This window comes from Sulfuracidifex tepidarius, from assembly GCF_008326425.1.
Lineage (GTDB): Archaea > Thermoproteota > Thermoprotei_A > Sulfolobales > Sulfolobaceae > Sulfuracidifex > Sulfuracidifex tepidarius.
Genome location: NZ_AP018929.1, coordinates 922,745 through 1,038,087 on the forward strand (window position 1 = coordinate 922,745; position 115,343 = coordinate 1,038,087).

Genomic DNA, 115,343 nt, shown 5'->3' on the forward strand with positions numbered 1-115,343 from the left:
ACCCCCTCTTCTAGGGGAAGGCCCGCCGACACCCTTGCGGGCGCCGACAAAGCGGCTCTTTTCGGGGAGGGCTTCACACTTAGATGCTTTCAGTGTTTATCCCTCAGAGCGTGGCTGCCCGGCACTGCCCTGTCGGACAACCGGTAGACTAGAGGCTCCGGAACTCTGTTCCTCTCGTACTAGGAGTTCCTTTCCCTCAGCCGCTTCGCACCCCCAACCCTTAGAGTCCGACCTGTCTCGCGACGGTCTAAACCCAGCTCACGTTCCCCTTTAACGGGCGGGCAGCCCTACCCTTGGAGGCAGCTGCACCTCCAGGGTGGGAAGAGCCGACATCGATGTAGCAAACCGCGGGGTCGATGGGAGCTCTCGCCCGCGACGACCCTGTTATCCCCGAGGTAATTTTTCTGACATGCCCAGCCCCCACGTGTGGGGGCATGAGCGTTCGCTAGGCCGCGCTTTCGCGCCGAGATCCCGTGCGTTGAAGGATCTCGTCAGGCCAGCTTTTGCCCTTGCACTCTACGGTGGCGTTCTGTACCACCTGAGCTGACCTTTGGGCTCCCGTGTTATCTTTTCGCGGGAGTGCCGCCCCAGCCGAACTGTCCACCTGACACTGTTCCCTCCCTTGAGGGAAGGTTAGTCCTCCGAACGTTCGAGGGTAGTGTTTCACTTTCGGCTCCACCACCCCCGAAAGGGTGGCTTCGACGCCTCCTACCTACGCTACGCGGGAACGTCCGGAAGACAGTGCCAGGCTACAGTGAAACTCTACGGGGTCTTCTCTCGGTGTTGGGGGTTGCAGGACTGTGAACCTACTCTGGGCGTTCATGGGGCCAGAGGCTGGGACAGTGGGGATCTCGTTGATCCATTCATGCGCGCCGGAACTTGCCCGGCAAGGCATTTGGCTACCTTGAGAGGGTCAGAGTTACCCCCGGCCTTCAGCGGGGCTTCGCCCGGTTGGACCCAGGTTTAACCTGCCGCCAGTGGCCAGGATTTAGCTTCCGTTCACACCCTTTCGGGCTTGCGGAAACCTATGTTTTTATTAAACAGTCAGATCCCCCTTGTTACTGCGACCTACCTTAGCACGGTCAGTACTAAGGTAGGCACCCCTTATCCCGAAGTTACGGGGCTAATTTGCCGAGTTCCCTAGCCTCCGTTACCCCCCAGACGCCTTAGGCTTCTCACCTAGGGGCACCAGTGTCGGTTCTGGGTACGGACACGCCGGATCGATCCCTCTCCCTTTTCATTGGAGCTGGGGATCAGAGGAATCCGACATACGTCAGACCCATCATGCTTTCACCCCTTTCTCACCATTACGGCTCTCCGGGGGCTTATGCATTTGGCGCTGGGTTACCAGCGTCCTCCTACCCTAACCCGTCGGGAGAAGGGCTTGCGTTACCGCGCCTACCGGCGTGGCACAGGAATATTAACCTGTTTCCCTTTCGACAACTACCAGTTAGGCGTTGCCTTAGGACCGGCTCACTCACGGCTGAAGACCATTGCCGTGAAACCCTTGCCCTTCCGGCGGAGGGGATTCTCACCCCTCTTCGCTATTACTGCCGCCGGGATCTGCACCTCCGGCAGGTCCAGTGGACCTCACGGCCCACCTTCTGCCCTACCGGAGCGCCTCCCTACCAAGTGAGTCCTGAGGACCCACCGGCCGGGTCTCGGCGGCCGGCTTAGCCCCGACACGTCTGCAGGACCCTCAGCCTCGGCGGGTGAGCTGTTACGCACTCCTTAGAGGATGGCTGCTGCTGGGCCCACCTTCCCGCTGTCTGTGGCTGAGGATGCCTTTGGTGCACTTAGCCGGCACTTGGGGGCCTTAACCCGGCTCTGGGCTGTTTCCCTCTTGCCACCCAACCTTACGCCGTGTGGCCCACTCCCTCCTTCTAAGGCGACCGTAGGTTCGGAGTTTGACTGGGAACCCAGACCTTTCGGACTAAGTTCCCAATCAGTAACTCTACCCCGCGATCTACCTCCGGAGAGGCTGCGCTAAGACGCATTTCGGGAGGAACTAGATATCACCGGGCTAGATTGGCCTTTTGCCCCTAGACCAGACTCAAGGGAACGAATTGCACGTCAGAACCCCTATTCGGTCCTCCACCGAGGTTTCCCCCGGCTTCGACCTGATCTGGTCTAGATCGCCCGGTTTCTAGTTTCCTGCCAGTGACTTCAGGCCCTGTCGGACCCAGCTCCTCGCTTGCGCTTCGAGCTCTCGGTTTCCCTATGCCTCCGAGGTTGACCCTCTTAGGCTCGCCACTAGCAGGACCTCCCCGGCCCGTGTTTCAAGACGAAAGGTAGGACACCGGTCGTCCTCCTCGTACAAGGGACTCGCGTCCCCTTCCTTTGGAGGATCTCACTCCTTGAGTGCCCTACCCTGTGTAACCAGTCGGTTTCAGGCGCTTTTCACCTCCCTTCCGGGATGCTTTTCAGCTTTCCTTCACAGTACTTAGTTCGCTATCGGTCTCAGGACGTATTTAGCCTTGGAGGCACGTGTCCCCCATCTTCGCACCCTCAAACCAGAGGATGCTACTCTGCCCTCGAGTCATCCCACAACGCAGTAGCCTACGGGACTATCACCCTCTATGGTGCCTCATTCCAGAGGACTTCGACCCTACGTTGCCAGGGATATAACCCGGGGCTAACACCACATCTCCTACGGCTTGTCGCCGGGATTTGGTTTGGGCTATCTCCCTTTCGGTCGCCCCTACTGAGGAGATCTCGATTTGATTTCTCCTCCTTCCCCTACTAAGATGCTTCCGTTGGGGGAGTTCCCGTACTTGACCCTCGCAGATCAAGTACGCGATGGGGATTCCCATTCGGGGACCCCGGGATCTTAGGCTGCGTGCGCCTCCCCCGGGCATTTCGCTGCTTGCCGCGCCCTTCTTCGGCGCCTGAGCCGAGCCATCCACCGACTGGCGTTGGCCCCTAGTGCCAGCGACCCTAGGCTATCTTTCGGCCTCTGCAACTAGCCTCATCGGACACGCGAACAGACTCATTGCTCATCCGTTCACGGGCCCTAAGCTCTTCACTCCTCTCCGGCCCTCGTGAGAGGAGTTGCATGAAAAGGGGAAGTTGGACTTAGGTGGATCTTCCGCCCCCTCCTGTAATTGTAAGGGGAGCTTATGTGAGGTGATCCAGCCGCAGGTTCCCCTACGGCTACCTTGTTACGACTTCTCCCCCCTCACGTAAGAGGAGTTCGAATCCCCACTTTCGCAAGGATCCTCACGCCTCTTACGCTCGGGTGGAGCGACGGGCGGTGTGTGCAAGGAGCAGGGACGTATTCACCGCACGTTGTTGACGTGCGGTTACTAGGGATTCCTCGTTCACGAGGGCTAGTTTCAGCCCTCGATCCCAACTGAGGCAGGGTTTGAGGGATTGCCTCCTCCTTTCGGACTTGGATCCCGCTGTCCCTGCCATTGTAACCCGCGTGCGGCCCGGGAGTTTCGGGGCATGCTGACCTGCCGTGGCCTCTACCTTCCTCCAGTTTAACACTGGCAGTCCTCTTAGTGTGGTCCAAGCCCGGAGGCCCAGATACCAACTAAGAGTAGAGGTCTCGCTCGTTGCCTGACTTAACAGGACATTTCACAACACGAGCTGGCGACGGCCATGCACCTCCTCTCCGCGAGTCTGGCAAGGTCGTTAGCCTGGCCGTCATTCTGCGGTCTCCCCCGGTAAGATTCCAGGCGTTGACTCCAATTGAGCCGCAGGTTCCACCCCTTGTGGTGCTCCCCCGCCAATTCCTTTAAGTTTCAGCCTTGCGGCCGTATTCCCCAGGCGGCGGGCTTAAAGGCTTCCCTGCGGCACCACGTGGGCTCTAAGCTCACGTGACACCTAGCCCGCATCGTTTACAGCTGGGACTACAGGGGTATCTAATCCCTTTTGCTACCCCAGCTTTCGCCCCTCACCGTCGGGCGCGTTCTAGCCGGGCGCCTCCGCCACTGGTGGTCCTCCCAGGATCTACGGATTTCGCCCCTACTCTAGGAGTACCCCCGACCTCTCCCGCCCCCTAGCTCTATAGTATCACTACCCTTCCCCGGGTTGAGCCCGGGTCTTTAAGCAGTGACTTATAGAGCCGGCTACGGGCGCTTTAGGCCCAATAAGAGTCCCGATCACTCGCGGAGCTGGTATTACCGCGGCGGCTGACACCAGTCTTGCCCTCCGCTTATTCCTACGCCTTTTTAGAGCGTAGAAAAGCCTCAAAGAGGCACTCGGGGTAGCGCTTTCACACTTGCGTGCATTGAAGACGTTGCGCGCCTGGTGCGCCCCGTAGGACCTGGGCCATTGTCTCAGTGCCCATCTGGGGGCTCCCCCTCCCAGGGCCCCTACCCGTTATCGGCTTGGAGGGCCTTTAACCCCCCAACAACCTGATGGGCCGCAGTCCCATCCTAAGGTGCCCTTGCGGACTTTCGTCGAGGAACCGTTCCAGGACTCCTCAACTATGGGGGATTATCCCCAGTTTCCCGGGGTTATCCCCCTCCTTAGGTTAGGTTGACCACGTGTTACTCAGCCGTCCGCCACACCCCTTGCGGGATGTTCGACTCCCATGGCTTAGCCCTACCCCGATAGCGATCGGGTCCGGCAGGATCAACCGGAATCAGGGGACGGAAGATCTTTCACCGTCCAACTTCCCCTGTCAGAAGCAAGGTTTCCCGACCTTAAAGCTCGGGGTTCTTGCTTCTCCATGTGTCTCCAACCCCCGGGAGGTTTTCTCCCGGAGGGGTTTTCGACATTATACATATAGGTTGTGAACTACATATAAAACTTACGACTAGGTGTCCCTATATAACCCCGTGAACTGGGGACGTCACTTACGCGGGTCAGTTTTATTAAAGATATGTCAACACCTGAGAAGAAGAACTTTTTCTTGAAACTATTCAGAAAGATCGGGGTTAAAGTAAAAAGGAATTTTTATTAACGGTGTCAATTAAGAAAATGATTGGAGAAAGGTGTCTTTAAATAAAAAATATTTAACAAACTTTATATCTTTCTTAGTAGAGAAAAAAAGGGAGGGGGAGTGGGTTGCGAGAGGAGTCGATGCTGGAGGAAGGGAGAAGTGTAGGGTAGTGAAAAGAGAGCTTTGTCCTGCCCATCCACGGTTGCACGGCTCAATTACACGCGGGCGAGGAGCTTCAACTCCCAAATACGCTGCGTCCTTGTTTCCCTGCCTTCTGGTCAGGAACTTGAGGAGAGAATAAACTGGGCATGAGGTTGTGAGGCAAAGGGTATTTCGCGAGTCAATAGGGTTGTGAAGTCTCCGGTCTCTTCTCTTTCAGCTTGTGTAACCCTTTCAACATCCTCACATACATCTTCTCGTATTTGTCCACGTCTAGCACCACGGCCCTCCAGCAAGGGAAACCCTTGTCTGTAGTAACTATATATCCTCGGATCAACTCTGCGTAAAGCATTATCTGGTGGTCGTATCTGTAAGGGGTCACGAAGGGCCTGAAGCCAAGGTAAATCACCCTCCTTCTGGACCAGCGATAGAAACCTTTCAAAGGGAGGTCGAAGACGAGCGGGACCCCCTCGTGGGTGTTGCGAGCTAGGTCCGGCGTGTTACGAGACACACAGAAGGAGCGGGAATCAGAGGAGTTGAAGCTCATTGGGGGTCCTTGAATTCCTTGTCTCTCCTAAATCTTAAATTTTCATGATTTTTCCCTTGCATCGTTTTCCCCGGCTTGGGCCCGACGGACGCGTACCGAGCGTGGGGTGTTCCACTTGTAGGACGCAAGATACGTCCACGTGGTTTCAGCCAGCTTACAGTCTCGCAGAGAGGTGAAACCTTTTAACGCGCATAAGATAACATGTAATACATATGTATGAAGAGTTGTTCAACCAGCAAGGCGTTTCGTGTAACGCTTACGTGCAGAACCTCTCATCAAACGCGGTCGTCCCGAGCATCAAACAATACGATGACGGCATTTCAGTAGACTTTGGGGGTTCCCCTTATTACGTGGAATACCACGAGGGTAACGTTCAAGTTTGGAGAGACGAGGAAGGTAGGATAGTCTCCATCGACGTAGTTTACGAGGACGACGATGAATGATATCTCTCTCAGATTATGAATTAATTTCTATTAAACCCGGGACTTTAACCATTAAAATAGATAATGAAGAGCTGAAAGTGAGAGTTTTCTCTATACCGATTCACGTGATCAAGAATGGTGAAAATTACAGCGTGCAAGTAAACGTAACAATTTCCGTAGATACTAAAGCCCAGATTCGGCGAGCAATGCACCCCGCAAAACATAGTGTCACACAGAGGTGTGGTACCTAAAGACATCAATGTCATTGGGAGACCTGAATTAGAAATAAATGTAGAGGGCAAGCAAATCAGCGTTTACTTGGAGGTCACTAACTTAGTAGTTTACCCAGATTTAAGAGATTTAGGCGGAAGTCCTTGTGCGGTAATATCTTGGATTCAGTTTCAAACTGTGAAATAACCCAACACGCTATGGACAGAATTAAGAAACATTCTCAGCTCTTAAGGAATAGAGGAATAGATGAGAGAGTTGTGTACAATGCCATAAGGTGCGTTTGTAACAAACCGAACAAGACAGAGAAGAACAAAGTAAGAAGAGGTATATTTGTTTCAATCTACCTCAAGAGTTTTACCTTATCGTAGTATTCACCCCCGTTCCTTTAGTCAGGATAATTACTGTAATTCTAACTAGCAAAAACCGTGACGTATTGAAGAAGTGCGGTACTTCACATAATTTACCAGGTTGAAAAAACATGAGTGTATCTCTCCTTACATACTCATCCCATAGTATGCACTGAAGTGATTATCACTATTCTGAATACTCGTTTAGAGTGCCTTTTGATTTCAAAATTTTGATTTCAAAATATGGGAATTATAACTCCCACGTGGGGGAAAGAAAACGAGAGAGGGCTAAAAAAGGTAAATGGAGGGGAGAGAACAAAAGCAGAGATCGGCTCCGCCTTCACGGAGGGAGGAGAGGGCTTGGCTCCTTCTCTATCCTGACGGGGTCAAGTGAAGCCCATGCTGTGCAGTATTGCGATAAGCTCTTCTCCTTTATGGACTTTCTTGAACCTCAGTAGCTCCATCCCGTTCTGGAGGAATATCACGTCCTGCACTACGTGATTTCCTCCCACCTTACTGCTTATGAACTGCTGATTGACCGTAGACACCAGTAGGTTGGGCGTGTTGAGGGGGACCTCCTTAGTTGCCTTGCCGAACCTCAAGAGCATTGCCCTCTCGTTGGTCACAAGGTATTGGGACGCAGACCTCGTGAGGGAATACATGACGAGGGCAAGCGCTATCAAGAAAATACCTAAACCGTAGAAAAAACCTGAAAATAGGAAGAGCACTCCTATCACGGTGAGCGCTATGGTGACGTTCCTCCTGTAAACGCTCATCGGGAACTCCCTCCAAACGACCTGTTCACCCGGGTTGAGTTTCATGCCAATCCCTAATATATATAGCAGATTATTAAATATTTCTCTAGAACAGATTATTAAGCATTACTAACCGTAATCTTTATAAAACTCTAAGTTGCCTTTCTGCTTAATAGAAAAACAATTTTTTAAAGGAGACAGGGAATTATCTCGTCAGAGCGGATGAAGGGTAGACACCAGTAGTTTGGGTGTGTGAAGGCGTCCTTCGTGGCCTTGCCGAACCTCAAGAGCGTTGCCCTCTCGTTGGTCACAAGGTATTGGGACGCGAACGTGAGGGAATGACGAGGGCAAGCGCTGGAATAACTCTCAGGGCTCCGCGTCTGTTCTAGTTCGCGTCGGTGGGCCTTATCTCCGCCAACGATTTCTCGCCAACGTATTTCCGTCCTAGTTCAAAGCCTGAAGGCGTTAAATTGCATTATGAAGGGAAGGAGGACGGTAACCGAGTCTTTAGACAAGGAGCGACAGCGACAGAGTATGAGTGGTATTCAAAACTCTTCAGCGGTCAATATGGGTGTCTCACAGTAGGCATGAGATATAAGGTAAACTGGCTCCTAAAGTTTAGGGTTTTTAAGGTGAATTACATGGAAAGGCGTAGGGTTTTGTTAAGGAAGCTATCATGTGGAACCAAGGGTAAATAGAGGACAGGGGTATAGCAATGCCAAACAATTACACTGGCCTTCCTTTACAGGAAGTGGAGGGGAAAAATGGGTCCATAGAATGTGGCATGTAAAGCGATAGTTTCACGACTGTGCGGGTTGCCAGCCGAAGGCGTCGATGAAAGCGTGGCGTGAAATGAAGCTTGTGTGGAGTTTTTTTTGTTTTTGTTTTTAATATCGGGGATCCTTCTAGGTATGCGGGCGATGTGCACACCTTCACGAATTACTCCAAGATCCTCAGGAGTAGAACTTGCGGGATAGGCGGTTTATGCCGGGGAGTTGGTTTATGTCGTTAACGGGTTTTCAACCTTTATAAACAAATTTAACAAAGGGAAGAGTTATGGGTGGGAGGAAGCTACCTTTTTTGAAATGGCTCGGTTTAGCATTACTGTTTATAGGTTTGCCTACAGCAATAGCCGTTGTACTGTCTTTTTCGATCCCCTTACTATTACACAGTGTAACACTAGCTAATACCGTTAGCACGATAGCCCCTGTATTAGTGTTTCTAGTCTCAGTAACGTATTTTAGGAAATACCTCCAGAGTCGCAACCTCGTTACTCCCTTTATGAGGAAGGTATCCGTTACGATCTCGCCTGATAGCGGACAACCAATCGACGAGAAATATATTAAGAGATTCGAGCTAATCTCAAGTTTGCTAAAGGGGAGGGATACATCAAGCAGTTAGCCATACTCGGCATGATGTACCTGCAGAACGCTGTGGCTTACGACGACAAGGATCTTTATTTGAGGGCTGAGGAGTGTCTGGCAAGGGCTGAGGAGGTAATGCAGGGGAAGAGCGTGGGTTTTGAGGCTAAAATTTCGGTAGGTAACCTGAGGAGTAAGATTGAGACGTATAAGTATCGTTTCGTGGAAAGGTAAAAGCTTAAACTTATCGATGTTATTCAGATGTTATTAATTTAAGCCCTTACTTTTTAGTAGTTCATCATCGAGGAAACTATTGAAATTATCAACAAATTTAGAAGGTACCGCGACTTGAACCCCCGGTCGACCGGGTGTTTAAGACGTTAAATTGAAACTATCAATTTAACGCGATTTATCAAAGGCGTAACAGTGTATACGTTATATTTTATTGTTATAACGAATATCTGATTTTCACATCTACTGCGCATAACATGTTGAACCGTTAAACTCCCCAGTTTAACCAACCATTAACGTAATGACCTCAACGACTGGATAGCAAGATACAACACTAATTCTAGGGAAGAGTTTTCCTTTAAATAGTCCCAATAATCAAATTGCTCGGTCGTCCATTTGGCTATTTTATACGTTAATGCAGCGGACCCCAAAGCAGGCAGTACAGCCCAGGAGCGCGAAAATAATCTGAAAGAACGGACCTAGACTGGACCAAGTTTGTTCAGCCACACTAAATATTGGCGAAGAGTAAAGGGCGTTTAAAGAGGTAGAGAATCCGTACAAAACATAATAAGTGATAACGTTTCTTAGGATCCCTAAAGGTATTAACTTACTTCCTCCCCGCCACGGCGAGGGTTCCCCTCATCGGTTCGTGTTTACATCCCTCATTTGAGGGGCAGTCGAGAGGGTCAGAGACCCCTATTTAGGTTTACGATCGCAATAACGTCACGATCATTCTCATAACCGCAACTAGGACAGCGAAAATACCTATGGGCGACTTCCTCCATCCTTTTCCCGCACTTAGGGCAAGTCACGGAAGAATAACTAGGATTCACAAATTCAACGATTATGCAACTCTTCCTAGCCTGCCACTCAATCCAATATTGAACGCGACGATATTGCATTAAGTAGAGTTTGTCGTGAAACCCCATCGATAGTTTGTCTACGTTCTTAATTAGGTTCTTGAGGTTCTCAAGCTTAATTACGTTAGCACCAATCATACTTGCGGTTTAGACGACGCACTTCCCCACCTTCTTGGCGAAGTCTTCCTAATTCTCTTGGCTTTTAGGTGAAAAGAGCGGGTCCTCCATAATATCCTCTTATTCTCCCTCTCCACCTTCTTTGATTCTTCTGCAAATTCTCAGCTAAAGACTTCCAATGGTGGACTTCCTCAAGCCTTGTTGGGATCCTAACGTAGTGAGTGTCATCTCTTCCGACTACTATCTCACCCGTGTTAATGTCAACAGCAACACTAGACTTTGGCTCGATAATCTCCTCGTGCTTCTCCAATACCACCTTAAGGAAAGCCTTGTCGCCCTTGACTACTAGCCTAGCCTCCCTCGTCCTCCAGCTCAAGTACTCCTTCAAGTTCCTGGGGTAACCTAAGATCGGGAGTTCACCGACACCAGCAATCCTAACAGCCATTGTTTCGAAGTCCACGCTATAGCTCGCTTTAGGTGTTAACAAACAGTAGGTTTGTGAACTCTAGGGAAACGACCCCTCCTCGGGTTATTATACCAACCCTTGTACGTCGAGAGGGCGTCACGATAACAGTCCTCAGCTATCTTTGACGGTAGCTTGTATTCCTCCCTTACTTCTCGTACAATCCCTCGTGGACTTTCGAGAACACTCCCTTCTCTTCTGGATTTGGAACGTTCTCTTTCAACCAGAATAGGGTGAAACGTAGTGCTTTCACGTAGTTGTTCACGAGGGCTAGGAGGGGTTCTGATAGGGCGATCTTCATAGAAACGGTAGCTCTGATCGCTTTACCCCCTGGCCATTGAGGGAATTTACGAAAAAGAAGTATTTAAATTTCCATCCCCTAGAAGGGGCGAGGCTTTCAGCCCTTTGTAAAACGTCGAAAAGAGCAAGCACAACCTTTAGAATAATATTTAGCATATCGAACATATCAAACCTTCCATGTCCGTGGTTAATCAATCCCTAGCTCCCTTAATATCGAGATCTTCAACGATTTCCTGTATTTCTTACCTCCATGCGGAGCCATCCCCTAGTTATCTTCACCCAGATGCTAACTCTGACAGATAAGATAACGGATCATGTGAAAGGTCGCGAAGAAATAACGGGGAGGTTATGTCTTTATATTTCAATATCAATCTAGCGACTAAGCGTTAGAAGTGCTTATATTTAAACATTTTTTTGGGTAAACACAAATTAAGACTAAAAACTATAAAAATAATGGTGATAGTTTTTAGTGTAAACTATAAATGCTGTACAAGATTTCCAATGATATATTTAGACATTGTTAAGAGTTAAAAAAAGGAGGGTTTTTATAAGAGGATTTTTATAGTGAGTTATAGAATAGGTGAAAAAGAAATGGACGGAGTTCCAACAAATTGGGTCTCTCCAAAATGGATGGAGCTTGGAAAGCAAAGCAAGGAGAAATTTGCTAACTGCATTATTATTATAATACCTAAGTGAAAATGGGGGGTTTGGTATAATAAGTAATAATTTTTTTCATATTATTTTGATATTGTCAGAATGTACTGGAGAATTTTTACAAGTAATTTAGGAGAGCTAAGATGTCCTCTTACTGGTGAGGATAATTATGATTGATATTTACATGAACTTTGGAGGAAATTTGGAAATAGGGATACATAATGTAGATAAAAAGGAAATATATGTGGCTACAATTCCTCTGATTTCATATTTTTTTAATTTATTGGATGATAACTATAGAGGCGATCCTAAAGAAATTTATTATAATTATAATTCTACAAAAAATACTACATTAGAGTTAATAAGAAAATATATAAGCCAAAATTTTAACATAGATGATCAAATAGACAATATAATTGTTTCTGGTTCAGCTACCTTGTTTTTGCAGAAGCCCTCAGATATAAGTCTTGCCATAATAAGGAAAATATTCGGAAATAACCATAATAAGATTTACTATTTTACACTATTAAATACATTTATTGATATTACTAATAATAATTTCAAAAATATAGATAACACTGTATATTTACTTTCGCATAAATCAGGAATCCTACCCCTTATTGAGCTATTAGGCTTGGGAGAGAATAGTCTAATTTTTGAAATGGGTACCCAGTCTACTGGAATTTTCTTCTCTAATTTATCTAGTGATTTCTCTTTATCTAATTTAGACTTTCTGAACTTAGGTCTATTTACAGATATCTCATTTTTCTATAACAATTATCATATTCCAATATCCTTTTCAAAAATTTTTCAAAGCGAATTATTATTAATTACAATGTATCTATTCTTATCTATAAAATCTAAAAAATTTGAGGAAGCCTCAGTTAAGACCATGGAGTTTTTAAAGATCTTTTCCAAGTTTTACTATACATATTTTACTGATTATTTAATAAATGAAAATAAGGTTGATAATGAAAAAATTTTACAAGATATAAGTAATATATTACAGACTGATTCCTATCAATTTAATACTTTAAATGAGAATAATGTGTATATGATAGTATATAATTTCTATTATAATATTAAGAAGAAATTTATGTCGCGAATTATTAATTTTCTTAATAAGCGTGAACTCACTTTTCCCCTTAAGGTAATTGTAGACGGTGTGGGTGAATATATCCTTAGAGACCTATTAGAGGACCTTTCAGAAATTGATCAAATGGAATTAATTCAACTTTCTAATATTACTAATAGAGAAGTTTCAGTGTATTCACCTATAGTAGGACCTCTATTAAAAATAAGAAATATGGAATTTAACCATAAGGTGAGAGTGATTTGAATATACCTAATGAGATAAAAATTATAGTATCTATGCTCACTCTTCTTAATTTAGTAGATATGTTTATAGGATACTATTTCGTAATAGACACCTATTTAATTTATAAGAATTTAATAATTTCAGCTTTAGTATGGACGTTGATAAATGCACCGAATATCTTCTCATTGCCTTTACCTTTAATTTTCAGGAAGATAAAGAGTGTAAAGATTAATGTAATAATATTTCCTGTACTGGCATTCCTCGTAGTGTTTGCTTTAAGTCTTGACTTGACACCGTTAGAAGAGATCCTTCTAATAGTCTTATTCGATTTCCTGGTTTTACTGGTGACCAGGCCATTAGGATATTACGCTAAAACTTTATTAAACAAATACGGTGAGTTCATAGATTATGATTCCGTTCTAGATATCTCCCTGTTAGGAGCTTCTATCATAGCGTTGATAATAGCTGGGCTGTTCAATACCTACTTGCCCCGCGCTTACCTACCGGTTATGGGGTTACCTTTACTGATAATAGCCTTTTTATCCATGATATTAAATGATGTCGAGATAACCCTCTCTTCTACTAATTCCTTTAAGGTATGGGTAAACTACATAAAGAGTAACCATGTATTCAGATTCTTAGAAACACATATATATCCGGTTATCGGTCTGGCTAATGCATTAACTATATTGTTTCTTAAGCTCGTATACGTAAACAAGGAGACGTTCTCAGAATACATCACTATAGTTTTAGTAGCGAGTATAGTAGCTGGAGCGTTTGGTGCCATTATTGCCCTAAGGTGGAAGACAAAGACCTTGAGAAGACTGTTGATCTTATCAATCCCTGCCATGTTAATTGAATACGTCTTTCCCTTCATTGCAGGTAGGATAATACCTATTACAGTCCTGACTTTCTTACAGTCAATTGTCGTGTCTTATATTTTCATCCACTTTAATTCTATTTATAAATATATTGTAAGTAAAGACGCTTATGTAAATATCTTGATCGCACAAGGAGTTTTAATGCAACTCTCGATGTTTATAGCGACCATTTCAGTCTCGACAATAGCTACTCTCGTGGGTCTTACATATACTTATATAGGTACTGCGTCGGTGGTAATACTAATAGTGGCACTTACAATATTCTCCAACACTACAAAGGATATTATAAGGGAAAAAGATTAGCGTAAGGTTATGACGGATATGACTTAAAGATCATAAAGTGAAAGCAAGTATGTGGAGAGTCAATAATGTCTCGCGAGATAGAAGTACCTTTTGTCAAAACGTTTTATTTAAATTACAGAGAGTTTATATACACTATCTTCTTACATATAATTTTGTCTTCGTACTTTAACTAATTTTCATTAACATAACTACGGTATTTAATTACCCTTATCCTCTTTGACTCTCCTATTCATTTCCTGAGTATCTCTAAGTCTATTAATATCTCTACAATTGGTTTAAGGAATTCTTCTAATACACTAAATTTTAAAAAGGAATTGGAACTATTCTTTCAAACTATTGCCTAGTTAGGTTAGAATAAAAATAAGTGAAGAATATTGCCAAGATGTTCTATTATAGTTAACTTTTTTTTAAAAGTTCTCAATTCTCATATGCCTCAGAGTTTAAAGCCTAAGAGCATTAAATTATTGTATTATAAAGAGAAGAAAGATGATAAGAGAATTTTTAGACAAGTAGTGACATTAATAGAATATGAAGGACAACCGTCAAAGATAATCCAATGGAGTCAGTTAATAGAAGGCGATCCTTTCGGTGAGCACGAGATAACTTATAGGATAAACTACGGGTCTGAAAGCGTACTTAGAAGTTTTAAAGTGAAGTATTTAGGAAGGGAAGGGGATAAGCATAGGGTTTTGATTAAGGAAGGCGTATCTGGTTGTGGAACTAAGACTAAAAAGATAGAGAATAAGGAGGTGTTGATACCAGACAAACTATACCAACCTTACCCTTTGCAACAAAAAAGTGAAGAAGGGAAAGATCCGAATCCGATAGAATGTGAAATATGCCAAGTACTAGTTCCAATATTATGTAATTTACTTGCAACTAAGGTAGCTAGCGCGATTGCATGTGACGAAGTATGTGAAGTGGATGTCTGTATAATATTCATTGAGGATCCGATTATATATGCTATATGTTCAGTATCTTGCGATATAATATGCAATGAGGTTTTGCAGATTATTCTACGAATTGGTATCCAAACAGCTTGTACGGTAGGTGGTGAATACGTATGTGAAAAAGGTGGATTTTGTTGCTAATTTTGTTTAAAAAAATAAAGGTAAAGATAATAAATATTTAGATGATTGTTATGGTGAGCAAGATGAAAAAGCGTGAAAATAAGGTTATCTTTGGTCCTACTAAACAGATATCAAATTTAAAATACGTCTTACTTATCCTATTATTTTCAGCATTGCCATCAGCTATAGTGCTTATTTTGGCTTATGACATTATTTATATCTTTTTACATAGCTTTATATTATCCGTTTCATTAAGCGCTATAATATCTTCCACATTAGGTGCGACATTGTCCACTTACCTTGACAGATATCTTATGAGGCGTGGGATAAGACCTCCTGGAATAAGGAAAAAAGAGGCTAGGACTAAGTATATAATCTCTCCAGAGAGCGGACAACCCATTGATGAAAAAGTGATTAAGAGATATGAGAAAGCGTTAGCGTTTTCAGATAAGGAGTCGGAAAATTATGTGGCGGAGTTAGCCATGCTAGGCATGATGTATCTGCAGAACGCTGTAGCTTATGATAACAAAGATCTCTACTTGAGGGCTAAGGAGTGTCTGGCAAGGGCTGAGGAGGCTGTGCAAGAAAAGAGAGTGAGCTTTGAAACTAAAATGTTGGTTGATAACCTGAGGAGTAGGATAGAGACTTACAAGTACCGTTTCGGAGAAAGATAACAAGCTAAATTATTATCATCCTTGTATAAGTAATGATAAAGTAAAAGCAAAGAAGTTGTTCTACTAAAAATTAGTTTAGTTCTTGCTCAAATGTATTATAGACTTTTTAATATTAAGAAACGTTTATATCCCTTATTTATTAAAACTTTTTAGAATAAACGAGAGTTTTAAAAAAAGCTGATTACACGTAATATATACTGAGGCGATAAACGATAGAGTTTGAAGATCTTACACAGAAATTTGATATTATAGAGGATGTCGCAAAAAAGAGAAAGCAATATATAGATAGATTAAATAAAAGTAATAAGGTAGAATTTGAAATTAGAGATGATATACAGATAGGAAACTACTCTTTCGCATTTGTGAAAGCTAAAGACGGGAAAGTAGGATATGAAGTCATAATTAAGGAAAAGGATAAGGGGTATCATTTCGGCAGAAGAAAATAAGGGTCGCATTGTAGTATTAAATATTTTGGAGAATATTGAAAGAGAAGGAGATAAGAAAGTATTTACTGCTGAATCTTATTTATTAAGAGAAAATAAGGTAATTAAAGTAGTATCTGGAAGATATGAAATAAAAGGAAACGCACTTTCAAACGTTTTGAGTAATTATGAACCAGAAAAAATAGAGATAAAAAAGGTGAAATAAGATGTGCATAAAGAATGATCCACCGGATCCAGATGCTTCTTATGTTTGTTTTTATGAGTGTTTAGTATATGACTGTGCGGGTAATAATGACATAGAAGTTTTAGACGGAGTTAACATGCACTGATTACTGTATAGGTTTAGCTAATGTTTATACAACATTGTCAAGGTATGTTTTTGAGTACTCTAATACTGTTTTGAAATATATAAATAGATAGAGTTGATTCTATAAATGCAGCTGTAATTAAAAGAGTACAACCTATTATCAGAGGTTTGGTATAATTATTCCTAGTTTTGAATTTTTGACCAGCATAAGCTATGAAACTAAAGCCAAGAAATTCAATCGGACCATGAGGTAAGATACCTATAAGACCTACTATTAATCCAAATTTAAATACTATCTCGCCTACATATAGGGCAATAGTGAAACCGATAATCTTCTGTATAATTTTATTTCCTACTAAGAAAATTATTAATGCAAAAGTAAAATTTACTGTTATTATGTGAAAAAGCAGTGTATAATCTGGTACTGGAAGTTCATGCACTATTGCGGGTTTCTTAAAACCTATTAAGTAATCTATTGGTAAACTGACAGTAAACCAATCCAGAATGTTAAATAAATGTATAGTATTTCTCTATTCATTCTATAGTACACCAAGATAATATCTTAAGAGAAAAAGCGCGAGTAGAGAAACGCTTAATATTCCATATATAATGAACGTAATTAAAAATACCTTTAGACTAGTTTTTACATCGATAAGGAAGGATTTAATTACCAAAAATATCAGAGTAAGTATGGATAAAAATAATATAGCATCAAGATAAAAATAACTATGAGCAATAACTTCTATTGAGCTTAGAATTGCATACATTCCAGATATAAGAAAGGAGAAGTTCGCTATACCTTTCTTTGTTCCCTTATAATATCCCTTTACTATAGGTAAGAAAATTAATCCTAAAAGTAGGTCTACCACTAAAGATCCGGAAAAGTAAAGAGGAAACAAAAATACTAAAGATTTCAACGAAACTATTTGTAATGATAGTACCACGGAGTTAAAAATGGACAATAAAATAGGTATCTCCCAATATCCTAATGAGGAGAGCGGGTCCCCAGTCTTTAACGCATATCTCGTTGAAGTATGAGTAATACGACTCGATAAAGGTAATTCTGTGGTAGAATTAAAATCTTTGCCAAAACTTTCTCTTACGGACGTTAAGAATTCCTCATAGGCCTTCTTGCCAACTGTATTGAACGCAAATGCATCTGCCTTTGATTCTTCAATTCTAATTAATGATATAGACAAAAAATAGCTAATAATCGTAATTAAAACTAACTTCGCTACTAAAGGTAAGCTTATAGTTATATTAGATAAGTTAGGAAACATGGCAATTATTAGGAAATGTATTGTAGAGAGTGTGATAGAGAGATTTAGTGTCTGTAGAATTAAATTTATTAATGCATGGTGTTCTTTAGCATGGCAGAGTTCATGTGCCTTTATAGATTGACTTGAATTTTCCATTATAATTATTAATGTTTTAGAAAAACCATGCCTAGAAATAGTAGGTATTTCAAATGTTACGCCACCTACTTTAAATGGAACGTTTACCAACTTTACATCTTTAGGTTTTATATACTTAAAAGGAGGCATCCTAGACACTATTAAAGCGACCGCTAAGAGAGAAATAAGAAAAGACAAGATAGTGTAAATTACGAAACCTACGGGAGTGTAAAGGGAGGGAATTCTGTAAGCGGAAGTTAACATAAAAATGGTAAATAAAATGGATGCTTCAATAAAGAATATTTTAAGATGAATTAATACTGAATTATAAATAGAATCACTATTTATTTGATTAGTATTAACTATATTAGTCCGATTAGATAACTGACGATTATATAAAAGTAAAGCTTTAACAAAGAATATTAACATTATGAGGGGAGCAAATATGGTAATTATAGCAAATGATAAGGTTAAGTATGTAAAAATATCAAAAAGATGGACATTTTCCTTTCCTATAGTATCTCTTATTACTAAGGATGCAATATCAAGTAAAATTAATATAATTAAAGAAAGAAAATAATGTTTCTTCTTATTATTAGTTATTATAAAAAAATTTCTTTTCATTACAATCACTCAGACTAAACCTACACCAGTACCCGCTAGAGCTAATCCCGCACCAAATAATATATCACTCACAGCTACACTCGTACCTGCTACAGATATGGTATATCCTGCAGTAGCGGCATACCCGGCCACTGGTCCGGCCAGCCCTATTCCGATACCGCCTAGTGCTGAACCTCCTGCCGTGTATAACAATGAGCCCATTATTATACCTGCTATCATTATTTGGAACGGAAATACTGCTAGCATTGCTAATACGAACACTGATAAAATGGCTACTTGGGTTTCATTACTTAATTTGTGCATATAACCTTTTGACTTTATTATCATCTTTATTCCCCTATTATATTTTGGCTTAAACGGCTTTTTTTAACTCTCGATCATGTTAAAAAGTCTTACTAAATAAGAAGTAATCATTTATTTTCCATTTAAAATTAATACTTATAATAGTGTGGCATATGAACAGTTTTTGGAAGAGCTCACTAAACTAAAAAAGTTAAAAATCAATTTAAGTATATTATTTACAGTAAAATATTTAAATGCCCTATGACAGTATTGTTAGACAATGAGGCAATAGGATATTTAGATAAGGATGGAAGCCTAGTCATAGAAGAGGGAAAAATTCAATAAATGAGCTAAATACATTAATTCTGGAATTAAATGTCCTAGATTAGCAGAACTCGGGGAAAATTAATGGAATTTAGAGTTTTTCAGAATAGGTATGTTAGACTTTATCTTATTCAACACGCTATACAACCATATTTTACTCTTTCTTTCATTTTTCCAGCATACATATTTTTAATAAGTAAGAACGTTATTTTAATTGGTGTTCTTTTTAGTATTGCATTCGTACTAGGACATCTTGCAGTAATTGCTGGTTTTTTAACAGATTATATTGTAAATACTAGAATATATTACTTTATCCTTTCGATTCTAAGTGGATCAACGCTTGTTAGTCTTTCTTTATTTACTCCAATTCTATAAGTTTTATCTTTGTAATTTTCCTAATCCTAGGTGTAATACATACATTTAAGGAGACTAATCATAAGAAAGTGTTAAGACACATTGTAAACTCGTATAAAGATTTCAGAAATATTTGGGTTTTAACTCATAGTATTAGAACATTAACGGATTAGTCTACTCTACTTTTCACTTTCCATAGTAGGTTTAAAAGGCGTATTACTAATTTTAGGGTTTTACATGCTTTTGATTCACACTCCCATAATTTTCCTTATTAATCATCCAAAAGGTACTGAGAATGCTAAGATAATCTTTAAGATAACGTTATCTTTATTAAAAGGTAAAAGAGGTGCTCAATTTTATTTAATAGATATTTTTCAGTAATTTCTTCAGGGGAATAGTTCCAGTATTTATAGGTGCATTGTCTTTATCCTCTTCTTTCTTGGTTAATTACACAATTTACTTCGCAGCATTTATCCTTTATGATACCATTTATCTAATAATTATTAATAGAAATTTTAAAAGGGATAGTAATATATATATACGGTTTTACTTTTTAGAGGTCTCATTCCTTCTTTTATTCTATTTACTATAGTCCTCTTTCCTCCTTCATTATATATAATTCCATTGATTATCTATTCCATAATTCTAATATTATTTTATAACCTATTTCTTCAAAAATTCAGTTTAACTTATCTAAGGAAATTTACGCTACTTACTTAGGCCTTAACGCAACTTTTGGCAGCTTATTCTATACAGTAGGAAATTTAATACTATAATATGTAGAAATGACCTTAGGTATAAAAAGTGTTATTGAAGTGGCATCTGCAATATCAGCTTTTTACTCTATAGCTATATCATATATTTTTAGAGATATATTTGAAACTAATAAGAAATAATGTTTTTGCTAAGGAAATATCATAGTGTCGCCATTTGTATATAAATTTATTAAATGGCTTTTCTTTATAAAGAGTATTCATATTAAATAAGATATTATCAATCGTCAAAACTTATAGAAATATAAATAGCTTAATGACAACACTATGAAGTAATCCAAGAATTACTGTAACCGTAAATGGTATAATACTAAGAGCTAAAGAACAATAGAAATTTAGCTTATAACAGATATTTTCAGTACTCAAATAAAATATGTAAACAATTACGATATTATTTGACTAGTTAATAAAGCTAAACTAAACAGTTTAAGAAGACTGGATAAGGAAAAAGTAAAAAAGGAATAGTATAACAGTTACCAATCCTATAATGTTGTAGTTATTCCTTACAATTATTCGCACTAACCTCCCTAGCTATTATATAGGGTGTATTGGTGAAGAACCAGTGCCGCCACGGGGATTTGAACCCAGCACAAACGGATGTTTAAAACGTTTCCATAAATCGTTAAAAAGAAACGTAAGGTATTTCACGAGAGAAGGGAGAACTGATTTACATAAAATAATGAATATTGATATAGCAATCAGTAGATGAGACAACGTTTCCTATTTATGTTAACTCTCAATTTCATGTTATTATGCAAATAGTGTAACAATCTGAGCTATAAGAATATAAGAAGATACGATGCAAATTCCTTGACTTAGAAGTATTTTCTACGAAATAATTCAAACAGTCTGCTTAGCCATTAAACTGGCTATTCCAAGAGCAGGATCATTCCAAAGAATATATAAATGATCTGAAAGGTGGAACCAATGTCGTACAGCACTAGATTAGCAAGACTATTACTTAATATCGAGGAAGAGTAGAACACACTTTCAGATATGGACACGCTATATAAAATATAATATTTGATAATATTTCTCAAAATCTCTATCATAAAACTAGCTAAAATATCAAATGGAACTAGTAGTAACTTCATATCAGAGTCTTCCATGCTACTCCACCCCAATTCCTTAAGTAAGGCTCGTAGAGAACATTTTCTATATTTTTCTTACCTCCATGGGGAGCCAGCCTCTAGTTATCTTCCACCAGATGCTAACTCAGTTAAATTTTTCAAGAGTGAGTTTCTAGAAATTTAGTATATCTTTCTAATTCTTCTAAAGTTAATGAGCCTTTTGCCGGAACTGCTAGTATTTTCTGCTTTTTTGTGATACCCTTCATACGTTAAAAAACGTTAAATCTTCCTTAGCAGGTTTACTTAATTCATAATAATATCGTAGTTAGTTAAAAGTTGAGTTATGAAACTCTTTCCAGTAGGTTTACTAAAATAGCAATATTGTTCCCATTGTCGCGAGAGCGAGCCCTCACAAAGAAAAAATCGGGATCCGGGCAGTAACTGCTTAGAATTTCTATTCAGTAAACTGGAGAGTTTATTCTAGACTACACCTTTAATAACCTCTGGGAAAATTTATACATATGAATACTGGTAAGGACGGAGAATATTATTATGCTGAGTTAAGCAAAGACGAAGTAATTAAGCTTAAGGGGATTGTGGAAAAGAAAGCTAAGGAGAGAACCAACGTCCGTAAACCTTCTTATGAGACCCAACTTCCCAAATAAATATGATACAATTTTTTGAATCTATATTGTAAAGTATTCTTATGTCTCCAGTAACTTCTATTGAAAAAGTAGGATTACCATGCTTATCCTTTCCTAACTTTTCCTGGAATATTTGAAGGGATTATCTAGTAATAATAGCACCTTATCTAAGATAAGCATAACTAACTTATCACTTGCAAAATTATCTAGAAGATAATCAGCTAATTCATCAAGATTATTTATCCTCTTACTAAACATTATCCTTAATTTCCATTCGATGCAAACCACAATAAAAGTAATAGAAAATGTATTTAAAAACTTTTCTCTTTACGTATATTATTTTGTTATAAATAATAGTTGTGAAAAATAAAGTAGAGTCACTGTTTCTCTTGTCGTCCTGGGACTTTACTCCCCAGTTTACCTCTCAAGGGTTTCTTGTTAACTTAGGACTATGCAGTACATGCAGGAAAGGAGGTTCGCGAAGTAGCAGAAAGCTAGATAACCTGCTATGACCGTGAAAGAGTTACAAAAAGAATGAAAGCCTCGACTCTCTGAGGCAGGTATGGATAGCCCCCTTATATTTAAATGCTCCTTTTTCCAAAGGCTCCTTAATGTCTATGAGGGGTAAGGCGATCAGAGCAACTGTTTCGATGAAAATCCCCCTCTGAACCCCTCCTAGCTCTTTTGAATAGCTACGTGAAAACACTGCGTTTCACCCTGTTTTGGTTAAAGGAGAACGTGAAAAATCTAGGAGAGAAGAGAGCACTATGAAGAGTCCACGAGGAGTTATACAAGAGGCTAAGAGAGGGATATGATCTACCGTCAGTTGCTGAGGACTGCTATCGTGACGCTCTCGCGACGTACAAGGGTTGGCATAGTAACCTTAAGAAAGGTCGTTTCCATAGGGTGTACAAGCCCACTTTGGTTGACACCTAAAGAGAAGTGGGCTAAGGCGAACCTCCTCCACTTATCATCACTCTTCACGTATATTCCCACCTATGTGAAGATGTCCAGGGGCATATGGAAGGGATCTCTCGATGGAGAGTAGGAGAAACTAAGGGAAGTCACCGAGGAGAGAACCGAGAGCGAAGAAAGGTATAGAAGAACATTCCCCACACCACTGACCTCGGGAAAGTGTGGGTCTGTGGCGTCGTGGTGGGTATGATCCATCGTCTAGTGCGTACTTCCCTGTGACCAAGCTCATCGATGATGAGGTTCCCCGCTACGGAGAGGACACCTGCCAACATAAGGTAGGGAAGTGATATATATATACATCTTCTTTGCATCATTTCCTTGCGTGCAGTGTTCTCCCTCTTCGCGTTTTCGAAACGTGGGAGTAAAAGCTAAAGTTTGTAGCTTGACCTCAGGAAGGAGAAAAGGAAGAGAGTGACGAAGATAGCGCTCAGCACGGAGTCCACCAGGTACACGTACGGGAAGTCCACGTGTATCAAGCCTATGGATTCGCCTAAGTAACCCGCTACGGGAGAGACGGAGGAGAACACGTAAGACATCAGGTCGGAGTGCAGTCTCAACGACTGGTACGTCAGTAACGCTACCTGCGACGATATTGACGTCATGAACGAGAAAAGGAAGGAGAGAGTGAGAGCAAGTCGTGAGAGCATGAACAAAAGCGAGACGCAAGAGAAGAGTACCACGGTGAATACTGTGTCCAGGTAGAGGTTCCACTCGCCGGTGACCAAGGGGAAGACCAAGTCCACCGCTGAGAAGAGGAGGTCCCACGCGAGGACTGAGACCACCTTGGCTACCCCTATTCCCTTCCACGTCTTGAGCATGGAGAGCTCGAACACCGTGACGTCGTCCTCCCTGTAAACGTGCGACACACCTCCTACCACTACCAAGGGAACCGTGAATATCCCTATAAGGAAGGACTCTATCTCCTTGACCCCAAGTACGTAGCCGAAGAACTGAAAACCGACACACAAGAAGAGGAGGAAAGCTGTGGACAAGGGGAAAAGCCCCTTGAAGTACCACTTAACTGCACGTGTATAGCTTCCTGACTCCCGCTCTCTTGAACCCAACTATCTCACCCTTCTTCACCAGTGACGAGAGTAAGTCCTCGTCTCCCTTGACAAGGGCGACGTTTCCGAAGTCGCACAACGCGTCCAACCTCAGCTTTCCCCTATAATAGACCTCGTATATGTCTCCCCTGTAGAGTTCCTCCACGGTCCCGTACCACTTCAGCCTTCCGTCCTGGAGTACCACTATCACGTCTCCCATCCACTCCGCCTCCTCTGGGACGTGGGTGGTGACGATCGTGTCCGAGTCGAGAGAGAGCATGGCCTTCCTGAGCTTGCTCTCCACGTTGACGTCCAGATGAGAGAAGGGTTCGTCGAAGACCTTTACCTCGGACTCGGAGCACATCACGGAAACCGCTTGGACCAACTGTGTCTGACCGCTGGAGAGACCAGACAGATAGAGGGGGTAAATCTCCCTGGGAATAAGGGAGGTATCGCAGCCGTACTCCTTCTCCAGGAAGGAGACCAGGTCCTTCACCTTCATGTTGAACAAGAAGCGTGGCTTCTCGAACTGGAAGCTTATCATTTTCACCGCCTTCTCCCTCTCCCTGTAAGGGACTACTCCATTGACCTTGAGCTCTCCCTTCGTGGGCTTCAGGATGGAGGAGAGAATTGAGAGGAAAGTGGTCTTGCCCGAGCCGTTAGGTCCCAGGAGGGCTATCCTCTTACCTTCCACCTGAAAGGTCACGTTGAGGACCTCCCTGTCGAAGACCTTAACCAGCGAGTCTGCTTGTACCTTCATCACGATCGCCCTTCACCTGAGATACCTCCAGTACACCCATATAGCTGCAGCTACCACGAAGAAGAGTATAGAGTACCTCAACATGGGGACTGCGGTGGAGTAGACGAGCCCTCCCCAGTCCTCAACAGGACGAATGTTGGAGGAGTATAACTTCAAGGTGAAAGTCACCAAGGCATGTTGGTTAGATTTGGGGAGGGCCTCCTCGAGGGCACCGCGGTAGAGGAGCGCCACCTCACTTTCCGTTGAGCTGGTCACCTTGACCTCCGTTGAAACCGGGTCTAGGGAGACCGTGCTTTGTAACTTGTATGTCTCGGCCATACCGTTGTTCAGGAGGACAGAGTGGAGGGGAAAACCGGGGAGGGTAGAGGACAAGCAGTACGCCTCACCTAGGAAAGGAGATGACACCTGAGATTCCGTGGTTCCAGCGTGCAGGATGTAAGTTCCGTTATTGTACACGAAGGAGAAAGCCTCATTGCCTTGGTGGTACGTACTCAGGACTAGGGCTATCAGCGGAGACTCCTTGGTCAGCACCGTGACCTTATGGAAGCGAGAGACAGACGAGTTCCCCGAGGAGTTGTATGCGTAGCACACTGTGTGAACGGTGAAGTTCTCCCCGTTGTATGTTATGTTGATCTCAGCGCTGATAGACTGCGTGGAGAGGGAGGGGATCACGTACTCCGTGCCGTTCAGGACGTACGTCACGGTTGAACCCTTCTCCAGTCCTGGGTTGAGGGAATAGTACAGCGAGTAATAGCTCAGCGAAGGTATGAATAGGATGAACGCACCTAAGGCTACCAAAGACACAACGAGAGCTATGACGATCCCGCTCTTAGTTCCCTGCCTCACCTTACCTCACCGCCCTCCTACCGAGGTAGCTCCAGAGCACTACGGCAATAGCGAAGAATATTATAGACATGCTGAACATCAACTCGAAGCTATAGAGCATAACCTTAGACCAGTCCTCCTGGGGTCTCATGTTACCTGATACCAGACTTATGATAAGGGAGCTCTCAGAGTCCGTCAAGTTCAGGTGTGTCTTCCCTGAGACGAGGCAGATAGGGTATATGCTCTTAAGCACTGCGGATGTCATGGAGTTGGTGGTGTTAGCCAAAGTCATGTTGAGCTCAGAGTCGTTCACCTCGAACGAACCTGCAGGGACGCTCCTGGTGTAACCTATATCGGAAATTTTAGGTGCGTAAAGCAGACACGTACTGTAGGAGACCGCTAAGTCGCCCTCCATGGGGACGTCTACCACTTGAGGGCCGACGGGGCACAGCTCCTGGTTGTTCTCCACCACGTAAGGTGGATATCCGAAGTACCTTGAGAAGTCTCCGTCATATTTACCCTTCATCACGGGAAACGTGATGCCCTTCACGTGACCTAGGTTGACGAAGTGCAGGGTCAGTGAATAAGCCGGGATTGAATAGTGGACGTGCCTAAGCGTGAAGCTTACTGTTGTCCTGTGGAGGGAGTAGTTGAAGAGGAAAGCCTCTATGACCGGGGAGTCCTCAGGAAGGCATAGGGTCTTGCTGAACCTAGCTGAGTTATCTGACCCTACTTGGTACTCCCCGGTCTCCGTCAATCTGAAGATCCCTTTACCCTCATAGGTGAGCGTGACGTTAGAAAGGATGTGCCCGGTTATAGAGAAATATGAAGAGTTTTCCACTATGAACTGGGTGGGGGAATCCCTCGTGGTAAACGTGAAAGTGACCCCCTTCTCCAAGGAAGGTCTCAAGGAATTGTAATACAGATAGTAAGACGTAAACGGCACGAACAGGATAACCACTCCCACTATTACGAGTAAGGAGACAATTATAATCAAACTTCTTCTCTTTATGAACATTTCTTTCACCTTCTCTCTCTTTATCAGTCAAAAACGGAAAAAATACATATATTGATTTTTTGCCTTGTTGAATAACAAGTTAGTCTAGATCCATCGTGAAAGCTAGTGTTTATCGGCAACTGATAGACGTTAGTATATCTGTATCCAGGTAGAGTGCATTGTCCATGATTCACATACACTGTAGTTGAGTTATCTTTGAAGTCAACAAAGTTATATAGGTTTACAGCTCCAGTCGGTAGAAGCATTTGAAGCCATGGAGGTAAAAGGATTGCTGCTGGAGAAGGGCTATATGCCATGAGAGTCCATTCCTGTAGCTCGACAGCGTCTTTTCCGTTAACAGTTGTTATATATACTATATGACTATGAAAATCACTAACATAAACATTTTCAAACATTGTACCTGCTGCGTTAGGATGTGGAAAGTTAATACAGGTAAATCCTACTATATGGTTTAGCTCACAATAATGAAATTGTACTGTCAAGCACGCTTTTCCTAGATGCCCAAAGAGTGGAGCCCTAATATTCCCTTGGTTCGTAACACTATTAACCTCAGCCTCATTGACGCTTGCCAAACTTATCGTTGGAAACATGGCCAACACGACGAACACAAAAAAGTCTAAGGGCAACAGCCCTTACTAATAACGTTTTAACTTTCATTATTTTTTCACCTTATTATAGCCTTGTAATATACTTACTTTTATATCTGACTCTACAGATCTACTTTTCACTGTACGCTTTATTCAAGGAATTTACTGATTTACAATAGACCAAAATTACTATTTTTTCGCTAAATGGAAAGATCCGTGGAGTAAGAAGAGAGCTCGCTATCCTGGTTTCCCTTGCCGGCTGTATTTTACGGAAGTGAGAGCTTGCTTTCTATCTATACCTAGATTGAAAGAAAGTTGAGTGTGAGCCACTGACAGATTTACGTGAGGGGTATATCACGTATGTGTTAGTACTGCAACCTATGATTCATACTAAAACCTGATTTTAGAGTATTACATCCTCATAGGTCAATCGCATTCATGTATTTACACCAACGAGGTGGAAGAGGAGAACAGCGAAACCTTTCTGAAAGCTCCCAGCTCACATCGGATCTATTATGAATACGAAAGGTACCCTGGGGACGGGGAATTAAAAAAGAGTGGTTGAGTGTCTCGCAGTGGGGCTGGGGGGATTTGAACCCCCGACCTCAAGGGCCCAAGCCTTGCGTCCTGGTCCAAGCTAGACTACAGCCCCAACGGATGTATATCTAAAAAACCAAATATTATAATCTTTCCCCGGACACGCGGGGAGAAAAAATGCGAGGAAGGACGTAAGGGAACCCGAGGAGACATCTAAGGAAACCGAAGCAAGGGTTGCAATAAATCTTATCAATAGAAAGATTTGAAGGGAAATCGCCTTCATCCTCCACGGGGAACCGAGGGAAAGAGACAACCAATAAGAAGGAGGTGATTTTTAAAGGGGAAAATGGAAGCGGGGAGACTCACGTAGCTAAAAACGAGACCTAAGGGAAAAAATGAGAGAAAAGGAGGAGAGAAAGGTCCGCCTCTAGTCTCAGAACTCTGACTTCTGTAGCTTCAAGCCGAGGGAGTCCGCTATCTTAACGTCGGCGTTGAGGTCTTCCTTTGAAGGGGCTTGGAGCATGTAACCTCCTATCATATCGTTTTCGTACTTTGAGGAGCTCTTGAGCAGATAGTAGACTGCCTTCCTTTCGGGCCACTTTATCTTCCCTACATCGATCAACTCAGTTGTCACCTTTGCGTTAGGTAGTATTTCCTTCAGTAGCTTCTCTCCCAACATTGCATTAACCTTGTCTAGATCGTTCACGTCTTTACCCTTGAACTGAGATACTAACTTCTCCTCCACCTCCTTGTCCACGGTCTTCTCCCCAGTGAGGACGCCTTTCACCAGCTTCATGGCAGCGCAGTCAGTGTGTGGCATGAAGATCACCTCTTCTGGAGACAGCTTCCTCAGCGTCTCCTTCACTGCGTTAACGTTGGCTCCGGCGTTCCTTATTACCATCACTCCTTCTCCCATTTTCTTCATTACTTCTTCCGTTAGCCTGTAGTCCATACAGGATAAAACTACTTTCATATGGTAGTAATGTTTATATGGGTTTAAATTCTTTAAGTATCCTATTCTTTAAGTATCCTAGGAAGTTAAAGACACGGGAGAGGAAGTTATAGTTTTGTTTTGAAATCTTAATCATATCTACTTTTTAACTTCCCCATATGAAATGTGACCGTGGACTTCGATAACTTATCGGGGAAATTCAGGTCTTTCTTCCTCTCCTCGGGAGGGTTTTTCCTGGATGGTTACGATCTGTCGGTTATATCCTTCGCCCTGTTCTTCCTGGGCAAGGAGATGTCGTTGAACCCTTACCAAGAAGGTCTGGTGTCTTCAGCGTCGTTGATGGGGATGGGGATAGGTGCTGTCCTTTTCGGTGCTCTCTCCGACAAGCTCGGGAGGAAGAGGCTCATGGGTGTAGATCTGTTCTTCTTCTCGGTCTTCGCTGTCCTATCAGCGCTCTCCAACAACTTCCTCCAGCTTTTCGCTTCACGTTTCCTCTTGGGAGTGGGAATCGGCGGGGACTATCCTATAAGCAGTACTGTAGTGTCGGAGTTTTCTCCCACCAGATCCAGGGGGAGGTACCTCACAGGGTCGGTTTCCATGTATTGGCTCGGGACATTGTTCTCGGCTTTCATGAACTTAGTGTTCATCCACACTGGAGACTACTTCTGGAGGTACTCCTTCGCAGTGGGAGGCCTGATTGCTGTACCTATAATCGCTGGAAGGATAAAGCTCGCCGAGTCACCCAGATGGCTCATATCCAAGGGAATGGTAAAGGACAGTGTGACCCAAGGGGAGGAGAACAAGGGTGTAACGTGGAGGGATCTGTTGAGGGGGAAGATAGGGGTGACATTGGTGTCCCTCTCTGCTATATGGTTCCTTTTCGACGTAGCGTCCTACGGCATAGGGCTTTACTACCCTTCCCTGCTTAGGGAGTTCGCCTTCCCGTCGGAGTACGAAACACTTTACGGAACTATGCTAATATCCTTGGGAGCGCTTGCGGGGTACTTGGTAGCTGAGAGCGTTGTAGACTCGTTAGGCAGGAGGTTCACCTTGATTGTGGGACTGCTATCCATGTCTGTCCTACTGCTGATGGGTGGTGTTACGTCAGTGACTGGTGCTTCCCTCGTACCTTACTTCATGTTCTTCGTTGCCATGGAGCAGTGGGCTGGTGCAGTGACTTTGTTTTACCCCACAGAGGTATTCCCAACTTCTGTCAGGTCTACCGCTCAGGGGATTACGACCGCTTTCAGCAGGGTAGGTGCAGTTCTAGGGGTCTTCCTCTTCCCGTCTATGGTTAAGGGACTAGAGCTATCACATTCCCTAATGCTCTTCGGTTTAACCTCAGCTCTCGCCTTGGTGATAAGCGTGATAGTCGTGAAGGAGACTAAATCCAAGAGACTTGAAGACATAGCGTTAAGCCAGAAGAGTTAAATTTCGTCTGGTTCTCAGAGATCAGGTTTTTTTTTGTTTTATAACTCTTTTTATAACTCTTTTTGCGGTAGAGTAATGAAGGACTTCCGTGCGGTCAAAAGCCGATTTTATTAGAGGAAGCTTCCTCAGACCTCAACGAGGAAAGAAACGTTTTCGGCTGATAATGTAAAAATAACGACCGAACCGTTGATAAGGTCTATGTATGTGACAACACGATTTTTAATCCAAGGGAGAAAGAGTGAGTACATATCCCGATAGAACTCTTGTCATCGCTAATTGACAATGAGTTCTATCATGCGATGGAGGGGAAAAGGGGTTGTGTACCTCTGCTTGCGATAGAATAGCAATTACTACGTCTTGAGAATTTGTGAACTTTACAACGTCACCAGAGATCCAACCCTACTTTGTCCAGAGATGTGAGCCAACTTATGAACTTCTTAGCGTTCTCACCCATGAATATGGAACCGTGCTGAGGGGCCACGACCTCGATCTCCAGATTTGAGATCCTCCTCTGCCAGAGGTCTATTGCCTTCCTTGACGCTATGTACCTCCTGTGGAAGGGTTCCATGTACTTCCTGTGCTCATCGAAGTTCTCCACTATTAGATACCATGTGCCCTCAGGGTAAACTGCAGCCCCCATGTCTCCGGAGAAGTAGATCTTCAAGGTAGGGTCGTAGTAGTGGAAGTTACCCGGCGAGTGCATGAAGTGAGCAGGAATAGCCTTCACCTTGGACTTGCCCACGTTTATCTCCATTCCCTCGTCTGGTATATCTACTATCCTGTCTTTGACCGAAACTCCGAGGTGTGGGATGAACCTTTCCCAGAGTGCCGACACGTAAAATGAAGCGTTGGGGAACATGTCCAGAAGCAGGTTGAGTGAACCTATAACGTCAGGGTCTTGGTGGCTGTACATGACCTTGGTCACCTTTTCCGGTTCAACGAAGTTCTGGACGTTGTTGAAGACCCTCTCGAACACGAAATATCCTCCTGGGTCTATCAATGCAGCCTCGTCCCCGTCAATTACAAGGTATTGGTTAGTTAGTATCCCTTTTTCACTCTCGCTCTCGTCCAGCCCTAACCAGACGAACTTGTGGTTTGCGTCCTCTCCTATCACGTACGGTTTATGAACTTGAAGCATTATATAGAAAATAACCTGAAGAAAATAATAAGGTGTTGCTTTTACTCGGCTTGAAAAGTAAATTAACGGAGTTAAAACGGTCTTGGTTCAGGACATCAGCTAGATTGCCAACATCCCCATTATGAAAATCATATACACGATTGAAAGTGAGGCTATGGTCTGCCCTAACTTGATGAGCTTTCTCATGCCCTTGAGGTAAAAGACTGAGAGGACGATAAGGGTTATTGAAAGTATGAACGTGTTCACGTCTATGGAATCGATGATGAGGACTTGAGTTGCAGGAAGACTGGTATGAAGGAGTGTGAGGAAAGTGGGTCTACCCTGTTCGTTATACATTATCGCACCTGATGCGAAGGTCACGAACATGGAGGACAGAGCAAGAGGCATAACTGCGTCCCTCATGGACTCGAAGTCTACCTTCAGGAGAGACGTAGAGATCACGAGGCCAGCGAAGAAGACCCCGGTCATCACGTGGACGTAGTTGAGGTAGATCAAGTCCCCTGTTAGGAGAGAAACGTATAGCCCGAAGACCGGGAGGAGTGAAATGAGGTTTATCCTTCTGAACATTTCGATAAATGAGGTGAGCCTGATTTAAGGTTTAAAAGAGCAGTAGCTTTTTATAGACCTCTGACTTCAGCCCTCTAGGGAATAGGGGACGCTCACGTTGGACACAACCATGACAGCCCACATCCCCATCTCTGCATGGCCCGGGAAACCGCAGGCTAACCAGTAGACCCCAGGTGAGGAGTCCCACAGCGTGTATGCGGCCTCTCCCGGTTGCACGAAGGAGCTGTCGTAAGTCGATGGGGAACCTCCTACTGTAGCTAGGATTTCACCGTCATGTGCTATGTAAACTGAGTTGGGGACGGGAGTAGTGTTTCTCACCACGTTTAAGTTGTGCGGTAACTCGCTTCCGTCGTAAAGGGATATGTTCACAGTCCAACCTTCAGGTATGTAGACCTTCAACATGCCGTTCACAGTCCCGTTTATGTTCACACCACCGTTAACGTTTGGGTTGACACATAGATGCAGGAAGACCTCGTGTCCCTTATGCGGTAAGATCTTGGCTCCATCAGGGAGGTGAGTGGTTGTCACGTTTGTAGTCGACGTGGTACTGGTGACACTCTCTTGAGATTGGCTCGTCTGTTTCGAGGTCTCGAGGTAAAAGAACGAAGCTGTCAAGACCAGGAGTAAGGTAACCAATGGTACAACGTAATTCCTGTTCATAAATTTTTTTGAAATAGATTCACTTTAAAGTGATATCACCGACAACCATATTATAGATTCCTGGGTCTCATTAGTGTTCACCTTACCTCACGAAGGACCGTGAAGCGTGAGCGGAAAGTAACTTGCAAAGCTGAAAAGAACGCTCATTTTATCATGAGTCCGCTTTGAATTTGAACGAAAACCGGGCGCCCATGGTCCTGGGTCTAATACGAGAATTTAGCGTGACATGAACACGACTTGGATTTCAAGTCTTTACATGAATCAAGATCTGTCTGTAGTCTTCTTCAAATTGGTCTGTTTGGTCTGATTGAAGTAAAAAAGCGTGTTCCTCCTGCAGCCTAGGCGGTCTTGATAGATACATGTACATGTTAACAATAGTGATGCAGAACGGGGCCATGATTAGAACTTGAGATCAGGGTAAGTGATATTATTATATGTGTATGTATATATATACGCCATTTCATAAGAAATAAGAGATGCAGTGTTTATGCTACAGTTTGAGAAAGGACTTAGAAAGCTGAAAACTTCAGTTACGTGCAGGTCGTCTTCTTATACCTAAGTAACCTTGGTATAAGTTCCAGGCAGAGATGGAAAACTCGAAGACAGTATCGACTAAGATGATGTATGAGAGAAGTGGAGGGGAACCCAGGTAAAAGTACGGGAAACCACCAACGTGGCCAAGGAAAGCTTGTACACCAGTAGCCTAAACGTTGAGGAGGCTATCTTCTTGATGAAGAAGTTACCCTCGTAAGCGTTTCCTACCCTAGAGAGCGCCGTCCCGGTGGTGAGGAAGTCGTCGAAGTGGGCGAAGTAGAAAGCGAAGATCTCGACCCACAATTACCTCCTGTACACCAGGATTACCCCTATCAGGATAGAGATTCCCACGCCTATCAACGCAAGGTTGATGTCGTGTGCAGTAATCGTGAATTGAAAGGAATGGGCATAGCGGAGGTGGACGTGAGCGAATGAGTGGCGTTCTGCGGTTCAGTTGCGTTCTCACCTATGATTATTGAACCGTTCTGTCTGCCCACCCACGGAAAAACCGAAAAGTTTACCGTCTCAGGAAGCAATTGGCTCATAAGGAAAAAATTAAACTCTTTATTTATTGTTTTTCGTAAGTCGGGTCAAGATTGTATGAATGGAGGCGAGTCGGTATATGACAGGTTAATGGTACCGGTAGCATTTGAGAATCATTACTCCCATAGCGTCGACGTTGATACTACCTTTATCAGATAGGAACTGAAAGACAACGTACGCGTATTAGTTGTCGTAATAACCCTAAAAATATAGAATTTGGTTTCTTTACATATAGCGTTTATCTCCATATTCCACTTGGTTAGAAACCACCTAGGACTATTTGACGTCTCTTTTCAACTATTCGTATTTTGATGGCAAAAATTAACGTGTTGCCAAGCCTTATAAACGCGTTTCGGCGATCGTAATACTAGACGTGAAAATGACGAGAGGAAAGACGCGTTATAAATACGGGGATTATATTTTACGTGATGAGGAAAGGTCGGCATTACGTTTACAAGGTAGAGCATGAGGAAGGTAACGTAAGGGAAACTTACGTAGGACCTTTAACCGATGTAGTTGAATCGTATATCAAATTGAAATCAGGGTAGTAGGGGGTACCCCCTACAAGGGGGTGTGGGGGTATCCCACAGTGCGGCCGCCGGGATTTGAACCCGGGACCTCCGGCGTGGCAGGCCGGCGTCCTAATCCATGCTAGACTACGACCGCACATCATTTAAGACTACCCTGAGGTAAAAAAGTTTTTTACAAGGTCACCTCCTGAATGACCTGAGGAGAATTATGTTCAGCAAATAGAAACCAACTGCTATCACTGTGAGGACTATGCCTAGGATCACGAAGTCGCCGGCGTAGTTTGACGGGCCTTCGCCGAAGAAGATAGGGAAAGGCCCTATCAGGACTACTCCTCCGAACCCGGCGGTCGGACTTGTTATGCTCCCCGCTATCACCAGAGCGAACCCCAGGAGGATGATCAGGAAGCCCAACAAGATTAACCTCATAAGTGTAGAATCTGCTTTACCACTAATAAGTCTGAACGTGAGATTTCATGTACTTCGGGAACATAACTTCGGTGCTCTCATCTGACCCTCAGAGAGCCGGGAAGATAGCTGAAAGGCTTGGAAAGCTACACGAGAACGCGAAGGTCAACATCTATTACAGGAGAAACGGAGACTACATAAGGTCAGTGTTGGTGGGTACCCAGTACCCTGAGAAGGTCATCTGTCTGGCTGAGGCTGTGAGCATGTCCTCAACGGTAATATTGAACGTCCCGGACTCCCCTAAGTGGACTGACGGTGAGTTGGGGCTTCTGGCCGACTCTAGCGGGGCTAAGGTAATTATCACGAGTTCATTACCGGAGGACAAGGTCAGGAAGGTATTCAAGGGAATAGGGATAGAGAACGCTGAAATAGTTCAGGAAGTGAACGACATACCCGAAGGGGAAGAGAGGGACAGGGGTTTCGTTTACGTAGACAAGGCGTTCAACGTGAAGGGGGTCGGAACCGTGGTCACGGGGTTCTCGTTCACTCAGGTAGAGTTGCACGAAAAGCTCACAGCAGTCCCCGTGAATAAAGAGGTCGAGGTAAAGACGATCCAAGTTCTGGACGAAGACCAGAAAGGAGTTAAAGGAGGAGTGAGGATAGGTTTCTCCCTCAGGAACGCTAAAGAAGAGGACATGAAGGACGCATACTCCCTAGTGAAGAACGCTCCCCTTTTGAAGGAGTTTGAAGCCGAGGTCGTGACATATCCCTGGGCTCAGGTCCAGGAAGGGAACTATCACGTGGTAGGCGGGGGAGTTGCCGTGACGTCTACCCTTAAAGTCGGCGGGGGAACGGCACAGGTGAGCCTAAGCTCTCCACTCCCTAAGGTGGAAAGGTACCTTCTCCTGAACGTTAACGTGAAACAGGGGAAGCCAAGAGTCTTGGGTTACTTGAAGCCCAAATCTTGAGTTCGTTTCTCAAGTTTCTCTCTATCTTATCAGCTATTTCACTTCCACTTCTTCTCCCTTCGGGACTACCTCCTCTAAAGACGATGAGTCCACAACTATCACCATCAGCATGGCTTCGTCGGTGTGTTTGTAGACTTCGTCGTAGATCTCGTTCATGAGTCTGTTCCTGTCCCTACAGGAGGAATGTACCCCGACAACTAAGTAGAAGAAACCGTCTTTGTCCACGAAAAGCCTCGTTTTCCCTCCTTTCCTTCTAGCAACTTCGACGCCATTCTTCACGTATTCCGGGATCAAGTTCCTCTCAATATAAAACGATTCCTAGGTTAAAACTTTTCTCAAATTGCTATTTAATCTTATTTTTTTAAAGGATAATTAAATAAAAGCTTAAAAAAGAGATATACTTAAAAATGATATTCTTATTTTTTTGTTTAGGTAAGAATGTTTAGCTCTAAAATCTTGGTTTTATTTTTAGGGATCATAATGGTTCTCTCGGCCGTCTCGGCCTTAGAGATCATTGAGGCAATGCCTACATCGACTCAAGCGACCATGACACAAGGAGAGTACATGACATGCTACAACCAGTTCAACGGAACTTACTTCCCATACAAGGTGATGGTGACTTACTTCCCAGGGAACTACAGCGGGGGAATGGGGTTCCCGTCAAAATGGACTGTCACCAATGACGGTCAGGAGCATAACGCAGTCGTACCTACCACGAGCACAGCTCTCATGCAGGGAGTGAGCTGGGAGCTTCCCTTGAATAACTACGTCGGTGGAGTTGCGATACCTCTCACGACGCCCGATACCAGGTTACCTTGGGCCCAACAACTTGGAGTTAAGGGAGCACTGGTGATGCAGACCCAGATGGCCGGAGAGCCCTTAGGAGTGACATTGGCTGACAACTTGCTCTTCGCAACTGAGGACAGCATGATGGGTAGCATATCTGCTATAAACCCAGTCACGGGGCAAATAGTGTGGACTGCGACGGGTCTTGCTGGACAAGCCATGAACAACGCAATAGTCTACAAGGGACTTGTCATAGTGTCTGTAGGAGGAGTATGTTTCACCTTCTCTCAGTTCGTGCACTACGAGACCCACCACTACAACGAGATAATGAGGGCTAGGAACGGTGCTATATACGCTTTCAATGCAACGGACGGCAGGTTAGTCTGGATGATATTCACCAAGGGCGAGGCAATGCCTGCTCCAGCTGTTTACCACGGCGTCTTAGCTTACACTACAGGCGGAGGGTGCTTCGCAGCAGTTAACGCTACCACAGGTCAAATGCTATGGAAGGACAGCTTCCCAGGATACATGGGGAACATGGCCAGCGTGAACTATTACGTGATGCCTAACGGGACTCCGCTCTTCATAGCCGGGTTCACCTACACCGTTGCTCCTTACGGATTCCTCCTCGCAGTGAACGGGCTTAACGGGAGGTTAGCGTGGAACGCGACAATGCCGTCTCCCTACGTAGGGGCTAACACCGGGCTCGGGGACGTACCTCCAGCAGTAGATCAGCAAGCGGGGCTGGTGATAGACAACGACATAGCTAACTTCAATGCAAGCAGTAACACAGTCGACACAGTGACGTTCGCACTCAATGCAAGCACTGGTAAACCGGTGTGGGCTACGAACTTGGGAACTGGAATAATACCGCCAGCCTTCAAGGGAGGTATGCCGACCATACATGGGAACTTCATCTATGACGGATCACCTTCTCTAGGTATAGTAGCGAAGCTTTACGTGAACAACGGTAGCATAGTCTGGGAGACAAGGTTACCAGATCTCAAGATACCTCCGCAGTTACCGGGCGGACCTAGGGGAAGCCCAACATATTACCACGGACTGTTGTGGGTCGCAGCTGGAAGTAGAGTATACGTCCTGAGCCCAACTACTGGAGACGTGCTTTCCATGTATTACGTCGGAGGAAGGATGGGAATAGTCAACCCAGTGATAACCGGAGGGACTATGTATCTCTCTAACAGTTACGGATGGGTCGTGGCTATACCTTTAAGTCAGATATTCCCAGATTGGGAGAGCTATTAAATCCTGAAATAAAAGAGAGGAAAGGAATATTCTAACAAAAAAGTTTTTTCTTCGTTCTGTCTTTCAATTATTCCCTTCCCATAAGAAGGGAGTGAAACGTCTTCATCTTTTCCTTTCAACTCGGGCTTTATTTCAATTCATTAACTAGTAATCTAAGACTTTCTTATATACTAGAACCAATGATTTTTTTAATTCCTATATTTATTTATATTAGAAATTATCTATTTTCTAAGAAAATTCTTTAATAAAACGATTAGAATATAATTAAGTAAAGAATATTCCAGCTGATATCCGAACTTCCGTCGTAGCCTCAGAACCTACTCTGGCGTAGTTAAGTACCCAGGAGCCGGTTTGAAACGTAATACAAAATATTTGAAAAGACATGGGCAAGTAAAAATCAGTTTATACAGTTCAAACTATTGAATAGCGTACGTAAACTTATATAAAATGAATGAGTAGAATATCCTCATGTCCGGAGATAAGGGTTTAAAGAAAGAGATTGGTCTGAAGTCCCTCACTATAATAGGAATATCTTCAGCTGTAGCTACTGCCATATTCTTCAGCCCTCTCGAGATGTCGGAAGTCGCTGGACCAGGGAGCATGTTCTCGTGGTTACTGGGGATATTCTTCTACATCATGATATCTGTGACTTACATAGAGTTGTCCCAGAACTATCCCGAAGCGGGAGGACCTTCAAGGTTCTCCATCTACAGCCACGGGGCCGTGACGAACCTCATAAACGCCATGGCTGATCTAGTCTGGTACATTTTCATTCCGCCAATTGAGGCTTTCGCCACAATAGAAGGTCTTTCTTTCATTTTCCCCTCACTCCTTGTCAATGGGGTTCCAACGCTTGAGGGAGCTCTGGTTGGAGTCCTCATCATGTTGGGTTACATACCTTTCAACTACTACGGAGTAAAGACGTTCGCCAAGGTCACGTCCGGGTTCGGCACCATCAAGTACGTGATTTACCTACTCCCGGCTTTCCTTCTCCTCCTGGTCTATTACAACCCAGCTAACTTGACTTCATATCACGTCCTTCCTTTCGGAGTAGGAGGAATATTCGCCGCCATGCCTTACGCCATGTTCGCATTCGGAGGGGCAAGGGTGATCCCGGACTTAGCTGAGGAGGTCAAGAACAAGACCTACCTTATTTACGCACTCATCATAACCGTAGTAAGCGAAGGAATAATCTACTTGTTCTTTAACTTCACCTTCTTAACCGACTTGAACTGGGCTAAGCTAGGCCTCACCCCAGGAGACTGGGCAGGGCTTGCAAACGTCCAAGGGAACCCTTTCATTGACCTAGCTTCCTCGCACAACGCTGAACTCGCACTGATACTCCTCCTGATAGGAGGAATCGTAGGTCCTTTCCTAACCGGGTACGTCTACATGGGTACTGGGGCTAGAGTCCTCTTCGCCAGCGCAAGGTCTGGGTTCGTCAATAGCAAAATGATGGAGTTACACGAGAAATATGCTATACCTTACTGGGCATTGATAGTTTTCGCTGTCGTGGGATCTGTAATAGCTTTCCTTTTCGCTCCAGTTCCCTCCATATACGGGCTGATAGACGACGCAACCGTAGCCGGTTACATAGGTTTCGCCACCAACCCAGTCGCTTTGATGGTGCTCAGAAAGCAAGGGGCTACCAGTTACAGGGTAACCGCCGGGTCCGTGATAGCGCCGATAGCTTTCATAGCTTCAGGGCTCATAGTCTTCTGGAGCGGATGGCCTGCAGTGCCTTACTCGGTAGTGATACTGGCTGCAGTGAGCGGTGTCCTAGGCTTAATAGGGAAAGTGAAGGAGGGATTCCTCGAGTCCCTGTGGTACATGGGTTACATAGCTTTCCTGACCTTCATGACTTTCATAGGCTCTGACGGTGCCATGAGTCTAGTGTCGTTTGACATGTCGACCGTGATAGTAGCGTTGGTATCGCTTGTAGTCTTCTATCCTCTCGGCATAGTCCAGGGGCTCAAACAGAGGAACTTCGAAGTCCACACAGAAGCTTTAGGCAGCAAAGAGGAGAACGAGTGAAAAAATAAGCCAAGCCTTTTCTTCTGCTTAAAAAAATTCTTTTTTCTCTTCTTTCTCTAGCCCGAAACTATCCTCTTTAAGCCTTGATACCAAATTGAGAATCAAATTGAGAGTTATTATAGAAGTTCTCTGTGAGGACTTCGCAAGAATAAGCTTAGGGTGGAATGTCTTGAATCTAGCTAACTACCGCGGTGTTCATGTTAGCGTCTATAGGACTTCGCTCTCTATAAGCTCCAGTGCTTCCCATTGAGAGAAGAAATTTTTGCCTATTTCTCTCATTCGGGAGTCTAAGTTATCCTCCAACTTAGCGAAATGATTTTTTAATCCTTATACAGTTATTATTTTCTATTAACTCTTTTTCAAAAAACTTTTCACTGCATCACTTTAGCTTGTTCTTCAAATGGTTGAACTCCGTCTGAGAAAGCAATTCCTTCATAACCTGAAAAGCTACCTCTCTGTATGGGCTAACGTCTAATTCCCTTCTCTCATCTAGACACAACTCGGCTCTGAGCTGTTCGTCCCTAAGTCTCCCGAGTTCCTTAGCGACACCCTTTAGCCTGGCATCTCTAAGCCCCAAGCTCTCGAGTAAGAAAAGACACTCCCTCACTTTCTTCCTCAATGGATGCAATTCCCTCTCCTGTGGTATGAGGGACATGAGGTGGAAAACCCTCTCAGCTATGATCAGCCTAGACCCGGGGGTTCTTGGGAGAATACATTTCTCAACTTCCATTTTCCTAGCTTTATAATGAGGCAGAGGAACGCATGAAGCTACTGTGGCATCTCTCAACTTCCCAAGCGATTTCATTTCCTTTTTCACCTTTTTCACACACTCTCCAGAGGACAGGACCCTCGCGACCACTAGGTACTTCCTGAGCTCTACCCTCCTCTTGTGCACGCCTTTAGCTCTGATTGCCTTGAGGAGATGGAAGTTGGCGTACTTCTCTGGTCTCAACGTTTCAGGAACCCCTCCACGTATGAGGTTATCTCCTTGTTAGTCTGATCGAAAGTCTTGTTAGTCCTGAACGCCATTCCTCCGGAACTTTCAGTCAACATAGTCAAGTTGGATTGGAACTTATTGACGTACCTCAGGAAGGAATGGAAGAGGTCCTCGTTTATGCACAAGTCTACGGCTGAAGTTAAAGGATCCAGAAACCCCCTCTTCTTTATTATCCTCCTCACTATGACCTTTGGGGGAGAGATGAGGGAGATGGAAATGTCAGGCTTAGGAAGGATGGAGAGCACACCGTCAACCCATTCACGGTCTAGTTTTCGCGTCAGAGCCCAAGACTTCAACGTGTTAGTGTAACCGTCTGCTATGACTATGAAACCCGACTTGATGGAAGGTTTGATCGCGTTTTCTGCTTGGTCAGCCAGATCGGTAGCGTAGGCGAGGAAAAGAGTGAAACGCTGGAAAACTATGTTCCTCTTCACCTCGCTGAGTGGTTCGCTCATCAGTTGCGACGTCTGAAGCCCTATGATCGAGACGACGTACCCCATGTCCTCTAGCCACTTCTTGAGGGCCTCGACGTGGAGGGTCCTCCCTGAACCCTCAACCCCGTCAACTGAGATTAAGAGTCCTCTTTCCAAAGCAGATCCCCTATTCTCTCCCTGATTTTGGTCTGGACTTCCCTCGGAGACATGGTCCCGTCTATCGTGATGAAGTCCTCTTCCTTGGAGATCCTGTCGTAAGCTTCGGTGACCATGCTCTGGTACTTGACGAAGCTTTCCTCCGGGGTCAGATGAGGGAACATGCCGTCTCCAGCCTCCGAAGGCTTTATGAAGCGCCTGTTTTCCTTTATTCTGGAAAGCGCTACCTCCACGGGAACCCTGATGTAGAACGTCAAGTTCGGCTTCACGGCGAAAGAGTAAACGTTCTTGACCCAGTTGAGGTCGTTCCCCCTAGCCGTGTCCCTTGCGTAAGCTGTGAAGATGTATCTGTCGGAGACGACCACGAACCCAGCCTTTATCATGGGTAAGATGTACTTCTCATAACGGTCGGCGAAGTCGGTAGCATGTATGAGGCTGAACGTAGAAGGGGTAAGCATGTTCTTCTTCTTGGCTTCCTTTATGACCTTGTGAACCCACTCGGAGGAGTTCCACTCCGTGAAGAAAGTATCGAGCTTGTGGCTCAACCAGTCCCTGAGGAGAATGGCTTGGCTTGTCTTGCCCGAGCCGTCTATTCCTTCCAAGGCTATGATAACTCCTTTCCTTCTCTTTAATTCCATGGATTGAATTCCCTCACTTTGGTTCTTACCTTCATGGCTTTCTCATAAAGGTCTTTCTTCTTTATCTGTTCCCTCACAAGCTTATAGAACTTCTTCTTCACCTTACCTTTACTAGCTACACTGCAGAGTGTTAACATGAGCCTTATTTCTTCCCTCGAGAAACCGGGTAACGTCGTTGACCTGAGGATGTCCATGCATGAACTATACTTGCTTATGAACCCAGCTACCTGCATGTTCATGACCAGGAAAGCGACGTAGTCCTCTACACTGTCTTCAGAGATCGTGAAGAGCGACGGGTCCAACCCAAGAGAATAAGAGAAGAAAGATAACCACATCCTCCTCAGTTGTGTCAGACTCTTGACTTCTTCGCCCATGAGGAGACCTTCCCTCAAGCCGAAGGCTGATATCGTGACTCCTGATGCCTTCACTGACGAGAGTATCTCATCCACTATCAGTGCACCGGTGTTGATCGTCACAGCCCTTCCCTCGTCTATCCCGGGAAGACCTGCCCTTTCCTTGACTCCCATAGAGTTCAGGAGCCTGGAGTACCTCGAGATTACCTTAGACGATATGTGATACCCGTGAACTGACTTTATCATTCTACCCTTGGTTTTAATGTCAAGCTTGGCGATCGCCCTCAAGTTACCTCCCGAGCCGAACACCTTAATTCCTTCCTTCAAGTTCATTGAGGATATAGCGGATCTGATTTCCTTCCTTATTGCCTCCTCGGGCTTCCCAGAGAGCTTCAGGGCCCCCAAGGGGAATTGCTTCACATCAGCTATCTTTCTGTCTTTCACTAAGGTTAGCTCCAGGGAACCTCCTCCCAAGTCGAAGACGAGTCCTTCCACCACTGGGAGGGTGTTCATTACACCTATAGTGGAGAATTTTCCTTCCTCCTCTCCCGTTATTATCCTGATCTCGTGCCCAAGGGAAGAAGATAGCCTCTCGGCTACCTCTTTCCCGTTTGACGCGAACCTGAACGCGCTCGTTCCCACAGCTGTGACGTTTTTTATCGACTTGCTCTCGATGACTCTGGAGAACCCCTGCAAGGCCCTAGAAGCTTCCTCAATCTTCCCTTCAGGGACGGGGTCACCTTCCTTCAGACCTTCACCCAGCCTGACGAAACTCTTCACAGACCCTACGTTCCTGAACGTGCCGTTGGGGAAAACCTGAAAGATCGAAAGCCTGAACGAGTTGAAGCCGGCATCTATTACGGCAGAGAGCATGGTAATCATTACCTAGAGTAGCTTTAACGTCTTCTGATCTAAAAGCAACTCTAACGTTCCTACTCCCTTCTCCTTCTCCACCTCAACTAGTGCGATTCCTCCTTTCTTTAGAGATACCTCTCCACCTGTCAAAGCCTTGATCACGTTCTCTAGGAGAGGGTTGTGACCTACTACCATGACGTTTCCGTCCAGCTGAACTAACGCTTGCATCACGGTAGTAGGATCGCTCGACGGGAGAAGGAAGTCCTCGGTTTCGATCTGCATCTCCAATTCCATCTCGTCAAGGATCACATCTGCGGACTGGTATGCCCTGATGAAAGGACTGGAAATTACCCTTTCCGGGAGGAAGTTCACCTCAGACAAGAAGCTTCCTACCCTCCTCATTTGCTTTATTCCCTTCTTTACAAGCTTCCTATCTTTGTCCTGAACTTCCTGGTTTGGCTCCTCTGCCTCTCCATGCCTTACCAATAAAAGTTTCATTGTAACACGGGTTAATATCATCGAAAAATAATTAAAAGTGTTAGCTATATATTCTATTTATTTATCAGGAAAGCCTATAGACATACAGTGAAACCTGCAGACTATCCGTGACTCCTTATTAGACCTAGATGTACCACGATCTGGGAGAAGACGTATTATTTTGATTGCGCAAAATGGTAGATAGGTTCTATCAGCAGAGCAGAACTTCCTACCCTTAACAGTTCATTGCTCTTTAAGCCTCTTGGATTTACCCAAGCATTGATGATTTATTAAAAGTATAAAATTCTGACAATTACTTTTTAAATGCTGAAACATGGCAACTTCAATCCTTCTTTCAGTTATTATTGTAATATTATTACTAGTAATTTTGTATTATTCTAAAAGGATCTCAGAGTTAAACAAAAGAATAAATGAAACGCAAGTGAGAGCACAGCAACAAGCCCAACAGCTGGCCCAACAGTACTTTAACACATGGATACAGCAGAACTTACAACAAGCTAGGTTACAGATGGAGCAATCTATCAGACGGGAATATGAGGCACAACTAGAGGAATGGAAACAACAGAACGAGAAAAACATAAGGAAAGACGCTGTACTGAGATCCGTAAACACACTCTTGGGAAGAATAAGCGAAGAGTTCGCTCCTCTGTTCCTCACCGAAAAGTATCAAGTTAACCCGAAGGACTTCAGGCATTTGGGAACACCGGTCGACTTCATAGCGTTCAAGGGACTTTCCGACGACGCCGATCCGGAGATTATCTTTATAGAGATAAAGAGCGGAAAGAGTAGTACGTTAAGTGAAAGGGAGAGGAGAGTAAGAGAAGCGATAAGGAAATCTAAGGTGAGATACGAAGTAGTCAACCTCAACGATTTAGTGGGAGAAGTTCAGAGGAAAGTTACAGACGAGGTCAGGAAATCCGAAGAACAAAGTAGGTAAGGAAATGGAAGACGGAGTTCACCTTTTTAGATTCTCTTTTGTCGGTTCGTCCAACACACATCCTAAATTCAATTTATTTAAAGAAATGTAACAAAACTAATTGAATTGGATCGACAAGATAGGTTCGCTCTAGACAATTTAATTTATTACATCCGTCTTGTTCATGAAATACAACCCTCAATGGGGTTCTGTAGTGGAACTTCTATTTTTCTTAATGTGCAGTAGATTATATTGATACCTTAGCTATTATTTAGCGTAAACACGATTTGAGATTAACACTACGCTTTTCAATCGACTACTCGATTAATATAGGAATTCACTTTTCTAGGACAGTACACTTCAATATCCGTAAGGTTCAAGATAATAAATTGTTGTTAGATGGTCCAAGTTCTATTATCTCTCTACTAGGGTCATATCTTTCTCTTAATTCTCTCTAACCTTACATCTTCCTCGAAATTCTTTAGGAAATCTTTGATCCACATATTGATTATCACGGAAGATGTTCTCTCCATCCATCCTTCGTATTTTAACGAAAGAGAAACTTTGTTTAGTCCAAGAGAAAAGACTAGCTTACCTAGTCCCAGACTTCTCCCGTACCTCAAAGAGAAGACATATGAAATCTCGTTCATAGACGAGTACACGTTTCCGTTGATTTCGTGCCAAAGTCCCATGTAATTAGCCCTCCCGTGATAGGAGGACCCATCTACTTGCAGATCCTTTATCGATTTAAACATTCTGGGTAGAACGAAACGTGGATCTGACAACAGAATACTCAATGCGTCAGCTGTGTGAGAAGTATTAATCTCCGTATAATATTTCATAACTACTACAATAGTATTTCTTGATAAAAAGTTTATCTAAAGCTCTAATATGAAAACTTCTCAAAGTCAGCCTTAATGCCGTTGAAACCCACGACTTTGAGAGGGAATTCGGTTAATAAGTCCTATCTTGTTGCGAAATTGAAAGCTGTAACTACATCACGTGAGATATATAAAAGGATGATTCAGGCTTCCTATAAAACAAAATCTAACTGTTGTTTAAGCGTTTCAAGAGTAAGGTGTGAACTACGCAATCTATTGAAATACTGAGGAATCATATCACCTTGTTTGAACTTTTATAATGATATTCTAATTTAGAATGAATATAAAAACTCGCGTAAATTGGTACCTTGAAATGCACAATTTCTACGTCGGTTCTAAATTCTATATCAAAGAGATTAAGGGCCGGTATTATGTTTATATCATAGAGAATAGCACTGGTGGTAAACAGAGGCACCATTACGTAGGGTCTTTAGAGATGGTAATTCAGACTTACCTCGAAGTGGCCAAGGTGTGGGGGAAACCCACAGAGACTTCAGTAGCCGGGCCCGGATTCGAACCGGGGTCCCAGGGGCCAGAGCCCTAGATCCTTGGCCGCTAGACTACCCGGCTAATTAGAGATATCGTGCTTGGTATTTAAAACTCTTACGCTTAAATCACGGAAGCTACGGAGATATAAAATATTGATGAAAAAACAGAGACTGAAAGGACGTTAAAATATTAGGACTAGGTGCTCGTGAACTCTACTATTACGAATGTAACATTTACACCTCTCACGATGAATTATTCTCATAGGATTTCTATCCCCTACCTACAACTGATCTCGGAAGAAAATGTTCTGTGATATAAGTTTTCTCCACAATCTGTTCACCGGTAGAGCCTACACGCTCACAACTGTCAGCCTTGGGCAAGGAACATCAACGTTTGCCTTATGAAGGCTTTCACTAGGGATATCAATCTCCTCACGGATGGAGGGTTTCCTCACCCATAACAGCGCCAAGGTAAAAAAGTCCTTAATCAAGGATTTAAAGGTAGTTTACTAACTATTATGGGGTATGATCGATTGTTTTTCGATATATTCAGGAAATCTAGCAACAATGAAGGATCAGGATACGTAACTGACGACTTCGGAGAGTGGATGTTGATATCACATAACAAAGAGCTACTTCTTGCTACCAACTTAGTCTCTAAAGCGATAAGGAAGGCTGGGGTGAAGGACTTTGATCTTTACTTAGGTTACTTTTCTACAGACGAGAGAATAAAGAGCTTGGTCGGCATCAAGGGGATGGCAGTTACTAAGGACAACAAGAAAAACATAGACGTGAGGACATCAATGAGGAGTATCGCAGGAGACGATGTTATAGTAATAGAAGACCAACCCCACTCCGTATCTAACATTTGTAACTCCACTTTCATCTTCTTCAACTTCTTACTCTTAATAAAGAAGGGGAAGGAGTACAAACACCCGGTAAAGCTCCTCCTACCTCCCATGGGGATAAACCCTTCCGAGATACCCCTTTCATTGACTTCCCTATTCAAGACTTTATTGGAGAGAAATCTCAACGCTGTATGTTCACTGAACGAGGTTGACGCTAGTGACGGGAGCAGGCTGAAGCTCATGGCTACTTGTAGAACGGAGTCTTCTTTTGACACGGAGAAAGTAAAGAACGCATTATCCTACTTCGCGCCTGAGAAACCTAAGCTCTTCACCAAGAGAGTCGGCACAAGGGACATGGAGGTAAATTTGTATATTCAACAGTTAAACGTAAAATTTTTCATTCCTCTGCTTTGGAACAACTTTTTAGAGCAACTAAGATGCTAATCTTTGAAAAAGATCAAAAAGAATTGACTTACAAAGTAAGATCTCTAAAGCTTCATTGCGTATCGAAATCGAGCTTAATTAGAACGCTATCTTTATTGGATCGAGCTTTTTAAAAAAATACACTATAATCACAGTGACTGTCTATTGCGTTATACCCTCATTTTTATAAATTTGAAAATGCATAGATTATTGGGGAATTGCCCTGATAAAAATAGGAGATTTAGATATTAAAACTTTGGATGATATGGAACTTTCTGGTAGGAAAGTTCTCTTACGTGTTGACCTTAACTCTCCCATAGATAAAGACGGACGTATACTGGACAGCTCAAGGTTGAAAGCGCATGCTCCTACTATCAAAGAATTAGTTGAACGAAGGAACTCGGTAGTCCTAATATCACATCAAGGCAGGCCTGGAGACAGAGACTTCGTGGAGCTTCAAGAGCATGCCCAGATCCTTTCGAAATACCTAGACATGAATGTGGAGTTCGTAGACGACGTAATGGGGCCTTACGCCAGGGAGAAAATAAAGAACATGAAAGAGGGTGAGATAATCCTCCTCAATAACGTGAGGATGGTATCGGAGGAACTCATAGAGGCTCCACCGCAACAACACGCGAAGACGTTCCTCGTTAGGAAACTGTCTCCCCTTTTCGACGGTTACGTGAACGACGCGTTCGCTACTGCACATAGGAGCCAGCCAAGCTTAGTTGGATTTCCTCTCGTAATCCCGTCAGCAGCAGGGAGGGTCATGGAGAAGGAAATCTCTGCGCTCTCAAAGATATTCACGCCCGAGGAGTCACCTAAAGTGTTCGTCCTAGGAGGAGGCAAGGTCCTGGACACCCTCAGAATAATAGAGAACTTAACCAAGAAGAGAATAGCTGATAGGATATTAACAGGAGGGTTGATAGCCGAGCTGTTCGCCACAGCTAAGGGAATATCTCTAGGAAAGGAAAACATGGAAGTCTTAGAGAAGCTCGGAATACTGAGCCTAATACCCAGAGCCAGGAAGTTACTCATGAGCGGGTCGCCTGTTGAGATACCTGTAGACTTCAAGGTAGAAAGGGAAGGCAAAACAGAGGAAAGCCCGGTCCACAAGGTTAACGGAGTAATAAAAGACATAGGTACCAACACAGCCGACATATACTCTTCCTTCATTAAGGACTCAAAGGTCACTGTCCTGAGGGGACCCATGGGGATAATAGAGGACGAAAGGTTCAGGGACGGCAGCAAGAGCGTCATGAAGGCTGCGCTGGAGAACTCAGGTTACGTTATAGTAGGAGGAGGTCACATGGTGAGCGTCCTTGAAGGGAAAGTCGAGGACACCTCTAAGCTTCATATCTCGACCGGAGGGGGCGCATTGCTTTTATTCCTCTCAGGAGAGAGACTTCCCGCTTTAGAGGCATTGAGCCTCAGCAAGGTGTGAAATTTGATAAAAGTATCGATAAACGGTTACGGAACTATAGGAAAGAGGGTAGCCGACGCTGTCCTCAAACAGCCTGACATGGAGTTAGTGGGAGTAGCTAAGACCTCTCCCAACTACGAGGCAATGGTAGCATTCAAGAGAAACATGAGGATCTACGTACCTGAGGAAAACAAGGAGAAGTTCATAAGCGCTGGGATCGAGCCGGCCGGGAACATAAGCGACATGATAGAGGAGTCTGACGTGATTGTAGATGCTACCCCTAACGGCGTCGGAGCGGAATACAAGAAGATATACGTTGAGAAAGGTAAGCCAGCTCTTTTTCAAGGGGGAGAGAAAAGCAACGTTGGGGAAATTTCCTTCTCAGCGTTATGCAACTACGATGAAGCGATAGGGAAGAAATACGTTAGGGTAGTTTCATGTAATACGACAGCTATGTTGAGGACTATATGCACGACATCGAAGGTCTCACCCGTGAAAAAGGTGAGGGGTACGGTGATAAGGAGGGCCGCTGATCCCAAAGAGTACAAGAAAGGACCTATAAATGCACTCGTCCCAGACCCTGCTTCGGTTCCCAGCCATCACGCTAAAGACGTCAACACTGTGTTGAAGGACCTCGACATAGTAACTATGGCAGTGATATCACCAACTAACTTGATGCACGTTCACCTGCTTGACATGGAAACGGAGAGGGAAGTCAGGAGGGAAGAGATATTGGAACAGTTGCTCTCCACCCCGAGGATAGTAGTAGTTCCAGGAAAGGCAGGAATAAACTCTACAGCTGAGCTGGTTGAACTGGCGAGAGATCTGGGAAGGGAGAGGAACGACATGCCTGAGGTGATGGTTTTCGAGGACTCAGTACAGACCAAGGGAAAGGAGGTCTTCCTCATGTACGCAGTGCATCAGGAGTCTATAGTTGTACCCGAGAACGTTGACGCGGTGAGAGCTGTGTCCGGTATGAGCAAATCCATAGATTTAACTAACGCGTCCCTCGGAATAAGGAAAGGGTACATAATCTGAGGTGAAAAAAGTGAGCGATAAATTACCCCCTACCTACTCTGTAAGCTTCCTCCTGAGGAAAATACTGATCCCAGTCGACGGATCTGAGAACAGTATGAGGGCCGTTGACATAGGGGTGGACTTCGGGATGAGGTATGGGTCTAGGATTTACCTAGTTTACATTTGTCAGGAATGCAGAAGCACTCAATCCATAAAGGAAATGTTAGAAAAGAGAATAGGTGGAAGGACGGACTACGAGTTCAAGGAAGTTAAGACGAACTACAAGGAGTCTAGCGTGGCAAACGAAATCCTCAAATTGATAGCTGAGGAGAACTTCGACGCCGTGATAATGGGTGCTAGAGGTACATCAATAAATAGCGACATAAACATAGGATCTACAGCTACGTCCGTAGCGCTTAATGCTCCCATCACCGTGATAGTTGTTAGGTAAATATCTAGTAAGCTAAATTTTTTTGAATTAAGATATAGAATCAATTTTTTGTTCAGAAAGGAATTATCTTACCTCCTTTTATCGGTTGTGAATTCATGATTCCCGAGGAGTACATGTGCACATGGAAGACTAGGAGTCAAGGCAACTAGCCCCACTTTATTGCTCAACATATATTTAAGCTTCTCCTTTTTCGCTACTCCCTTCTACTATGTTCAGCAAGGGCAGAAAGAAGAGGAAAAATATCAAGCGTATTGTAACAAATAGATAGTCAGGAAAAACAACACACATATCTTTGCATTTGACTGTTCTTTAAGCACGTCTATATTATCATCGGGATTACCTTAGACGAGAACTTCTGTTCCCATTCCCCGTCTTGGAAGGTATACTTCACGCTAAGGTAGCCCTTCCTCATCTCCATGACTTCCCTTTTAATCTGGCTTGGCTCTTTACCATCTATGAGCACCTTCTTGAAGAGCGAAGCTATCTCCTCCATCTCTCCCTCCTTCATTCCGAACCTGGTCATCTCCTGAACGCCTATCCTAAGTCCGCTCGGATTCGAGACCGCCTCTGGACCGTCATAGGGTAGGAGGTTCTTGTTCACTATAATGTTTGCCTCTTCCAACGTTTTAGCTGCCTTCGCTCCTCCACCTTGAGGTCTCACGTCAACTGCTACTTGATGGCTCTTCGTGTAGCCCAGGTGTTCTCCCACGACCTTGAAGCCCAGTGAAGCTAGGCTCTCAGCTAGCTTCTTGGCGTTCCTCACTATTTGGGATGCGTATTCCTCGCCGAACTCCCTCATTTCCAGTGCTGTGACTGCAGTAGCGGGCAACCTATGTAAATGGTGGTTACTCACAAACCAGGGGAAGATCGTCCTCGACACAGGTTTGTAGTAATCCTCGTTGTTAGAGAAGATCGCTCCACCCTGAGGACCGGGGAACGTCTTGTGTGTCGACACGTTAAGAAAGTCAGCTCCATCGTCTAAGGGGTTGCTCCAAGCCTTTCCCGCTATTAGACCATAGACGTGGGCTGCATCGTAAACTAGTTTCGCCCCTACTGCGTGAATGTGAGGGGATAGCTCCTTGGCTGGGTGAGGGAAGAGGTAAAGGCTTCCTCCCATAACTACGAACTTAGGCTTCACTTCCTCTATCATCTTGATTGACTTATCGACGTCGACGTTTATGTTCTCCTTATCGAATGGAAGCTCTATGTGTTCTATTCCGAGGGCTCCCAGAGTCCCGAAACGTGTGTGACTAACATGTGCTCCCGCTTGGACTGGGGCAATTAAAGCCTTGTCTCCAGGGTTAGCCAGAACCCTGAACACAGCAGCGTTTGCCACAGTACCGCTTATTGGCCTCATATCGCAGAACTTGGAAGAAGTTACTTGGTTCATGAGGTCCATGGTTAGGGTTTCAATTTCGTCCACATACTTCGTACCTTGATAGAACCTCTTGTAAGGTTTACCCTCGGCGTATCTAGACATGTAATCGCTCATGTAGACCGATTCAGCTACGGGGCTCATGACGTTCTCTGACGCTATCAAGTTCAAAGTTTCCTTTCTCCTCCAAGTGTTCTGCTCCTTTGTGATTTCAAGAATTTTTTCCAATTCTTTAGGTATGGTCATAATTACAAAGTAAGCGATGTAACATAAAAACTTTTAGAAATTCAGATTTATGTAAATTTCAGGTAACCAAAACGCGGGTTAAGATTTGGCATTCCTACCAAGTTTCATGTGTGCCTTACCTAACTCTTTGTTGGCCAGAGCTGAGAGGAGGTTCAACTCTCCAGCAAGGACAGCTGAAGCAATTATCTCCGCGAGCTTCTTGGAAGACCCTTCCTCCTCCCCTTTTATCCCCATGATAGAGAGGGCTTCCCTCTGTGTTGGAAGTCTCGTCCCGCCTCCCACGGTGCCGACTTCGAGGGAGGTCAACGTCACGGAGATGTAAAGACCCTCATCCCTGACCTCAGTCCACGTGTACCCGGAGCTACTCTCTACTACTTGAGCTACGTCCTGACCGGTCGCCACGAATATAGCAGCGACCACGTTGGCGAAGTGGGCGTTGAACTGCGACACTGAGCCTGCTCTCGCGCTTCCTAGCCAGTTCTTCCTGAGGTTCACCTCGTTGATCAGCGAGACGTCACTTTTCAGTTCCCTCTTAACCACGTCGTTAGGCACAAGAACGTCCGCTATTACCGTCTTACCTCTACCCATCAACGAGTTGACCACGGTGTTCTTCTTATCGCTACACATGTTCCCGCTCACGGCGACGCACTTAGCGCCCGGAAAGTTCTCCTCTATGAAAGAGCAAGCCCTCTCAGAAGCTATGGTAACCATGTTCATGCCCATTGCGTTTCCTGTCTGGAAGGAGAACCTGAGCCAAACGTTGTTTCCCACAACATAAGGTGAGCATCCTACGTATTTCAGGTGGGAAGACGTGGACTCGGTGATTTCCTTGATTTTATCCTGAACCGAGGAGAACCATGAGAGGAAATCTGACACATGTGTCACCGACCTAAGCTTTATCACCGGAGCCCTTGTCATCTCGTCCTTTATGACCCTAACGTTAGCTCCGCCTGACACTGTGATGGCCTTCATCCCCCTGTTCACGCTCGCTATCAGAGCGCCTTCCGTGGTAGCCATGGGGACCAGGAAGTCTCCCTTGGCGAACTCACCGTTCACCCTCAAAGGGCCCGCTATCCCCATCGGTATTTGGGCCGCACCTATTACGTTCTCAGCGTTCCTGTTCTTGATCTCGGCGTAGTCTATGACAGTAGATCCTATGTTAGGAAGACCGACTCCAGTTATCCTCTCTACTGCGAGCCTCCTAGCTACCATGGCTGCGTTGGCTTCAAGGTACTTGTCTGCCTCGTGGAGAGGTATCTCCCCCTTCACCATCTTGTCAACGGTTTCCTCAAGGCCCATCGGAAATTACCTTGAACTTCAGGCCGTACTCTATTAGCCCATTCGAGGAGTCCACGGTCAATTTCCTGAGCACTGCAGTCACTCTAGATCCTTCCTTGGGTTCCTCATCCACGTCTGTCAACGGGGCAACTATCTCAGGACCTTCGTCCAGCTTTATCAGGCCGATGAACTGTGGCATCGACCTCTCATACCCAGCCCTCTGCTGGAAGTTCTTGGTAGAGAGGATCAAGGTACCGTTCCCACTCAGGTTGATGGAGGAAACCTCAGGAGATCCGCACTTGCTGCAGAATGTAGATGGAGGAACGTCTATGTTACCGCATTTATTACACTTAGACCCGGTTAACTTATACAAGGACTGTTTTGCTCTCCAAACTTGTGGAGGGGAAACTCTCATCATGATCACCTCTTGAAATGAATGAGAAAGCTGGTCCTCAAGACGTCATCAGTGCTCAACACTATGCCTTCCTCTACTTCCTTTGCCTTCCTTCCAGGGAACTCGTCCGCGAGTTGCATGTAGATCTCCGCAGTCTGGTACACCCCAGTTGCTCCTCCTGGATATCCCCTGGCCTTGAGCCCACCGCTGTAATTGACGTTCAATTGATCAAGAGATTTAATTGACTTCCCCCTCTCCGCAAGCCCCATGGCTTCTAGCTCTATCGCTGCAGAGACGCTGAATGTATCAGAGATCTCCATCACGGTCCTCTCTGGCTTAACGTTTACCCTCTTTATTGGGAACTCCAAGGAGGAGATAGAGGGCTCTCCCGATGAGAAGTCGACGCTCTCTATTTCTACTGGAACTTCTGACAACTTTGAGTAGTCCTGAGAGGATATGAGGACTGCTGACGCTCCGTCTGCGCGTGGTGCTATGTCAAAGAGCCTCATCGGAGTTGATACCTCCTGCGATTTGGCTATGACCTCTTTGTCTACAGGAAAGCGTAGGTAAGCGTAAGGGTTCTCGACGGCGTTCGAATGCATCCTGATCGCCCAGTCGTAGAAGTAATCTTCACTCACGTCGTACTTCTTCATGTAACTCTTCATCATCAGTGCACCGTAAGGAGAAGTGGAGATACCTTCGTGGTATGATACCTCTTCCAATGTAGAGGAAGTCGCGTCATTGACGAACTTGGAAGGAAAGTCGGAGAACTTGTCTACACCAATAACGAGTACGTTCTTAGCCACGCCTGACTTCACGAGTGCGTAAGCTGTAAATATTGAAGCCCCACCGCTAGCGTCGCCTTGCTCCACCGTCATTGACACCTTTCCGGATAGACCTGCCCTCCTTGAGATCTTGTAACCTAGCATGGACTGTGATCCCAATTTCTGCCCGTAGGCGTTAGAAACTACCACAGCGTCTATTTCAGGGATCTCCTCCACGGTCTTCCTAATTCCCATCAAGGCCGAGTTAGCCAAATCGAAGAGCGACATGTCGTAATGTCTATTGACGGGAACCATGGAGGCTCCTGTAATGTATACCCTGCTCATAGTTCATACGCCTTTATCTTGTTAGTGAACCTGGCGTAAGTAGCGTAGTCAACTACCTTCTTGTTCACGATGTACTGCTCGGTGGTTGGAGCTAATTTCTGTTTCTCTCCTATAGCGTCGGTCACCATCATACTGAAGGCGTCGCTTCCTGCCCCGCTTCCGAAAGGAGCTACGAGTATCCTTTCCCCTGGTTTAGCGACGTCCAGTACCTTCGTCAGACCCAACAAAGCCGAAGCGTTGTATGGGTTACCTATGAACGGGGAGACCAGACCTTGTTTAACCTTCTCCATGGGAACCCCTAGCTTCTTAGCTACCTGAACCGGAAACTTACCGTTCGGCTGATGGAAAACGAAGTAATTGAAGTCTGAGATAGAGAGACCCGTCTCCTCGAAAAGCTTCTTCACAGCGCTGATTATGTGAGCGAAGTAAGCTGGCTCTCCGGTGAACCCCTCTCCGTGGAGTGGGTAGGGCATTCCGTCCCTCCTCCAGAAATCGGGGGTGTCAGTGGTGTAAGAGGTGGAATGTTCTATGACCACTGGGACATCTCCGCTACCCAGAACAAAGGATGAGCCTGCAGAGGCTGAGCTCAGCTCCAGTATATCTCCGGGGTTTGACTGGGCGGTGTCTGCTCCAACTACGAGAGCGTAGGAATCAGGATGGCTTTCCACAAACGTGGAGGCCAGCCTGAGTCCTACTGAAGCTGCCCTACAGGCGAACTCCATGTCCGCTGAAGCTGAGAAATAGGAAAGGCCTAAGGAGTCTATCAAGAGAGCCGACGTTGGCTTCACAGCGTAGACCTTAGACTCCGAACCGAAGAGAACCAACTTCACCTTTGAAGGATCTATTCCTGCCCTCGCCAACGCATTCCTTGAAGACTCCCATGCTATGGTAGTTGAGTCCTCGTCTGGACCTGGAAGTGACTTCTCTTGAAGCCCAAGACCTCTCACTACTCCTTCTTCCATTCCCCAAAGCTTCGCTATGTCGCTGACCTTAACCCTAAATCTGGGAACGTAAGCGCCCCAGCCTATAATTCCGGACTTCATCGAAACTTTCTTCATCTGCTAAACTTTTTAAGATTTGTGCAACTGTCTATATCACCTATAGACAACTGTCTATGTGATGAAAAATAGATAGTGATCGATGATCTGACTCAGCTCACTCTGATTGGCGAATAAGAATAATAAAATGTACTCTTTATCCTTTAGTCGTGAAGTTCAGAATAACGTACGTAATACTGGCTTTAGTCGTCGTGATTGCAATAGTTGGAGTCCTGTTCTACGTGGAGGACACGTCGTTCCACATTAACGTGAGCCCCGAGTACGTGGAAGAAACATTCTCTCCAATAGGGTACAAGTACGTGATCAAGCTGGACGCGTCTAACGATGGACCTCTACCCATGTCTACAGTAGCGTACATACAAGTGGGATATCTTAACGAGACCACCCACAAGCTCACTTTCGAAAACTATACAGTCCCAATTCACCTGAATTCGGGACAGAAGTTCCAAAAGACCATCATAGTATACCTCAACATAAGTGATGTGATTGCGAACGTCAATGGGAAACCGACCTATGAGCCAGACTATTCAATGCCTCAGATAGAGGTAGCTAGAATAGAGGCTACCGGGACTTACGGTTGGAGCTACAGCCATAATATAGGATTGGGTAGCCACTCACCATTGTTAATGGTAACCCAACAATCACCTCCGGATCCCGCGATCTACAGTGACGCCGCCATTACCCCTAGCAACCAAGCCACCTTCGGCGAGAAAATGACTTACGTTTTTAATAACACAGGAGAGATCTACTATCCCAACACGTCCAGCTATTTCACTTTCATGACTTTGACATTTCAAAAATACAACAATAACCCACACATAGGGTACATCACGTTGCCTCCGGGCTACTATAACGTGACGTTTCACCTCTACAATCAAAACATTTCAAAGTACTTCGATTTCGGTCACGTTTTGATAAATCCTAGCACACAGTTCAGCTTTCCCTATCCCATTACAGGGGTTTACAACGTCACCGTGACAGTGCAAGGAAACGGGGTTCAATACACTTGGGAATTTCTAGACATGAAGTATAAGCTATAAAAGTCATTTGATTTTTCCTTACATTTATTTAATATAGCAAAATGAGCTGTTAGCTCATGGAAAAAGCAACATTAGGTGGAGGATGTTTCTGGTGCACTGAAGCCGTGTTCTCCAAGGTGAAGGGAGTAATAGACGTGAGGCCAGGTTACGCTGGGGGCACTTTCCCCAACCCCACCTATGAGGACGTATGCAGCGACACAACTGGTCACGCGGAGGTAGTACAAATAACGTTCAACCCGTCTGTGATAAGTTTCAGGGATCTCCTAGAAATATTCTTCGAAATTCACGACCCTACGACGCCAAATAGACAAGGTAACGACGTAGGATCCCAGTACAGATCTATCATCCTTTATCACAGCGAGGAACAGAGGAAGATAGCCCAGGAAGTGATAGAGGAGGTTCAGAAGAGGTTGGGAAAGAAAGTGGTCACTGAGCTTAAGCCATTTGACGTTTTCTATGAGGCTGAGGACTACCATCACAGATACTTTGAAAGGCACCCCAATCAGCCTTACTGCAGGATAGTGATGAGCCCTAAAGTGAAGAAATTCATGTACCACTTCCCTGATAGGGTAAGGATGGAGGAAGCTAAATAATGAGAACGGGACCTTCAAGCCGTTTTTATAAATTTCAAGAGACATAAAACTGAGTTACGCTCTTGGTTAGACGAGGCATCGGATACTCCTCGGTGTACCAGTCACTTTTTTCCTTAATTTATAAGAAAAATTAATAGTAACTCTATCAGAGTAGGACTACGTAAATATAAGATAAAAACTTTATAACCAAACGTGTAGGAAATAGTAACAGTGCCGCCGTAGCTCAGCCCGGCTAGAGCGCCGGACTCATACGATCCAGAGGGGATATCCGGTTGTCCGGGGTTCAAATCCCCGTGGCGGCACCTTAACTAAATTTGCTAAAAATTTCAATAGTTTTCTAGATAAGAATAACTACCAAAGGAGTAAGAATTTGACAACAATAATTAATACAATCGTGTATGTTTAAGTTTTTATCTTTCCCCGAAACGATACTTATAAGTCTCGATCTTACTCTTCAAATTATCAACCAACATTTTAGTCTCAAAGCTTACACTCTTTCTTTGCATAGCCTCCTCAGCCCTTGACAAGTACTCCTTAGCCCTCAAATACAAGTCTTTATTATCATAAGCTATAGCATTCTGCAGATACATCATGCCAATCATGGCTAACTGTTTAATATACTCCTCACCTTTAGCAAACTTAAGCTTAGCCTCAAAACTCTTAATATATTTCTCGTCAATAGATTGTCCGCTGTCCGGTAAGATTGTAATGGATACCCTCTTCATAAAGGGGGTAATAAGACCACGACTTTCTAAGTACCTCTTAAAGTAAGTAGCCGAAACTACAAATACTAATATAGGAATAATAGTACTAAGAGTGTTGGCAAGTGTCATATCATGTAGTATATAGTAAGGAATAGAAAACGATAACACCACAGCCACTACAGTAGGTAAACCTATAAATAGTAATGCTAGACCGAGCCATTTAAAAAAGGATAACCTCTTTTCTTCCATAACCTATCCCCTGGTTAGTATTATTTATGATACTTAAAAAATTTCTAACAACATAGACCAGCTTTCTGACATAGATATTCTCCACCTAGCCCGCAAGCAGTTGCTACACCTAATGAGATAATTAATTGGAGTAATTCGTCACAAGAAGGTATACATATCACTACACATATACCGTAGATAACAGGATCCTCAATAAATATTAGACAAACCTCACCACAAGCTTCATCGCATGCTACACTTTCAGCAACGCCTTCGGCTAGCAATCCGCATAGTACAGAAACTATTGCTTTACATATTTCACATTCTATCGGATTCGGATCTTTCCCTTCTTCACTTTTTTGTTGTAAAGGGTAAGGTTGGTATAGTTTATCTGGTACTAGTAATTCCTTATTCTCTATCCTCTTAGTCTTAGTTCCGCAACCAGACACTCCTTCCTTAATCAAAACCCTATGCTTATCCCCTTCCCTTCCTAAATACTTCACCTTAAAACTTCTAAGTATACTTTCGGAACCGTAGTTTATCCTATAAGTTGTCTCGTGCTCACCGAAAGGGTCACCTTCTACCAACTGACTCCATTGGATTATCTTTGACGGTTGCCCTTCATACTCTATTAATGTCACTCCTTGTCTAAAAATTCTCTTATCATCTTTCTTCTCTTCATAATGCAATAATTTAATGCTCTTAGGCTTTAAACTCTGAGGCATGGAAGAATTGAGAACTTTAAAAAAAAGTTAACTATAATAGAACATCTTGGCAATATTCATCACTTATTTTTATTCTAACCTAACTAGGTTATAGTTTGAAAGGGTGTGCAATTATCTTTTGAAACTAGATGCAACAGAAGTCCTTAAATCAGCATAGAGATGCTAACAGCCTTAACAGATACCGAAGATATGAATAAGAGGATCAAAGAGGATAAAGCTATGTTCAAATCCGTAGTTTCATCAAAAAAATATAATTAGTGTTGAGTATAAAGACAAAATCTCCACGTAAGAAGATAATGCATAGAACTCTTTGTACATTTAAAGAAAATTTGTAAATATTTAGTTAAAGATCGTTAGCCTTAATAATTAGTCTAACGTTTGTGTCGAAGCATATCATTATTCTTGAGAAGAAATCTTCCCTACCTAAAATTAGGCTGGGATATATACCCTCACCTAAATTTACGAAATCTAAAGATGCAACTGGTATCTGTAATGTCTCATTAAGTTCCACGAAATGAAATTTTATGTTATACCTTTCTTTTGTAGTGAGCAGATTAGAAATTATAACTTTATCGACTAAACGGTTTTTTAACGAGGATTCATCAAAACACTTTAAGAACGTATCATTTCTAATGACAGAAAACCTACTTCCAGTATCTAGAAGGGCATAAACTAAATACTCACTACCTAGTTTTGGACACTCCATTTCCACTTTAAGTAAAGGTAAATACGTATCATTAACCTTGACAAAAGGTACTTCTATCTCGCGAGACATTATTAACTCTCTACATATTTGATGGAGACTAAAATATCGTAAGTCCCTTTCTTATAACCCTTCTTCTCCATGATCTTATCAATCTCCTCTTCAGAATCAGCCTCAGCAACAATTCTTCTATTATAATCTATTGCGTAATATTTCCTCATAACCTTGATGGGAGTAGTCATATTCTCAATTTAAATATAAACTTGCAGGGCTATAACTTTGTCTGCTATGCTCTATTAACGAATTTTTGAACTAGAAATGTTAGTGTGCTTGGTTGTTTAGTATTTAAAAGCTTAGAATGCCTCTTCACTCAGAAAAAGAGGAGAAAAATAAGTGTTAGGAGACAATAATAACAATATCAGCTGCAAAAGTTAATGCATATTGGTTATTTGGTCTAAAAAGCTCGAATATGACAAAAATCTATTTTTAACATCATTTTCAAAAATCGAAATGAAATAATATTCACGTTATAGATAAAATATTATGGCAAGAAGTTCAAGATTTATACACTAGAATAGAGGAGAATGACAAAGTAACTGAGGTGTTTAAGGGTTTAACATCTCATACGATGTAGATTCTTTCATCTAATACTTAATCTAAATTATATTATTAGAATGAAAATTAACCCTTTAACACAAAGGTGTTAAATCAAGCCTATTAATTTAACGTTTTTTACATCCGGTTGTCCGGGGTTCAAATCCCCGTGGCGGCACCTTAACTAAATTTGCTAAAAATTTCAATAGTTTTCTCTATGATGAACTACTAAAAAGTAAGAGCTAAATTAATAATATCTGAATAACATCAATAAGTTTAAGTCTTTATCTTTCTCCGAAGCGGTACTTGTAAGTCTCAATTTTACTCCTCAGGTTATCAACGAGTGCTTTAGCCTCAAAACCCACGCTCTTTCCCTGCATTACCTCCTCAGCCCTTGACAAGTACTCCTTAGCCCTCAAATAAAGATCCTTGTCGTCTTAAGCTACAGCGTTCTGCAGATACATCATGCCTAGCATGGCTAACTCCGCCACATAATTTTCCGACTCCTTATCTGAAAACGCTAACGCTTTCTCATATCTCTTAATCACTTTTTCATCAATGGGTTGTCCGCTCTCTGGAGAGATTATATACTTAGTCCTAGCCTCTTTTTTCCTTATTCCAGGAGGTCTTATCCCACGCCTCATAAGATATCTGTCAAGGTAAGTGGACAATGTCGCACCTAATGTAGAGGATATTATAGCGCTTAAGGAAACGGATAATATTAAGCTATGTAAAAAGATATAAATAATGTCATAAGCCAAAATAAGCACTATAGCTGATGGCAATGCTGAAAATAATAGGATAAGTAAGACGTATTTTAAAGTTGATATCTGTTTAGTAGGACCAAAGATAACCTTATTTGTTTCGTGTTTTTCCTTACTTACTTACCATAATAACTACTATCTAACTAAATATTTATTACCTTTAAACCTTTTTTAATTAACAATAAAATCTACCTCTTTCGCATACGTATTCACCATTTGGTATTGCTAGCACTCTATGACAATGATAAAGTAACATTAAGGAAATTGATAGAACGTACAAAGAGCTCAACTGCTCCAGTAAATAATACTGTTAAAAGGAGTGGGGATTGGTTGAAGAGATTGAGGAGACTAGAGGCTTTCCTAAGAGGAGATATATCAAATTAACAGAAAAAGGTAAAAAGGTAGTGAAAAGCTTAAAGAATTATACATTTTGATAGAAGCAAGCACTCAAGGTTGAAAATCTCATGAAAAGTAAGCTAATACAAATCCTAGAAGGGTTATTAAACGAGTTCGAAGAGTGAAGAAGAGGAGAAAGCGATGAAGAACTAACTACACTAAAAATCCACGATACTATAATTAAACGCGATACTAATACTGAACCAGGGATAATTAACGTGGACGTTATAGGCATTGCAATTTATTCCGCAATAGAAGACCTAATTAATTATCACGATATTAGTAGAAGTTTAGCAGTATTGACATACCATTTGATAACTTCTCACCCTTTCGTTGATGCTAATAAGAGGACTACTTTCGTACTGTTATTAAACATATTATACGAATTATATGATAAAGAAGTCCCACAAGACTTAGAAGAGGAATTAATAAAGACCTTAGTTGAGGTAGCCGATAACCCACCAAAAGAAGATGAATACACAATAAATAAAATAAGGAAAATTATACAGAAGATTATTGAAGATTAAGTCGTTTATTCTTATTTTCCTCTTCTTGTTCTATGTATTTTCTTACATAAAGGACTTTACCATGTATTTTTAATACACCAGTTCTGTCAAACTCAGCCAATGCATCTAAATATTCCTTGTAAGCGTTGATGATATAGCCAACCCTGTCTCGCATTCTTTCCAAGATCTTTTTCTGCTCATCAGTTACCTTATTGGCTACTACCATTCTGAATTCCCTATTAAATATAATGTTATACTACTTGCAATATATTTCTGCCATACATGCCACGTACATATATCATATTAAGATCTTTGTGGCATGTAATATCATATAAAAAGACCTATAAATACATTATATGGATTATAACAAAGACTAAAAAGGAATAATATAATTGAAATTATGAAGTCAGGCTAATGATAACTGATCTTTCTAATGAACTCAACGTTTCTGTCAAAACGTATCATTACTTTTACAAAGAAGCAATTCTTGCCTAAAATTAGGTTTGAGAAATTCTTGAGGTATTATGTTAATAGATGGAAAGTATTTAAAGTAGGGGTAGAGAGTATAAATTAGTGGAATAAATGGCTAAAGCTGAGGAAGGAGAAATAATCTTAGAGACTGAGGAGGAGGTTAATAACTTAATTGAAGCTATAAAGAAGGAGAAAGTTGATGAAGAATTAATAAGAAAAGCATTGTTATTTAGCAAGAAAAGTCCTATACCTGACCTCTAACACGTTTTTATATAACGAGTAAAAGTAATTTGCACCTCCGTTCTTATCCTCATAAATTAGCTGAAAACCCAGTTTTTCGTAAAACTCCTTAGCAGTCTTTGTATAAACTAAAATTCCGATACAACTATTCCTGATACAATAGCCTAAAGAATAGGGAATTATGAAACTCCTAACGAAAAAACTCCCTACTCCTTTGCCCTGATATATTTTATTTATACCTAACTGTCCTAAAAGGATCACGGGTAGTTTCTTGAAACTTATATCAAACTCATGAGGTAAACCTTTTTTGTTAAACTCCTTCTTCATTGCCTCTCTTATCTTACCCAGAAAACCTTCGGCAAATGCGTAAGAATAGCTTGAAAATGAGACGAAGCCCGCTAAATCGTTATTACAAATCAGTAGGAAAGTGTGATTTATTCCGGTTAAATAATGTCCTACTGCAAACCTCTTTATGAAGTCGTTTTGCTCCTCTTCTCCGCAATCAAAACTACCTAACCTATTTAGGAAAGATAAGTGGATTGTGTAAATATAGCAATTGCCTAAAGGAGTCGAAATAGTATCGTAAGGCTGAATATTTGTACTCAACTCCTTATCGTATAAGATAGCTAATCTAACAAATTAAAAAATCAAATGCTTACTCGTTTATAATTTCTCGTTTTCTACTACTGTTAAAATGTCATATTGGCTCCTCTTATACCCTTCTTTTTCATTATCTCTCCAACTTCCTCCCACGAATTACTCCCAGCTATAATATTCCTATTCTCGTCAATTGCCAAATACATCCTAATAATCTTAATAGTATCAGACATACGCTCCCAAAGTAAATGCAAACATCTAAAATTATAGCTCTGCTTGTCTTATATTACTTCAGATTTTAAATTAGAAGTTTTGACTCATTATCTATACACCTAAGTATCTTATGTTCGTACCCTCGTATTAACATCTTCTTTTTAAAATATATTTTATAGAAATAAATTTTCATAATTAGATATTATAGAAATTAATAAGGGAATTAATATTTTTCCTTTTAGTTAATGTTTCCGAAATGTTAATTTACTTAATAGATAACTCAAACTAGATGTCTAGTGAATTAGAGAAGTTATTCCTTACAGACCCTATTAGATTTGCGTTTGAGATTTACGACTTAAGGTTTGATAAAGAGTATACGGAATTTAAGACGGTTAGGGAAGGTTATTTAATGATATACATAAAATTTTATCCACCAAGAATAATTCTTCATGCGAATGAAGAGGACACTGCAAGAGAATTACTTTCAATACTGAGGGAGGAGGAGAGTAAATTTATCCTGTTCACAGAACCCAAATGGGTAAAACTGTTAAACTTTCCAAATGCGAAAATTTATCCGGAAATTTTAATGACTTGTAACAAGCCTAATGTATTTAGAAATGAAAACGTGAGAAGACTAAGTATTGAGGATAAGGAAGAGATTTTAACTCTTTATGAGCAAGGTCTGGGCAGTGTATTACTCCAATTATTAAGTGAGAACAAAACCACTGCATATGGACTGTTTTTAGATAACCACCTAGTTTCAGCAGCGTATACATTGATTGAGTCAGAGAACTTTGCTATAATAGGAGGAGTCTTTACTAAGAAGGAATTTAGGAATATGGGCTTAGCTACTTCAGTCGTATCAACGTTAACTGAAGACCTTACTAAAAGAGGTAAAGTAGCCTCATTATATGTAAGAGAAGATAATAGTCCTGCAATCCATGTCTACAAGAAAATAGGGTTTAAAGAATATTGGAAGAGGTTATGGGTATCTGTAAATGTAGACGAGAAACCATTATAGTAGCTGTGTTTAGAGGTATGAAATTATCGGAAGGTAACTAAAATGATGAAGTTATAATTAGCCTAGGAATTATAGCATATGAAAAGAGAAGGAAAAGATTTAGAGAAAATCACTAATGCCCTTGAAGTTCTAAAAACAAGATAAAACTACAAAAGTTCTTATATTTAAGATATATCGGGTTTAGGTAATAATAACTTTACAATGCTTTTTATTAAGACTAGGGAATAATCATTATCGGTTAATCAACACTATCGCTTATATCTATCAATAATATGCATCAACTCGTCTCTACTAATTATACCTCTATAATACATATCTATAGCATCTACAATATCATATGGCAAATATCTCCTTGACCTGTCTCTTATTGCAAAATATACTTGGGATAAAGAAACCCCAGCTTAGGACTAAAATTCCTCCTATAACGTAGCCGTAAATTTGCGAAATACTCGAAACACCAGTAATTGTAAGTTTGCCCTCTATAATTGAAAAGTAAAGTGCTATGCCTATAGCTATTGCTAGCATGGAAAGGAGGTAGTATAATGAGCACTAAAATCGCCCTAATTAACGGTTCTTTAATAAATTCATATGCCATTTTAATCAAGATGATTATTTAAGATACGACATATAAAGTTCGTAGATAGTTCAATTTTCTGAACCATAATGCTAAAAGGTTATCCTTAAATTGAATAACTAAATCATTTTACTAATTATTTGTTGGTGTCCTATTTCCTTCACTTATCTTTCTCCTTTTTATCTAGGATCTTTCTTGTGATCTAAGAACCTTCCACAAAGCAAATAGATAACACGATATAAAAATACTTGTTCCTCTCTTTTTATATTAAGTCATCATTAGATTTTATAAAAATGTTAGAAAACTATCTCTAATTTCTCTTATTTCACTAAGCCATGATAAGAATTTTCGCTAAGGGGCCCTTATGCCGTTTTCCCTCTTCAATTCCACACTTCCATGACTTCGTCTGGGCTCGACAGAAATATCTCCAGCTTAGCGTCTGGGTATCTAGTCCCCTGAGATATGGTTACTTCAATCGACTCTCAAAGGGTGACCTCATAGCCCTTGACCTCCACTACACTGTTTCTCCCATGTTCTTGCTTTTTCATATTTGTCATTAAAAATCCTCTAACTAGTTCAGTTCAGAAAAGTTTAAAGCTTAACTATTTACTATTGAATAGGTCATCATGGTTCAATATAAGTGGGTCGCACTCTCAAACACAACAATCGGAGTCCTAATGTCTTCGATAAATGGGACAATAATCCTGATTTCCCTCCCTGCAATCTTCAGGGAATAAATATCAATCCCGTAGAGCCTTCTTCTTTTCAATATTTGTTCTGGATCCTCATGGGGTACAACGTCATAACAGCTGCTTTCCTTGTCACTTTTGGTAGACTCTCAGATATTTTCGGAAGAGTAAGGCTATATAACCTGGGTTTCGCCGTGTTCACCTTGGGGTCGATTCTGCTTTTCATAACGCCCAGCACAGGGGATCTAGGAGCTTTAGAACTGATAATTTTCAGGCTCATTCAGGGTATAGGTGCAGCGTTCCTATTCGCCAACAGTGCAGCAATAATAACAGATGCGTTTCCGGTGACTGAGAGGGGTAGAGCGCTGGGTATAAACCAAGTTGCTGGGTTAGCAGGGTCTCTGGTTGGTCTAATCCTAGGAGGGATTTTAGCCACCATAGATTGGAGGTTCATCTTCTTGGTGAGCGTCCCAGTGGGAATTTTAGGTACAGTGTGGAGCTACTTCAAGCTCAAGGAGACCGGAGGGACTGCTAAAGGAGAAGGAATAGATTGGCTAGGGAACATGATCTTCGCAGGAGGGCTGATAATCCTGCTTCTGGGCGTCACATACGGTCTAATGCCTTATGGGTCGTCACAAATGGGTTGGACAGACCCCTACGTGATAACTTCGCTGGCTGTCGGTGCTGGACTCCTGGTAGCTTTCCCATTCGTGGAGAGAAGAACTAAGTACCCCATGTTCAGGTTAGATCTGTTCAAGATAAGGGCTTTCCTGATGGGCGGGGTCTCTCAATTGCTGTTCGCCTTCGCGTTCGGAGGAATAATGATAATCCTGATAATCCTGCTCCAGGGGATATGGTTACCTTTGCACGGCTACAGTTACTCTTCCACTCCGTTCTGGGCAGGAGTCTACATGATCCCAATGATGATAGGGTTCGTGGTGATGGGCCCTATAAGCGGCGCCCTCTCTGACAAATATGGGGCAAGGACTTTAGCTACGGTTGGGTTGGGAATCGTTGGGGCTGCGTTCGTAGCACTCAGCACATTATCATACAACTTCAGTTACCCAGAGTTCGCTGCCATCATCTTCATCATGGGGTTGGGAAGTGGGATGTTCGGAGCTCCGAACACTACCGCCATAATGAACAGCGTTCCTAGGAGGCAGAGGGGTTCAGCGTCAGGAATGAGAACCACGCTTCAGAATTCCGCTCAAACCGCTAGTCTGGCTCTATTCTTCACCATAATAATAGGAGTGCTGGCAGCTACATTACCTACAGCTCTCTCAAACGCCGTGACAGACGCAGGAGCTCCACAACTAGCTCCTATAATGTCTAAGATACCAGTAACAAGTGCTTTGTTCTCAGCGTTCTTAGGTTACAACCCAGTGGGGGCCATACTTTCGGCGTTACCTCACCAACTGACGGCTTCCTTAAGCCCATCCGCAGTTGCGACGTTAACGAGTAAACAGTGGTTCCCAGAGACAATTGCTCCTTCCTTCATGGGGGCACTAAGGGTCTCGTTCTATATAGGTGCAGTGATGGCTTTCTTAGGTGCAATAGTTTCCGCATTGAGAGGAGAAAGAACGATAGCCGAGGAAGAAACTAAAGTGAGCTCAACAGTCAAAAAGGTGTAAGGAGTGAGGGAGATAGAACCTAAAGGGTTGGAAATACTAAGAATAATCTCAATAATATATAAGGAAATTAATAGAGAGGCCTCCAGGAGAATGGGACAGGACCTCTCACCCTTAGATTTAGGAATAATAAAGACTCTAAGTATATCTCCGTACACACCGGCTAAAATTGCGAACGTCTTAGGCGTTTCTAGATCCGCCATGACCTACGCTATAGACAGATTGGAAGAAATGGGTTTAGTCATGAGGACTAGGAGCGAAGAGGACAGGAGAGTTATACAACTAGAATTAACGGAAAAGGGTAAAAAGACTTTGATGAGGGCTCAAAAAATATATAATGACATCACCAGAGAAAAACTTAACATATTAAGCGAAAAGGAAGTTAACTCTTTAATGGATATACTCCAGAAGTTAATATCAAAGTAAAAGATTTTTATAAAATTTTCATTCATCCGTTTCTAAGATTATTCAATAAATTAGCTATATCTTAATAAATGATATGACAATTATTTCCTTTTTAATAAATAAACTGATAATTAATTTATTGAAAAAGGCAGACCTTGTACCGACATGAACTCTAAGACCATGAACTAAGGCGAAAAGCGTCAAAGCTATCCCAATCAACAACAAGACCGTTCCAGGCTTCATGAGATTACATCCCTAATTATTATAGTTAATACTAAAAGGAAAAATACTAACAATGTCTTCTTAATCCCTCTTTTTCCCAATTCCTTTACCTGAGAGGCTGCCTTGAGTTTGTCTCCTGGCATCATGAACCTGATAGTTGGCTCTATCAACGGCAGTATGAACAATGGATAAACGGCTACTGAGGCTACATCTAGTAATAGAGACGCTAACCACGAAACCCTAAGCTGGTTCGCAATGACCCGTCTAAAAGGTAGTTTGTATTCAACATAGATAGCCTCACCTAGAGTATATGTTGCCCAAACTAGATAAGCCCCAATGTCAATCTCATTTGCACCTCCGAAGACTTGTACCAACGGTAAATATAGCAGGGATATGCCTAACGTTCCAGATAACTGTGGTAGTATCCTTGACTTAGCATAAGATAAGAGTATCGACAGAAGGAACGCAGCAGCTGGGATAAAAATTAATGGAGTAAAGAAATATAGATAAGGTACTGTATTTAATACAAATAAACCCAGATCCTTGACTCCTATCCTCCCAGATAGCACGTTAGGCAGAACCTTATCTATGGTAAATCCGTGCATGACCATCACGGGCAGGAACACGATGGAAACTAATGTTGGACGTGAGACGACTGCAAGAGCATAGGTTAACAAAAGCATGAAGTAAGCTGCGTCATTTCTCCTCCTGGACTCCATAAACCCAAGATCAGCACAATTATTTTTAATACACTACCCTTACTCTTTAGGCTCTTAGTGCTTGGATTAAGAAAACTACGTAGAAAGGTACCGAGAGTCCTAGAGATGCTACTAGATAAATCCAATTTTAATCGTCTTAAACCCAACACTTTATTGCTAAGAGTGAATTGCACTCTCTATTTGTCTTTGATAAGAAAGATGTTTTTAATTTCAAAATGAAAATGAGATTGATGGGAATTGGATCCAGAAAAGCTCTGGAAGAGCTCTGAGGACGTCTTTCAGTCAATTATAACGCACAAATTCCTCAAGGAGATGAGAGATGGTACACTTCCAGAGGAGAAATTTAGATATTATATTATACAAGATTACCAATATCTGAAAGAGTTCTCTAAGGTGTTGTCCATACTCGCAGCTAAGGCGGACGAAGATAGTTACTCATCAGTTTTCGCAGAACATGTAAATCACGTTAAAAGAAACGAAGAGAAGCTTCACGAATATTATTTCTCCGAGTGGGGAAAGATCTCTGCAGAGCCTTCCCCAACAAACGTTATGTATACGTCTTACCTTTCCACGATAGCTTACTCTAGGCCTTTCCATGAGGGGGTTGCAGTAGTCCTTCCATGTTACTGGATATACTTGAGAGTTAGCGAACATCTGACAAGCTCGTCTAATCCGCTTTATGATAGGTGGATAAAGAACTATTCCGGCAAGGATTACGAAGCAGGAGTTAAGCAGGTACTGCAAATAGTGAGCAACTTAAAGACTAGCGAAGATGAGGAGAGAAGAATGATGAAGCACTTCAGAACTGGTTCCATTTTTGAGTTCATGTTCTGGGACTCAGCGTATAAGATGGAGAAATTCATGTTTAAATTAGATGTATAAACAGGAGTGTCTGGTCTTGCCCTATACGTGTACAATATTAGCTAAGCTACTGCACAAATTAGTTCCACCTAATGATATCATTTTGATAAATACGTATCTACGTTGTATTTATTTACATAATTTGTAATTAAATATAATTTTGATTCATATATAAGAAACTATTATAAATTATAGTCGACAAGAGCGGACTCTAATTGCAAAATAGGCTCCCTTTTAAGAAGAGGATAAGAAATAAAAGGAAAACCCTTTTAAAAAATAAAATTATTATAATATTCAGTTTTTTTATTTATTTATCTTTATTTCCCTACAGTAGTTCCCCCTGAAGAGACTATCTCGTCTTCTGATGCTTCCTCTAACGACTTGTCCTTTGGTTCTCTCACGAAGGCAACCGTAAGTAAGGCTCCTATAATGCTCAGTCCTGCAAGTAACAGTAGGATATCCTTTACTCCTATAGACACGAGCAACCCTGGGAACAAGTATGTAGCGATTGCTGCTCCAACTTTGCCAGAGGCAGCAGAGATACCGTGCCCTGTAGTCCTATATCTCACTGGGTAAACCTCAGCCGGGATAACGAAGGTGGTAGTGTTAGGGCCAAAGTCTATGAAGAAGTAAGATAGGGCATAAAGGGAGAAAGCTGCAAGCGTTGGGATGACAAATCCAGTCACCTTAGTTCCGCTCGTCACCATCAGAAAAGATACCACAGCGTAAAGCACTGCCATCATTAAGAATCCCTGAGTTTGGATCAACTTTCTTCCGAGCTTGTCCATCAAAGCCACTGCAGTAAAGTATCCAAAGAAACCTACCAAGAACGGAATTCCTCCGTCAAATATTTCCTTAGCCAGATCGGCCTGGAAGTCACCCAAAGCGAGAACCTGACCAGCCGCAAGCTTGGGGAATGTGCTACCCAAAACTGAACTCACTATAGGCCCAGAGTAGACTCCGGTACCGTAGAACGCCATATCTAACATGGTCCAAGTTATTGCTGTGCCTATCAGGAGTTTCCCGTACTTCGATAGAAAATCAGAGAAAGATATCTTCTTTGACGTCACCGCTGATGAAGTATCTATGCTGGTCCCTAGAACAGATGCTGCCTTCTTTGCAGTCTCTACGTCTCCTTTAGCTAGAAGAGAGTACCTCGGAGTCTCAGGGACCTTTCTCCTCAGGTAGATTACGGTCGCTGCCGGAATAGCTCCAATTATTGCCGTTACCCTCCAAGAAAGGTCAGGAGGTAAATATAAGGCTGATATAGTTCCCACTGCTACTGCAGCAACTGAACCTAAACCTTGATTGGCGAAAACTAAAGCTATCAGCTTACCGCGGTCCTTTATGTTCGCGTATTCGCTCATGATGGTGGCTGATATCGGATAGTCCCCTCCTATACCTATCCCCATTATCGACCTAAACAGTATGAGTAGAGGAAGGCTAGGAGCTAGACCGCTCAGGAAAGCTCCAAGGGCTAGGAGAGAAGCTTCAACGCCATACACTGTCTTTCTTCCTATTCTGTCACCAAGGAAGCCAAACAGGAGTTGTCCAAGAATAGCGGTTATTATTGCTGATGAACCCAAGAGACCTGTCCAAAATGCTGAGTCTGGCCCATTAAGGTATGAAGTGAAGCCTGGTATATTGAGACCAGCGTATTTATGGGCATTACTCAAAGTATCTATTATTGCGCCTATGATGAACAAATCATACGCGTCAGTGAAGAAGCCCATCCCAGATGTGTACCATATCTTTATATGGTTCAACGAGAGTTTACTTGAATCCACGTTCTTGAAAGGACTCTTTTCCATAGATCTTTCTGAGCTACTTAGAACTGTCATGATATATACTTTACCTACATAATCTATTTTTACCTATAGCAGGTATATAGAGCTATATAGTAGCCCTATAAAAGGCGAGTAAACTTTAAGACTTATGAAGAGTAATTTGTCCTGCCGCTGTAGCTCAGCCTGGTCAGAGCGCCGGCCTTGTAAGCCCTTCTAGAGAGCCGGATGTCGCGGGTCCGAATCCCGCCAGCGGCTTCTCCTTCAAGTATAGAAGCAAGGCTTCCCTCATAACTTCGCTTCTTGACATCCTCTTGTTAGCAGCGTAAAGGTCTAGCAAGCTCAAGAGCTTTTCATCCATTTTTATTGTTACGACCCTCATAAGATAGAAATTGAAGGGTATTATATTATAAAACGACTTCACATAACGTCAAATAGAGAGAGTTAACCGAAAGTAAAAAGAAGTAATAAATTTCAATAACCTAGATGAGTTAGTATAGACTCGATCTTGTCCTTTATTAGGTCAGTAGTTTCGTCCTCTATGAAACCCCTTATTATCATCCCCTCAGCCTCTTTCTGAGTCAACCCCCTGCTCTTTAAGTAGAAGATCATGTCCTCATTTATCTTTGAAACTGCTGCGGAGTGCTTAGCCATGATGACACGTCCGGTCTTCACTTCGAGCATCGGTACCACAGAGGCATGAGAACTGGGTGACAGAATCATTGCTCTACCCGTTATTGAAGTTGAGCTGTCAACTGCTTCCTCCTTTATTTCAGCTTGTCCCCTAACTGCAATTTCAGAGTCGTCCGCGGCTATCCCCTTTAGCTTACCGTCGCTCATGCTCTTAGGGCCTACGTGAGAAACGTCTGTAATCACGTCAATTCTGTCCCTTTCAGTCCCTAGAGCTAGAGCTGAGAACTCACTTTTAGCTGATGTTTGAAGGTCAGTCTTGAAATAAACGTGACTCATCTTGCTTTCCGTACTGAATATAGTAGTCCTTAAATTACCCTTAACGTTCGCCTTCATCGAGATGAAGTTTGGACTGCCTCCCCCGAGAAGGAGAGAAGAAATAGACACGGAACTATCCTCTTCACATTCTATCGATATTAAGGAAAGGGGAAGAGTAGAATCCCCATTAGCCTCAAGCAAGTAAGTTACGTCTATTGATGATCCTTTAGCTGACTTTATCATTAAGTGAAGAGGAGACAGTCCTGACCTAGGTCTATGCCTTATTATATAAGATCCAGAGGTGTCTATTCTCACTACTTTCGCAGTAGCTAACCCTAGTGACACCAGCTTACCGTCGTCCTTCCTGAAAAGGGATCCCTTCAGCGAGTCAGTTATAGATACTGAAGGAGGATGAGATAAGATCTCGTCGTCGACAATTATTTCCGATCCAGAAACATCTTTCGGTACGCTGAGTTTCTTTATGTTCATCTTGTCGTATATCGACCACTCAGTATACGTCTTCACCGTAGGAGAGTCGTGAACTGTTTGATAAGGCAAAGAGTAGAAGGAGGAAATATACTCCTCTCTCTCTGAGGAATTCTCGAACTTGTTTAGAGATTCTTTTAGAGTATCTGGGTCTATAAGAGCCAAGTTTAAGCCACTGCTCCCAATTTATCTAGCTCCAGTTTAATAACCTTGTTCAGCATCGTGGCATACTCGAACGGTAGCTCCTTCATGATCTCGTCTACGAAACCTAGGACTAGCATTGATGTAGCCTCCTTTTCGTCTATCCCTCTAGACATCAGGTAGAACAACTGTTCCTCGTTCATCCTGAACGTGTGCGCTTCATGTCCTACGTCGCTCTCCTCCTCAAAGACCTGGTTGTGTGGGAATGTGTAAGCCTTGGTTTTGTCGTCTAACATTAATGAGTCGCATTTCACGAACGCTTTGGAGCCTAGAGCTCCTTTGTTTACCCTGATAAGTCCTCTGTAGATGTTCACTCCGCCGTTGAAACCTATGTTCTTGTTAATTACCTTACTTTTAGTGTTCGGGGCAGCGTGAATCATTTTAGAACCGCTGTCTTTCCATTCGCCTTCACCGCTCGCCATAGTCACGACCAAGCTGGTTGAGGAAGCCCCACTACCCCTCAGTATGGTGGATGGATAAACGAAGCTGTACTTGGAACCCAATGAGCCTTCAACCCATTCCACTACTGAGTTCTCGTTTGCCCATGCTCTCTTGTTGTTGAAGTTTATCACGTTCTTGCTCCAGTTCTGAATCGTGGTGAACTTTATCCTGGCGTTCTTTGCAGCGAAAAGCTCAACCATTCCGTCGTGGAACGAATATTTCTTCATTTGAGGAGCACTACAACCCTCTATGAAGTGAACCGAAGAGTTCTCGTCAGCTACCAGGAGTGTGTGCTCGAACTGTCCTTCCATCTCTGATCCTATTACGAAGAAGCCTTCCACGGGTGTACTTATGTGAACGTTCTTGGGAACGTACATGAAAACTCCACCGCTCCACAATGCACCGTGAAGAGCGGCGAACTTGTGATCCGACGCAGGGAAGATCTTCATGAAGTAATCTTTCATTAAGTCCGGGTACTTCTGAACTGCTTCCTCTGGAGGTAGCATCACTACTCCTTTCTTGGAAAGCTCATTCTTTACGTTAGCGTAAATTGGCTCGGACTCGAAAACTGCTACCAGTCCTCCAAGGAATTCCTTTTCGCTCTGGGGTATCCCAAGAGCGTCGTAGTACTTCTTTATCTCTTGCGGTACTTCGTCCCAGTTTCCTACCTTCTCAGCGTCTGGCTTAACGTATATGTCTAAGGCTGATACGTCCAATGAAGAAAGTACTTCGGGTAACCAATTTGGGGTTGGGATCCTCTCGAAGAGTTCCAAGCTCTTAAGCCTGAACTTGGTCATCCATTCAGGTTCCTTCTTAGCTCTCGATATCGCTTCCACTGTACTCGCTGTTAGCCCTGACTGAACCATCCTCCTGTGAAACTCTGACTCTGAAACCTTATTGTACTTGGCTTCCATCGAAGCATTTATGAGCTCGTTTATGTCCAAAGATATTTTGTCCTCTGTCATTCTACATCTACTTTAACTATGTTAAAGAAGAAATAAAAACCTTTGGTACATCAGTTTTTGCCTTCCTTTATCACGGATTCATAACCGAACTCGTCTATCTTCTTAGCCAGTTCCATGGTTCCAGAAGCTGCGATTTTACCCCTGTATAGGACATGAACTTGGTCTGCGTTTATGTGGTCCAATATCCTTCTGTAGTGAGTTATGATGAGATACCCGGTAGAGTTCTGATCTCTAAGTTGAGATATAGCCTTTGATATTATTGAAAGACCGTCTACATCGACGCCTGAGTCTGGTTCGTCCAGAATGGCGAACTTGGGCTTCAACAAGAGCATTTGAAGTACCTCAACCCTCTTCTTCTCTCCTCCGCTGAATCCCTCATGGACACCCCTATTCAAAAGGGTCTCCTGAATCCCCACTTCTTTGCTTATAGATCTTACCTCTTGTATTATCTGAGGTACTGATGCTGAGGTACCCTTGACCTTATTGTACTCAGCTACAAGGAGAGTCGATAGCCTTACCCCTGGGACTTCTACGGGGTTCTGAAAAGCAAGAAAGAGACCCTTCTTTGCTTTCTCGAAAGTATCGAGATTAGTTATGTCTTCACCGTCTACCGTTATCTTCCCCTTAGTTATCTTATACTTAGGATGTCCAAGAAGAGCTAGTGAGAGAGTTGTCTTTCCTGAGCCGTTAGGTCCCATCAAGGCGTGAATTTCCCCGCTTTTGATCTCGAGACTTATTCCCTTTAGTATTTCCTTGCCTTCAACCTCAACGTGCAAGTCCTCTATTTTTAATGTTGACATAATGTATAGACTTTTCCTTTCATCCCGTTAAATTTCTTTCCATCCAAGGTAAATCTTCCAGGAAGATAGTGCAGGAGCTGTTAGCCAACGCTCCTTCCATCATGGAGAGGATTTCAGTCACGTAGAAGTTGAGGAGTTGTGGAGAGTTCTTGAAGGAGTCGTTCATCACGTTCTTTATCTGATAAATTATTGTTGTACCGTTAGATATCCTTTTCACGCTTGGGAAGAGTATGCTCATGACTATTTCGTCCAGAAGATCGTTCATGTTACCGAGGATCTGCTTCAAGGGTTCTGCTATGTTTGGTTCTAATTTAATTGTTTTAACGTAATCGCCAAGCTTGTCCAGGATCGAATCTATGTTCAGTAGAATTGAGGCGTTAACTATAACGAAAGAGTTCTTCGTGAAGTCTGACTCGGCGTAAAGCTTATTCCCGACAGTTCTCCTCAATAGCATGAGGTATATTTTCCTCAAGTCCTCTTGATTGGCGTAAACTTCCTTGACCTCTTGATTTGACAACAGAGAGATGAGGTTATCTATCTTTTTCGACATGATGTTAAGTATCCTCCTCAGGAGACTTTCCATACCTATTTTCTCTATGTCTAGGAGACACTCTAACTTCACCCTGTTTTCACTGCTCTCCGTGAGCTCTGCTCCAACTAGCTGTTTCGAAAACTCGGAAACCTCCTCAACGTCCTTAGGGTTGAAGGGCTTTTTGCTCTCGAAAACTATTTCATCGTAACCGAGGGAGTATAAGCAAGTTAAAACCTTAGTCATTGGCTGTTTCAGCGTATCGATGTCCAAAACTATGCTCTTCCTTCCAGCGTTGAACTTTATTTTCTCAGCCACTAGCTTTAGAGTGCCGTCGTCCAAGACTTCCATAATTATCTTGTCTCCAGGGTTTATCTTCCATTTGTTTATCCATTTCTTTGGTAAAGTAATGAAAAGCGACGATGATCCGAGTTTCTGTACTTTCCTAGTTTCCATATCTTTAGCGTTCCTATCTTCGGTCAAAGCAACCATATAACTATTAATAAACAGTGTTTATAAAAACATTATAGACTCTTAGTAAGACTTAGATACGGGGATTTTTACGTCGATTTACGTGCCATCCTTATCCTCAATACCCACTTGACCCTCTCGACCTTGATAGAGTCGGAGTCGGCGTCCTCCGGTAGATTTATCTCAGCTTGGTAAACGTTCCCCATTTTGTCCTTACATTTGAACTTCATGAGGTTTCCTTCGACTTTCATGTAAATAGAAGTAGGATCAACATAGGGTACGTCGACAATGCAGTCGTAGTGGTCTTCGCAAGCGTACATGTCGAGGAGAGGAGAGGAGAAAAACTCCCTCTCCAAGTTCTCCATTTCCTTCTGGAAATTAGCTATTTCTCTCCTAATAATGGAATTCATCATATCGTTGAGATCCTTGTAAACCGGCATCTGGATCACGCGTACGTGGAAGGTTTGACCGAGGTATAACCTGGCATCTCTTTCCTGGTCTGCTCCATGAGTCCCTTTATCTTAGCCCTGACTTCCTCAGCTTCCTTGAGTAGAGCTGAGGTATCTATCTGAATTCCTGTGTACTTACTCACAACGTCCAAAGCTACTGCGGCAGCTTCTGGGTCTGGTAGGTCAAGAAAAGACTCGACTACTACTACGAGGTTCCTTATGCCTCTCCTGGCAGTTTCCAGAAGAATAGGAGCATAAGGACCTGCTATGTACCCTTCCTCGAACCTTTTCATCAGTCCTGTTCTGTTTATCTCTTCACCTAAGGACTCGTCGTTGGCTATCCAGAATGGAGAGGGTTTCTCAAGGTCCAGTCTGTTCTGAACCGGCAGGCCCGTTATAGAAATGATGAGGGCAGGAGAGAACTTGGAGAGATATTCAACAAGAGCTGAAGCTAAGGCCTGTACCGATCCTGAAGGTATGGCCGCCCAAGAGTGAACTAGGATGAAATTGTCCCTATGATATAAGGAAATAGGGGACTTGGCTATGCCAGATGAGATGTGTGAAATAGGAGGTAGATGAGATTCAGAATATACCTGAGCGAATTCCTTGAAGTTGCCGTTACTTATTAGAAACTCAGTTGAGATTCCCCCAACAAGACCCGCATCTGGAAGACCTAAGATCACATAAGTCGGTTTAGCTACTTCTGGAATGTATTTCTCTCTAAACTCTATTCCGTGCAAATCATTCACCTTTTTGTATTTTCTCAACATATTTCTCTGCGTCCATTAATTTTACCTTTTCGTTAACGTCTTTGCATCTTAGCTTGAATATCCAACCTTTCCCGTAAGGGTCAAGGTTCATCAGCTCAGGAGATGAGGTGAGGTCTTCGTTAACTTGACATATCTTACCTGAAAGAGGAGTATAGATATCTACAGCAGCTTTCACTGATTCCACTACGCCTATAGGATCTCCGGCAGAAAAGTCCCTCCCTACTTCGGGTAATTCTATTCCCACGATGTCACGAAGCTTCTTCTGTGCGTAGTCTGTAATCCCTACTGTAGCCACATCACCTTCTAATTTAACCCACTCGTCTGTTTCAGTGTAAAGTAAATCCGAAAGAACCGTGTACTTACCTACCTTTATTTCTGCCATTAAATAAATGGGAAGTCGTCCATTTTTATTTCATACGTTTTCCCCCTTATTTCTACAGTCGTCGAGTAGCCAAGAAAGAAGTGTTGAGGTGAAATGTAACCCATACCAATAACTCTGTTAAGGAAAGGAGAGAAGGTTGAGCTTGTTACGTAACCTACTTTGCTCCCTAAGGACGTGACTTCCATACCCCTTCTCGGTATAACTCTCATGCCTTTCTTCATCTTGAAGCCGAACCTGATTTTTGAGACGCCGTTCCTCAGCTGTTCAACTATAGCGTCCTTCCCGACGAATCCCTTAGATAAGGAAAATACCCAGTACCTAGCTTCAACTGGGGTCACGCTCTCATCTATGTCCTCACCGTAGAGGAGATATCCCATCTCTTGCCTTATGCTATCCCTAGTGACCAGACCTGCAGGCTTTACACCGTTTTGAGCCAATTTGGTGAAAATCGCACCTGCAATCTCTGGTTCGGCCCAGACTTCTATTCCGTCCTCTCCCGTCCAGCCTGACCTACTGAGCAAGAAGACTTTCATTCCCATGTAACTGACATTTAACTTGAACGTCATGTGAGGTATCTCGTCTACATTGAAGATTTCCTTTACCTTCTTACCTTGAATTGCGATCATAGCTAAACTGAAGGTAAGGTCTTCTACGTCTAAAGACGAGTTGGACTTTATCCATTTGATTACCTTTTCCCTATTAGTTGCGTTCGTGACCAAGAGGAAATCAGAATCGCTAATCTTGTATGTCATAACGTCATCGATGAAACCTCCTCTATCGTTGAGGAAGGCTGTAGGTCCTATCATTTGTCCGGGGCTTCCATTCAGTTCCTTTGCTATCAATTCCTCTAGTTCCTCTGCTCTTCCCTTCACTCTCAGTCTTCCCATGTGTGATAGGTCAAAAACAGCTACTGAGTTCCTGACAGCTAAATGCTCCTCTTGGTAGCTAGAGTACGTCATTGGCATGTTCCATCCTGCAAATTCGCCGAAGTTGGCTCCTGACTTTTCTTCAACTTCAAACAAAGGAGAAACAAACATTAATTAAATAGAGCCCGTTGGTGAGTATTTAGATTAACTCATGACCCATCCATGGTTACCTAACCTATCCTCGAAGGAGGATATATTGAAGAGAATGGGAAAGACCGAGGAAGACCTCTTCAGCGACGTACCTAAGGAATTGATGATCAAGGGGGACCTCAACTTACCTACCAGAAGGTCGGAATATGAGGTGAAATTGAGATTGAAGGAACTAAAAGAGAAGAACGTTCAGCTTAAATATCCACCTTTCCTTGGTGGAGGGGTCTGCCCTCATTACGTACCGGAGGCGGTGAAGTTCATTATAAGCAGGTCTGAGTTCTACACCTCTTATACGCCTTATCAACCTGAAATATCACAAGGGATACTGCAGGCGCTTTACGAGTACCAGAGCCTCATGGCTGAGATACTGGACATGGAGGTGGTAAATTCCTCCATGTATGACTGGGGATCATCATTGGCTGAAGCGGTGTTGATGGCTTTTAGAATTAATGGAAGAAAGAAAGTTATAATACCAGAGTTGATTAATCCATTCCACGAGGAAGTGCTAAGGACTTGGACTGAACCTAGAGGAATAACACTGGTTAAAGTGAAACCCAACGAAGATGGATCATTGAATCTAGACGACCTATCTAGAAAACTCAACGAAGAGGTTTCAGCAATATACGTGGAGCAACCTAACTTCTACGGCATCATAGAAGACAACTTAGAAGCAGTGGTAGAGCTTGCTAGGAGGATGAAAGTTGTAACCATAATGGGAGTAAACCCTTTATCGCTTTCGTTGGTGAAACCCCCAGGAGAATACGGAGTTGACATAGCTGTTGGAGAAGGTCAAGAGCTTGGAATCCCATTAAACTATGGCGGTCCGTACATGGGAATAATGGCTGTCAGATGGGACGCTAAACTGGTGAGACAGATGCCGGGCAGGATAGTTGGGAAAACTAAGGACGAGAACGGAAAGCAGGGTTACACGCTGATCTTACAAACTAGGGAACAGTTTGCACGCAGGGAGAAAGCTACCTCAAACATAACAACAAATGAATCGTTAATGGCAATAGCTAACGCAGTTTACATCTCCCTACTAGGAAAGAATGGATTCAAGGAATTGGGAGAGGAAATCTACAGGAGAAGCCATTACGCTATGAGAAAGATGGTTAAGGAACTTGGATTATCCAGAACATTTCAAGGAGACTTCTTTGAAGAGTTTGAGGTAAATCTCAAAAATTACGACAAGGTACATGAGGCTCTTTTGAAACGTGGAATACATGGAGGGCTGAAGCTGAGCGACACTTCCTCCCTTCTATGCGTGACAGAGGCACACCCCAAGAAAGCAATAGACGAAATGGTAGATGTGATGAAAGAGGTGATTTAAATGTGGAGACAAGCTGTATGGGACGAACCTCTAATATTTGAGATCAATAGAACCAAGTCTAGGAGGCAAGGCATTCTAATCCCTAAGGAGGAAATAGAAGAGGACGTCTCAATTCCTGATTCGGTGAGGAGAAAGGAAATAGACCTTCCTGAACTAACTGAAAACGAAGTTGTAAGGCACTTCGTTAGACTATCTCAGATGAACTATGGAGTGGACACAGGGATGATGCCACTCGGGTCATGTACCATGAAGTACAACCCTAAGTCGGAAGAGCTAGCCCAAGACATCACGGGGGACTATCATCCCCTGCAGGACGTGAATACCGTACAGGGAACCCTTGAGATGATATATGAGACCCAGGAATGGCTGAAGGAAGTAACTGGGATGGACGAATGCTCCCTTCAGGTACCCGCTGGGTCTGCTGGTGAACTAGCTGGAGTGATCATGATAAGAAAGTATCACCTAGAAAAGGAGAGTCATAAAGACGAGATGCTTGTGGCAGACACAGCCCATGGGACTAACCCGGCTAGTGCATCAATGGTAGGATATAAAGTAGTCTACATAAAGTCAAACGAAGAAGGATTAGTAGACGTTGACCTTCTGAGGTCTACCGCAAGCGAGAGGACTGCAGGATTCATGCTCACTAACCCTAACACCTTAGGTCTTTTCGAGGAAAACATAGGAGAGATATCTAAGGTAATTCACGAGAACGGCGGTTTGCTTTACTACGATGGTGCAAATCTGAATGGAATTTTGGGGATTGTAAGACCGGGGGACATGGGCTTCGATATAGTACATCTGAACTTGCATAAGACATTCGGTGTACCCCACGGCGGAGGTGGACCTGGGGCTGGGGCTTTATGCGCAAAAGGAGAAATGACTAGATATTTGCCCTACCCGATAGTCGAGAAAGCGGAAGGAAAGTTCATCATGAATAAGCCTGAAAGGAGCATAGGAAAGATATCGTCCTTCAATGGGAACATAGGAAATGTGGCTAGAGCTTACGTTTATATCATGGGATTAGGAAGAGAGGGAATCTCTGAAATAGCTAGGCTGAGCACTTTAGCGACCAACTACCTGATAGACAGACTTAAGGATACCAAGCTGGAACTTAAATCCCCGAACAGACCTAGAAAACATGAAGTAGTCTTCAGTGCTAAGAAGATCTTTGATGAGACTGGAATTTCCGCGCTAGACATAGCAAAGGGACTGTTAGATCAAGGATTTTACGCTCCTACTATTTATTTCCCTCCAATCGTAGAGGAAGCATTGATGATTGAACCAACGGAGACCGAATCCATTGAGACTTTAGACATGTTCGCTAACGCTCTACTGAAAACAATCGAGGATGCTTACAGTAACCCAGATAGTTTGAGAAGATCTCCTTCAAATACTGCTGTAGGCAGACTCGACCAGACCAAAGCCAATCATCCTTCCACCGTAACACCTTCCTATAAGGTTGAGAAACTCAGGCTATTACTGAAAAACGATCTAATATTAAAGTAGGCAAGATCTTTTACTTTTCTATAGAATTTATTAATTTTGGGTTATATAAATAACTTTTTGCCCTTTAGAGCCAGATATGGCTTTGTTACTCCCATGAGTTATGCCAACTGACTGCTCAAGTCATTTTAGTTTCTATTGATTCAATTAGAAACCAATAGAACCTATCGAGGAATCAAACCAAAAATCATAATTCATAACTATTAAAAAGAGACTCTTAAATTAAATCGGAGAAAATAACCGAAATATACCCTAGATATGGGATCGATATCACATATCCGTCAACTTCAACTACTTTACCTATCACATCATTCTTTGGAATCCCTCCTAAAGGCTCCAGCCCGATTCTATTATCAGGTAAAGGATTAGTTATGTTATCTACACCTTGGGTAACGTAAGAATCTTGCCCCACTTGTACAACCCTATGAATGACGTAAAACCCTAAAGGTGACCTATATATTACAACGTTGTGGTAACTTGCATCATGAGTTGATTTATAAAAAGTAAGGGATCCGTTCTGTAGCACGGGGTACATGGAAACTCCTTGAACACTTGCCGTCTCTACCGCACTAGAGAAGAGAAGGACGTAAATTCCTATTATTATTAAAATTCCTATCAAATCACTCTTCTTCATCTTCATCTATATCACTAAGATCCAACTCTATAACTTCACCCTCTTCTTTCTTTTCCTCAGCCTCCTCCTCTTCTCCGATCTTTTTGACTCCCTTCTTCCCTTCTATCTCTACAGAAGATCCTCCTGCCTTTATTTTAGAAACCACGCCCCTCCAATGGTGCCCACACTTGGGGCAATCAAATGTTCCCATAACTGTGATAGTTATTCTACCTTTTGCGTCTGGAAGTGGAGAAACCAACTGCCACGTCTTTGTTGGTTTAACTTCTGTTTCACCACAGTTAGGACAAGTTGTAGAGTCCTTCTGTTTTTTCCTTGCCATTAAATCCTTAGAATCGTTGTGGCTAATAAAACTGTATTATGTTATGAGAAACAAGAGTAGAAGATAAAGGAAAGTCGCTAAGAAAGGTATTCCATAATAAATTATAGAATACAGTTTATATTTGAATAAAACGATATAACTAATTAACTGTATAATTATCATAAAAACTGCATAAATATTATATATAAAGAAATATGAAACTATAAAAGGGGAAGTAAGCCAGGTAAATAGAAAAGCCTTCTCATTACTGAGCTTGTTATTAAGGAAGACATGGTAGGGATAGCTGGCGAGTGTGTAAAACAGGAAGAGGAACAATGGAACTGCTAAGGAATGTTGTATAATATAAAATCCCCCTTGTGTAGTAGAAGAGCGAGGGTTTTAAAATGAGCGAGAAATTCATCATCGATAAGATCAGAGCAATAGAGATCATAGACTCAAGAGGAAATCCTACAGTAAGGACGTTCGTGAGGACAAAGGGTGGAGTGGAATCGTTCGGAGATGCACCTTCAGGAGCGTCTAAAGGTTCTAGAGAAGCTCTGGAAATAAGGGACAGTAAGAGCATGTCGGTGAAAGACGCCGTAAATAACGTGAACTACGCTATAAATGATGCACTGAGAGGGTTTGACGTTAGAGATCAGAGAACCCTAGATGAGACCATGATTTCCTTGGATTCCACCGAAAATAAGTCTAAGATCGGTGCTAACGCTATGATCTCTACATCCATAGGCATGGTTAAGACTGCTTCTATGGCTCTAGGCTTCGAGACAGTGAAGTATATTGCTGGACCTAGACCTCTGACCATTCCTACTCCGCTTCTTAATATAATAAATGGAGGTGTCCACGCTGGCAACTCCCTAAAAGTACAGGAGTTCATCATAATCCCCGCGGGCTTCAACACATTCAAGGAAGCCTTGTTCGCATCAATAGATGTTTATAGATACTTGAAAGGGTTGATCACAGAGAAGTACGGCAAGATATATACCGCGGTCGGAGACGAAGGCGGTTTCGCTCCGCCTTTAAGCCAAACAAGGGAAGCGTTGGATCTGATCCTGTCAGCGATTGATAACTTAGGATATAGTGGAAAGGTTTTCATGGGAATGGACGCAGCGTCCTCAGAGTTCTTCAAGGATGGGAAGTACGAGATAGATGGTAAGGTAATGTCAGAAGAGGAAATGGTAGATTATTATTATGATCTAAAGAAACAATACCCAATAAAATACATAGAGGACCCGTTTGATGAGAACTCCTTTGACACTTTCGCTGAGTTGCAAAAGAAGTTGCCAGAAGTGATAATTACAGGAGACGATCTCTATGTAACAAATACGAAATACCTCAAGAAGGGAATAGAGAGAGGTTCTACCAGCGGAGTGATAGTGAAGTTAAATCAAATAGGAACGTTTAGCGAAACTTTCGACTTCGTTGAGATGGCTAAAAAGAACAGAATAAGGACAGTCGTAAGTCACAGGAGCGGTGAAACTGAAGACAACTTCATTGCAGACATGGCCGTAGGCCTTCAATCCGATTTCATAAAGACTGGGGCTCCAGCCAGAGGAGAAAGGACGAGTAAATACAACAGGTTACTAGAGATAGAGTCTTCCTACAATACGAAATACAAAGGAACTGATGCCTTCTAACGACTCAAGGTAGGAAAACGCCTAACGCAAGGATGAACACTGCTACGCCGATCAGGAAAACCAAGAATTGCTTAGTTGTCATCTGAGGAACTGCTCTGATGAGCTTGAACATACCGTATATAGACATTCCTGCTATCAGCGCTATAATCAAGGCTATCCCTATTGATATTAGAACGTAAGATATAGGCTCGGAATTCACGTTCTGAAGAAGGTGCTGAAATTGAGAAGTTACGTTATGTAGGGCTGACAAACTCATTTCTATCCGAATTGTGTTGTTCTTAAGCTTAGTTTTTTAAGACAAACAGCAAATTGACTCCCATAAGATGATGAAGGTTAAAAGCGCGTATCTGTGAAGACAAAATACCGGCTGAAGAGCCCCAATCCTTTTAAAGCGAAATACTTAACCTCTAGCTTTTGAGGAGTAATACCTATGTCAATCTCTTCCGAAGTGTTAACAAAAGCAATAGGTCACAAGATAAAGGACATATATGGAAGGGACTTTGGTTTCATTATTCATGTTTACACTGAAATAGACGGTAGCGTAACCGGCATTGAAATATCACAGGGAACCAAGTTCTCGACGATTGAGCCTGGAATGCTCAAGGTAGATGGTGATACTATAGTGATCTTACCAGACTGGAAAGCAGAAGCGTTGAGACTTCTAAACCTTATCGAGAAAATTAGGAAAAGACAGAAGGCATTGGAGGAACTTTTCAATAAGCAGGAAATTCCAAAGAGCTCTTATGACGACATGAAGAGGAAACTCGACTCTGAGCTTCTCAAACTGAGGGAAGACCAATCCAAATTGAGGGCTAAACTCAAGAGCAGGTTGAACGAAATAGAAGATCAACTAGCTCAACTGGACAAAGCTACGATATCCCTAAAGATGAGTTACATAGCGTCTGAGATCCCAGAAGGTTCATATAAGAGCTCAATCGAGGTGCTGAGGCAAGCTAAAGACAGCTATACAGCTGAAAGGGACGACATTAAAAAGACTTTAGACAGGTTAGACTCTGCAGATAAGGAAAGTATGGACATAAAACCACCTACTTCGATCACGTCTCCACCTTCAACTCAGTCATCCTCTCCTGAGCCTCCGAAGTCGGAAATACCATTGCCAATACCAGTAAAGGTAATAAATACTCTTTAACCAACCTAGTGGTTTAGGATGGTTAACAAGTTATTATCTTCTTTATTTGGCATTTCTCTCTTTCATAGTGATAAGAAGGAAAAGGAAAGACTTGGAGAACAGCTAACCGCTATATCTTTGAGGTTAAAGGATCAACAAAACCGTCTTGAAGAGACAATCAGGAGATTGAAGGAGAAGGACAAGGATCTCTTCTCAAAAGTGATCAGGGCGCAAGAGGAGGGAGAAGAAGCTAGAGCTAAAATCTACGCCCAAGAAATCGCTGAAATCAGAAAGTTCATTAAAATTATATACACTGCGACCTTGGCGTTAGAGAAGGTCAGAATAAAACTTGATACAGTGCAAGAATTACAGGGAGCCTCCATAGTGCTCTTCCCAGTGGCTAAGCTCTTAGGTGATTTGAAGGATCAGGTCAGGAACGTTGTACCAGACGTTGCTATGGCATTAGATTCCATCGTAAGCAACGTTAATGGAATAGCGATACAGACAGGTTCAGTAGATGGAACCTCACTTGTTCCTTCAATAGTAGATGAGCAAGCGCAACAAATACTCAAAGAAGCCCAGTCCTCTGCTGAAGCTAAGATGAAAGAGATCCTGCCTGATCTCCCTCATCCTCCGATATCTCAGACCCCAGTCAGGAGGAAGGTAACGGTTGACGACGTAATGAGTTACATCAAGTCCAGGGGAGGATTCTTTGACGTCCAAGACTTCGCGTCACTGTACGGATTGGGTAGACAAGAGGTCATGGAGCTACTGAGGGAAATGAACTCCAGAGGCTTGATCTCTCTAGAAGCGTGAGGTGAGACATATGAGTACAGCTCAAGTGATGCTTGAAGATAAGGCAAGGACGTACGCAATAAATGCAGTAAACGCTGATAGGCAGGGAAAAACACAAGATGCTATAATGTATTATAAGAAAGCAATAGAAGTACTTAATCAACTCATAAATCTCTATCCAGACTCTGTGGTTAGGACAGCCTATGAGCAGATGATAAACGAGTATAAGAACAGGATAGCAATGCTCACTAACATGGTTCCTACTGAGGAAGGACCTAAGCAAACATCTACCTCAGCTGAGGACTTGATAGTCACTGAGAAACCTAAAGTGAAGTTTAGCGATGTAATCGGTCTTAACGATGTGAAGGAGGCCCTCAAGGAGGCTGTAATTTATCCCTCACAAAGGCCTGACTTGTTCCCTCTGGGTTGGCCAAGGGGAATTCTCCTTTACGGTCCTCCCGGTTGCGGAAAAACCATGATAGCTGCGGCCATAGCTAACGAGATAGATTCCACTTTCATGGTAATGGACGCAGCTTCAATAATGTCGAAATGGCTTGGCGAAGCGGAGAAAAACGTAGCTAACGTTTTCAAGTTAGCAAGAGAGAAGTCCAAAGAGACTGGTAAACCTACGATAATATTTATTGATGAGCTAGACGCTCTCCTTGGGATATACTCCACTGAGGTTGGAGGTGAAGCCAGAGTAAGGAACCAGTTCCTTAAGGAAATGGACGGGCTCCTGGATAAGTCTGATAACTTCAAAGTCTATGTAATGGGAGCTACTAACAAACCATGGAGATTAGACGAACCTTTCCTCAGGAGATTCCAGAAGAGGATATACGTAAAGTTGCCAGACCTTGAACAGAGGAAGTTCCTGTTCAAGTACTATACTAGCAAAATAAAAATGGACAGCTCTGCAAGCATAGATAAGTTAGCTGAAATGAGCGAGGGCTATACTGCAAGCGATATTAGAGATCTAGTTCAATCCGCACACATAAAGGTAGTAAAGGAGATGTTTAAGAAAGGAGAAAATGAGCCAAGACCTATTACACTAGAGGACTTTAAGGAGGTTATTAACATAAGAAAACCCAGTGTGAACCAGGAGATGATAAAGGCGTACGAAGCGTGGACTGAAAAGTTCAAGGCTCTATAATCAGATACCTCGAGGGAAGCTTCACCTTTCAGCTTGCATGTCTTACATCATCTTAATCTTTTTCCTTTCATAGATGAAAAAGAAAAAGACGTTCACGTTTTAATCTATAAGCTAAAAACCTCCTTTTCATTAGGTGCACATTAACTTACTTTTACATTACGTAAAGATACCACTATTGTTTTCCCGTTAGGTAACTTTCTCCTTATGGTTATAGGCAACACGTCCCTCTTTAGCTCCCTTTCGGCAATTGATATAGAGTCGTTTGGCTCATCTGCCGAAAGATCTATCAGAGGCATAGCACCCATGGAGAGCTGGAGCGCCCTTGCACTTATTATCCTTGCTATTTCGTACTTTGTGAGCCTGCTTTTCCATAGCTCCTCGAATGCCTCATTGAAATCGAAAGTCAAAAGAACCACTTTTAATCCCATATAACTTCAGTTTTTAACGCTTCTGGTAGCTTAGTTTCCTCAGGCGGAGGATAGTAGACATCCTTCTTTAACACGTCTTGGACTGTGAAGACCAACCTACTGAGGGCTCTATCATCTACAACGCCCAGAATTCCCACCCTAGTTATCTTATCTTTCATTTCTCCCATACCTCTGCTGATCTCTATCCCTCTTTTCTTTAACTCAGATACCATGTACGAAACTGGAACTGGAGGAGTTGAAGCTACTACTGTATTGGAGAAGTTATCGTCCTCGCCTAAGTTCTCCATCCCTATTTTCTTGAAGATGTCCCTTAAGTATCTAGCAGAAGCGTCATGTCTCTTCCACCTCCTCTCCTTTCCTTCAATCTCCATCAGTTGGGAAGCCCTATAAGAAGCATAGAAAACTCCTACCGCTGGAGTGAAGGGAGTTTCCCTCTTATCCTGGAACTTGAGATGAGTTGCTACATCAACGTAGTGAGGAATATCTTCTCCCTTGAGCTCACCTATTCCTTCATCCGAGAGTGCGACGAAGCCTAGACCAGGAACTGAAGCAAGAGCTTTTTGGCTCCCAGTGGCCACGGCGTCTATTTTCCATTCTTTAACGTAAAGCTCATATGCGGCGAAACCTGAGACCGAATCTACCAAAAGCTTTCTTCCACTTCCCTTCACTAACTTCGCAACTTCACGTAGATTCCTCAGAGCAACACCAGTGCTGGTCTCGTTATGAACTAAAGCTACGGTTTCCGCGTCCTTGTGTTTATCAAGGAGATCTTCTATTTCTCCCAAGGAAGGGGTAGTCCCAGGGGATTTAGTTACGGACACCACGTTAGTTCCCCTCCTTTTCAGCGATTCCTCGAGTCTGTGCCCGAACTCACCGTAGGGTATGGTAATCACTTTCTCTCCTTTCCTTGTCATGGAAAACACCATTGACTCTACTGCGAGCGTACCTGAGCCGGAGAGGAGCGCTACCCTTTCAGCGCTGAAGAGTCTCTTTAACGAGGACTCTAAACCTTCAACTACTCTTCTGAATTCGTCCGATCTGTGGTTCACAACTCTGGAAGCCTCAAAGCTTACGCTCAGAGGAACGTTCACTGGGCCAGGTATAAGCATCATAGTTGTACACCTAGCTCTTTGATCGCCTCTATGAGGTTCTTTGTTGTAGTTACTGCTACCCTGTACTGAGCCTCCTTAGTTTGAGCACCTATGTGAGGAGTGATCAGAACTCTCTCATGTTTAGCCAACTTCACCTCCCAATCCTCCTTCGGAGGCTCGTGCCAAAACACGTCCGTAGCTAGAGTGAGCTTCTTCTCGTCTATATATTTCAATAAAGCTTTCCCGTCTATAGCTACAGCTCTACTCGTGTTCACAAGTATGGTTCCCTCTTTCATGGACTTGAATTGCTCCTCCGTAACTATCGGTTTAGCGTCCTTACCTACTGTCACATGGAATGAGATCACATCTGACTGTTTCACCAGTTCATCTATGGTTTTCACTGGAGTGACTCCCATTTTCTCAGACCTCTCTCTTATGTCAACTACATCATATGCGACTACTTTCATGTCAAGAGCTTGGCACACCCTAGCCACTTTCGTACCTATCCTTCCTAGACCTACTATTCCTATCGTCTTTCCTGCCAGTTCTATCCCTGGAAGCTTTTTGAAAGACCCAGACCTCACCATGTTTATTCCTTGGTATATTGGTCTAGCACCGAGTATCATCAGACCTATTGTGAGCTCTACTGCAGAGTCGGTAGAAGCACCTGGAGCGTAAACTATCTTTATATTCCTCTTTTCCGCTTCATCTACATCTATATTATCTAAACCTATTCCAGCCCTCGCTATTATCTTCAGGTTCTTTCCTCTTTCAATTATCTCCTTGTCTACTTTGGTTCTGCTCCTCACTACGATTACGTCGTACTTGTCTATTGTATTGACTAAAGTATTTCTCTCTATTTCTGGCTGATAATCTACTTTTATTCCTTTCTCTTGAAGCATCTGCAACATTACCTTATCCATCGGGTCTGTAATTAAAACCCTTAGATTATCCTTATTTATAGAACCTACTCTCTCCATGCTCTCCATCCTTATCACCTAGAAGGAGTTAGTATTTCCTTTATGATGAACATGAAAGTGAAGAAACAGACATCGAATCTCCATCTACTAAAATTTGAATCGATTCTTGAACTCTCCTCTCTTCGACTTGCTCCATTTTTATCGTTATACCATTACGGATCTAGTTAATATACTTTTATTTTACTTTAGTACTGTTTCCGTCTCTTCAAACCATATAAACAGATCTAATATTCCTAAATCTATACCTAAAGCGTTCGAAATAGAGCGAAGAACCGATTCCATCTGTAAATACCTATACTTAGTCATGGTCTTAAAGTTAAACGACAACCCCTGAGTCTTTAGAAAGGACAGGATATGTCTATCTATTATTGCAAGGTCGAAGTAGCCCACATTTCTAAGGAAGTGACTAGCTTCCTTATAGCCGAAACCAATGAAGTTCTTTACTATGTATTCTCTAGCCTTTCCTTGATCCTCGTCTGCTATCGGCTTCACCATGTCCCTTATGTGAGGTAATAGATGTCTGTTTTTCGTTATGAACCTAGCCTTCAGGTTTGGAAACCTATATCCACACCTCTTTAAGGAGAGGGCAACCTCATTTTCTTCCCCTTTCCACAGCGAATCCCAGGAGCACATTAACGAAAGGTAAGCTGAGACAAAGGATGAATTAGCTGTAAGCTGACATAATAGTAACTCTCTAGCCCAAACGTCATTTCCGGCCTTGTTATTCAACTTAAACTCTTCTGCTCTTTCTAGTACTCTTGCTCTTAGACTTGCGTTTTGAAGCAGACTTCTTAACACGTTTAACCCTCTTCACTTCTGTCTTTGAGGGCTGCTCAAGCCTAGTTGACTTAGGCTCCCTTATCTCCGACATTGTAATTATTTTAGTGCCCTCCGTTGTCTCTAAATAAATAAATGGAAACTCTGCTCCCACCTTTATACCGTAAACTAACGTTCCCTCCAGGTTGAAGAACAACATGGAAGCTACAGAGTCCGAAACAGAAGAGGGTACACCTATCTTGTTAACCAGGACAGGTTTAGGTAAGACGTAATCTGCATCTATCTTACCTGCATGAACTGATATCTCACCTTCATCCTTAACTAAAATTACCTCATTATCTTGTAATTGCTCAGGGACTTCCTCTACTTCTCTTTCCCCTTTTTTGATTAGAGTAATTACCACTAAACTGCCAGTGATGGGTTTAGGCTCTACCTTATACTCTTCCACCATTACCATAAATTCGTCTAAATACTAACGTTTTTTCTACTTAAAAATCCTCGTTAGTTGAGATCAGGTATAACAGAGGCATAATCATTTAAACTTAACACTTCATATAATTTGATCTTGTATGAGTCTGAGGAATAAGGGAAGTAACGCTTATGGCCATGTAGGATGGTTAACCGTAAAGTGCATAATATGCAACAGGTCCCTGCTCATAGGTACCGATGTGGTATACAAGTGCCCTAAATGTGAGAAGAAATATAAGGCTTACTTCTGCGAAGCAGACAAGAGAGGTCTCAAGGGAAAGTGTCCTTATTGTGGAAGTGAGCTAGTGCCAATGTTATGATGAACAAGTTTTTTGTAAATAACCAGTTAGTCATTACTTTCGATAATTCTAGAATTTTTGTAATGGATGTTAGCTTAGTTGTGGATAAGATACCTGAAGGAGAGAAAGTAGAGAACCTTGTTTATGTTGAAAAGGAGATAGAATTAAGAGATCTAACAATAAAGAAGTTAGTATATTGTAAAACAAAAATAGGATCTTATCTTTGTAATGTAATTGGAGAAATTAAGGAAAATGTGAAAATTGAACCCAATGAAATTTACTTAGAGGTTACAAACGAACTCTCTAAATTCATATGAAACCCCATTTTCTTTAACCTCTCGTTTATTTCCGAAATGACTGAAACAGCAAAGGACGCATCCTCGGCGTCTACCCTAAGGACAGTCTTTACGTCTTTTAGATTAGACACATTCATGTAAACTATTAGCATCGTGTTGCTATTAGGTGCACAGAGATAAGAAGCACCTACCTTTATGGTCTCGCATATCCCTTGAAAAAGGGAGTCCACCGAAGACATGAAATCCCTCATTTTCACAATGTCGTATTCTTCCATCACCTGAAACTCCAAAGAGAACATTTACCTCATCACCTCAAATTTACCTTCTTTACTGGAACCTTAAGATAGTCTAACACCTTCTTCACAGGATCAACGGACTTGGAGTCCCCTTCGACCCTCTTAAGCTTCAACTTCCTGTAATTCATAACGAGAACGACCTTGTTGTCTTTTAATTCTACTATTCTTCCTCTAACTTGACCTTTAATGTTCTTCTTTAAGGTTAAGTAAACCACAGTGCCCTTAGGAACTTCAACTATCTTCGATTCTCCTACCTTATAGGTAGATGGCAAATTTCTTCCAGAGGAAGTGGAAAGGTCTACAATCAGGTTGTTTTCCACTTGAAAAAGGAAACTTCTTATTGCGTGTTTACCGCTCTTGCTTTTTGAGTTGTCTAAAATGACCTCCAACAGCTCAGAACTCGCCACTTCGCATCAACCTCAACGACTCAGAGATTCCTTGTAAGTCAATTTTATCCTCTAAATAGGCATCTATAAGTACATCGTTTTTCATTAACGTCTTCATCATAACCTTCCTCATTGAGGGCTTAGCTGACATGTAAGCATTGAGGAGAATACTCTGTATCTTTATTCTACCCTCAATCACCTTCAGTTCGCGATCTAAGGAAGTTGAGACGTCTTTCCCGCGGATCAAAGCTTGGAACGCCCTCTCTGCTGAAATGGCAGAAGGCCTAATCCCCTCTCCACTTAAAGGGAAAACTAAACCTCTTGCTTCGCCTATTCTGTTTCCTTTCTCCTTAGGTCTTTCTACGGAAATCGGAGCGCCTCTTATATCAAGAAGCTTATAACCTTCAAAGTGATCTTTCAAATAATCCAGAAGGAGCTCTCTCGAATTTTTGTATTCTAAAAATCCAGCTCCTATATTGTACTCTCCTTCCTTGCTGGGGAAAATCCAGTAGAAACCTGTGTACTTACTCGAGAACTCGAAAACTGCAGTGTCGTCGAATTTCTCCGTCCTTATTATAGCCCTAGTAGTGTAAACCACTTTCCTGTCCATAGGATAAGGTCCGCGGCTATCTACCACGACGTCATACCTCTCTGGCTTAGGAGGTTCAATCGTAATTTTATGAGGAATTTTATCTCGCATTGAATTTATCCATTTCCACTTATCAATTACTAACCACTTCGGGTTACGATAACTTACGTCGTAAATTTTCTCGCCGTCGACAAGAAACGCGAACCTCTTTATCTCGTAGTCCACGTCCCATCCTTTAGGTGGATCGTAAACGTTTGGAACTATGTCTCCACAAGGTTTCACATAACTTCCCTTTATGTCGAATATCTCAACTTCGTTCCCCGAATTGTTTAGAAGGTAAGCTAGTAGAGAACCCGCTACTCCGCCTCCTCTTATAGCAACTTTCATATCTACAACTCAACGGAGAGGAATAAATTAAATGCTTAAATATCCTGCAACATGATGGAGATACATCAATTGAGGTGACACTTTCTGATAAGTCAAGAAGAAATAATTAAAAAGATGGAGGAATGGCCCAAGCACTACTCACCTAAAGAAATTGAAGAGAAATGGCAGAAAATATGGCTTAGTGAGGAAATGTGGAAGGAAGTCTTCAGGTTCAAAGAGGAAGAGAAAGGGAAGGAATCATTCGTGATAGATACGCCTCCGCCTTTCACCAGCGGAGAGCTTCACATGGGTCATGCATATTGGGTAAGCATAGCTGATTGCATAGCGAGGTTCAGGAGGATTCAAGGTTACAACGTCCTTCTTCCTCAGGGTTGGGACACTCAGGGATTACCCACTGAACTGAAAGTGCAATATAAGTTAAGGATACCGAAGGAGAACAGAGAGCTGTTCCTAAAGAAGTGCGTTGAATGGACTGAGGAAATGATAACTAAAATGAAGGGCGCCATGATAAGACTAGGGTACAGACCTGAATGGGAAAGGTTTGAATACAAAACTTACGAGACAACCTACAGGAAGGCAGTCCAAAGGAGCTTGTTAGACATGTTCAAAGCGGGGAAAATTGAAGTTAGAGATGGACCGGTATATTGGTGCCCGAAATGCGAGACAGCACTAGCCCTAAGCGAGGTGGGTTACATTGAAAGGGAAGGTATAATAGCCCATGTCAATTTCCCCTTGAAGGACGGTGGTTATATTACAATAGCGACCACAAGGCCTGAGCTTATAGGAGCTACTCAGGCAGTAGCAGTGAACCCCGAGGACGAAAGATATAAGACCCTGATAGGGAAAACAGCGATCATCCCATTGTTCAATAAGGAAGTGAAAATAATAGCAGAGGAGAGCGTAGAGAAAGACTTCGGAACTGGAGCAGAGATGATAAGCACCTACGGAGACCCTCAAGACATAAAGGTGAAGTTGAAACATAACCTGCCCTCAGTTGAAATGATAGATGAAAGAGGAAGAATGAAGGGAACCGGAATAGTCGACGGGCTGAAAGTTGAGGAAGCCAGGAAAAAGATAGTTCAACTACTAAAAGAGAAGGGCTTTCTGGTGAAGGTTGAGAACATAAAACATAACGTAATAGCACACACCGAGAGAAGCGACTGTATGTCTCCTATAGAATTCTTAACTAAGAAACAGATATATATCAAGGTATTAGATGATAAACAAAAATTATTAGAAAAATATAGATCAATGAAGTTCATGCCCCAGAGAATGTCTTACTATCTCGAGACATGGATAACGAGTTTGGAATGGGACTGGGACATAAGTAGACAGAGACTTTACGGTACTCCAATACCTTTCTGGTACTGTAAAAATAACCACTTAGTGCCGGCAAAGGAGGAGGACTTACCGATAGACCCTAACAACTCTCCTCCGCCTACAGATAGATGTCCAATATGCGGAGAGCAGCTTTACCCAGTGAAGGACGTGGCTGACGTTTGGATAGACTCAAGCATAAGCGCCCTCTACGTTTCAGGTTACTTTACCGATAAGGAAAGGTTCTCCAGGTCGTTCCCCGTTTCGATAAGGCTTCAAGGAACTGACATCATAAGAACTTGGCTTTTCTATACGTTTTTCAGAACTCTTTCCCTAACAGGTAACGTTCCTTTCAGGGAAGTGTTAGTCAACGGCCAAGTCCTCGGACCAGACGGTACCAGAATGAGCAAGAGCAAAGGGAATACAGTATCTCCCCTCGACAAGATAGACGAAATGGGGGCAGATGCCATAAGGCTGACTTTGTTGGATGCATCAATAGGAGATGATTTCCCATTCAAATGGGAAAAGGTGAAAGCTAAGAAAACTATGCTACAGAAGTTATGGAACGCAAGCAGGCTTCTCTATCCCTTCCTGAAAGAAAACAAGGTAGATTTAGATAAGGTGAGACCCGAGAACTTAATCGACAAGTGGATATTACAGGAACATAAGAAGTTCGTCCTGAGCTCAATAGCAGCTTACGACAGATATGACTTCTACGTCGTAATTCAGCAATTCTACGACTACTTCTGGGAGATCATAGCTGACGAGTATCTGGAGATGATAAAGCATAGGCTTTTTGAAAACGATCAGGTTGTCCTAGCTATAATAAGTAAGATCTTGAAGGACTTGATAGTAATCTTACATCCCATAGCACCTCACATAACTGAGGAGATCTACTCTAGGCTATACGGTGACAAGAAGAGCGTCTTGTTAGAGTCTCTCCCTGACGTGAGCTTCATCCCTGACGACAACGAAGCGTTGGAGAAGGGCAAGATAATAAAGAGGTTCTCCTCCATGGTGAGGACTTCTAAAGTTGCTAACAAGCTAGCTATGCCGACTCCCGTAGATGTCAAGTTCTACGGTGATGAAAAGTCAGTGTCAGTGTTAAGAGAAGTTGAGGAGGACTTGAAGAAGACACTAAAAATAGAGAAAATAGAGTATTTTAACAATAATGAGGAGAAAGTTGAGATCTCAGTCCATGGGAGTTAAGCTCATCCCTCGCTTTGTAATCTCTCATCAACGAACTCTGCTATTTTCTTAACTCCTTCTTTTATGTCTTGTTCTTTAACTGCGAAACTTAACCTGACGTGGTCTTTCCCTACGTCTTTGGGGAAAACCTCTCCCGGTATAGTGATGACTCCCTTGGACTTGATCAACTCTACTGAAAAGTCCTTTATTTCCATGCCCATGGCCCTAAGTAGATCTCCCATGTAAGGGAACATATAGAAAGCACCTTGAGGTTTTATGACCTTGATCTTCTTAACCTTCTGAAGCTCGCTATACATAACGTCACGTCTCTTCCTGAAGAGCTCTATCATGTCTTTTACTTCATCAAAAGAGTCAAATGACGCTATGGCTCCCTTTTGGGCGAAGCTGGTGGCACATGTATAAATGTTCCCCGCTAACACTCCCATCTTTTTGATTATGTCCTCCCTTGCAGCAACGTAACCTAGCCTCCACCCTGTCATAGAGAAGGTCTTGCTGAAGCCGTTAATGTAAATTACGTAGTCCTTCCAATCTGGGTCTTCGAGCGCACTCTTCATCTTTCCTTCATACACGAAGTTATCGTAAATCTCGTCCGACATTAGGATTATTTTCCTTTCTTTCGATATTTCCATAATCCTTTCAATTTCGTGGGGATCGAAAAGCGAACCGGTGGGATTGTGAGGGTTATTGATCACTATCATCTTAGTCCTCGGCGTTATGAGTTCTTCAAGGGATTTCAGGTCGTGAGAGAAACCGTTCTCTCTCATGTTGAGCCTCAGAAAGACAGGCTTGGCGCCCAGAAGCCTGATGACCTCGGCGTACGAATAGAAAGAAGGATCGTCCACTATTACCTCGTCACCAGGGTTCACGAAGAGGATGAAACCTAGAAATAAAGCCGTTTTCGCTCCTGGTGTCACAATCACGTTGTCCTTCTTCACGTCACCGTATCGATTTAAGTATTGGGCTATCTTCTCCCTCAACTCGTCTATCCCAAGGGCCGGAGTGTACCCAGTGAAGCCGTCTTGAAGGGCTGTTATGGCGCTATCTCTTATCCTCTTGAAGGTAACCAAGTCGGGTTGCCCTATGCCGAAGTTAATAGTCTTAATTCCTTTTTCCTTACTTACTTTCCTCGCTATTTCCTGATAAACTAGGGTAGACTCACCTGCTAGTTCCTGCACATTGGATGCGAAATTAAAGGACACAGGAAAGGTTTATTTTACTTCATATAAATTCTTTGATTTTCTCTGGCTCTCTCATCAAGAAAGAACCTATCAGAAAGGCGTCAGCACCAGCTTTCTTAAGCTCGAGAATTTGATCCCTGCTTTGGATCCCGCTCTCAGCTACCTTTATCACGTCCTTAGGAGCAGAGGCAATGAGTTCCCTCTGCTTGTCGTGGTCGATCTCGAGCGTGACCAGATTCCTAGAGTTAAAGCCAATTAACTTAGCTCCGCACCTTAGAGCTATATCAAGGTCGTCTTTGTCGTGAACTTCTACAAGAGCTTCCATTTTGAAACTTCTGACGTATTCTATTAAACCTTCCAACTCCCTTTCTGTGAGTACTCTTACTATCAAGAGCACGAAGTCCGCACCAAGGTTGTAACCGCTGTCCACTTGACTCTCAGAGACCACGAAGTCCTTCATGAGGATCGGTATGTCTACCACGTCTGCAATAGACCTCAGTAAGTCGTAAGATCCCTTGAAGAACTTCTCCTCTGTAAGGACACTGATCCCTACAGCGTAGTTTCTCATGAACTTAGCGTAAGCTACCGGGTCGCCTTCTGCGGAAAACCCTGAAGGAGAATTTCTCTTGAACTCGGCTATTATAGAGTTTATGTTGTTCCTTTGGAATTCCATTATCCTTTCAATAATATTGTATATTGGTCTCCTCCTTTCTGTTGAAATATACCCCCTTTTCATCGAGTTCTCTACGACGTCCTTGAGCCATCCTTGCAGATACCTAGGCATCACATTACCCTATTAAGAAAATTAAAAAATATTTTGCGCCCCACTTCTGTCCCTACGCTTTCAGGATGGAACTGAACTCCAAAGATGTTAAATTTAGAGTGATGAACTGCCATTATCTCACCGTCCTCTGAAATGGCGTCTACTATCAAAGGTTCCTTTACGTCGTCAATTACCAAGCTATGGTATCTGGTACCATTGAAGGTGTTAGGTATGCCAGCAAAGATTGGAACGTCATTCCCTAAGAGCCTTATCTCACTCACCTTACCATGGTAGACCTTTCTGGCTTTCCTTATTTTAGCGCCATAAACGTAGCCTATTGTCTGATGACCTAGACAGACACCTAATATCGGGGTTCCTTCCTCCCCCATGTCTTTAATTACATCTGATACTATACCTATGTCTTCCTTTTTCTCCGGGGTACCAGGGCCGGGGGATATGATGATCTTATCTGGGGATATTCTTCTCACCCCTGAGAGCGTTATTTCATCGTTCCTAACAACTATCGGAGTGGAGCCTAACTCTCCTACAGCTTGGGCTATGTTGTAGACGAAACTATCGTAGTTGTCTATGATCAGTACTAGATCACTCATTTGAACTCACCTATTATCTTCTTCAAAGCCATCATCTTGTACTCCGTTTCCTTGTACTCAGACTCGGGCTGTGAGTCGTAAACTATCCCAGCCCCTGCTTGTATCCTTAACAAATCACGGTTGAAGAATGCTGTCCTTATGTTGATTGCGAACTCGGCACTCCCGTCTGCAGAGAAGAAACCTACTGCACCTGCGTAAGGTCCCCTACGATACTCCTCTAGCGACGAGATCATCTCCATGGCTATCGGCTTAGGAGCTCCGCTCACGGTACCTGCAGGAAACATAGCCTTCAGCACATCGCTGGCTTGAAACCTCTTGCTAGCAGTTCCCACTACCTTTGACACTATGTGCTGGACATGACTGTATTTCTCTACATACATTAGCTCTGGAACCTTCACTGTCCCAGACACTGAGACCTTCCCCACATCGTTCCTGGCTAGGTCTACCAGCATAAGGTGCTCTGCTCTCTCTTTCTCTGAAGATAGAAGTTCCTTTTCCAAAGCGAAGTCCTTGTCTGGGTCTTCTCCTCTAGGTCTGGTCCCAGCTATAGGATAGGTCTCTATTATCCCGTTCTGTAGCCTGAAGAGGAGCTCTGGGCTTGAACCTACCAAACCTCTATCGCCGAATTTCAGGTAGAACATATAGGGTGATGGATTGACTTCCCTTAACTTAGCGTAAAAGTTAAGCAGGCTTCCTTGGAAGGTGTACCTATAGAACCTTGAAAGCACAACCTGGAATGCGTAGCCGTTTCTGATTTGTTCCAGAATTTGCTTGACCCCAGCCTCGTAATCCTTTTGCTTCAAGGACTCGTCGAGGTCTTTTACCTTGAAATCCTTGGTCATGTTACCAGCAGGAGGTAGGTCTCCCTCCACGTAAACCTTACCTGATTCATGGTCATAGACAACTAGATTTTCAGGCATGAAGAACTCTGCATAAGGCCACTTTTCGCTCTCAGGCAAAGAGTCTATCCTCGTTCTCTCCCAGAACTTTACCGCGTCGTAACTCACGTAACCTAGCAAGCCTCCCTTAAAGAGACCTGGAATATTCCTGGTCTTTGCGCTGTTTAAGATAGAGCGGATTTCCTTAGCTGGATCTCCTTCTATTGAGTATTTCCTCCCTCCCCAAGCAACAACGCTGTACCTAGCTTTATACTGAGGACCGCTAACGCTCTCCAGTAAGCCTATTAGCTCTTCCTCTTTCTCTAGCTTGGAAAACAGAGATATTGGAGAAGGAAAGTCTGAAATTCTATACTCCATTTCTCACGGCCTCTTTAATTTTCATTACTTTATCATGGTCTTTCTTTCCAGGATAAGACTCTACACCGCTTGATACATCTATCCATCCTGGGTTCAGGCGGACGAAGTCCATCACGTTGAGGGGCGTTATTCCTCCCGCTACCCCGGCTTCGGGGAAAACATCTAGAATCTCTTTGGCTACCTTAAACGAAGTCTTCTCTCCCTTTCTCGGGGAGTCAACCAAAATGTTCTTAACGCCTGCTGAAGCCAGATCTTTGAGATATTCCTTACCTTCTTCTGACGCTGGAACGTAGAAAATGAAGTTGGAAATGTTCAAGGTAGTAAGGGAAGAGATCTCCTCTAAAGAGAGGACTCTGTGAACCTGAAGCATGTCTTCCGCTTGCAGAGAGAGACTCCCTCTTACGGTTACTCCTACCACTGGTTTATCCACCTTTGACTTCACTATCCTGTTGAACTCCCTCTTGGCGAAGCGAGGACTCGACGGCTCGTTCACTATTCCTATCATATCTATGCCTATTTGGCTGAGGAAGACTGCGTCGTCCAGAGTCGCAACACCGCATATCTTCACTTTCATTGTAATCTACCTAACATGTCATTGAGTTTTGAAGGGTTCCCGTGACTTTGTATGATAACTTTAAGCCTAGAAGGCAACTCCTCCAATAGAGACTGAGCCATTTCGTATCCGTCCTTCATGTCTTTCACCTTGTCAAGCAGAAACAGCTCAACTGCTATGTTAGCTTTGAGGAAAGCTGAGACTTCGTTGTCTTTCCCAAAAGACGCTCTCAGTATCTTCATGGCGGACTCCTCAGCTGAAGATGCGGTCACATGCTTGAGTTCTATGGGCTTTATACCAAGCTCTTCTGGAGTTATTTCATAGTCGGTCACTTTCCCTTCTTTCAAGACCTTCATGAAAGTTTTACCTGAGACGCTCACTTCATCTATGCCAGGCTCTCCATGAACGAGAATGAGCCTTTCGTAACCCAGAAGTTTCGCTGCGTCAATAAGAACGTCCATATATTCCCTTGAAAACACGCCTATTACTTGCCTTCTGACTGAAGCTGGATTCGTGAAAGGCCCCAACACATTGAACAGAGTCCTGATTCCCAGACTCTTCCTGACTACAGCTACGTTCCTCATCGCTGGGTGGTAAACCTGGGCAAATAGGAACACGAAATTTACCTTGCTCACTATTTCGCTCACTTCCCCTGGCTTCACATTTATGTCGTAACCGAAAGCCTCAAGTACGTCAGCGCTTCCACTGCTACTACTTACAGCTCTGTTCCCGTGTTTGAAGACAGGGACTAAAGTGCTCATCGCCACCGCTGACGCTGTGCTCACGTTTACTGTATTCATCCCATCTCCTCCAGTTCCAGCTGTGTCCAAACCCTCTGGTTTTCCTTCTACTTTGACCATAAATGACCTCATAGATCTGGCGAATCCAGCTATTTCCTCAGCTTTCTCTCCCTTCATCCTCAAAGCAACTAACAGCCCGGCCATCAACGATTCGGTTAACTCACCCTTCATGAACTTGTTACCTAAAGAGAAAGCTTCCTCTTCGCTCAAGTCCTTCCTTTCCACTAACCTCTTGAGTTCAGAACTCATCAAGAACCGACCTTAATTTTATAACCAGATCTATAGCTTGTTTCACACCTCCGTTATCAATAGCTTGTATGAAAGCAGTGCCTATTGCTGCACCGTCCGCACCGGCCTTCAAAGCTTTCCTGAGGTCGTTCTCGTCAGAAAGGCCGAACCCCACTACTAACTTGTTGTCCACTAGATTTCTCACTCTAGTTACCAGAGACGACACAGTTATAGGTAAGGGTATTCCAGTCGTAGGCCTTACACCGTAATAAAGGAAGAGATCTGACTGTCTGGAGACCTGCAATATCATCTTATCAGGCACAGAAGGTGCGGTGAATATTACGTTATTTAATCCCTTCTCTCTAACTCTGGTTGAATATGTCTGATAGTCATCAACGAAATCGATCAGCAGGTCTGGAAAGAGAACCCCGTCTAGACCAGCTCTCTTCAACTTGCATAGAAAATCGTCTAACTCCTGCACCCAATCTTCCAAGTAAGTGAGGGCTATAGCTTTAGTTCCACCTATCACCTTCCTTGTCTCAGGAAGGAAACTCCACAAGTCGAATTTACCTGCGACTTTCTCATAACTCTTCCTGATCACGGGTCCGTCATACTTGGCATACTTAGGTGGAATCCCTATCTCAAGTATATCAGCTCCGTTCTTTACTGCTTCCTCCATGAACTCAAGGTATCTCTCGTTGTCTGGATATCCAAGTGTCATGTATACTACTAACATCTTATCTTTGCTCGTTGCTCGTCACCCTCTTCATCATTGAGTCGTAGTTTGGAAGATCTAGAAGCCCGTGACCGCTCAGGTTAAACACTATCACCTCCTTCCTATTAGCTCTCTTTGCCTCCAACGCCTCTTCAATTACAGCTCTTATAGCGTGAGATGACTCTGGAGCGGGGACTATACCTTGTGTCCTCATGAACATTTGTGCAGCCTCAAATATCTGATTCTCGTTATATTCTCTCCAACCCACTATTCCTTCTTTCATTAGCAAGCTAAGAGAAGGCGCTGCTCCGTGGTATCTCAGTCCTCCTGCATATATAGGCGGAGGGACGTAACTGTTTCCCATGGTAATCATCTTCACTAACGGGAGTAGCCCCGCGCTATCAGGGAAGTCATATTTGTATTCTCCAGTACTAAACTTAGGAATTTCAGCCGAAGCTACTGCTATGTATTTCTTACCCCTACCGTTTCCTATGAACGGAAAAGAGAAACCACCGAAGTTGCTTCCTCCTCCTACGCATCCTATAAGTACATCAGGTTCTTCTCCCAGCTCGTCCAACTGAGCTATGGTCTCCTGTCCTATCACACTCTGGTGTAAAATGACCACGTCAAGGACGCTTCCTACTAGGTATTTGAGGTGATGGTCGAGGGCATATTCGATTGCTTCACTCATAGCTATACCTAAAGACCCAGGGTGATTAGGGTTCTCTTTTCTTACTTTCTTTCCGAACTCTGTCAGATCCGTGGGACTCGGGTATACTTCTCCTCCGTAAAGTTGCATGATGCTCTTCCTCATTGGCTTCTGTTCGTAGCTGACTTTCACCATGAATACTGTAGACTTCATACCATACATCGTTGCAGACAACGCGGTCGCTGTACCCCACTGGCCAGCTCCAGTCTCAGTAACAACGTGTTCTATTCCTTCTTCTCTTGCAAAGTAAGCTTGTGGAAGAGCAGTGTTTATCTTGTGTGACCCTGTTGGCGTAGCGCCCTCATACTTGAAGTATATCTTAGCTGGTGTGCCCAGATATTCCTCGAGCCTCCTTGCCCTAAGTAAAGGAGTAGGCCTTCCTATGGCTAAGTACCTTTCTCTAACCTCCTCGGGAATCTTTATGTATCTCTCTATCGTCAATTGTTGTCTCAGAACTTCCTTTGGGAGAATTGTTCTTAATAGATCTATCCTAGAGAACTCAGCCCCTAGGGGATCCCTAGGAGGAGGCAAAGGTTTAGGAAGATCTGGTATTATATTATACCAATACTTTGGAAGAATTTCTTCTGCGTTATTTACCATTGGTGTATCATATACACCTACCACTACCATTAAAAACGTCAGCTTTTATAAAGTTTAATATATCTTGAAATCGTTGAACTCTCCTTTATAGTCACAGAAGGAATGTTCAACCCTTTCCACAACCGAGGCTGGAGGGCCGTCTCTAAGATATTCAAGAAGCCTCGAAAGTGATTCCTCATGTCCTTCTGCTATCACCTCTACCGTACCGTCGGGAAGGTTCTTAGCATACCCTTTAAGCCCAAGCCTCATCGCATTGACCTTAACGAAGTTCCTGAAACCTACTTTTTGTACCTTACCATAAACTCTGGCGTTTAGCCTCTTTAACACGAAATCACCTCAGAGTCGCTCCACTTCTTCACTTATCCGTTCTAAGGTCTCATCACTTAAATATATTTTATACAGCTCACATTAAAGTGTGATGATAAAGGTAGCTATAGCTGGACTAGGAAATTGCGCTTCAATGCTAATTCAGGGTATAGAATTCTATAAGAAGATGGGAAAAGATTACACTAAAGGGCTCATAACTCCAGTTATTGGAGGTTATAGAATAACTGATATTCAAGTGGTTGCTGCTTTTGACGTATCTAAGGATAAGATAGGTAAGGATATATCTGAGGCTATATTTCAAAAGCCTAACATTACTCCTAAGATAACTGACGTTGAGATGAAAGGAGTGAAGGTACTACCTGGACCTGTTGAGGACGGAGTAGCACCTCACATGAGGGAAGTCTTCGATCCTTCAACTGACGGTAAATTTGAGGAAGTTGCAGACACGCTGAAGGAAACCAAGGCCGATATATTAGTAAATATGCTTCCAGTAGGTAGTGAGAAAGCCTCTAGGCTTTACGCTAGAGCATCACTCGAAGCTAATGTGGGTTTCGTGAACGCCATCCCAGTCTTCATAGCCAGTGATCCCACTGGGGAATTTCCGAGATTGTTTGCACAGAAGGGGATCCCAATAGCTGGTGACGACGTGAAAAGCCAAGTGGGAGCAACTATATTTCATAGATCTATAACATCCCTTTTCATGATGAGGGGAGTGTCAGTAGATGAAACGTATCAGCTCAACGTGGGAGGAAACACAGACTTCTTGAACATGAAGACTGAAGAAAGGTTACATTCTAAGAGAATAAGCAAAACTAAGGCTGTAACAAGCACGCTAGAAAACGAGGACATAGAAAAGGAAGGCAAGATAAGGATCGGTCCTAGCGACTATATACCTTTCCTGGGTAATACGAAGGTTGCGTACATCTACGTGAAAGGACAAGGATTCGCCGGAATGCCGATCAAAGTCGAGGCTTCATTGGAAGTAGACGATAAATCTAACTGTGCTGCAGTCTTGGTCGACGTTATAAGGGCAGTCAAGCTTGCTAAAGATAGAGGGATAGGAGGCCCTCTAAATGACGTTTCAGCTTTTTACTTCAAACACCCTCCAGTTCAGGCAAAGAATGATGAAGAAGCACGTGATAAATTCAAAAGATTCATTGAAATGTGAAATATGCTGGGAGAACGACTCAAAACATTGTTGCAAAATATGCGGAAGGAAAGTCTGCGAAGAGGACTTCAACAAGGAAAGAGGAATCTGCAAGGTATGCGAGATGAGCATATGTCAGCTATGCCAGAGGAACTTGGCAATAGGTTACTGTGAGTGTTGTGGAAGATTGGTCTGCATAGAATGTACTGCTTATCACGATAAATCTAGAAGAATTTGTAAAGAATGTTTTCAAAAAATACAAAAACCTACCTAGTAGCAATCAAACTTAAAATCTTAAGATAAAGATTTTTATTAAAAAGAGAGTTTTGCTCAATACCTCATTTTCCTTTTAGCGCCGCTGGACTCCTCCAAGATGATTTTGTGCTCTACTGAAGCTATGTACCTTCTAGTCCTCACAACGGTGTCTGGGTTGACGCTGACGCTGTCAATCCCTGCCCTCACTAGCTGTTCTGCAACTTCAGGGTAATTACTTGGAGCCTGACCGCATATGGACACGGTAGCTCCGTTTCTATGTGCGGTTTTTATCAGCCTGCGTATTGACGCCATCACTGCTGGGTCTCTCTCGTCGTAGTATCCCATGCTAGCAAGCAAGTCCGAGTCCCTGTCTACACCTAATGTAAGCTGAGTCAAATCATTGCTCCCAACGCTGAAGCCGTCCACCATCTTCGAGAACTCATCCGCAAGTACAACAACTGAGGGTACCTCAGCCATTATCCAGACTTTGAAGTCCGAACTTCTCCTCAATCCCTCCTCTTCCATGATCGAGATTGCTCTCCTAAGTTCCCATGTCGTCCTCACGAAGGGGAACATCACCCAGACGTTCTTTAACCCCATCTCTTCTCTAGCTTTGAGTATAGCCCTAACCTCAAGCCTGAAGGCTGGCTCGTATACTTTGCTTACGTATCTAGACACTCCTCTCCATCCAATCATCGGGTTCCTCTCCTCGGGCTCAAACTCCTCACCACCTTGAAGTTTTCTGTACTCGTTGGTCTTGAAGTCAGAGAACCTTACTACAACTGGTCTCGGATATATGGCTTGAGCAACCTTGGCTACTCCCTCGGATAGTTTATCTATGAATAGATTTGATTGTCCAGTCTTAATCAGATAAAGTGGATGATATTTAACCCATTCGCTAACTATGAACTCTATCCTCATCAGACCAATTCCGTCAAATGGAAGGTCTTGGTATTTGTCTATCAGAGTGGGCTCTCCTAAATTCATGTATATCTTGGTAGCAGTAACCGGGTACAAGCTCATGAGCAACTCTTTGCTCAAACCAGTAGTGCTAGCTGTTGTAGCAGGTTTCTCTTCTTCTTTTGGAAGAAGTCTACCGTCGTACACTATTCCGCGTATAGCGTCTACAGTTATCTCCTGTCCGTCCTTGATAACCTTTGTGGCGTCCTTGCTTCCAACTATCGCTGGAACGCCTAACTCCCTCGAAACTATGGAAGCATGACTTGTCATTCCACCTTCATCGGTCACTATAGCTCCTGCTATCTTCATAATCGGAACCCAATCAGGATCAGTCATTCTGGTCACGAGAATCTGACCTTTCTGGAAGTCCTTAGCGTCAGATAGATCGAATATGACTCTGGCTATTCCTGACGCTATACCAGGGCTTGCTGGGAGACCCTTCACTATGACTTTCCCTGTCTGCAGGTTCTTTTCCTCTGTCTCTGCCTTCTTTTCAACCTTCCTAGATGACCAGTACGTCTCAGGTCTAGCTTGAACTATGAATACACTTTCAGGGAAAACGAAATCTGAATCTATTGCCCATTCTATGTCCATTGGTCTCTTGTAGTGATCTTCAATCTTCAGACCTAACTTAGCAAGTTCTATGGCTTCCTCCTCAGAGAAGGAGATCGTCTCAGCCTCGGTTCCCTCTATCTTAATTTCTTTGTTTGTGTTTGTGGATTTATCATAAACTATCTTCAATGTCTTGTTAGACACTTTCCTTTCCTTCACCTTGAGGGTTGCCTTATCTATCACATATTCGTCAGGAGTTACCTTCCCTCCTACGATTGCCTCTCCTAAACCCCAGCTTCCTTCAATTACTACTACGTCACTCTCGCCAGTTGCAGGGTGAAGCGTGAACATAACTCCAGAAGTTCTCGAATTAACCATCTTTTGAACTACTACTGCCATTGATACACTCAAAGTGTCAATTGACTTTGACTTCCTGTATTCTATTGCACGTGCTGTGTATAGGCTAGCCCAGACTTTCTTTACGTTCTCTAAAAGATGCTCCCTGTCAACGTTAAGGTAGGTGTCCTGCTGGCCTGCAAAGCTAGCCTCAGCTATATCCTCAGCTGTTGCAGAAGATCTCACAGCTACGAGGATGTCCTTACCGACCTTTCTCCTCAGCTCGTCGAAGGATGACATGATAGACTGCTCTAAGTCCTCGGGTATTTTGGATTCCATGATGAGAGACTTTATCCTGTCGCTAGCCTCAAAGGAGTCCTTTGATGATGATAGAACATCAGCTATCTTGTTCTTCAAGTTGTTATGCTCAATAAAATAATCGAACGATTTAGAGGTTATTACGAACCCTGGAGGAACTCGTATGCCAAAGCTTACAAGCTCCCCTAAATTAGCGCCCTTGCCCCCGACGAGCTCTATCATCTCCTTCCTTATATTAATAAGGTCGAGAACAAGAGCCTCTTTAAGAGACTCGACCAATCAATTATCCCCATTATATAATAAAGGAGGACGTTATAAAAAACTTTTTACAGTTATATACTATCGTAAAAAGGGTAGGGAAGAAATATTATTTATTAGAAAGTTACAGATTTACTTTCACTTTTGTTCAGTGCCGTTGGAGGCTTTCTGTGTAGAAGTTACGAAGCCTGGAAGTTCTGGGAAGTTCTCCTTCATTCTCTGCTCTGCTACTACGGCTGCTTCGTTCAGTATCTTCCTTGCCTCCGGCGATGCTGTAGTGAAGTCTACTCCTCCTCCGGTGAAGTCTCCAGCCTCGAATACTGCCTCCTGTAGGCCTTCCTCTAACTCTGATAGTTCCATGCTTATCTCCGGCATTACCCCTCTCATTGAGTTCCTGAGCTCGTTTACCACACCTATCACGGGAACTAGGTTGGTGAACACGTCTCCCAGCTCCGTTACTGTCTCAAGCCTTAACTGAACTTGTTCTAGGGCAATTTGAGTCGTGAGTAGTTGTTTGCTTATCTTCCTTATCTCTGCTATCTCGTTTGCATACATAGCTGCCCTCATGTTATCCTTGCTCATTTGAGCATCTACTACTTTCTCGAAAAGGACTCTGTCCCTCTCCTGCATTCTGGAAACGTGAACTTCGAGTCTGCTTATCATAGTCTTAAGTCTGTAGTTAGCCATCACCAGTCTATACCTCAAAGGCTCCTTAGGCTTGAATGCACCCTTTATCTTCTCAGCTACGCTAGGCTCCTGCTTCCCTCCACCCCAATTCTTTATGAAATCATTCACCTTTGTGCTTGCCATCTTATCTTCATACTTGATTAGGAAAACAGTTAAAGGAAGGAATCTTATAATACGATGATCCGAAGTGAGATAATGATGCGTTACTTTTCCGTTGTAAATAATGGCAAAACTCTTTTAATAAAAAACGTATCCGAAAGGGTTTTGACGCTTTTAGCGGTGACTGTAAAGTATGGAGTTACCGTAGACACAGTTGACGGAATGGGAATAAGGAACATAGGCGATGACCTTAGAATAAATAAAACCTTAGGTCAGGGAGAAACGGTCGAAGTTCCCTTGAAGCTACCAGATCCAGTTTTGTTAGTCGTTATATTCAAAGATGGCGAAGTGTTCAGGAGGGAAGATATCTCGATTTGAGTTTAGAAATTATTTCCTCCGCCTTCTTTTGCACGTCAGGATCAGAGGTTACTTCTTCAGGCCACTCTCTTCCTGTCTCCTCCTTGAATTTCCTTGTAGCATCTATCCCTATCTTGCTGCCGAGAGGAGGAGAGGGCGTACTGAAGTCTAGGGAGTCCGTGAGAACGTTGTTAACTATCATCACGTCTCTCTGTGGGTCTACTCTAGTTGATAGGGCAAATAGCACCTCGTTCAGGTCATGTACATCTACGTCAGAATCAACCACGATCACGAACTTAAGAAGGCTTAGTTGTCCCAATCCCCAAATCGCCATCATTGCACGTTTAGCCTGACCAGGATAGTATTTTTTCACAGAGAAAATCCCCACTCCTGTAAATACGCCGTATTCTGGGAGGTTCATGTCCACTAGCTCAGGAATGACCATCTTTGCAAATGGCAAGAATATCCTCTCTACTCCCTTCCCTATCCAAGCGTCCTCAAGAGGCGGTTTCCCCACCGAAGTCACGTGAAAATAAGGGTCTTCCCTAGAGTAGCTCTTAGTCAGATGAAAAACAGGGAACAAGTCCTTTGGAGTGTAGTATCCGAGATGATCACCGAATGGACCTTCATCCATAAGTTCGTCTGTGTTCACATAGCCCTCAAACACGGTCTCCGCTGATGATGGAACCATGATCCCGTTATCGAGTTCCGTAACCCCTACTCCTTCTCCTCTCATAATGCCTGCGAACAAATACTTATCCAGACCAGCGGGGACTGGAGAAGCTGCCGTAAATGCTACAGCTGGGTCGACCCCGTTAACTATAGCTACGGGTACCTTGGTGATTCCCTTCTCTTTATACCTCATGGCAGTCATAGAACCTCTCTTAAATGCTTGCCAATGTATTATTGCTCTCTCATCATCTATAATCTGAATTCTATACACACTTACATTATGAACTCCAGTATCTGGATCTTTTGTTATGGTCAAAGAGAAAGTAAAGAACCTTCCAGCGTCTTTAGGCCACGTCTTTATTGCAGGGACAGAAGTGAGCTTCAGATCCGATTTCGCGAAAGATGGCTTCTTAGCTCTCGGAGTGAACTTCCCCAGCTTTAAAACATCACGGAGAGACTTAACCTTGTCCAGCAACGTCACTGGCATGTCTGAGAAGCCTTCAAGGAAACTTTTGGAAATGGACTCCAAATCTCTGGTTTGAAGCACATCATAGACCCCCTCCAACGAGTAAAATACATTTGACACTACCTTCCATTTAGGAAATTCTTTAACTCTACTAAAGATCAAAGGATATAGATGAGAGTATGTTGCCTTTCTGCTTATTTCAGCTATCTCTAGATCGGTACTAACTTCGGAATCTACCTCTATGAGTTTGCCGTTTTTCCTCATGTAGTTTAAGTACTCACGTAAATCGGAGAACGCCATTACGCAATAAAAGTTTTTTATGTTTAAAAAATAGTCTTAAGGACGTTGGTGAATCGCGGTTGGAAACAAACTAGACGGAGTAATGAAATGTTTAGAATGTGGTTATGAAAAGGAAATAGACCAAAATGCTATATTATGTCCTAAATGTGGGGGACTAATGGAAATTATAGTGGAGCCACCCTCCAATTTCTCTTTCTCAGAATTGAGGGGGCGTGGGGTTTGGAGATACAAGAAGCTAATAGCAGGAGAGTACAAGAGGCTTATATCTATAAATGAGGGAGGGACTCCTCTAATTAGGTCTTGTAATATTAACAAGAACTTGTACATGAAGTACGAGGGGGTGAATCCCACGGGCAGCTTTAAGGACAGAGGAATGACTGTAGCCGTCAGTTCTGCCGTCTCAAATGGCTATAAGACTGTCATCGCTGCTTCCACAGGAAACACTGCTGCTGCAGCTGCTGCCTATGCTGCAAGAGCAGGTATTAAGAGCTTCATAGTTTTACCTAAAGGAAAGGTAGCATTAGGAAAATTAGCTCAGTCAATACTTTACGGAACAACTATTATGGAAGTTGAGGGCAGCTTTGACGTTGCGATGGGGGCTGTAATGAAGCTCTACAAGGACCTTGGAATAGTCTACCCGTTGAACTCGTTTAACCCTTGGAGGCTTGAAGGACAGAAGACTATAGCTTTCGAGATCACTGAGGATATTGGAGTTCCAGACGCAGTTATAGTACCTGTCGGAAACGCGGGGAACATCTATGCGATATGGAAGGGTTTCACGGAACTAGTGAAAGCCGGAGTAACAGATAAAATCCCCAGGATGATAGGTGTCCAGGCCGAAGGGGCATCTCCAATAGCAAGGGCATTCATAGAAGGGAGTCAGTCTCCCGTCTTCACTGACAGCCCTGAGACAGTAGCTACTGCAATAAGGATAGGGAAACCGGTAAACTGGAGGAAGGCAATGAAGGCTGTAAGGGAATCTAATGGAACGATGTTAGTCGTCTCTGATAACGAGATACTTAAGGCACAACGTGATCTGGCAAGGAAGGAAGGAGTAGGCGCAGAACCTGCTTCCGCAGCGTCACTGGCGGGATATTACAAGGCTTTAGATAGGAAAATTATATCGCCTGATGAGAAGGTAGCAATCATACTCACGGGCCATTCCCTCAAGGATCCAGATTCAATGGGAAAAGCAGAGACCAAGAGAATTCTTATCAATCCCTCGTTTATTGAAAAAATCATTCTAGAGGAGGTGAACGACCATAATAGTAGTTAAAATTGGAGGTTCGATCCAGAAGGACGAGAAGGACTACGATCTAATAGTTAAAAAGATTGAAAGTTATAGTAAGCAAGATAGACTAGTTGTGGTGACCTCAGCTATTAAGGGCGTCACAAACGACCTAATTCAGATATCTAGCTCCATCGATAAGGCAGTAGAGATAGTAAGCGATATCTACGACAGACACATTAAGTTACTGGGGAAAGTTACAGACGGCAAGGAGTTCGAGAAGGCCTTCAGAGATATTTCAAAGTTGGCTGATGAGCTCTTTAGGGTTGCGTGGTCTATAAGGGTTCTGGGAGAGGTGACGCCTAGAACCAGGGATTATATACTTTCCTTTGGTGAAAGGATGGCCGTGATAGCTCTTTCCGCCGTTCTCAGGGCTAACGGAATAGATGCCTCTGGGATAGTCGATCCTCCCTTCATAACCGACTCAAATTTCGGTGACGCTAACATAATCCCAGACGCTTCAGAGGCTAGAATGAAGAACTTGATATCAGACGTGAAATCTAATGTCGTGGTCTTTCCAGGCTTCATAGGGACAACTAAGGATGGAAAGACCACCACACTTGGTAGAGGAGGAAGTGATTACTCCGCCACTTCCATAGCTAAAGTCCTAGGAATTAACAAGGTTAAATTAGTAACAGAAGTCCCTGGGATAATGACAGGAGACCCGAGGAAGTTCAACAACGCTAAGAGCATTCCCCGCCTTTCCCTGGAGGAAGCTATAGAACTCGCACAGCTCGGAGCCAAGAGGCTACACCCCAGAACCTTCGACCCCATGTTCCATTCTGACATAACAGTTGAGGTGGAATCGCTTTACGAGAGCGGTTCTACAGTTATAAACGGTGAATGCACTAACGAGGACGCGGTTAAGGGGATAGCAATGCTGGATCAATTGAAGATGGTCTCTGTAGAGAGTACTAAGATTGTAGGAAAAGTAGGTTCAGCCTCAGCTATAATGACAGAGGCCAGAGATGTAGGTGTGAACATAATTGCGATCTCCCAACCAGCATCTGAGACCACAATAAACTTGGTTGTAGATGAGAAGTCAGTCCCAAGCCTCATAGACAGATTGTCACAACTGAAGGGAAATCTCATAAAGAACGTTAGATTAGAGGACGTTTCAGCCATAAGCGTGGTAGGATGCGGAATGAGGAAAACCGAGATATCATCTAAGTTATTAGGAATAGCGTCCTCATATGACCCTATAATGATATCGAGAGGGCTCTCAAGGGTAAGCACTACTTTTATAGTCAACAGCGGAAATGCTGAAGTACTAGGTAGAGAACTTCATAACGAGGTGTTGAAATGGACAAAATAAAGGTGTCACTCCTGGGATCTACGGGAATGGTAGGACAGAAAATGGTGAGAATCCTCTCCTCTCACCCTTTCATAGAGCTCACTAAGGTTAGTGCATCCCCGTCAAAGGTAGGCAAGAAATATGAGGAATCTGTTAGATGGATTGAACAAGGAGATATTCCCGACCAAGTCAAGGAAATGAGAATGGTCTCCACCAGTCCAGAGGATCACAAAGACGTGGACGTAGTTCTATCTGCCCTTCCGAACGACCTTGCAGAAGATGTAGAATTGAAGCTTGTGAAGGAAGGAATAACCGTGATATCTAACGCTTCCCCGTTTAGGATGGACCCAGACGTTCCACTCATAAACCCAGAAGTGAACTGGGAACATCTGCAGATACTCAAGCACCAAAGGGAGAGGAAAGGCTGGAAAGGAGTTATGGTTAAGAATCCTAACTGCACCGCTTCCATCATGACAATGCCACTTAAACCGATCTTCTCTTCAGTTTCTTCGAAAAGGACGTTCATCACTACGCTCCAGGCGGTAAGCGGAGCAGGCTATTCAGGTCTGCCTTTCATGGCAATAGAGAATAACGTTATACCTTACATTAAGGGAGAGGAGGACAAGATACCCAAGGAGATAAACAAGATGTTGGGGAAAATAGAGGATGGTAAAATAAAGAATGCCAACAACGTGATTTACGTCACGTCTACTAGGGTTCCAGTCAAAGTAGGACACATGGGCGTCATAAACGTGGAGCTTCAGGAGAAGGTAGACCCTGAGTCCGTGAAAAGGTCAATAAGAGAATTCAAGTCCCTTCCTCAACTGAGGGGTTTACCCACTGCGCCGAAGTTTCCAATAGTGCTCAGGGATGAGGAGGACAGACCTCAGCCAGCTAGAGATTTAAGTGAGGGAATGTCGACAAGCGTCGGTAGAATTAAGGTGGAAGACGATATACTTAGGTTCGTAGTCTTAGGAGACAACCTGGTAAGGGGTGCAGCAGGGATAACTGTGCTTACCTTAGAAGTCATGAAGGAACTAGGATATATATAAAAAACGTGCTGAGAATTAAACTTCATGACCATTTTCATAGATTTTCATACGCATACTTTCTTCAGTGACGGGAAAGCGTCCCCTAAGGAAATGTTCGAAACTGCTAAGAAGAAAGGAATTTTCATATCAATTACGGATCACGATACCTCCAAGGGTATAAAGGAGGTCAACGAGCTCCCCGTTATTCCCGGACAGGAGGTCACAACCCAGTTTGGACACGTTGTGATCCTATGTAACTTTCCTCCATCCCCTCCAAGTGACATAAAAGGACTCGTGGACTATGCTAAGGAGAACAGCTGTGTCGTGTTTCCATCACATCCCTTCGATATCTTTAGGGCTGGGATAGGAGATCATGTATTTGATTACAAGTTTGATGCAATAGAGACCTTCAACTCAAAGGCCAACAGAGTAGCTAACGGGAAGGCGAAAGAGGCCGCTCTCAAACTTGATCTCCCAGGGTTAGCCGATAGCGACTCCCATGTGCCGTCCGCAATAGGTTCAGCTTATAACGCAATAGAACTAAGCGAGTTTAACGTTGACGATATACTAGATTCCGTAAGGAAAAAGAAGTCGAAACCAGTGGAGGTGGGTCTATCGGGAAAGGCTAAATTGGACATTGTAGTATGGCATATACAGAGGAAGCTGAAGAAATGAGGAAGATACCAGCTGAACTATGCGTCAAATGTAAAGGGTCTAAGTACCTTTGCGGACTATCCTATTGTCCAATCATCGAGAGATTTAGGTCTTTCATAAACGTGGTTCAAGGAATCAACGTCAACGACAAGAGTGTGAACGGTTCCTCTCCTCCCAGCGTAGTAGTAGGGGAGAGAGGTTACCCCAAGGTCAAAGTCATGTACAACGTACCTCCTAACGTGTACGGAGACGAAGCCAGGAAATACGAGGATCCCCTTGGGTGGTGGGGGAAAGCTACTTTGTCAGACATTATAGGATACAGATCTGGGTTGCTCTCAGCTGTGAAGGATCAGCGAATAGAAGACCCGTGGAGTCTATACGAAAAAGAAATTTCAGTTTCCAGCGTTTCCCAAAAGCCTGTAAGATATGACGTCCTACTTTCATCAACACCAGATGCCAAGCTTAAGTTCGACGGTGTGATAATGCCTAGAGGTCCGTCAGCACCACTGCAAAACATCAAGGTTAACGATAACGCATCTTTGAGCAGGACTTTAGAGAAGCTAATTTTCGATGACTTGAAGGCATCTGAAGCTGTAGTTCAAGCTTACTCTCAAGGGGAGGACATCTATAAGTTGATCTCTGCAATGTCCATGGGCTTGTTAGGAGTGAAGAAGAACAGGAAGCTTGTTCCCACGAGATGGGCTATAACATCTGTAGACAGTATAATCGGAACTTTTCTACTCGGGAAGGTGAAGGAGAGTACTAGGACTATAGATTCGGTCTCAGTCTACTATTCTTCCTACTTAGGGAACTATTTCCATATAATTCTCTATCCGGGAAACTACCGTTCCTCATGGATAGAGATATGGTATCCACTCAGCTTATGGTCTAGCGAGACCACTGTGGTAGAGTTAAGCGAAAACTTCTGGGGCAAATACGAATACATGGATGGTGGGTATATGGCAGCCAGATTAGCTGTAATGGAGAAGTTACAAAAGGAAGACATACAAGCAGGTATCGTAATAATTAGGGAAATAACTAGCGAATACTACGCTCCAGTGGGAAATTGGCACATTAGAGAAACGGTGAGGAAAGCCATGGAAAACAAGATTTCAACATTTGACAACGTAAGTGAGGCCTTCTCTTTCGTTCAAGATAGACTAAAGGATAAGAAAGTAAACTTGTTCGCCACAAGGTCTGTTTCAGATTTAGTTAAACAGAAGAAAATAGAGGATTTCTTCAAGTAGAGAGGACAAAGAAAGCAATAGCCACCGTGAATCACGCTTCCATCCTTCTTTTTTCTTAACTCACAAAAATAAACTGAAAACTGCCATGGCAGTGTAAAGCCTATTCTCAGCCTGATCCCATACCGCACTCCTCTTGCCGTCTATGACCTCCGCATCTACTTCCTCACCTCTAACTGCAGGAAGGCAATGCATGAAAATTGAGTCCTCCGTAGTATATTTCATCAAGTCAGATGTAACCCTATAGTTACCCAACTGTTTCTTCTTCGTTTCCGCTATG

The 115,343-nt window shown here is 43.1% G+C and carries 112 protein-coding genes, 5 tRNA genes, 2 rRNA genes and 10 pseudogenes (2 of these 129 running past the window's edge); 49 read left to right on the top strand and 80 right to left on the bottom strand.

Features of this window, described 5'->3' with window-relative positions:
* The 3 genes from IC007_RS04260 to IC007_RS04270 all read right to left on the bottom strand — a co-directional run.
* Window positions 1–2,931 (bottom strand): 23S ribosomal RNA (locus IC007_RS04260) (it extends 78 nt beyond the left edge of the window).
* A gap of 190 nt (window positions 2,932–3,121) precedes the next feature.
* Window positions 3,122–4,592: ribosomal RNA gene (locus IC007_RS04265) — 16S ribosomal RNA — on the bottom strand.
* The 16S and 23S rRNA genes sit together here, the layout of an rRNA operon.
* 639 nt (window positions 4,593–5,231) lie before the next feature.
* A complete protein-coding gene (locus IC007_RS04270) occupies window positions 5,232–5,561 on the bottom strand; it encodes a hypothetical protein (protein WP_149528418.1) in 330 nt (109 codons plus the stop codon).
* A gap of 248 nt (window positions 5,562–5,809) precedes the next feature.
* Here IC007_RS04270 and IC007_RS04275 point away from each other — a divergent pair, with 248 nt between their 5' ends.
* The 3 genes from IC007_RS04275 to IC007_RS13305 all read left to right on the top strand — a co-directional run bounded on the left by IC007_RS04275 (window position 5,810) and on the right by IC007_RS13305 (window position 6,978).
* Complete coding sequence (locus IC007_RS04275; protein WP_054846833.1) at window positions 5,810–6,040, top strand: hypothetical protein; 231 nt, start codon at window positions 5,810–5,812, stop codon at window positions 6,038–6,040.
* A gap of 353 nt (window positions 6,041–6,393) precedes the next feature.
* Window positions 6,394–6,618: a hypothetical protein gene (locus IC007_RS04280; RefSeq protein ID WP_149528419.1), complete on the top strand. Its 225-nt coding sequence runs from the start codon at window positions 6,394–6,396 to the stop codon at window positions 6,616–6,618.
* A gap of 222 nt (window positions 6,619–6,840) precedes the next feature.
* A complete protein-coding gene (locus IC007_RS13305) occupies window positions 6,841–6,978 on the top strand; it encodes a hypothetical protein (protein ID WP_162302115.1) in 138 nt (45 codons plus the stop codon).
* 5 nt (window positions 6,979–6,983) lie between these two features.
* Here the strand turns inward: IC007_RS13305 and IC007_RS04285 are convergent, their stop codons facing one another.
* Window positions 6,984–7,418: a hypothetical protein gene (locus tag IC007_RS04285; protein WP_054846831.1), complete on the bottom strand. Its 435-nt coding sequence runs from the start codon at window positions 7,416–7,418 to the stop codon at window positions 6,984–6,986.
* Window positions 7,419–8,408: 990 nt separating this feature from the next.
* On the opposite strand from IC007_RS04285, the pseudogene IC007_RS04290 reads away from it, so the two are divergent.
* A pseudogene (locus IC007_RS04290) lies at window positions 8,409–8,947 on the top strand (hypothetical protein).
* Window positions 8,948–9,583: 636 nt separating this feature from the next.
* On the opposite strand, the pseudogene IC007_RS04295 reads toward IC007_RS04290, so the two are convergent.
* Window positions 9,584–10,685: pseudogene (locus tag IC007_RS04295) on the bottom strand (RNA-guided endonuclease TnpB family protein).
* Window positions 10,686–11,507: 822 nt separating this feature from the next.
* Between IC007_RS04295 and IC007_RS13785 the strand changes: the two are divergent.
* The 5 genes from IC007_RS13785 to IC007_RS13310 all read left to right on the top strand — a co-directional run bounded on the left by IC007_RS13785 (window position 11,508) and on the right by IC007_RS13310 (window position 16,232).
* Window positions 11,508–12,677 carry a hypothetical protein gene (locus IC007_RS13785; protein WP_232049017.1) on the top strand — a complete coding sequence of 390 codons (1,170 nt, stop codon included), beginning with the start codon at window positions 11,508–11,510 and terminating at the stop codon, window positions 12,675–12,677.
* Complete coding sequence (locus IC007_RS04310) at window positions 12,674–13,840, top strand: hypothetical protein (protein ID WP_232049018.1); 1,167 nt, start codon at window positions 12,674–12,676, stop codon at window positions 13,838–13,840. Before IC007_RS13785 ends, IC007_RS04310 begins: the two co-directional genes overlap by 4 nt.
* 428 nt (window positions 13,841–14,268) lie before the next feature.
* Entirely contained in the window at window positions 14,269–14,931 is a 663-nt protein-coding gene (locus tag IC007_RS13790; protein ID WP_232049019.1) for a hypothetical protein, read from the top strand.
* Window positions 14,932–14,993: 62 nt separating this feature from the next.
* Window positions 14,994–15,584, top strand: coding sequence for a hypothetical protein (locus IC007_RS04320; protein ID WP_149528420.1), 591 nt, complete (start codon window positions 14,994–14,996; stop codon window positions 15,582–15,584).
* A 471-nt stretch (window positions 15,585–16,055) separates the two neighbouring features.
* Entirely contained in the window at window positions 16,056–16,232 is a 177-nt protein-coding gene (locus IC007_RS13310; protein WP_156303827.1) for a hypothetical protein, read from the top strand.
* A gap of 161 nt (window positions 16,233–16,393) precedes the next feature.
* Here the strand turns inward: IC007_RS13310 and IC007_RS13795 are convergent, their stop codons facing one another.
* The 3 genes from IC007_RS13795 to IC007_RS04335 form a co-directional block, all read right to left on the bottom strand.
* On the bottom strand, window positions 16,394–16,774 hold the full coding sequence (locus IC007_RS13795; protein ID WP_054846484.1) for a hypothetical protein: 381 nt from the start codon (window positions 16,772–16,774) through the stop codon (window positions 16,394–16,396).
* A 99-nt stretch (window positions 16,775–16,873) separates the two neighbouring features.
* Complete coding sequence (locus tag IC007_RS04330) at window positions 16,874–18,352, bottom strand: M48 family metalloprotease (RefSeq protein ID WP_149528421.1); 1,479 nt, start codon at window positions 18,350–18,352, stop codon at window positions 16,874–16,876.
* 9 nt (window positions 18,353–18,361) lie between these two features.
* Complete coding sequence (locus tag IC007_RS04335) at window positions 18,362–18,679, bottom strand: hypothetical protein (RefSeq protein ID WP_054846481.1); 318 nt, start codon at window positions 18,677–18,679, stop codon at window positions 18,362–18,364.
* 2,997 nt (window positions 18,680–21,676) lie between these two features.
* Here IC007_RS04335 and IC007_RS13435 point away from each other — a divergent pair.
* Window positions 21,677–21,820, top strand: a complete 144-nt coding sequence (locus tag IC007_RS13435) for a hypothetical protein (RefSeq protein ID WP_167747977.1) — start codon at window positions 21,677–21,679, stop codon at window positions 21,818–21,820.
* Here the strand turns inward: IC007_RS13435 and IC007_RS13800 are convergent.
* Window positions 21,765–22,087, bottom strand: a pseudogene (locus tag IC007_RS13800) (type II toxin-antitoxin system RelE family toxin). The gene IC007_RS13435 and the pseudogene IC007_RS13800 overlap by 56 nt on opposite strands.
* Before the next feature lie 323 nt (window positions 22,088–22,410).
* Here IC007_RS13800 and IC007_RS13805 point away from each other — a divergent pair.
* Window positions 22,411–22,745: pseudogene (locus IC007_RS13805) on the top strand (RNA-guided endonuclease TnpB family protein); the annotation flags it as partial.
* On the opposite strand, the pseudogene IC007_RS14285 reads toward IC007_RS13805, so the two are convergent.
* From IC007_RS14285 to IC007_RS04380, 8 genes and pseudogenes are all read right to left on the bottom strand, one after another.
* Window positions 22,739–22,828, bottom strand: a pseudogene (locus IC007_RS14285) (DUF1286 domain-containing protein); the annotation flags it as partial. The pseudogenes IC007_RS13805 and IC007_RS14285 sit on opposite strands and share 7 nt — an antisense overlap.
* Window positions 22,829–22,863: 35 nt before the next feature.
* Entirely contained in the window at window positions 22,864–23,088 is a 225-nt protein-coding gene (locus IC007_RS14180) for a DUF1286 domain-containing protein (RefSeq protein WP_149528422.1), read from the bottom strand.
* 54 nt (window positions 23,089–23,142) lie between these two features.
* Window positions 23,143–23,838: a hypothetical protein gene (locus IC007_RS04355; protein ID WP_149528423.1), complete on the bottom strand. Its 696-nt coding sequence runs from the start codon at window positions 23,836–23,838 to the stop codon at window positions 23,143–23,145.
* Window positions 23,792–24,577 carry an ATP-binding cassette domain-containing protein gene (locus IC007_RS04360; protein ID WP_149528424.1) on the bottom strand — a complete coding sequence of 262 codons (786 nt, stop codon included), beginning with the start codon at window positions 24,575–24,577 and terminating at the stop codon, window positions 23,792–23,794. Before IC007_RS04360 ends, IC007_RS04355 begins: the two co-directional genes overlap by 47 nt.
* A gap of 12 nt (window positions 24,578–24,589) precedes the next feature.
* Window positions 24,590–25,423, bottom strand: a complete 834-nt coding sequence (locus tag IC007_RS04365) for a hypothetical protein (protein WP_054846476.1) — start codon at window positions 25,421–25,423, stop codon at window positions 24,590–24,592.
* 1 nt (window position 25,424) lies between these two features.
* The gene (locus IC007_RS04370; RefSeq protein WP_149528425.1) at window positions 25,425–26,420 is read right to left on the bottom strand and encodes a hypothetical protein; all 996 of its coding nucleotides are present in this window, start codon (window positions 26,418–26,420) and stop codon (window positions 25,425–25,427) included.
* Window positions 26,421–27,583: 1,163 nt separating this feature from the next.
* Window positions 27,584–27,659 (bottom strand) — tRNA-Pro (locus IC007_RS04375).
* 318 nt (window positions 27,660–27,977) lie between these two features.
* The gene (locus IC007_RS04380) at window positions 27,978–28,517 is read right to left on the bottom strand and encodes a carbonic anhydrase (RefSeq protein WP_054846473.1); all 540 of its coding nucleotides are present in this window, start codon (window positions 28,515–28,517) and stop codon (window positions 27,978–27,980) included.
* Between the two features lie 150 nt (window positions 28,518–28,667).
* Between IC007_RS04380 and IC007_RS04385 the strand changes: the two genes are divergently transcribed.
* Window positions 28,668–29,927: an MFS transporter gene (locus IC007_RS04385; RefSeq protein ID WP_149528426.1), complete on the top strand. Its 1,260-nt coding sequence runs from the start codon at window positions 28,668–28,670 to the stop codon at window positions 29,925–29,927.
* 382 nt (window positions 29,928–30,309) lie between these two features.
* On the opposite strand, the gene IC007_RS04390 is transcribed toward IC007_RS04385, so the two are convergent.
* From IC007_RS04390 to IC007_RS04410, 5 genes are all read right to left on the bottom strand, one after another.
* On the bottom strand, window positions 30,310–31,065 hold the full coding sequence (locus IC007_RS04390) for an oxygen-binding di-iron domain-containing protein (protein ID WP_054846472.1): 756 nt from the start codon (window positions 31,063–31,065) through the stop codon (window positions 30,310–30,312).
* A 99-nt stretch (window positions 31,066–31,164) separates the two neighbouring features.
* On the bottom strand, window positions 31,165–31,632 hold the full coding sequence (locus tag IC007_RS04395; protein WP_054846471.1) for a hypothetical protein: 468 nt from the start codon (window positions 31,630–31,632) through the stop codon (window positions 31,165–31,167).
* Between the two features lie 66 nt (window positions 31,633–31,698).
* Complete coding sequence (locus IC007_RS04400) at window positions 31,699–32,292, bottom strand: sulfocyanin-like copper-binding protein (RefSeq protein WP_054846470.1); 594 nt, start codon at window positions 32,290–32,292, stop codon at window positions 31,699–31,701.
* Window positions 32,293–32,904: 612 nt separating this feature from the next.
* Window positions 32,905–33,129, bottom strand: a complete 225-nt coding sequence (locus IC007_RS04405) for a hypothetical protein (protein WP_054846469.1) — start codon at window positions 33,127–33,129, stop codon at window positions 32,905–32,907.
* A gap of 53 nt (window positions 33,130–33,182) precedes the next feature.
* A complete protein-coding gene (locus IC007_RS04410) occupies window positions 33,183–33,371 on the bottom strand; it encodes a hypothetical protein (protein ID WP_149528427.1) in 189 nt (62 codons plus the stop codon).
* A 426-nt stretch (window positions 33,372–33,797) separates the two neighbouring features.
* Here IC007_RS04410 and IC007_RS04415 point away from each other — a divergent pair, with 426 nt between their 5' ends.
* A complete protein-coding gene (locus tag IC007_RS04415) occupies window positions 33,798–33,917 on the top strand; it encodes a putative integrase (RefSeq protein WP_232049020.1) in 120 nt (39 codons plus the stop codon).
* Between the two features lie 42 nt (window positions 33,918–33,959).
* On the opposite strand, the gene IC007_RS04420 is transcribed toward IC007_RS04415, so the two are convergent.
* Window positions 33,960–34,035: transfer RNA gene (locus IC007_RS04420), tRNA-Gly, on the bottom strand.
* A gap of 44 nt (window positions 34,036–34,079) precedes the next feature.
* Window positions 34,080–34,325: a TIGR00304 family membrane protein gene (locus IC007_RS04425; RefSeq protein WP_054846468.1), complete on the bottom strand. Its 246-nt coding sequence runs from the start codon at window positions 34,323–34,325 to the stop codon at window positions 34,080–34,082.
* Between the two features lie 47 nt (window positions 34,326–34,372).
* Here IC007_RS04425 and IC007_RS04430 point away from each other — a divergent pair, with 47 nt between their 5' ends.
* Window positions 34,373–35,272 (top strand): translation elongation factor, encoded by a 900-nt coding sequence (locus tag IC007_RS04430; RefSeq protein ID WP_149528428.1) that lies wholly within the window; start codon window positions 34,373–34,375, stop codon window positions 35,270–35,272.
* A gap of 33 nt (window positions 35,273–35,305) precedes the next feature.
* Here IC007_RS04430 and IC007_RS04435 read toward each other — a convergent pair whose 3' ends face one another.
* Window positions 35,306–35,566, bottom strand: a complete 261-nt coding sequence (locus tag IC007_RS04435; RefSeq protein WP_054846467.1) for a hypothetical protein — start codon at window positions 35,564–35,566, stop codon at window positions 35,306–35,308.
* A 186-nt stretch (window positions 35,567–35,752) separates the two neighbouring features.
* Between IC007_RS04435 and IC007_RS04440 the strand changes: the two genes are divergently transcribed.
* Window positions 35,753–37,321, top strand: a complete 1,569-nt coding sequence (locus tag IC007_RS04440) for an outer membrane protein assembly factor BamB family protein (RefSeq protein ID WP_232049021.1) — start codon at window positions 35,753–35,755, stop codon at window positions 37,319–37,321.
* A gap of 468 nt (window positions 37,322–37,789) precedes the next feature.
* Entirely contained in the window at window positions 37,790–39,355 is a 1,566-nt protein-coding gene (locus tag IC007_RS04445; RefSeq protein WP_149528430.1) for an APC family permease, read from the top strand.
* Between the two features lie 379 nt (window positions 39,356–39,734).
* Here IC007_RS04445 and IC007_RS04450 read toward each other — a convergent pair whose 3' ends face one another.
* From IC007_RS04450 to sixA, 5 genes are read right to left on the bottom strand one after another with little or no spacing between them, the layout of a single operon-like run.
* The gene (locus IC007_RS04450; RefSeq protein ID WP_149528431.1) at window positions 39,735–40,307 is read right to left on the bottom strand and encodes a hypothetical protein; all 573 of its coding nucleotides are present in this window, start codon (window positions 40,305–40,307) and stop codon (window positions 39,735–39,737) included.
* Window positions 40,304–40,942, bottom strand: a complete 639-nt coding sequence (locus IC007_RS04455) for a dTMP kinase (RefSeq protein WP_054846465.1) — start codon at window positions 40,940–40,942, stop codon at window positions 40,304–40,306. Before IC007_RS04455 ends, IC007_RS04450 begins: the two co-directional genes overlap by 4 nt.
* Complete coding sequence (gene tmk / locus IC007_RS04460; RefSeq protein WP_149528432.1) at window positions 40,924–41,580, bottom strand: dTMP kinase; 657 nt, start codon at window positions 41,578–41,580, stop codon at window positions 40,924–40,926. Before tmk ends, IC007_RS04455 begins: the two co-directional genes overlap by 19 nt.
* A complete protein-coding gene (locus IC007_RS04465) occupies window positions 41,571–42,806 on the bottom strand; it encodes a Ppx/GppA phosphatase family protein (RefSeq protein WP_162205012.1) in 1,236 nt (411 codons plus the stop codon). The genes tmk and IC007_RS04465 overlap by 10 nt, the downstream gene beginning before the upstream one ends.
* Before the next feature lie 12 nt (window positions 42,807–42,818).
* Window positions 42,819–43,286 carry a phosphohistidine phosphatase SixA gene (sixA, locus tag IC007_RS04470; RefSeq protein WP_084739858.1) on the bottom strand — a complete coding sequence of 156 codons (468 nt, stop codon included), beginning with the start codon at window positions 43,284–43,286 and terminating at the stop codon, window positions 42,819–42,821.
* A gap of 313 nt (window positions 43,287–43,599) precedes the next feature.
* On the opposite strand from sixA, the gene IC007_RS04475 reads away from it, so the two are divergent.
* Window positions 43,600–44,223 (top strand): Holliday junction resolvase-like protein, encoded by a 624-nt coding sequence (locus IC007_RS04475; protein WP_054846462.1) that lies wholly within the window; start codon window positions 43,600–43,602, stop codon window positions 44,221–44,223.
* Between the two features lie 410 nt (window positions 44,224–44,633).
* On the opposite strand, the gene IC007_RS04480 is transcribed toward IC007_RS04475, so the two are convergent.
* Entirely contained in the window at window positions 44,634–45,044 is a 411-nt protein-coding gene (locus IC007_RS04480; RefSeq protein WP_054846461.1) for a DUF3211 domain-containing protein, read from the bottom strand.
* Window positions 45,045–45,396: 352 nt separating this feature from the next.
* Between IC007_RS04480 and IC007_RS04485 the strand changes: the two genes are divergently transcribed.
* On the top strand, window positions 45,397–45,627 hold the full coding sequence (locus IC007_RS04485) for a putative integrase (RefSeq protein WP_149528909.1): 231 nt from the start codon (window positions 45,397–45,399) through the stop codon (window positions 45,625–45,627).
* On the opposite strand, the gene IC007_RS04490 is transcribed toward IC007_RS04485, so the two are convergent.
* Window positions 45,581–45,653: transfer RNA gene (locus tag IC007_RS04490), tRNA-Gln, on the bottom strand. The genes IC007_RS04485 and IC007_RS04490 overlap by 47 nt on opposite strands.
* A 451-nt stretch (window positions 45,654–46,104) precedes the next feature.
* Here IC007_RS04490 and IC007_RS04495 point away from each other — a divergent pair.
* The 4 genes from IC007_RS04495 (at window position 46,105) to IC007_RS04510 (ending at window position 49,733) form a co-directional block, all read left to right on the top strand.
* On the top strand, window positions 46,105–46,863 hold the full coding sequence (locus tag IC007_RS04495) for a hypothetical protein (RefSeq protein WP_054846460.1): 759 nt from the start codon (window positions 46,105–46,107) through the stop codon (window positions 46,861–46,863).
* A gap of 202 nt (window positions 46,864–47,065) precedes the next feature.
* Window positions 47,066–48,286 (top strand): phosphoglycerate kinase, encoded by a 1,221-nt coding sequence (locus tag IC007_RS04500; protein ID WP_174861576.1) that lies wholly within the window; start codon window positions 47,066–47,068, stop codon window positions 48,284–48,286.
* Between the two features lie 3 nt (window positions 48,287–48,289).
* The gene (locus IC007_RS04505) at window positions 48,290–49,303 is read left to right on the top strand and encodes a type II glyceraldehyde-3-phosphate dehydrogenase (RefSeq protein WP_054846459.1); all 1,014 of its coding nucleotides are present in this window, start codon (window positions 48,290–48,292) and stop codon (window positions 49,301–49,303) included.
* A 10-nt stretch (window positions 49,304–49,313) separates the two neighbouring features.
* Entirely contained in the window at window positions 49,314–49,733 is a 420-nt protein-coding gene (locus IC007_RS04510) for a universal stress protein (RefSeq protein WP_054846486.1), read from the top strand.
* Window positions 49,734–50,052: 319 nt separating this feature from the next.
* Here IC007_RS04510 and glyA read toward each other — a convergent pair whose 3' ends face one another.
* From glyA to IC007_RS04535, 5 genes are all read right to left on the bottom strand, one after another.
* Complete coding sequence (glyA, locus tag IC007_RS04515; protein WP_269472370.1) at window positions 50,053–51,357, bottom strand: serine hydroxymethyltransferase; 1,305 nt, start codon at window positions 51,355–51,357, stop codon at window positions 50,053–50,055.
* Between the two features lie 75 nt (window positions 51,358–51,432).
* Window positions 51,433–52,653 (bottom strand): hydroxymethylglutaryl-CoA reductase (NADPH), encoded by a 1,221-nt coding sequence (gene hmgA / locus IC007_RS04520; RefSeq protein ID WP_149528435.1) that lies wholly within the window; start codon window positions 52,651–52,653, stop codon window positions 51,433–51,435.
* Window positions 52,643–53,047 (bottom strand): Zn-ribbon domain-containing OB-fold protein, encoded by a 405-nt coding sequence (locus IC007_RS04525; RefSeq protein ID WP_149528910.1) that lies wholly within the window; start codon window positions 53,045–53,047, stop codon window positions 52,643–52,645. Before IC007_RS04525 ends, hmgA begins: the two co-directional genes overlap by 11 nt.
* 5 nt (window positions 53,048–53,052) lie before the next feature.
* Window positions 53,053–54,135, bottom strand: coding sequence for a thiolase family protein (locus tag IC007_RS04530; protein WP_149528436.1), 1,083 nt, complete (start codon window positions 54,133–54,135; stop codon window positions 53,053–53,055).
* Complete coding sequence (locus IC007_RS04535) at window positions 54,132–55,178, bottom strand: hydroxymethylglutaryl-CoA synthase (RefSeq protein ID WP_054846485.1); 1,047 nt, start codon at window positions 55,176–55,178, stop codon at window positions 54,132–54,134. The genes IC007_RS04530 and IC007_RS04535 overlap by 4 nt, the downstream gene beginning before the upstream one ends.
* 164 nt (window positions 55,179–55,342) lie before the next feature.
* On the opposite strand from IC007_RS04535, the gene IC007_RS04540 reads away from it, so the two are divergent.
* The 3 genes from IC007_RS04540 to IC007_RS04550 all read left to right on the top strand — a co-directional run bounded on the left by IC007_RS04540 (window position 55,343) and on the right by IC007_RS04550 (window position 57,128).
* Window positions 55,343–56,233 (top strand): hypothetical protein, encoded by an 891-nt coding sequence (locus tag IC007_RS04540; RefSeq protein ID WP_054846457.1) that lies wholly within the window; start codon window positions 55,343–55,345, stop codon window positions 56,231–56,233.
* Between the two features lie 56 nt (window positions 56,234–56,289).
* The gene (msrA, locus tag IC007_RS04545) at window positions 56,290–56,826 is read left to right on the top strand and encodes a peptide-methionine (S)-S-oxide reductase MsrA (RefSeq protein WP_149528437.1); all 537 of its coding nucleotides are present in this window, start codon (window positions 56,290–56,292) and stop codon (window positions 56,824–56,826) included.
* 212 nt (window positions 56,827–57,038) lie between these two features.
* Window positions 57,039–57,128, top strand: a tRNA-Met gene (locus IC007_RS04550).
* A gap of 108 nt (window positions 57,129–57,236) precedes the next feature.
* Here the strand turns inward: IC007_RS04550 and IC007_RS04555 are convergent.
* The 5 genes and pseudogenes from IC007_RS04555 to IC007_RS04570 form a co-directional block, all read right to left on the bottom strand.
* Window positions 57,237–57,779 (bottom strand): hypothetical protein, encoded by a 543-nt coding sequence (locus IC007_RS04555; RefSeq protein WP_054846456.1) that lies wholly within the window; start codon window positions 57,777–57,779, stop codon window positions 57,237–57,239.
* 44 nt (window positions 57,780–57,823) lie between these two features.
* A complete protein-coding gene (locus IC007_RS13810) occupies window positions 57,824–58,483 on the bottom strand; it encodes a hypothetical protein (protein WP_232049022.1) in 660 nt (219 codons plus the stop codon).
* A 343-nt stretch (window positions 58,484–58,826) separates the two neighbouring features.
* Window positions 58,827–59,258 carry a hypothetical protein gene (locus tag IC007_RS04565; protein WP_054846455.1) on the bottom strand — a complete coding sequence of 144 codons (432 nt, stop codon included), beginning with the start codon at window positions 59,256–59,258 and terminating at the stop codon, window positions 58,827–58,829.
* Window positions 59,259–59,260: 2 nt separating this feature from the next.
* On the bottom strand, window positions 59,261–59,428 hold the full coding sequence (locus tag IC007_RS13445; RefSeq protein WP_054846454.1) for a hypothetical protein: 168 nt from the start codon (window positions 59,426–59,428) through the stop codon (window positions 59,261–59,263).
* A gap of 636 nt (window positions 59,429–60,064) precedes the next feature.
* Window positions 60,065–60,631: pseudogene (locus tag IC007_RS04570) on the bottom strand (hypothetical protein).
* Window positions 60,632–60,751: 120 nt separating this feature from the next.
* Between IC007_RS04570 and IC007_RS14120 the strand changes: the two are divergent.
* Both IC007_RS14120 and IC007_RS04580 read left to right on the top strand, forming a co-directional pair.
* Window positions 60,752–61,001: pseudogene (locus IC007_RS14120) on the top strand (MarR family transcriptional regulator).
* A gap of 7 nt (window positions 61,002–61,008) precedes the next feature.
* A pseudogene (locus IC007_RS04580) lies at window positions 61,009–61,467 on the top strand (type II toxin-antitoxin system death-on-curing family toxin).
* Here IC007_RS04580 and IC007_RS04585 read toward each other — a convergent pair.
* Entirely contained in the window at window positions 61,454–61,672 is a 219-nt protein-coding gene (locus tag IC007_RS04585) for a hypothetical protein (protein WP_054845482.1), read from the bottom strand. The pseudogene IC007_RS04580 and the gene IC007_RS04585 sit on opposite strands and share 14 nt — an antisense overlap.
* Before the next feature lie 356 nt (window positions 61,673–62,028).
* Here IC007_RS04585 and IC007_RS13450 point away from each other — a divergent pair, with 356 nt between their 5' ends.
* A complete protein-coding gene (locus IC007_RS13450) occupies window positions 62,029–62,178 on the top strand; it encodes a hypothetical protein (RefSeq protein ID WP_167747978.1) in 150 nt (49 codons plus the stop codon).
* Here the strand turns inward: IC007_RS13450 and IC007_RS04590 are convergent.
* Window positions 62,143–62,763, bottom strand: coding sequence for a GNAT family N-acetyltransferase (locus IC007_RS04590; protein WP_149528438.1), 621 nt, complete (start codon window positions 62,761–62,763; stop codon window positions 62,143–62,145). The two genes, IC007_RS13450 and IC007_RS04590, sit on opposite strands and share 36 nt — an antisense overlap.
* 493 nt (window positions 62,764–63,256) lie before the next feature.
* Between IC007_RS04590 and IC007_RS04595 the strand changes: the two genes are divergently transcribed.
* The gene (locus IC007_RS04595) at window positions 63,257–63,988 is read left to right on the top strand and encodes a GNAT family N-acetyltransferase (RefSeq protein WP_084739652.1); all 732 of its coding nucleotides are present in this window, start codon (window positions 63,257–63,259) and stop codon (window positions 63,986–63,988) included.
* 333 nt (window positions 63,989–64,321) lie between these two features.
* Here the strand turns inward: IC007_RS04595 and IC007_RS13325 are convergent, their stop codons facing one another.
* Window positions 64,322–64,513 carry a hypothetical protein gene (locus IC007_RS13325; RefSeq protein WP_054845483.1) on the bottom strand — a complete coding sequence of 64 codons (192 nt, stop codon included), beginning with the start codon at window positions 64,511–64,513 and terminating at the stop codon, window positions 64,322–64,324.
* Window positions 64,514–65,188: 675 nt separating this feature from the next.
* Between IC007_RS13325 and IC007_RS04600 the strand changes: the two are divergent.
* Together IC007_RS04600 and IC007_RS04605 are read left to right on the top strand one after the other, a co-directional pair.
* Window positions 65,189–66,882, top strand: a pseudogene (locus IC007_RS04600) (MFS transporter).
* A 3-nt stretch (window positions 66,883–66,885) separates the two neighbouring features.
* Window positions 66,886–67,305: a MarR family winged helix-turn-helix transcriptional regulator gene (locus tag IC007_RS04605; RefSeq protein ID WP_054845484.1), complete on the top strand. Its 420-nt coding sequence runs from the start codon at window positions 66,886–66,888 to the stop codon at window positions 67,303–67,305.
* A 218-nt stretch (window positions 67,306–67,523) separates the two neighbouring features.
* Here the strand turns inward: IC007_RS04605 and IC007_RS04610 are convergent, their stop codons facing one another.
* Window positions 67,524–68,225, bottom strand: coding sequence for a hypothetical protein (locus IC007_RS04610; protein ID WP_054845485.1), 702 nt, complete (start codon window positions 68,223–68,225; stop codon window positions 67,524–67,526).
* A 237-nt stretch (window positions 68,226–68,462) separates the two neighbouring features.
* On the opposite strand from IC007_RS04610, the gene tenA reads away from it, so the two are divergent.
* Window positions 68,463–69,107 carry a thiaminase II gene (tenA, locus tag IC007_RS04615; RefSeq protein WP_054845486.1) on the top strand — a complete coding sequence of 215 codons (645 nt, stop codon included), beginning with the start codon at window positions 68,463–68,465 and terminating at the stop codon, window positions 69,105–69,107.
* Between the two features lie 296 nt (window positions 69,108–69,403).
* Here the strand turns inward: tenA and IC007_RS04620 are convergent, their stop codons facing one another.
* On the bottom strand, window positions 69,404–70,897 hold the full coding sequence (locus tag IC007_RS04620; protein ID WP_149528439.1) for an MFS transporter: 1,494 nt from the start codon (window positions 70,895–70,897) through the stop codon (window positions 69,404–69,406).
* A 143-nt stretch (window positions 70,898–71,040) separates the two neighbouring features.
* Between IC007_RS04620 and IC007_RS04625 the strand changes: the two genes are divergently transcribed.
* Window positions 71,041–71,128, top strand: a tRNA-Thr gene (locus tag IC007_RS04625).
* Between the two features lie 55 nt (window positions 71,129–71,183).
* Here IC007_RS04625 and IC007_RS14185 read toward each other — a convergent pair.
* The 9 genes and pseudogenes from IC007_RS14185 to gcvT form a co-directional block, all read right to left on the bottom strand.
* A pseudogene (locus IC007_RS14185) lies at window positions 71,184–71,252 on the bottom strand (hypothetical protein); the annotation flags it as partial.
* A 92-nt stretch (window positions 71,253–71,344) separates the two neighbouring features.
* Window positions 71,345–72,469, bottom strand: a complete 1,125-nt coding sequence (locus IC007_RS04635) for a SufB/SufD family protein (protein ID WP_054845487.1) — start codon at window positions 72,467–72,469, stop codon at window positions 71,345–71,347.
* 2 nt (window positions 72,470–72,471) lie between these two features.
* The gene (gene sufB / locus IC007_RS04640) at window positions 72,472–73,911 is read right to left on the bottom strand and encodes a Fe-S cluster assembly protein SufB (RefSeq protein WP_054845488.1); all 1,440 of its coding nucleotides are present in this window, start codon (window positions 73,909–73,911) and stop codon (window positions 72,472–72,474) included.
* Between the two features lie 50 nt (window positions 73,912–73,961).
* The gene (gene sufC, locus IC007_RS04645; protein WP_054845489.1) at window positions 73,962–74,711 is read right to left on the bottom strand and encodes a Fe-S cluster assembly ATPase SufC; all 750 of its coding nucleotides are present in this window, start codon (window positions 74,709–74,711) and stop codon (window positions 73,962–73,964) included.
* Between the two features lie 19 nt (window positions 74,712–74,730).
* The gene (locus IC007_RS04650) at window positions 74,731–75,723 is read right to left on the bottom strand and encodes an AbrB/MazE/SpoVT family DNA-binding domain-containing protein (protein WP_054845725.1); all 993 of its coding nucleotides are present in this window, start codon (window positions 75,721–75,723) and stop codon (window positions 74,731–74,733) included.
* A 77-nt stretch (window positions 75,724–75,800) separates the two neighbouring features.
* On the bottom strand, window positions 75,801–76,151 hold the full coding sequence (locus tag IC007_RS04655; RefSeq protein WP_149528440.1) for an Hsp20/alpha crystallin family protein: 351 nt from the start codon (window positions 76,149–76,151) through the stop codon (window positions 75,801–75,803).
* Window positions 76,152–76,156: 5 nt separating this feature from the next.
* A complete protein-coding gene (locus tag IC007_RS04660) occupies window positions 76,157–76,909 on the bottom strand; it encodes a proteasome assembly chaperone family protein (protein WP_149528911.1) in 753 nt (250 codons plus the stop codon).
* Entirely contained in the window at window positions 76,902–77,312 is a 411-nt protein-coding gene (gene gcvH / locus IC007_RS04665; RefSeq protein WP_054845491.1) for a glycine cleavage system protein GcvH, read from the bottom strand. The genes IC007_RS04660 and gcvH overlap by 8 nt, the downstream gene beginning before the upstream one ends.
* Window positions 77,312–78,349 (bottom strand): glycine cleavage system aminomethyltransferase GcvT, encoded by a 1,038-nt coding sequence (gcvT, locus tag IC007_RS04670; RefSeq protein ID WP_054845492.1) that lies wholly within the window; start codon window positions 78,347–78,349, stop codon window positions 77,312–77,314. Before gcvT ends, gcvH begins: the two co-directional genes overlap by 1 nt.
* Window positions 78,350–78,389: 40 nt before the next feature.
* Here gcvT and gcvPA point away from each other — a divergent pair, with 40 nt between their 5' ends.
* Together gcvPA and gcvPB are read left to right on the top strand one after the other, a co-directional pair.
* On the top strand, window positions 78,390–79,718 hold the full coding sequence (gene gcvPA / locus IC007_RS04675; RefSeq protein ID WP_054845493.1) for an aminomethyl-transferring glycine dehydrogenase subunit GcvPA: 1,329 nt from the start codon (window positions 78,390–78,392) through the stop codon (window positions 79,716–79,718).
* Complete coding sequence (gcvPB, locus tag IC007_RS04680; protein ID WP_054845494.1) at window positions 79,719–81,224, top strand: aminomethyl-transferring glycine dehydrogenase subunit GcvPB; 1,506 nt, start codon at window positions 79,719–79,721, stop codon at window positions 81,222–81,224.
* Between the two features lie 214 nt (window positions 81,225–81,438).
* Here the strand turns inward: gcvPB and IC007_RS04685 are convergent, their stop codons facing one another.
* Both IC007_RS04685 and IC007_RS04690 read right to left on the bottom strand, forming a co-directional pair.
* Complete coding sequence (locus tag IC007_RS04685; RefSeq protein WP_054845495.1) at window positions 81,439–81,861, bottom strand: signal peptidase I; 423 nt, start codon at window positions 81,859–81,861, stop codon at window positions 81,439–81,441.
* Window positions 81,842–82,174, bottom strand: coding sequence for a hypothetical protein (locus IC007_RS04690; RefSeq protein WP_054845496.1), 333 nt, complete (start codon window positions 82,172–82,174; stop codon window positions 81,842–81,844). The genes IC007_RS04685 and IC007_RS04690 overlap by 20 nt, the downstream gene beginning before the upstream one ends.
* 383 nt (window positions 82,175–82,557) lie before the next feature.
* Between IC007_RS04690 and eno the strand changes: the two genes are divergently transcribed.
* The gene (gene eno, locus IC007_RS04695; RefSeq protein ID WP_149528441.1) at window positions 82,558–83,808 is read left to right on the top strand and encodes a phosphopyruvate hydratase; all 1,251 of its coding nucleotides are present in this window, start codon (window positions 82,558–82,560) and stop codon (window positions 83,806–83,808) included.
* 4 nt (window positions 83,809–83,812) lie between these two features.
* On the opposite strand, the gene IC007_RS04700 is transcribed toward eno, so the two are convergent.
* The gene (locus IC007_RS04700) at window positions 83,813–84,064 is read right to left on the bottom strand and encodes a hypothetical protein (RefSeq protein ID WP_054845497.1); all 252 of its coding nucleotides are present in this window, start codon (window positions 84,062–84,064) and stop codon (window positions 83,813–83,815) included.
* Between the two features lie 174 nt (window positions 84,065–84,238).
* Between IC007_RS04700 and cdvA the strand changes: the two genes are divergently transcribed.
* From cdvA to cdvC, 3 genes are read left to right on the top strand one after another with little or no spacing between them, the layout of a single operon-like run.
* A complete protein-coding gene (gene cdvA / locus IC007_RS04705) occupies window positions 84,239–84,958 on the top strand; it encodes a cell division protein CdvA (RefSeq protein WP_054845498.1) in 720 nt (239 codons plus the stop codon).
* An 18-nt stretch (window positions 84,959–84,976) separates the two neighbouring features.
* Window positions 84,977–85,753, top strand: a complete 777-nt coding sequence (gene cdvB / locus IC007_RS04710; protein ID WP_054845499.1) for a cell division protein CdvB — start codon at window positions 84,977–84,979, stop codon at window positions 85,751–85,753.
* A 10-nt stretch (window positions 85,754–85,763) separates the two neighbouring features.
* Window positions 85,764–86,882 carry a cell division protein CdvC gene (gene cdvC / locus IC007_RS04715; RefSeq protein ID WP_054845726.1) on the top strand — a complete coding sequence of 373 codons (1,119 nt, stop codon included), beginning with the start codon at window positions 85,764–85,766 and terminating at the stop codon, window positions 86,880–86,882.
* Window positions 86,883–87,022: 140 nt separating this feature from the next.
* Here cdvC and IC007_RS04720 read toward each other — a convergent pair whose 3' ends face one another.
* From IC007_RS04720 to IC007_RS04740, 5 genes are all read right to left on the bottom strand, one after another.
* Window positions 87,023–87,289 (bottom strand): DNA-directed RNA polymerase subunit K, encoded by a 267-nt coding sequence (locus IC007_RS04720; RefSeq protein ID WP_370685805.1) that lies wholly within the window; start codon window positions 87,287–87,289, stop codon window positions 87,023–87,025.
* 11 nt (window positions 87,290–87,300) lie between these two features.
* A complete protein-coding gene (locus IC007_RS04725; protein WP_149528442.1) occupies window positions 87,301–88,422 on the bottom strand; it encodes a pyridoxal-phosphate-dependent aminotransferase family protein in 1,122 nt (373 codons plus the stop codon).
* Complete coding sequence (locus IC007_RS04730) at window positions 88,419–89,390, bottom strand: NAD(P)-dependent oxidoreductase (protein ID WP_054845727.1); 972 nt, start codon at window positions 89,388–89,390, stop codon at window positions 88,419–88,421. Before IC007_RS04730 ends, IC007_RS04725 begins: the two co-directional genes overlap by 4 nt.
* Window positions 89,391–89,561: 171 nt before the next feature.
* Window positions 89,562–90,179, bottom strand: coding sequence for an N-glycosylase/DNA lyase (locus tag IC007_RS04735; RefSeq protein ID WP_054845501.1), 618 nt, complete (start codon window positions 90,177–90,179; stop codon window positions 89,562–89,564).
* Window positions 90,112–90,615 carry a hypothetical protein gene (locus IC007_RS04740; protein WP_054845502.1) on the bottom strand — a complete coding sequence of 168 codons (504 nt, stop codon included), beginning with the start codon at window positions 90,613–90,615 and terminating at the stop codon, window positions 90,112–90,114. Before IC007_RS04740 ends, IC007_RS04735 begins: the two co-directional genes overlap by 68 nt.
* 112 nt (window positions 90,616–90,727) lie before the next feature.
* Here IC007_RS04740 and IC007_RS04745 point away from each other — a divergent pair, with 112 nt between their 5' ends.
* Window positions 90,728–90,946 carry a hypothetical protein gene (locus IC007_RS04745; protein ID WP_054845503.1) on the top strand — a complete coding sequence of 73 codons (219 nt, stop codon included), beginning with the start codon at window positions 90,728–90,730 and terminating at the stop codon, window positions 90,944–90,946.
* Window positions 90,943–91,242 carry a hypothetical protein gene (locus IC007_RS04750; protein ID WP_054845504.1) on the top strand — a complete coding sequence of 100 codons (300 nt, stop codon included), beginning with the start codon at window positions 90,943–90,945 and terminating at the stop codon, window positions 91,240–91,242. The genes IC007_RS04745 and IC007_RS04750 overlap by 4 nt, the downstream gene beginning before the upstream one ends.
* Here the strand turns inward: IC007_RS04750 and IC007_RS04755 are convergent.
* Genes IC007_RS04755 through IC007_RS04765 form a run of 3 tightly spaced genes read right to left on the bottom strand, consistent with a single transcriptional unit; the run spans window position 91,203 to window position 92,879 of the window.
* The gene (locus tag IC007_RS04755; protein ID WP_054845505.1) at window positions 91,203–91,520 is read right to left on the bottom strand and encodes a hypothetical protein; all 318 of its coding nucleotides are present in this window, start codon (window positions 91,518–91,520) and stop codon (window positions 91,203–91,205) included. The genes IC007_RS04750 and IC007_RS04755 overlap by 40 nt on opposite strands.
* An 8-nt stretch (window positions 91,521–91,528) precedes the next feature.
* Window positions 91,529–91,924: a hypothetical protein gene (locus tag IC007_RS04760; protein WP_232049024.1), complete on the bottom strand. Its 396-nt coding sequence runs from the start codon at window positions 91,922–91,924 to the stop codon at window positions 91,529–91,531.
* Window positions 91,911–92,879 carry an NAD(P)/FAD-dependent oxidoreductase gene (locus IC007_RS04765; RefSeq protein WP_054845506.1) on the bottom strand — a complete coding sequence of 323 codons (969 nt, stop codon included), beginning with the start codon at window positions 92,877–92,879 and terminating at the stop codon, window positions 91,911–91,913. The genes IC007_RS04760 and IC007_RS04765 overlap by 14 nt, the downstream gene beginning before the upstream one ends.
* 114 nt (window positions 92,880–92,993) lie before the next feature.
* On the opposite strand from IC007_RS04765, the gene IC007_RS04770 reads away from it, so the two are divergent.
* Complete coding sequence (locus IC007_RS04770) at window positions 92,994–95,405, top strand: valine--tRNA ligase (RefSeq protein ID WP_084739656.1); 2,412 nt, start codon at window positions 92,994–92,996, stop codon at window positions 95,403–95,405.
* A gap of 2 nt (window positions 95,406–95,407) precedes the next feature.
* On the opposite strand, the gene IC007_RS04775 is transcribed toward IC007_RS04770, so the two are convergent.
* Genes IC007_RS04775 through IC007_RS04815 form a run of 9 tightly spaced genes read right to left on the bottom strand, consistent with a single transcriptional unit; the run spans window position 95,408 to window position 103,145 of the window.
* Window positions 95,408–96,604 (bottom strand): pyridoxal phosphate-dependent aminotransferase, encoded by a 1,197-nt coding sequence (locus tag IC007_RS04775; protein WP_167747980.1) that lies wholly within the window; start codon window positions 96,602–96,604, stop codon window positions 95,408–95,410.
* A gap of 19 nt (window positions 96,605–96,623) precedes the next feature.
* The gene (gene trpC, locus IC007_RS04780; RefSeq protein WP_054845508.1) at window positions 96,624–97,367 is read right to left on the bottom strand and encodes an indole-3-glycerol phosphate synthase TrpC; all 744 of its coding nucleotides are present in this window, start codon (window positions 97,365–97,367) and stop codon (window positions 96,624–96,626) included.
* The gene (locus tag IC007_RS04785; protein ID WP_054845509.1) at window positions 97,367–97,957 is read right to left on the bottom strand and encodes an anthranilate synthase component II; all 591 of its coding nucleotides are present in this window, start codon (window positions 97,955–97,957) and stop codon (window positions 97,367–97,369) included. The genes trpC and IC007_RS04785 overlap by 1 nt, the downstream gene beginning before the upstream one ends.
* On the bottom strand, window positions 97,954–99,213 hold the full coding sequence (locus IC007_RS04790; RefSeq protein ID WP_054845510.1) for an anthranilate synthase component I: 1,260 nt from the start codon (window positions 99,211–99,213) through the stop codon (window positions 97,954–97,956). Before IC007_RS04790 ends, IC007_RS04785 begins: the two co-directional genes overlap by 4 nt.
* On the bottom strand, window positions 99,203–99,787 hold the full coding sequence (locus IC007_RS04795) for a phosphoribosylanthranilate isomerase (protein ID WP_054845511.1): 585 nt from the start codon (window positions 99,785–99,787) through the stop codon (window positions 99,203–99,205). The genes IC007_RS04790 and IC007_RS04795 overlap by 11 nt, the downstream gene beginning before the upstream one ends.
* Window positions 99,784–100,815, bottom strand: a complete 1,032-nt coding sequence (gene trpD, locus IC007_RS04800; RefSeq protein ID WP_054845512.1) for an anthranilate phosphoribosyltransferase — start codon at window positions 100,813–100,815, stop codon at window positions 99,784–99,786. Before trpD ends, IC007_RS04795 begins: the two co-directional genes overlap by 4 nt.
* Window positions 100,805–101,530, bottom strand: a complete 726-nt coding sequence (trpA, locus tag IC007_RS04805; protein WP_054845513.1) for a tryptophan synthase subunit alpha — start codon at window positions 101,528–101,530, stop codon at window positions 100,805–100,807. The genes trpD and trpA overlap by 11 nt, the downstream gene beginning before the upstream one ends.
* A gap of 1 nt (window position 101,531) precedes the next feature.
* Window positions 101,532–102,818, bottom strand: coding sequence for a TrpB-like pyridoxal phosphate-dependent enzyme (locus IC007_RS04810; protein ID WP_054845729.1), 1,287 nt, complete (start codon window positions 102,816–102,818; stop codon window positions 101,532–101,534).
* A 54-nt stretch (window positions 102,819–102,872) separates the two neighbouring features.
* On the bottom strand, window positions 102,873–103,145 hold the full coding sequence (locus tag IC007_RS04815) for an acylphosphatase (protein WP_054845514.1): 273 nt from the start codon (window positions 103,143–103,145) through the stop codon (window positions 102,873–102,875).
* 91 nt (window positions 103,146–103,236) lie between these two features.
* On the opposite strand from IC007_RS04815, the gene IC007_RS04820 reads away from it, so the two are divergent.
* On the top strand, window positions 103,237–104,313 hold the full coding sequence (locus tag IC007_RS04820; RefSeq protein WP_149528444.1) for an inositol-3-phosphate synthase: 1,077 nt from the start codon (window positions 103,237–103,239) through the stop codon (window positions 104,311–104,313).
* Between the two features lie 309 nt (window positions 104,314–104,622).
* Here IC007_RS04820 and ppsA read toward each other — a convergent pair whose 3' ends face one another.
* Together ppsA and cdvB1/B2 are read right to left on the bottom strand one after the other, a co-directional pair.
* Complete coding sequence (ppsA, locus tag IC007_RS04830; protein ID WP_232049045.1) at window positions 104,623–106,935, bottom strand: pyruvate, water dikinase; 2,313 nt, start codon at window positions 106,933–106,935, stop codon at window positions 104,623–104,625.
* 174 nt (window positions 106,936–107,109) lie between these two features.
* Window positions 107,110–107,781 carry a cell division protein CdvB1/B2 gene (gene cdvB1/B2 / locus IC007_RS04835; protein WP_054845516.1) on the bottom strand — a complete coding sequence of 224 codons (672 nt, stop codon included), beginning with the start codon at window positions 107,779–107,781 and terminating at the stop codon, window positions 107,110–107,112.
* A gap of 141 nt (window positions 107,782–107,922) precedes the next feature.
* Here cdvB1/B2 and IC007_RS04840 point away from each other — a divergent pair, with 141 nt between their 5' ends.
* Window positions 107,923–108,135, top strand: a complete 213-nt coding sequence (locus IC007_RS04840; RefSeq protein ID WP_149528445.1) for a hypothetical protein — start codon at window positions 107,923–107,925, stop codon at window positions 108,133–108,135.
* Here the strand turns inward: IC007_RS04840 and IC007_RS04845 are convergent.
* On the bottom strand, window positions 108,110–109,552 hold the full coding sequence (locus tag IC007_RS04845; protein WP_149528446.1) for a UbiD family decarboxylase: 1,443 nt from the start codon (window positions 109,550–109,552) through the stop codon (window positions 108,110–108,112). The genes IC007_RS04840 and IC007_RS04845 overlap by 26 nt on opposite strands.
* 82 nt (window positions 109,553–109,634) lie before the next feature.
* On the opposite strand from IC007_RS04845, the gene thrC reads away from it, so the two are divergent.
* The 5 genes from thrC to IC007_RS04870 are packed head-to-tail and all read left to right on the top strand — an operon-like array spanning window position 109,635 to window position 115,066.
* Window positions 109,635–110,828 (top strand): threonine synthase, encoded by a 1,194-nt coding sequence (gene thrC / locus IC007_RS04850; RefSeq protein ID WP_054845518.1) that lies wholly within the window; start codon window positions 109,635–109,637, stop codon window positions 110,826–110,828.
* Entirely contained in the window at window positions 110,815–112,155 is a 1,341-nt protein-coding gene (locus IC007_RS04855) for an aspartate kinase (protein ID WP_054845519.1), read from the top strand. The genes thrC and IC007_RS04855 overlap by 14 nt, the downstream gene beginning before the upstream one ends.
* Window positions 112,143–113,186 carry an aspartate-semialdehyde dehydrogenase gene (asd, locus tag IC007_RS04860; RefSeq protein WP_149528447.1) on the top strand — a complete coding sequence of 348 codons (1,044 nt, stop codon included), beginning with the start codon at window positions 112,143–112,145 and terminating at the stop codon, window positions 113,184–113,186. Before IC007_RS04855 ends, asd begins: the two co-directional genes overlap by 13 nt.
* Window positions 113,187–113,216: 30 nt before the next feature.
* The gene (locus IC007_RS04865; protein WP_054845730.1) at window positions 113,217–113,840 is read left to right on the top strand and encodes a PHP-associated domain-containing protein; all 624 of its coding nucleotides are present in this window, start codon (window positions 113,217–113,219) and stop codon (window positions 113,838–113,840) included.
* The gene (locus tag IC007_RS04870; protein ID WP_149528912.1) at window positions 113,837–115,066 is read left to right on the top strand and encodes an Nre family DNA repair protein; all 1,230 of its coding nucleotides are present in this window, start codon (window positions 113,837–113,839) and stop codon (window positions 115,064–115,066) included. The genes IC007_RS04865 and IC007_RS04870 overlap by 4 nt, the downstream gene beginning before the upstream one ends.
* A gap of 60 nt (window positions 115,067–115,126) precedes the next feature.
* On the opposite strand, the gene argF is transcribed toward IC007_RS04870, so the two are convergent.
* Window positions 115,127–115,343, bottom strand: the final stretch of a protein-coding gene (gene argF / locus IC007_RS04875; protein ID WP_054845520.1) for an ornithine carbamoyltransferase. The gene runs 707 nt beyond the window's last position; only the last 217 of its 924 coding nucleotides appear in the window; the start codon falls outside the window, past its right edge — the gene reads right to left on this strand; the stop codon is at window positions 115,127–115,129.

Coding starts and splice junctions, on each gene's coding strand:
- IC007_RS04530 (WP_149528436.1), bottom strand. CDS start 54,135: ATGAGCAGGGTATACATTACAGGAGCCTCCATGGTTCCCGTCAATAGA.
- IC007_RS04360 (WP_149528424.1), bottom strand. CDS start 24,577: ATGAAGGTACAAGCAGACTCGCTGGTTAAGGTCTTCGACAGGGAGGTC.
- IC007_RS13445 (WP_054846454.1), bottom strand. CDS start 59,428: ATGACTACTCCCATCAAGGTTATGAGGAAATATTACGCAATAGATTAT.
- IC007_RS04740 (WP_054845502.1), bottom strand. CDS start 90,615: ATGGTAATGGTGGAAGAGTATAAGGTAGAGCCTAAACCCATCACTGGC.
- IC007_RS04480 (WP_054846461.1), bottom strand. CDS start 45,044: ATGAAATATTATACGGAGATTAATACTTCTCACACAGCTGACGCATTG.
- IC007_RS04790 (WP_054845510.1), bottom strand. CDS start 99,213: ATGGAGTATAGAATTTCAGACTTTCCTTCTCCAATATCTCTGTTTTCC.
- IC007_RS13435 (WP_167747977.1), top strand. CDS start 21,677: ATGAATACTGGTAAGGACGGAGAATATTATTATGCTGAGTTAAGCAAA.
- IC007_RS13810 (WP_232049022.1), bottom strand. CDS start 58,483: ATGCCTCAGAGTTTAAAGCCTAAGAGCATTAAATTATTGCATTATGAA.
- IC007_RS04690 (WP_054845496.1), bottom strand. CDS start 82,174: ATGGCAAGGAAAAAACAGAAGGACTCTACAACTTGTCCTAACTGTGGT.
- cdvB1/B2 (WP_054845516.1), bottom strand. CDS start 107,781: ATGGCAAGCACAAAGGTGAATGATTTCATAAAGAATTGGGGTGGAGGG.
- IC007_RS04655 (WP_149528440.1), bottom strand. CDS start 76,151: ATGCCGGTTTACAAGGATCTCAACGATATGATGAATTCCATTATTAGG.
- IC007_RS04430 (WP_149528428.1), top strand. CDS start 34,373: ATGTACTTCGGGAACATAACTTCGGTGCTCTCATCTGACCCTCAGAGA.
- ppsA (WP_232049045.1), bottom strand. CDS start 106,935: ATGATAGAGCTCGTCGGGGGCAAGGGCGCTAATTTAGGGGAGCTTGTA.
- IC007_RS04535 (WP_054846485.1), bottom strand. CDS start 55,178: ATGAAGTCCGGAATTATAGGCTGGGGCGCTTACGTTCCCAGATTTAGG.
- eno (WP_149528441.1), top strand. CDS start 82,558: ATGAGCGAGAAATTCATCATCGATAAGATCAGAGCAATAGAGATCATA.
- IC007_RS04410 (WP_149528427.1), bottom strand. CDS start 33,371: ATGAGCCAATTGCTTCCTGAGACGGTAAACTTTTCGGTTTTTCCGTGG.
- IC007_RS04485 (WP_149528909.1), top strand. CDS start 45,397: ATGCACAATTTCTACGTCGGTTCTAAATTCTATATCAAAGAGATTAAG.
- IC007_RS04610 (WP_054845485.1), bottom strand. CDS start 68,225: ATGGAGTCCAGGAGGAGAAATGACGCAGCTTACTTCATGCTTTTGTTA.
- gcvH (WP_054845491.1), bottom strand. CDS start 77,312: ATGGCAGAAATAAAGGTAGGTAAGTACACGGTTCTTTCGGATTTACTT.
- sixA (WP_084739858.1), bottom strand. CDS start 43,286: ATGAAACTTTTATTGGTAAGGCATGGAGAGGCAGAGGAGCCAAACCAG.
- thrC (WP_054845518.1), top strand. CDS start 109,635: ATGAAATGTTTAGAATGTGGTTATGAAAAGGAAATAGACCAAAATGCT.
- IC007_RS04845 (WP_149528446.1), bottom strand. CDS start 109,552: ATGGCGTTCTCCGATTTACGTGAGTACTTAAACTACATGAGGAAAAAC.
- IC007_RS04870 (WP_149528912.1), top strand. CDS start 113,837: ATGAGGAAGATACCAGCTGAACTATGCGTCAAATGTAAAGGGTCTAAG.
- IC007_RS04750 (WP_054845504.1), top strand. CDS start 90,943: ATGATGAACAAGTTTTTTGTAAATAACCAGTTAGTCATTACTTTCGAT.
- IC007_RS04770 (WP_084739656.1), top strand. CDS start 92,994: ATGGAGGAATGGCCCAAGCACTACTCACCTAAAGAAATTGAAGAGAAA.
- IC007_RS04620 (WP_149528439.1), bottom strand. CDS start 70,897: ATGGAAAAGAGTCCTTTCAAGAACGTGGATTCAAGTAAACTCTCGTTG.
- IC007_RS04400 (WP_054846470.1), bottom strand. CDS start 32,292: ATGAACAGGAATTACGTTGTACCATTGGTTACCTTACTCCTGGTCTTG.
- IC007_RS04685 (WP_054845495.1), bottom strand. CDS start 81,861: ATGAAGATGAAGAAGAGTGATTTGATAGGAATTTTAATAATAATAGGA.
- tmk (WP_149528432.1), bottom strand. CDS start 41,580: ATGGAATTAAAGAGAAGGAAAGGAGTTATCATAGCCTTGGAAGGAATA.
- IC007_RS04285 (WP_054846831.1), bottom strand. CDS start 7,418: ATGAAACTCAACCCGGGTGAACAGGTCGTTTGGAGGGAGTTCCCGATG.
- IC007_RS04335 (WP_054846481.1), bottom strand. CDS start 18,679: ATGATAATAAAGTCAAAAGGTTATATGCACAAATTAAGTAATGAAACC.
- IC007_RS04725 (WP_149528442.1), bottom strand. CDS start 88,422: ATGATGCTTATACCTGGCCCAGTGAACGTTCCTCTGAGCGTAAGCTTT.
- IC007_RS13790 (WP_232049019.1), top strand. CDS start 14,269: ATGCCTCAGAGTTTAAAGCCTAAGAGCATTAAATTATTGTATTATAAA.
- gcvT (WP_054845492.1), bottom strand. CDS start 78,349: ATGTTTGTTTCTCCTTTGTTTGAAGTTGAAGAAAAGTCAGGAGCCAAC.
- IC007_RS04415 (WP_232049020.1), top strand. CDS start 33,798: ATGAGGAAAGGTCGGCATTACGTTTACAAGGTAGAGCATGAGGAAGGT.
- IC007_RS04565 (WP_054846455.1), bottom strand. CDS start 59,258: ATGTCTCGCGAGATAGAAGTACCTTTTGTCAAGGTTAATGATACGTAT.
- IC007_RS04390 (WP_054846472.1), bottom strand. CDS start 31,065: ATGCTTCAAGTTCATAAACCGTACGTGATAGGAGAGGACGCAAACCAC.
- IC007_RS04730 (WP_054845727.1), bottom strand. CDS start 89,390: ATGGAGAGCATGGAGAGAGTAGGTTCTATAAATAAGGATAATCTAAGG.
- IC007_RS04320 (WP_149528420.1), top strand. CDS start 14,994: ATGAAAAAGCGTGAAAATAAGGTTATCTTTGGTCCTACTAAACAGATA.
- IC007_RS04810 (WP_054845729.1), bottom strand. CDS start 102,818: ATGGTAAATAACGCAGAAGAAATTCTTCCAAAGTATTGGTATAATATA.
- asd (WP_149528447.1), top strand. CDS start 112,143: ATGGACAAAATAAAGGTGTCACTCCTGGGATCTACGGGAATGGTAGGA.
- IC007_RS04795 (WP_054845511.1), bottom strand. CDS start 99,787: ATGAAAGTGAAGATATGCGGTGTTGCGACTCTGGACGACGCAGTCTTC.
- IC007_RS04755 (WP_054845505.1), bottom strand. CDS start 91,520: ATGTTCTCTTTGGAGTTTCAGGTGATGGAAGAATACGACATTGTGAAA.
- IC007_RS13325 (WP_054845483.1), bottom strand. CDS start 64,513: ATGCTAGCAATAGCTATAGGCATAGCACTTTACTTTTCAATTATAGAG.
- IC007_RS04275 (WP_054846833.1), top strand. CDS start 5,810: ATGTATGAAGAGTTGTTCAACCAGCAAGGCGTTTCGTGTAACGCTTAC.
- IC007_RS04700 (WP_054845497.1), bottom strand. CDS start 84,064: ATGAGTTTGTCAGCCCTACATAACGTAACTTCTCAATTTCAGCACCTT.
- gcvPA (WP_054845493.1), top strand. CDS start 78,390: ATGACCCATCCATGGTTACCTAACCTATCCTCGAAGGAGGATATATTG.
- IC007_RS04465 (WP_162205012.1), bottom strand. CDS start 42,806: ATGCTCTCTGCCGTAATAGATGCCGGCTTCAACTCGTTCAGGCTTTCG.
- trpA (WP_054845513.1), bottom strand. CDS start 101,530: ATGTTAGTAGTATACATGACACTTGGATATCCAGACAACGAGAGATAC.
- trpD (WP_054845512.1), bottom strand. CDS start 100,815: ATGAGTTCTGAACTCAAGAGGTTAGTGGAAAGGAAGGACTTGAGCGAA.
- IC007_RS04820 (WP_149528444.1), top strand. CDS start 103,237: ATGATAAAGGTAGCTATAGCTGGACTAGGAAATTGCGCTTCAATGCTA.
- IC007_RS04425 (WP_054846468.1), bottom strand. CDS start 34,325: ATGAGGTTAATCTTGTTGGGCTTCCTGATCATCCTCCTGGGGTTCGCT.
- IC007_RS04445 (WP_149528430.1), top strand. CDS start 37,790: ATGTCCGGAGATAAGGGTTTAAAGAAAGAGATTGGTCTGAAGTCCCTC.
- IC007_RS13785 (WP_232049017.1), top strand. CDS start 11,508: ATGATTGATATTTACATGAACTTTGGAGGAAATTTGGAAATAGGGATA.
- IC007_RS04395 (WP_054846471.1), bottom strand. CDS start 31,632: ATGTTCAGAAGGATAAACCTCATTTCACTCCTCCCGGTCTTCGGGCTA.
- IC007_RS04745 (WP_054845503.1), top strand. CDS start 90,728: ATGAGTCTGAGGAATAAGGGAAGTAACGCTTATGGCCATGTAGGATGG.
- hmgA (WP_149528435.1), bottom strand. CDS start 52,653: ATGGGCCTTGAGGAAACCGTTGACAAGATGGTGAAGGGGGAGATACCT.
- IC007_RS04585 (WP_054845482.1), bottom strand. CDS start 61,672: ATGGTAGTAGCCAATAAGGTAACTGATGAGCAGAAAAAGATCTTGGAA.
- cdvB (WP_054845499.1), top strand. CDS start 84,977: ATGGTTAACAAGTTATTATCTTCTTTATTTGGCATTTCTCTCTTTCAT.
- IC007_RS13450 (WP_167747978.1), top strand. CDS start 62,029: ATGGCTAAAGCTGAGGAAGGAGAAATAATCTTAGAGACTGAGGAGGAG.
- IC007_RS04765 (WP_054845506.1), bottom strand. CDS start 92,879: ATGAAAGTTGCTATAAGAGGAGGCGGAGTAGCGGGTTCTCTACTAGCT.
- IC007_RS04555 (WP_054846456.1), bottom strand. CDS start 57,779: ATGGAAGAAAAGAGGTTATCCTTTTTTAAATGGCTCGGTCTAGCATTA.
- IC007_RS04440 (WP_232049021.1), top strand. CDS start 35,753: ATGGTTCTCTCGGCCGTCTCGGCCTTAGAGATCATTGAGGCAATGCCT.
- trpC (WP_054845508.1), bottom strand. CDS start 97,367: ATGCCTAGGTATCTGCAAGGATGGCTCAAGGACGTCGTAGAGAACTCG.
- IC007_RS04380 (WP_054846473.1), bottom strand. CDS start 28,517: ATGAAAGTAGTTTTATCCTGTATGGACTACAGGCTAACGGAAGAAGTA.
- IC007_RS13305 (WP_162302115.1), top strand. CDS start 6,841: ATGGGAATTATAACTCCCACGTGGGGGAAAGAAAACGAGAGAGGGCTA.
- msrA (WP_149528437.1), top strand. CDS start 56,290: ATGGAAAAAGCAACATTAGGTGGAGGATGTTTCTGGTGCACTGAAGCC.
- IC007_RS04475 (WP_054846462.1), top strand. CDS start 43,600: ATGGCAACTTCAATCCTTCTTTCAGTTATTATTGTAATATTATTACTA.
- IC007_RS04785 (WP_054845509.1), bottom strand. CDS start 97,957: ATGAGTGATCTAGTACTGATCATAGACAACTACGATAGTTTCGTCTAC.
- IC007_RS14180 (WP_149528422.1), bottom strand. CDS start 23,088: ATGATGCAAAGAAGATGTATATATATATCACTTCCCTACCTTATGTTG.
- IC007_RS04595 (WP_084739652.1), top strand. CDS start 63,257: ATGTCTAGTGAATTAGAGAAGTTATTCCTTACAGACCCTATTAGATTT.
- sufC (WP_054845489.1), bottom strand. CDS start 74,711: ATGTCAACATTAAAAATAGAGGACTTGCACGTTGAGGTTGAAGGCAAG.
- IC007_RS04370 (WP_149528425.1), bottom strand. CDS start 26,420: ATGTTCATAAAGAGAAGAAGTTTGATTATAATTGTCTCCTTACTCGTA.
- IC007_RS04330 (WP_149528421.1), bottom strand. CDS start 18,352: ATGAAAAGAAATTTTTTTATAATAACTAATAATAAGAAGAAACATTAT.
- IC007_RS04525 (WP_149528910.1), bottom strand. CDS start 53,047: ATGAGAGTTTCCCCTCCACAAGTTTGGAGAGCAAAACAGTCCTTGTAT.
- cdvC (WP_054845726.1), top strand. CDS start 85,764: ATGAGTACAGCTCAAGTGATGCTTGAAGATAAGGCAAGGACGTACGCA.
- gcvPB (WP_054845494.1), top strand. CDS start 79,719: ATGTGGAGACAAGCTGTATGGGACGAACCTCTAATATTTGAGATCAAT.
- cdvA (WP_054845498.1), top strand. CDS start 84,239: ATGTCAATCTCTTCCGAAGTGTTAACAAAAGCAATAGGTCACAAGATA.
- sufB (WP_054845488.1), bottom strand. CDS start 73,911: ATGACAGAGGACAAAATATCTTTGGACATAAACGAGCTCATAAATGCT.